The sequence below is a fragment of the uncultured Aquimarina sp. genome (genome assembly GCF_947496855.1).
GTDB lineage: Bacteria > Bacteroidota > Bacteroidia > Flavobacteriales > Flavobacteriaceae > Aquimarina.
This window is the reverse complement of record NZ_CANMED010000001.1, coordinates 576,717-692,059: the sequence shown is the minus strand read 5'-3', so window position 1 is coordinate 692,059 and position 115,343 is coordinate 576,717. Positions and strand designations below refer to the sequence as shown.

At 32.0% G+C, this 115,343-nt stretch carries 99 protein-coding genes and 1 pseudogene (2 of these 100 cut by a window edge); 46 read left to right on the top strand and 54 right to left on the bottom strand.

Translation table 11 applies throughout. The annotated features are described in order from the left end of the window. The 23 genes from Q0921_RS03025 to Q0921_RS02915 all read left to right on the top strand — a co-directional run. Positions 1 to 154, top strand: partial view of a YafY family protein gene (locus Q0921_RS03025; RefSeq protein ID WP_299253093.1) — the end only. Its footprint begins 527 nt before the window's first position; the window shows 154 of its 681 coding nt (coding positions 528-681); the start codon falls outside the window, past its left edge; its stop codon occupies positions 152 to 154. Positions 155 to 292: 138 nt separating this feature from the next. Further along, positions 293 to 607 carry a hypothetical protein gene (locus Q0921_RS03020; RefSeq protein WP_299253090.1) on the top strand — a complete coding sequence of 105 codons (315 nt, stop codon included), beginning with the start codon at positions 293 to 295 and terminating at the stop codon, positions 605 to 607. A 22-nt stretch (positions 608 to 629) separates the two neighbouring features. Continuing rightward, positions 630 to 1,472, top strand: a complete 843-nt coding sequence (locus tag Q0921_RS03015; RefSeq protein ID WP_299253087.1) for a DNA alkylation repair protein — start codon at positions 630 to 632, stop codon at positions 1,470 to 1,472. A 208-nt stretch (positions 1,473 to 1,680) separates the two neighbouring features. After that, complete coding sequence (locus tag Q0921_RS03010; protein WP_299253084.1) at positions 1,681 to 3,096, top strand: glycogen synthase; 1,416 nt, start codon at positions 1,681 to 1,683, stop codon at positions 3,094 to 3,096. After that, positions 3,093 to 4,364 carry a glucose-1-phosphate adenylyltransferase gene (locus tag Q0921_RS03005; RefSeq protein ID WP_299253081.1) on the top strand — a complete coding sequence of 424 codons (1,272 nt, stop codon included), beginning with the start codon at positions 3,093 to 3,095 and terminating at the stop codon, positions 4,362 to 4,364. Before Q0921_RS03010 ends, Q0921_RS03005 begins: the two co-directional genes overlap by 4 nt. Before the next feature lie 304 nt (positions 4,365 to 4,668). Beyond that, entirely contained in the window at positions 4,669 to 6,579 is a 1,911-nt protein-coding gene (glgB, locus tag Q0921_RS03000; RefSeq protein ID WP_299253079.1) for a 1,4-alpha-glucan branching protein GlgB, read from the top strand. Between the two features lie 199 nt (positions 6,580 to 6,778). Beyond that, on the top strand, positions 6,779 to 9,184 hold the full coding sequence (locus Q0921_RS02995) for a glycoside hydrolase family 31 protein (RefSeq protein ID WP_299253076.1): 2,406 nt from the start codon (positions 6,779 to 6,781) through the stop codon (positions 9,182 to 9,184). A 126-nt stretch (positions 9,185 to 9,310) separates the two neighbouring features. Continuing rightward, positions 9,311 to 10,132, top strand: coding sequence for a M48 family metallopeptidase (locus Q0921_RS02990; protein WP_299253073.1), 822 nt, complete (start codon positions 9,311 to 9,313; stop codon positions 10,130 to 10,132). An 85-nt stretch (positions 10,133 to 10,217) separates the two neighbouring features. Continuing rightward, positions 10,218 to 11,537 carry an MFS transporter gene (locus Q0921_RS02985; protein WP_299253070.1) on the top strand — a complete coding sequence of 440 codons (1,320 nt, stop codon included), beginning with the start codon at positions 10,218 to 10,220 and terminating at the stop codon, positions 11,535 to 11,537. 348 nt (positions 11,538 to 11,885) lie between these two features. Continuing rightward, positions 11,886 to 12,362, top strand: a complete 477-nt coding sequence (locus Q0921_RS02980; protein ID WP_299253067.1) for a lipocalin family protein — start codon at positions 11,886 to 11,888, stop codon at positions 12,360 to 12,362. 19 nt (positions 12,363 to 12,381) lie between these two features. Further along, the gene (locus Q0921_RS02975) at positions 12,382 to 13,074 is read left to right on the top strand and encodes an OmpA family protein (protein WP_299253064.1); all 693 of its coding nucleotides are present in this window, start codon (positions 12,382 to 12,384) and stop codon (positions 13,072 to 13,074) included. Between the two features lie 188 nt (positions 13,075 to 13,262). Continuing rightward, positions 13,263 to 13,745: a lipocalin family protein gene (locus tag Q0921_RS02970; RefSeq protein ID WP_299253061.1), complete on the top strand. Its 483-nt coding sequence runs from the start codon at positions 13,263 to 13,265 to the stop codon at positions 13,743 to 13,745. Positions 13,746 to 13,783: 38 nt separating this feature from the next. Then, complete coding sequence (locus tag Q0921_RS02965; RefSeq protein ID WP_299253058.1) at positions 13,784 to 14,476, top strand: OmpA family protein; 693 nt, start codon at positions 13,784 to 13,786, stop codon at positions 14,474 to 14,476. 79 nt (positions 14,477 to 14,555) lie between these two features. Next, complete coding sequence (locus Q0921_RS02960; RefSeq protein ID WP_299253055.1) at positions 14,556 to 15,686, top strand: NAD(P)/FAD-dependent oxidoreductase; 1,131 nt, start codon at positions 14,556 to 14,558, stop codon at positions 15,684 to 15,686. Next, positions 15,677 to 16,387 carry a methyltransferase domain-containing protein gene (locus Q0921_RS02955; RefSeq protein WP_299253053.1) on the top strand — a complete coding sequence of 237 codons (711 nt, stop codon included), beginning with the start codon at positions 15,677 to 15,679 and terminating at the stop codon, positions 16,385 to 16,387. The genes Q0921_RS02960 and Q0921_RS02955 overlap by 10 nt, the downstream gene beginning before the upstream one ends. Positions 16,388 to 16,405: 18 nt before the next feature. Next, positions 16,406 to 17,458 (top strand): type III polyketide synthase, encoded by a 1,053-nt coding sequence (locus Q0921_RS02950; protein ID WP_299253050.1) that lies wholly within the window; start codon positions 16,406 to 16,408, stop codon positions 17,456 to 17,458. Positions 17,459 to 17,500: 42 nt separating this feature from the next. Next, complete coding sequence (locus tag Q0921_RS02945) at positions 17,501 to 17,983, top strand: hypothetical protein (RefSeq protein ID WP_299253048.1); 483 nt, start codon at positions 17,501 to 17,503, stop codon at positions 17,981 to 17,983. 12 nt (positions 17,984 to 17,995) lie between these two features. Beyond that, the gene (locus tag Q0921_RS02940) at positions 17,996 to 18,436 is read left to right on the top strand and encodes a 3-hydroxyacyl-ACP dehydratase FabZ family protein (protein ID WP_299253045.1); all 441 of its coding nucleotides are present in this window, start codon (positions 17,996 to 17,998) and stop codon (positions 18,434 to 18,436) included. 3 nt (positions 18,437 to 18,439) lie between these two features. Further along, complete coding sequence (locus Q0921_RS02935) at positions 18,440 to 19,342, top strand: alpha/beta hydrolase (protein WP_299253042.1); 903 nt, start codon at positions 18,440 to 18,442, stop codon at positions 19,340 to 19,342. Next, positions 19,335 to 20,609, top strand: coding sequence for a beta-ketoacyl synthase (locus Q0921_RS02930; RefSeq protein ID WP_299254733.1), 1,275 nt, complete (start codon positions 19,335 to 19,337; stop codon positions 20,607 to 20,609). Before Q0921_RS02935 ends, Q0921_RS02930 begins: the two co-directional genes overlap by 8 nt. Before the next feature lie 10 nt (positions 20,610 to 20,619). After that, complete coding sequence (locus Q0921_RS02925) at positions 20,620 to 20,874, top strand: acyl carrier protein (RefSeq protein WP_299253039.1); 255 nt, start codon at positions 20,620 to 20,622, stop codon at positions 20,872 to 20,874. Next, positions 20,871 to 21,413 (top strand): 4'-phosphopantetheinyl transferase superfamily protein, encoded by a 543-nt coding sequence (locus Q0921_RS02920; RefSeq protein WP_299253036.1) that lies wholly within the window; start codon positions 20,871 to 20,873, stop codon positions 21,411 to 21,413. The genes Q0921_RS02925 and Q0921_RS02920 overlap by 4 nt, the downstream gene beginning before the upstream one ends. 147 nt (positions 21,414 to 21,560) lie before the next feature. Further along, positions 21,561 to 21,704, top strand: a complete 144-nt coding sequence (locus Q0921_RS02915) for a hypothetical protein (protein WP_299253033.1) — start codon at positions 21,561 to 21,563, stop codon at positions 21,702 to 21,704. A 5-nt stretch (positions 21,705 to 21,709) separates the two neighbouring features. On the opposite strand, the gene Q0921_RS02910 is transcribed toward Q0921_RS02915, so the two are convergent. Continuing rightward, positions 21,710 to 22,306, bottom strand: a complete 597-nt coding sequence (locus tag Q0921_RS02910; protein ID WP_299253030.1) for a YceI family protein — start codon at positions 22,304 to 22,306, stop codon at positions 21,710 to 21,712. Between the two features lie 198 nt (positions 22,307 to 22,504). On the opposite strand from Q0921_RS02910, the gene Q0921_RS02905 reads away from it, so the two are divergent. After that, positions 22,505 to 22,687, top strand: a complete 183-nt coding sequence (locus Q0921_RS02905; protein ID WP_299253027.1) for a hypothetical protein — start codon at positions 22,505 to 22,507, stop codon at positions 22,685 to 22,687. A gap of 3 nt (positions 22,688 to 22,690) precedes the next feature. Here Q0921_RS02905 and Q0921_RS02900 read toward each other — a convergent pair whose 3' ends face one another. Together Q0921_RS02900 and Q0921_RS02895 are read right to left on the bottom strand one after the other, a co-directional pair. Further along, complete coding sequence (locus tag Q0921_RS02900) at positions 22,691 to 23,896, bottom strand: multidrug effflux MFS transporter (RefSeq protein WP_299253025.1); 1,206 nt, start codon at positions 23,894 to 23,896, stop codon at positions 22,691 to 22,693. A 124-nt stretch (positions 23,897 to 24,020) separates the two neighbouring features. Next, positions 24,021 to 27,023 carry a carbohydrate-binding protein gene (locus Q0921_RS02895; RefSeq protein ID WP_299253021.1) on the bottom strand — a complete coding sequence of 1,001 codons (3,003 nt, stop codon included), beginning with the start codon at positions 27,021 to 27,023 and terminating at the stop codon, positions 24,021 to 24,023. Between the two features lie 266 nt (positions 27,024 to 27,289). Between Q0921_RS02895 and Q0921_RS02890 the strand changes: the two genes are divergently transcribed. After that, entirely contained in the window at positions 27,290 to 27,859 is a 570-nt protein-coding gene (locus Q0921_RS02890; RefSeq protein ID WP_299253018.1) for a DUF4251 domain-containing protein, read from the top strand. Positions 27,860 to 27,968: 109 nt separating this feature from the next. Here Q0921_RS02890 and Q0921_RS02885 read toward each other — a convergent pair whose 3' ends face one another. Together Q0921_RS02885 and Q0921_RS02880 are read right to left on the bottom strand one after the other, a co-directional pair. Further along, positions 27,969 to 28,820 carry a tetratricopeptide repeat protein gene (locus Q0921_RS02885; RefSeq protein ID WP_299253015.1) on the bottom strand — a complete coding sequence of 284 codons (852 nt, stop codon included), beginning with the start codon at positions 28,818 to 28,820 and terminating at the stop codon, positions 27,969 to 27,971. Next, entirely contained in the window at positions 28,792 to 29,916 is a 1,125-nt protein-coding gene (locus Q0921_RS02880; RefSeq protein ID WP_299253012.1) for a hypothetical protein, read from the bottom strand. The genes Q0921_RS02885 and Q0921_RS02880 overlap by 29 nt, the downstream gene beginning before the upstream one ends. A 180-nt stretch (positions 29,917 to 30,096) precedes the next feature. Between Q0921_RS02880 and Q0921_RS02875 the strand changes: the two genes are divergently transcribed. Next, positions 30,097 to 30,282 (top strand): hypothetical protein, encoded by a 186-nt coding sequence (locus Q0921_RS02875; RefSeq protein WP_299253009.1) that lies wholly within the window; start codon positions 30,097 to 30,099, stop codon positions 30,280 to 30,282. Positions 30,283 to 30,367: 85 nt separating this feature from the next. Here Q0921_RS02875 and Q0921_RS02870 read toward each other — a convergent pair whose 3' ends face one another. Then, entirely contained in the window at positions 30,368 to 31,267 is a 900-nt protein-coding gene (locus Q0921_RS02870; RefSeq protein ID WP_299253006.1) for an EamA family transporter, read from the bottom strand. Between the two features lie 444 nt (positions 31,268 to 31,711). Between Q0921_RS02870 and Q0921_RS02865 the strand changes: the two genes are divergently transcribed. The 3 genes from Q0921_RS02865 (at position 31,712) to Q0921_RS02855 (ending at position 35,457) form a co-directional block, all read left to right on the top strand. After that, positions 31,712 to 32,767 carry an AraC family transcriptional regulator gene (locus Q0921_RS02865; protein WP_299253003.1) on the top strand — a complete coding sequence of 352 codons (1,056 nt, stop codon included), beginning with the start codon at positions 31,712 to 31,714 and terminating at the stop codon, positions 32,765 to 32,767. Between the two features lie 97 nt (positions 32,768 to 32,864). Further along, a complete protein-coding gene (locus Q0921_RS02860) occupies positions 32,865 to 33,296 on the top strand; it encodes a nuclear transport factor 2 family protein (protein WP_299253000.1) in 432 nt (143 codons plus the stop codon). Position 33,297: 1 nt separating this feature from the next. Beyond that, a complete protein-coding gene (locus tag Q0921_RS02855; RefSeq protein ID WP_299252997.1) occupies positions 33,298 to 35,457 on the top strand; it encodes a DUF5916 domain-containing protein in 2,160 nt (719 codons plus the stop codon). A 20-nt stretch (positions 35,458 to 35,477) separates the two neighbouring features. Here Q0921_RS02855 and Q0921_RS02850 read toward each other — a convergent pair whose 3' ends face one another. The 4 genes from Q0921_RS02850 to Q0921_RS02835 form a co-directional block, all read right to left on the bottom strand. Next, positions 35,478 to 36,857 (bottom strand): 2OG-Fe(II) oxygenase, encoded by a 1,380-nt coding sequence (locus Q0921_RS02850; protein ID WP_299252994.1) that lies wholly within the window; start codon positions 36,855 to 36,857, stop codon positions 35,478 to 35,480. Positions 36,858 to 36,931: 74 nt separating this feature from the next. After that, positions 36,932 to 37,528, bottom strand: coding sequence for a Crp/Fnr family transcriptional regulator (locus tag Q0921_RS02845; protein ID WP_299252991.1), 597 nt, complete (start codon positions 37,526 to 37,528; stop codon positions 36,932 to 36,934). Positions 37,529 to 37,613: 85 nt separating this feature from the next. Then, positions 37,614 to 38,258: a thiamine phosphate synthase gene (gene thiE, locus Q0921_RS02840; protein WP_299252988.1), complete on the bottom strand. Its 645-nt coding sequence runs from the start codon at positions 38,256 to 38,258 to the stop codon at positions 37,614 to 37,616. A gap of 36 nt (positions 38,259 to 38,294) precedes the next feature. Next, positions 38,295 to 38,906 carry a DEAD/DEAH box helicase gene (locus Q0921_RS02835; RefSeq protein WP_299252985.1) on the bottom strand — a complete coding sequence of 204 codons (612 nt, stop codon included), beginning with the start codon at positions 38,904 to 38,906 and terminating at the stop codon, positions 38,295 to 38,297. A 418-nt stretch (positions 38,907 to 39,324) separates the two neighbouring features. On the opposite strand from Q0921_RS02835, the gene Q0921_RS02830 reads away from it, so the two are divergent. The 4 genes from Q0921_RS02830 (at position 39,325) to Q0921_RS02815 (ending at position 43,765) form a co-directional block, all read left to right on the top strand. Next, positions 39,325 to 41,517, top strand: coding sequence for a T9SS type A sorting domain-containing protein (locus Q0921_RS02830; protein WP_299252982.1), 2,193 nt, complete (start codon positions 39,325 to 39,327; stop codon positions 41,515 to 41,517). A 159-nt stretch (positions 41,518 to 41,676) separates the two neighbouring features. Further along, on the top strand, positions 41,677 to 42,735 hold the full coding sequence (locus tag Q0921_RS02825) for a helix-turn-helix domain-containing protein (RefSeq protein ID WP_299252979.1): 1,059 nt from the start codon (positions 41,677 to 41,679) through the stop codon (positions 42,733 to 42,735). 116 nt (positions 42,736 to 42,851) lie between these two features. Continuing rightward, entirely contained in the window at positions 42,852 to 43,265 is a 414-nt protein-coding gene (locus Q0921_RS02820; protein ID WP_299252976.1) for a nuclear transport factor 2 family protein, read from the top strand. 290 nt (positions 43,266 to 43,555) lie between these two features. After that, complete coding sequence (locus Q0921_RS02815; protein ID WP_299252973.1) at positions 43,556 to 43,765, top strand: hypothetical protein; 210 nt, start codon at positions 43,556 to 43,558, stop codon at positions 43,763 to 43,765. A 474-nt stretch (positions 43,766 to 44,239) separates the two neighbouring features. Here Q0921_RS02815 and Q0921_RS02810 read toward each other — a convergent pair whose 3' ends face one another. Continuing rightward, on the bottom strand, positions 44,240 to 44,935 hold the full coding sequence (locus Q0921_RS02810; protein ID WP_299252970.1) for a LytTR family DNA-binding domain-containing protein: 696 nt from the start codon (positions 44,933 to 44,935) through the stop codon (positions 44,240 to 44,242). Between the two features lies 1 nt (position 44,936). Continuing rightward, entirely contained in the window at positions 44,937 to 45,929 is a 993-nt protein-coding gene (locus Q0921_RS02805; protein ID WP_299252967.1) for a sensor histidine kinase, read from the bottom strand. Positions 45,930 to 46,128: 199 nt separating this feature from the next. On the opposite strand from Q0921_RS02805, the gene Q0921_RS02800 reads away from it, so the two are divergent. Continuing rightward, entirely contained in the window at positions 46,129 to 47,373 is a 1,245-nt protein-coding gene (locus Q0921_RS02800) for a serine hydrolase (RefSeq protein ID WP_299252964.1), read from the top strand. Between the two features lie 63 nt (positions 47,374 to 47,436). Further along, the gene (locus Q0921_RS02795) at positions 47,437 to 49,425 is read left to right on the top strand and encodes a serine hydrolase (protein ID WP_299252961.1); all 1,989 of its coding nucleotides are present in this window, start codon (positions 47,437 to 47,439) and stop codon (positions 49,423 to 49,425) included. Positions 49,426 to 50,292: 867 nt separating this feature from the next. Here Q0921_RS02795 and Q0921_RS02790 read toward each other — a convergent pair. The 5 genes from Q0921_RS02790 to Q0921_RS02775 form a co-directional block, all read right to left on the bottom strand. Further along, positions 50,293 to 50,916 carry a DUF1629 domain-containing protein gene (locus Q0921_RS02790; protein ID WP_299252958.1) on the bottom strand — a complete coding sequence of 208 codons (624 nt, stop codon included), beginning with the start codon at positions 50,914 to 50,916 and terminating at the stop codon, positions 50,293 to 50,295. 128 nt (positions 50,917 to 51,044) lie between these two features. Beyond that, a complete protein-coding gene (locus tag Q0921_RS25025) occupies positions 51,045 to 51,155 on the bottom strand; it encodes a P-loop NTPase fold protein (RefSeq protein WP_367183314.1) in 111 nt (36 codons plus the stop codon). A 337-nt stretch (positions 51,156 to 51,492) separates the two neighbouring features. Continuing rightward, the gene (locus tag Q0921_RS02785) at positions 51,493 to 52,404 is read right to left on the bottom strand and encodes an NAD(P)/FAD-dependent oxidoreductase (RefSeq protein WP_299252954.1); all 912 of its coding nucleotides are present in this window, start codon (positions 52,402 to 52,404) and stop codon (positions 51,493 to 51,495) included. 102 nt (positions 52,405 to 52,506) lie between these two features. Then, a complete protein-coding gene (locus Q0921_RS02780; protein ID WP_299252950.1) occupies positions 52,507 to 52,689 on the bottom strand; it encodes a hypothetical protein in 183 nt (60 codons plus the stop codon). Between the two features lie 62 nt (positions 52,690 to 52,751). After that, positions 52,752 to 53,357 (bottom strand): TetR/AcrR family transcriptional regulator, encoded by a 606-nt coding sequence (locus tag Q0921_RS02775; RefSeq protein WP_299252947.1) that lies wholly within the window; start codon positions 53,355 to 53,357, stop codon positions 52,752 to 52,754. 1,165 nt (positions 53,358 to 54,522) lie between these two features. Here Q0921_RS02775 and Q0921_RS02770 point away from each other — a divergent pair. The 7 genes from Q0921_RS02770 to Q0921_RS02740 all read left to right on the top strand — a co-directional run bounded on the left by Q0921_RS02770 (position 54,523) and on the right by Q0921_RS02740 (position 62,476). Next, on the top strand, positions 54,523 to 55,194 hold the full coding sequence (locus tag Q0921_RS02770; RefSeq protein WP_299252944.1) for a hypothetical protein: 672 nt from the start codon (positions 54,523 to 54,525) through the stop codon (positions 55,192 to 55,194). 827 nt (positions 55,195 to 56,021) lie between these two features. Next, on the top strand, positions 56,022 to 56,279 hold the full coding sequence (locus Q0921_RS02765) for a type II toxin-antitoxin system ParD family antitoxin (RefSeq protein WP_148782252.1): 258 nt from the start codon (positions 56,022 to 56,024) through the stop codon (positions 56,277 to 56,279). Beyond that, positions 56,266 to 56,556: a type II toxin-antitoxin system RelE/ParE family toxin gene (locus tag Q0921_RS02760; protein ID WP_299252931.1), complete on the top strand. Its 291-nt coding sequence runs from the start codon at positions 56,266 to 56,268 to the stop codon at positions 56,554 to 56,556. The genes Q0921_RS02765 and Q0921_RS02760 overlap by 14 nt, the downstream gene beginning before the upstream one ends. Positions 56,557 to 57,560: 1,004 nt before the next feature. Then, entirely contained in the window at positions 57,561 to 58,781 is a 1,221-nt protein-coding gene (locus tag Q0921_RS02755) for a DNA cytosine methyltransferase (protein ID WP_299252928.1), read from the top strand. Further along, a complete protein-coding gene (locus Q0921_RS02750; protein ID WP_299252924.1) occupies positions 58,781 to 60,940 on the top strand; it encodes a sensor histidine kinase in 2,160 nt (719 codons plus the stop codon). The genes Q0921_RS02755 and Q0921_RS02750 overlap by 1 nt, the downstream gene beginning before the upstream one ends. A gap of 1 nt (position 60,941) precedes the next feature. Next, positions 60,942 to 62,048 carry a hypothetical protein gene (locus Q0921_RS02745; protein WP_299252922.1) on the top strand — a complete coding sequence of 369 codons (1,107 nt, stop codon included), beginning with the start codon at positions 60,942 to 60,944 and terminating at the stop codon, positions 62,046 to 62,048. Positions 62,049 to 62,068: 20 nt separating this feature from the next. Continuing rightward, positions 62,069 to 62,476 (top strand): hypothetical protein, encoded by a 408-nt coding sequence (locus tag Q0921_RS02740; protein WP_299252919.1) that lies wholly within the window; start codon positions 62,069 to 62,071, stop codon positions 62,474 to 62,476. Positions 62,477 to 63,521: 1,045 nt separating this feature from the next. Here Q0921_RS02740 and Q0921_RS02735 read toward each other — a convergent pair. The 3 genes from Q0921_RS02735 to Q0921_RS02725 form a co-directional block, all read right to left on the bottom strand. Continuing rightward, the gene (locus Q0921_RS02735; protein WP_299252916.1) at positions 63,522 to 64,121 is read right to left on the bottom strand and encodes a DUF6642 family protein; all 600 of its coding nucleotides are present in this window, start codon (positions 64,119 to 64,121) and stop codon (positions 63,522 to 63,524) included. A gap of 209 nt (positions 64,122 to 64,330) precedes the next feature. Then, on the bottom strand, positions 64,331 to 66,817 hold the full coding sequence (locus Q0921_RS02730; protein ID WP_299254730.1) for an FtsX-like permease family protein: 2,487 nt from the start codon (positions 66,815 to 66,817) through the stop codon (positions 64,331 to 64,333). Between the two features lie 47 nt (positions 66,818 to 66,864). Then, positions 66,865 to 67,554: an ABC transporter ATP-binding protein gene (locus tag Q0921_RS02725; protein ID WP_299252912.1), complete on the bottom strand. Its 690-nt coding sequence runs from the start codon at positions 67,552 to 67,554 to the stop codon at positions 66,865 to 66,867. A 48-nt stretch (positions 67,555 to 67,602) separates the two neighbouring features. Here Q0921_RS02725 and Q0921_RS02720 point away from each other — a divergent pair, with 48 nt between their 5' ends. Further along, complete coding sequence (locus Q0921_RS02720) at positions 67,603 to 68,331, top strand: arylesterase (protein WP_299252909.1); 729 nt, start codon at positions 67,603 to 67,605, stop codon at positions 68,329 to 68,331. Positions 68,332 to 68,414: 83 nt separating this feature from the next. On the opposite strand, the gene Q0921_RS02715 is transcribed toward Q0921_RS02720, so the two are convergent. The 7 genes and pseudogenes from Q0921_RS02715 to Q0921_RS02685 form a co-directional block, all read right to left on the bottom strand. After that, positions 68,415 to 69,512: an L-dopachrome tautomerase-related protein gene (locus tag Q0921_RS02715; RefSeq protein ID WP_299252906.1), complete on the bottom strand. Its 1,098-nt coding sequence runs from the start codon at positions 69,510 to 69,512 to the stop codon at positions 68,415 to 68,417. Between the two features lie 128 nt (positions 69,513 to 69,640). Continuing rightward, entirely contained in the window at positions 69,641 to 70,252 is a 612-nt protein-coding gene (locus Q0921_RS02710) for a MarC family protein (RefSeq protein WP_299252903.1), read from the bottom strand. Between the two features lie 11 nt (positions 70,253 to 70,263). Beyond that, positions 70,264 to 70,512: pseudogene (locus Q0921_RS02705) on the bottom strand (alpha-ketoglutarate-dependent dioxygenase AlkB); the annotation flags it as partial. Beyond that, positions 70,499 to 70,663: a hypothetical protein gene (locus tag Q0921_RS02700; protein ID WP_299252900.1), complete on the bottom strand. Its 165-nt coding sequence runs from the start codon at positions 70,661 to 70,663 to the stop codon at positions 70,499 to 70,501. The pseudogene Q0921_RS02705 and the gene Q0921_RS02700, both read right to left, overlap by 14 nt. Positions 70,664 to 70,797: 134 nt before the next feature. Next, positions 70,798 to 71,586: a glycine betaine ABC transporter substrate-binding protein gene (locus Q0921_RS02695; protein ID WP_299252897.1), complete on the bottom strand. Its 789-nt coding sequence runs from the start codon at positions 71,584 to 71,586 to the stop codon at positions 70,798 to 70,800. 75 nt (positions 71,587 to 71,661) lie between these two features. Then, positions 71,662 to 72,723 carry an L-dopachrome tautomerase-related protein gene (locus tag Q0921_RS02690; protein ID WP_299252895.1) on the bottom strand — a complete coding sequence of 354 codons (1,062 nt, stop codon included), beginning with the start codon at positions 72,721 to 72,723 and terminating at the stop codon, positions 71,662 to 71,664. Between the two features lie 148 nt (positions 72,724 to 72,871). Continuing rightward, the gene (locus Q0921_RS02685; protein ID WP_299252892.1) at positions 72,872 to 73,756 is read right to left on the bottom strand and encodes an AraC family transcriptional regulator; all 885 of its coding nucleotides are present in this window, start codon (positions 73,754 to 73,756) and stop codon (positions 72,872 to 72,874) included. Between the two features lie 423 nt (positions 73,757 to 74,179). On the opposite strand from Q0921_RS02685, the gene Q0921_RS02680 reads away from it, so the two are divergent. Next, positions 74,180 to 77,431 (top strand): glycosyl hydrolase, encoded by a 3,252-nt coding sequence (locus tag Q0921_RS02680; protein ID WP_299252889.1) that lies wholly within the window; start codon positions 74,180 to 74,182, stop codon positions 77,429 to 77,431. Between the two features lie 321 nt (positions 77,432 to 77,752). Here the strand turns inward: Q0921_RS02680 and Q0921_RS02675 are convergent, their stop codons facing one another. The 3 genes from Q0921_RS02675 to Q0921_RS02665 all read right to left on the bottom strand — a co-directional run bounded on the left by Q0921_RS02675 (position 77,753) and on the right by Q0921_RS02665 (position 82,833). Next, complete coding sequence (locus tag Q0921_RS02675) at positions 77,753 to 78,928, bottom strand: PepSY domain-containing protein (protein ID WP_299252886.1); 1,176 nt, start codon at positions 78,926 to 78,928, stop codon at positions 77,753 to 77,755. Positions 78,929 to 79,119: 191 nt separating this feature from the next. Next, entirely contained in the window at positions 79,120 to 80,430 is a 1,311-nt protein-coding gene (locus Q0921_RS02670; RefSeq protein ID WP_299252883.1) for a DUF4374 domain-containing protein, read from the bottom strand. A gap of 30 nt (positions 80,431 to 80,460) precedes the next feature. Next, complete coding sequence (locus Q0921_RS02665) at positions 80,461 to 82,833, bottom strand: TonB-dependent receptor (RefSeq protein ID WP_299252880.1); 2,373 nt, start codon at positions 82,831 to 82,833, stop codon at positions 80,461 to 80,463. Positions 82,834 to 82,946: 113 nt separating this feature from the next. Between Q0921_RS02665 and Q0921_RS02660 the strand changes: the two genes are divergently transcribed. After that, a complete protein-coding gene (locus tag Q0921_RS02660) occupies positions 82,947 to 83,960 on the top strand; it encodes a helix-turn-helix transcriptional regulator (RefSeq protein WP_299252877.1) in 1,014 nt (337 codons plus the stop codon). 7 nt (positions 83,961 to 83,967) lie between these two features. On the opposite strand, the gene Q0921_RS02655 is transcribed toward Q0921_RS02660, so the two are convergent. From Q0921_RS02655 to Q0921_RS02590, 14 genes are all read right to left on the bottom strand, one after another. Then, entirely contained in the window at positions 83,968 to 84,795 is an 828-nt protein-coding gene (locus Q0921_RS02655) for a crotonase/enoyl-CoA hydratase family protein (RefSeq protein WP_299252874.1), read from the bottom strand. 4 nt (positions 84,796 to 84,799) lie between these two features. Next, positions 84,800 to 85,918, bottom strand: coding sequence for a heparan-alpha-glucosaminide N-acetyltransferase domain-containing protein (locus Q0921_RS02650; RefSeq protein WP_299252871.1), 1,119 nt, complete (start codon positions 85,916 to 85,918; stop codon positions 84,800 to 84,802). 18 nt (positions 85,919 to 85,936) lie between these two features. Further along, positions 85,937 to 88,381, bottom strand: coding sequence for a GNAT family N-acetyltransferase (locus tag Q0921_RS02645; protein WP_299252868.1), 2,445 nt, complete (start codon positions 88,379 to 88,381; stop codon positions 85,937 to 85,939). A gap of 12 nt (positions 88,382 to 88,393) precedes the next feature. After that, entirely contained in the window at positions 88,394 to 90,841 is a 2,448-nt protein-coding gene (locus Q0921_RS02640; protein ID WP_299252865.1) for a GNAT family N-acetyltransferase, read from the bottom strand. Positions 90,842 to 90,850: 9 nt separating this feature from the next. Then, complete coding sequence (locus Q0921_RS02635) at positions 90,851 to 92,035, bottom strand: MFS transporter (protein ID WP_299252862.1); 1,185 nt, start codon at positions 92,033 to 92,035, stop codon at positions 90,851 to 90,853. Beyond that, on the bottom strand, positions 92,032 to 93,357 hold the full coding sequence (locus tag Q0921_RS02630; protein WP_299252859.1) for a lysine N(6)-hydroxylase/L-ornithine N(5)-oxygenase family protein: 1,326 nt from the start codon (positions 93,355 to 93,357) through the stop codon (positions 92,032 to 92,034). Before Q0921_RS02630 ends, Q0921_RS02635 begins: the two co-directional genes overlap by 4 nt. A gap of 15 nt (positions 93,358 to 93,372) precedes the next feature. Continuing rightward, positions 93,373 to 94,878, bottom strand: coding sequence for an aspartate aminotransferase family protein (locus tag Q0921_RS02625; RefSeq protein WP_299252857.1), 1,506 nt, complete (start codon positions 94,876 to 94,878; stop codon positions 93,373 to 93,375). A 461-nt stretch (positions 94,879 to 95,339) separates the two neighbouring features. Continuing rightward, the gene (locus Q0921_RS02620) at positions 95,340 to 96,242 is read right to left on the bottom strand and encodes a GTP-binding protein (RefSeq protein ID WP_299252855.1); all 903 of its coding nucleotides are present in this window, start codon (positions 96,240 to 96,242) and stop codon (positions 95,340 to 95,342) included. 55 nt (positions 96,243 to 96,297) lie between these two features. Beyond that, the gene (gene mog / locus Q0921_RS02615) at positions 96,298 to 96,624 is read right to left on the bottom strand and encodes a molybdopterin adenylyltransferase (RefSeq protein WP_299252852.1); all 327 of its coding nucleotides are present in this window, start codon (positions 96,622 to 96,624) and stop codon (positions 96,298 to 96,300) included. Further along, positions 96,546 to 96,830 (bottom strand): hypothetical protein, encoded by a 285-nt coding sequence (locus Q0921_RS02610; RefSeq protein WP_299252849.1) that lies wholly within the window; start codon positions 96,828 to 96,830, stop codon positions 96,546 to 96,548. Before Q0921_RS02610 ends, mog begins: the two co-directional genes overlap by 79 nt. A gap of 75 nt (positions 96,831 to 96,905) precedes the next feature. Further along, positions 96,906 to 98,582: an alkaline phosphatase PhoX gene (locus Q0921_RS02605; RefSeq protein ID WP_299252846.1), complete on the bottom strand. Its 1,677-nt coding sequence runs from the start codon at positions 98,580 to 98,582 to the stop codon at positions 96,906 to 96,908. Positions 98,583 to 98,591: 9 nt separating this feature from the next. Beyond that, the gene (locus Q0921_RS02600; protein ID WP_299252843.1) at positions 98,592 to 99,089 is read right to left on the bottom strand and encodes a hypothetical protein; all 498 of its coding nucleotides are present in this window, start codon (positions 99,087 to 99,089) and stop codon (positions 98,592 to 98,594) included. Then, the gene (locus tag Q0921_RS02595) at positions 99,089 to 99,562 is read right to left on the bottom strand and encodes a hypothetical protein (protein WP_299252840.1); all 474 of its coding nucleotides are present in this window, start codon (positions 99,560 to 99,562) and stop codon (positions 99,089 to 99,091) included. The genes Q0921_RS02600 and Q0921_RS02595 overlap by 1 nt, the downstream gene beginning before the upstream one ends. Positions 99,563 to 99,685: 123 nt before the next feature. After that, on the bottom strand, positions 99,686 to 100,090 hold the full coding sequence (locus Q0921_RS02590; protein ID WP_299252837.1) for a MerC domain-containing protein: 405 nt from the start codon (positions 100,088 to 100,090) through the stop codon (positions 99,686 to 99,688). A 462-nt stretch (positions 100,091 to 100,552) separates the two neighbouring features. Between Q0921_RS02590 and Q0921_RS02585 the strand changes: the two genes are divergently transcribed. Next, on the top strand, positions 100,553 to 102,793 hold the full coding sequence (locus tag Q0921_RS02585; RefSeq protein WP_299252834.1) for a TonB-dependent receptor plug domain-containing protein: 2,241 nt from the start codon (positions 100,553 to 100,555) through the stop codon (positions 102,791 to 102,793). A 160-nt stretch (positions 102,794 to 102,953) separates the two neighbouring features. Here Q0921_RS02585 and Q0921_RS02580 read toward each other — a convergent pair whose 3' ends face one another. The 10 genes from Q0921_RS02580 to Q0921_RS02535 all read right to left on the bottom strand — a co-directional run. Further along, positions 102,954 to 103,469, bottom strand: coding sequence for a hypothetical protein (locus Q0921_RS02580; RefSeq protein ID WP_299252831.1), 516 nt, complete (start codon positions 103,467 to 103,469; stop codon positions 102,954 to 102,956). Between the two features lie 157 nt (positions 103,470 to 103,626). Continuing rightward, entirely contained in the window at positions 103,627 to 104,472 is an 846-nt protein-coding gene (locus Q0921_RS02575; protein ID WP_299252828.1) for an enoyl-CoA hydratase/isomerase family protein, read from the bottom strand. Positions 104,473 to 104,490: 18 nt separating this feature from the next. Beyond that, positions 104,491 to 104,826, bottom strand: coding sequence for a nuclear transport factor 2 family protein (locus Q0921_RS02570; RefSeq protein WP_299252825.1), 336 nt, complete (start codon positions 104,824 to 104,826; stop codon positions 104,491 to 104,493). Positions 104,827 to 104,928: 102 nt separating this feature from the next. Further along, positions 104,929 to 105,783, bottom strand: a complete 855-nt coding sequence (locus tag Q0921_RS02565; protein ID WP_299252822.1) for an AraC family transcriptional regulator — start codon at positions 105,781 to 105,783, stop codon at positions 104,929 to 104,931. A gap of 440 nt (positions 105,784 to 106,223) precedes the next feature. Beyond that, positions 106,224 to 109,973 carry a cobaltochelatase subunit CobN gene (gene cobN / locus Q0921_RS02560; protein WP_299252819.1) on the bottom strand — a complete coding sequence of 1,250 codons (3,750 nt, stop codon included), beginning with the start codon at positions 109,971 to 109,973 and terminating at the stop codon, positions 106,224 to 106,226. A gap of 102 nt (positions 109,974 to 110,075) precedes the next feature. Then, entirely contained in the window at positions 110,076 to 111,095 is a 1,020-nt protein-coding gene (gene cobW, locus Q0921_RS02555; RefSeq protein ID WP_299252816.1) for a cobalamin biosynthesis protein CobW, read from the bottom strand. A gap of 30 nt (positions 111,096 to 111,125) precedes the next feature. Beyond that, positions 111,126 to 111,713 carry a cob(I)yrinic acid a,c-diamide adenosyltransferase gene (locus tag Q0921_RS02550; protein WP_299252813.1) on the bottom strand — a complete coding sequence of 196 codons (588 nt, stop codon included), beginning with the start codon at positions 111,711 to 111,713 and terminating at the stop codon, positions 111,126 to 111,128. A gap of 21 nt (positions 111,714 to 111,734) precedes the next feature. After that, a complete protein-coding gene (locus tag Q0921_RS02545; protein ID WP_299252810.1) occupies positions 111,735 to 113,051 on the bottom strand; it encodes a cobyrinate a,c-diamide synthase in 1,317 nt (438 codons plus the stop codon). A 3-nt stretch (positions 113,052 to 113,054) separates the two neighbouring features. Then, on the bottom strand, positions 113,055 to 114,731 hold the full coding sequence (locus Q0921_RS02540) for an AAA family ATPase (protein ID WP_299252808.1): 1,677 nt from the start codon (positions 114,729 to 114,731) through the stop codon (positions 113,055 to 113,057). A gap of 25 nt (positions 114,732 to 114,756) precedes the next feature. Beyond that, positions 114,757 to 115,343 carry the 3' portion of a hypothetical protein gene (locus Q0921_RS02535; RefSeq protein WP_299252805.1) on the bottom strand. 127 nt of this gene lie beyond the right edge of the window, so 587 of the gene's 714 nt are visible here — the last part of the coding sequence; its start codon lies off the right edge, out of view; its stop codon occupies positions 114,757 to 114,759.

The window sequence follows — 115,343 nt, the reverse complement described above, 5'->3', positions numbered from 1 at the left end:
TACTATTTGGGTAATGATTGCATACTGTAGATTACGTAAAGATTATCGCGAATTTAGAACTGATAGGATTATTAACCTCATCGAAACATCGGACTTATTTTCTCCTAAATTCTTTACACTAGAAGATTATTTTAAGAAATATAGAGAAAATTAATAATACACTACTGACATAAGGTTGTCATAGGCCTGTGGTAATTTTGACTGAAATCAAATATTGTATCACTTAATTCACACAATTATGCTTAGTATGTTTTTATGCTGCGCAACTACATTTAGTCAAAACCAAAACCTTATGAAAAATAAACCATACATTATCGAAGTTGTATCATTTGAAGCAAATCCCAAATATTCCGAAGAAGAAATAAAAACTGCATTAATTTCTTTAAATGATATTATAAAATTATACGACGGATTTATAGATAGAATTACTGCTAGTGATGAAAATGGTAACTATATGGATCTATTATATTGGACAGACATGGAAGCTGCTAAAAAAGCGGGAGATGATATTATGAAAAATGCAAAGGCTGTTGCAATTTTTGAAGTTATCAAACCTGAGACTATGAAAATGTACCATCTAGATGTTTTTAATCAGTTCGAAGAATAGTATATATTTAAAACTCATTAGTATGTTATTAGATTTAAAAACAACCACACAACATAAAGATAAAATGATTCCAGATCATATTTTGAACCGAAAAGGAGCAAGAAGTTTTAAGGATCTTGATCCTGAAGTTATAAATTATTTGAATAAGGGTCTTATTGAAACCGCCAATTTAATGGAGTGGTTAGCAGTAGATCAGTTAAAACTGTTAAAAATAATATTGGACGAATTGAATAAATCGGATTGGTATGATAATTTTTATGAAGCTGTTTCTAATCAAAAAAAACCTAGTGCCAATAGTAATACAAAAATAATAGGGATGACTTTCGCCCAGCTTAGTTATGATACTGCCATTATTGAATATTTGACTAATCATACTTCTGATGTTCCGAGATGTTGGGCTGCTCAATATTATGCTGCAATAGATATGTCTATTACAGAAAGACTACATACAATTAAACCTTATGCGGCAGATTCTCATTTTGGGGTTAGAGAAGTTGCTATTTTTTCTGCAAAAGATTATATTATTCAGGATCTAGATCAAGCAGTCATGATATTGTCTAATTGGACAAAAGATGCTAATGAAAATATTAGGCGATATGCAGTAGAAGCTACAAGACCTATAGGTGTTTGGACCAAAAAAATAGATATACTGAAAGAATTTCCGGAAAAAGCAATGGATATTTTGGAACCTTTGAAATCTGATACTTCCAAATATGTGAAAGATTCTGTTGGTAATTGGTTAAATGATGCCAGTAAAACCAGGCCTGACTGGGTCCTGAAAATTTGTAATCGATGGGAAAACGATTCCACAGCTAAAGATACAGCCTATATCATTAAGAAAGCATTGCGTACGATCAAAAAATAGTTTAGATTATTGTTGTTGATTCTTCAGTATATCCTAGGATTATCAAATTAAAAATCATTATGCAAAATAATTATTAAATAATCATTAAATCTTATTCTTTTTTGAAATTTATTTAAGAGATATTTTGAAGTTTTTCATAGCTTTAAACTCCTTTTCAAATCATATTAACAAGAAGGTGATCTCATAAAATTGGTCTTAAGAATAAGTTATGAAAGTACTTCACACAAGTTTAGAGTGTTATCCTTTAGCAAAAGTCGGGGGGCTAGGAGATGTTGTGGGTTCTTTGCCTAAATATTTAACTGATTTAGATTGTGTTACTGAGGTTATTATACCTTTTTTTGATAACGAAAAAATTAATGATCTTTCATGTGAAGAAGTTTATAATGGCTCTTTAGATTTAGGTAAGAATACATTCGATTTTAGTATTAAAAAAGTATTGTCTGTAGATTTTGGATTTCAGATATATCTGGTATATCAAGAAGAGTTGCTGCATAGACCTAATGTATATAGTTACGAAGATGATACAGAACGATTTTTAGCTTTTCAATTGGCAGTATTGAATTGGCTATTAGATACTGAAACAAAACCAGATGTTATACATTGTCACGATCATCACACAGGATTAATACCTTTTTTGATTTCGCAAGTCAATAAGTATAACAGTTTAATAGATATACCTACAGTACTTACAATTCATAATGCTCAATATCAAGGTCAGTTTTCGTATGACAAATTAGACTATATCCCACAATTTGACTTAGCAAATATAGGTTTATTAGATTGGGACCATTGTATCAACCCATTGGCTTCCGGTATTAAATGCGCATGGAGAGTAACGACAGTCTCACCAAGTTATATGGATGAGTTACAGCATCAAGCTAATGGTTTAGAAGGACTTTTATCTCACGAGAAAGCGAAATGCGTCGGGATTTTAAATGGAATAGATCATGATACTTGGAATCCAGAAACAGATCCAATGGTTGTAAAAAACTATGGAACAAAAAATATAATTTCTGGAAGAAAGGCTAATAAAGAATGGCTCTGTCAAGAATTTAATTTTGATTTGAACAAACCTTTATTTGCTTTCATAGGTCGATTGGTGTATGAAAAGGGAGCAGATTTGTTGCCAGCAATAATAGCAGAAGCATTACAACATCTGGATGTCAATATCTTAATTTTAGGATCTGGTAATTCTGAAATCGAATCTCGATTACTAGAAGTAAAACAACATTTTCCTAATACCTATAACACTTATATTGGATATGATGAAAAACTATCACATATCATATATGCAGGTGCTGATTTTTTAATAATGCCATCACGTGTTGAACCTTGTGGTTTAAATCAAATGTATGCATTACGATATGGATTAATACCTATTGTTAGACGCACAGGTGGTTTAAAGGATACCGTGATAGATATTGGAAATAAAGGTTTTGGAATCTGTCTAGATAGAGCAAATGTTGAGGATGTTTATTATTCAATTAGAAGGGGAGTTGAATTTTATAACGATCAAAAATTTTACAGGAAAACACAAAAGGAAATACTAAAAATTGATCATTCTTGGAATAATTCAGCAAAGCAATACATCGAATTATACAAATCTTTAAAACAACTAAAATGATTAACAAAAAAGTCCTCGCAATTATCCTTGGTGGAGGGCAAGGAAGCCGATTAGAACCATTAACAGAAAGTAGATCAAAACCAGCCGTATCCATTGCTGGTAAATATCGATTGGTAGATATTCCAATTACGAATTGTATACATTCTGATATCAAAAGAATGTTTGTATTAACGCAATTCAATTCTGCTTCTTTAAACAGTCATCTTAAGAATACATATATTTTTAGTTCTTTTAGTCAAGCTTTTGTAGATGTATTAGCTGCAGAACAGACTCCACATAATAAGACGTGGTTTCAAGGTACTGCAGATGCTGTGAGACAATCCATGCATCACTTTCTTAATCATGATTTTGAATACGCATTGATTTTATCGGGTGATCAATTATATCAAATGGATTTTAACGATATGATAGAGGCACATATAGAAAAAGGAGCGGATATCTCCATTGCAACTTTACCCGTAAACCCTAAAGATGCTACTGATTTTGGAATTCTCAAAACAGATGAAGATAGTTTTATCTCTTCCTTTACAGAAAAACCGAGTACTGATAAATTACCAGGTTGGGAATCTGAAGTAAGTGATGAAATGAAAAGCCAAAATCGTCACTACCTGGCGTCAATGGGGATATATATATTTAATAGACAATTATTAGTTGATCTCCTTTCTGATCCTAGTAGGATTGATTTTGGTAAAGAAATTATTCCTCAGTCTATAGATACGCATAAAGTATTGGCGTATCAATACGAAGGGTATTGGACAGATATCGGTACCATCTCGTCATTTTTTGAGGCGAATATTGAGTTGGCTAATGACATCCCTAAGTTTGACTTGTTTGATAACGATAGAAATATTCTTACCAGACCACGTATACTTCCTCCTTCAAAAATATCAGGAACTTGTTTGGATAAATCCATGATTGCAGAAGGCTGCTTAATACAAGCTAAGCAAATAGAGCAATCAGTGATAGGTATTCGATCAAGAATAGGAAAGGATACCGTTATAAAAAATACCTATATGATTGGTAGCGATAAATATCAGGATTTAGAAGAATTACAAACTGATGCTAAAGAAAATAGACCTTATATAGGAGTAGGAGAACGATGTGTTATCAATAATGCTATTATTGATAAAGATTCCAGAATTGGTAATAATGTTATTATTGATGGTGGTCCACACCTAAAGGACACCAAAAATGATCGTTATGTTATAAAAGATGGAATCGTTGTCGTTAAAAAAGGTGCGGTGATTCCTGATGACTTCAAAATCTAATACTCAGAATTTTTAGTTTATTTCATAAGATTTTATGTTGAATACAATTTTATGCAAGGTGAACTTTGTGACTAATTACAGTAGTATTTTGTAAATGAAACTATTATATGTGATGAATCATAAATATAAAGTAAACCTTAAGAAGTATAGAGTGAGTTTCATAAATAAGCATTAAGTTACTCATTATATTCTCAAAATGGGAAACATGACTGATTCTTTTTTGAATCAAAATTGTATCATAAAATTAGTTGTATGATCATCCCTTTAAAAGCAATTAAAATAGTAGTAATAGTTAACCCATAATATGAGTAAAGTAATAGCACATAGTGTATTTTCTGAATTTGATATCAATCTTTTTAAGGGTGGAAAACATTACAGACTGTATGAAAAATTCGGATCACACATTACTACAGTAAACGGTGTAAAAGGAACATACTTTGCTGTTTGGGCACCATCTGCGAAGTCGGTTTCTGTTATTGGGGATTTTAATTTTTGGATAGAAGGAGAACATATATTAAACGTTCGTTGGGATGAATCAGGGATATGGGAAGGTTTTGTTCCCGAAGTTGGAAAAGGGAATACTTATAAATATAAGATTCACTCCCATAATAATGATATTGAGACAGAAAAAGCAGATCCGTACGCTCGTAGATGTGAGCATCCACCAAAAACAGCTTCTGTAGTTTGGGAAGATTCTTATAGCTGGAACGATGAAAAATGGATGAAAAAAAGAAAGAAGAACAATGCTATTGATGCTCCTTTTTCTGTGTATGAAGTTCATTTAGGATCCTGGAAAAGAAAAATAGAAGAAGATAGATCACTCTCTTATGTCGAATTAGCAGATGAATTAGTTTCTTATGTAAAAGAAATGAACTTTACACATGTAGAATTAATGCCAATAATGGAGTATCCTTATGATCCTTCATGGGGGTATCAGCTTACTGGTTATTTTGCACCTACTTCGCGTTTTGGTTATCCTGAAGAGTTTAAAATATTAGTTGATAAATTACATCAAAATGACATAGGAATTCTATTAGATTGGGTTCCATCTCATTTTCCTGAAGATGCTCACGGATTAGGATTCTTTGATGGATCTTGTTTATATGAACATCCCGATAAGAAAAAAGGATATCATCCAGACTGGAAAAGTCTGATATTTAATTATGGACGTAATGAAGTAAAAAGTTTTTTGATCAGTAATGCTATTTTTTGGTTAGATCAATATCATGCCGATGGTTTACGAGTTGATGCGGTTGCTTCTATGTTATTCCTGGATTATTCCAGAGAAGAAGGAGAATGGGAACCAAACAAGTATGGAGGAAGAGAAAACTTAGATGCTATTGATTTTATGAAAGAACTTAATGAAGAAGTTTATAAAAGTTTCACTGATGTACAGATGATTGCAGAAGAATCTACTTCATTCCCTATGGTCTCTAAACCAACTTTTCTTGGAGGTCTTGGTTTTGGCATGAAATGGATGATGGGTTGGATGCACGATACCTTAGAGTATTTTGCAAAAGAACCTATCTACAAAAAGCATCATCAGAATGATCTAACTTTCAGTATGACATATGCTTTTACAGAAAATTTTATGCTTCCATTATCGCATGATGAAGTGGTGTATGGTAAAAAAAGCATTATCGGTAGAATGCCAGGAGATGAGTGGCAACAGTTTGCTAATCTACGATTGTTGTACAGCTATATGTTTACACATCCAGGTACCAATCTATTGTTCATGGGAGCAGAATTTGGACAACGAGAAGAGTGGAATTTTCAGAGTAGTTTAGACTGGCATTTATTACAATATGACTATCATTCGGGAATCAAAAATATAATTACGGATCTTAATGCATTATATAAAAATTATCCTGCATTATACGAGAAGCAATTTAATGCAGATGGTTTTGAGTGGATTAGCTATGATGATCATGAGAATTCTGTAGTAGCATATATCCGAAAAGGATATAAAGAGAAAGATTCTTTGGTGGTTGCTTGTAATTTTACGCCAGTGCCTAGAATTAAATATAGAATTGGGTTACCTTCTAAAGGGAAACTAGTACAACTATTTAATAGTAACGACAAAAACTATGGAGGAACCGGAGATTTTAAGGATAATGAAATCGCTATAGAAAAAATGAATTGGCATTATAGAAATTATGCTGCAGAGATCAACATTCCTCCGCTGGGAGCTGTTGTTTTTAAAATAGATAATTGAAAATCTAAAGATGAAAATCAATATGTGTTTTGAATATTATTTTGGCCCTTTTTTTATAGCATATTAAATAATTGTTAATAGAACTAAGTTTCAAACGTTTTCGTTAATTTTTATTGATAAATACTAATTAAAAGAGTTTATTTATTGAGATAGATATTGTTTTTTTACAATACAAAGAAGTAAAAGAAACCAACTGGCTATGATTACTAATACTGATTTAGAAGTAAAAGGGAATTTATTTCCTGGGAAAATTATCTCCTTTTCACAGAATGTAGATAAGATTAATTTCACCACAGAAAATGGAGTTATCCTTCAGGTTACTATTATAAGAGGAAGTGTTATTCGTTTTAGATATGCTACTGATAATAATTTCGAGAAAGATTTTTCTTATGCCATTAGCGATAAAGGAGTACGAGGATATAGTGAATTAGAAGTTAAGGAACTGGAAGATGAATATGAGATTACTACTAAAAGAATAAAGATCTGTATTGCTAAAGAAAATATCCATGTAACCATAAAAGACAAACAAGGAAATGTTATTTGTAAAGATGATTGGGGTTTTCATTGGGAACAAAGTTATGAGTATGGTGGTAACATTGTAAAAATGAGTAAAGCCGCTCCGCAAGGAGAGTGTTATTATGGGTTGGGTGATAAACCAATGCATCTTAATCTAAAAGGAAAACGAATTGAGAATTGGGCTACGGATCAATATGCATTCGGTAAAGATCAAGATCCATTATATAAGAGCGTTCCTTTTTATATAGGGATGTATGAAGAAAGAGCTTATGGCGTATTCTTTGATAATTCCTTTAAAACATACTTCGATTTTTGTAATGAACGTCGCAACGTTACTAGTTTCTGGGCACATGGAGGAGAAATGAATTATTATTTCTTTTATGGTCCGAATATGCAGGATGTTATAACTCGATATACAGATCTTACCGGTAAACCAGAACTACCACCATTATGGGCACTAGGGTACCATCAATGTAAATGGAGTTACTATCCTGAAAGTAAGGTAAAAGAGGTTACCACTAAGTTTAGAGATTTAAAAATACCATGTGATGCCATATATCTGGATATTGATTATATGGAAGGATTCAGATGTTTTACATGGAATAAAGAATATTTTCCGGATCCCAAACGTATGGTTCAGGAATTAGCGGATGATGGTTATAAAACGATAGTTATTATAGATCCAGGGATTAAAATTGATGATGATTACTGGGTTTATCAAGAAGCTATGGAAAATGATTATTTCTGTAAACGGGCAGATGGGCCGTATATGAGAGGAAAAGTGTGGCCAGGAGAATGTTTCTTTCCAGATTTCACGAATCCCGAAGTTAGAGAATGGTGGGCAGGATTATTTAAGGAACTTATTGATGAAATAGGAGTCAAAGGAGTTTGGAATGATATGAATGAACCAGCAGTAATGGAGGTTCCCGGAAAAACATTTCCTGATGATGTTCGTCATAATTATGATGGTAATCCTTGTAGTCACAGAAAAGCACATAATATTTATGGTACTCAGATGGCTAGAGCTACTTATGAAGGAATCAAAAGATTTGGATACCCTAAAAGACCATTTGTTATTACTAGATCAGCATATTCTGGTGCACAACGATACACTTCCTCTTGGACAGGTGATAATGTAGCGACTTGGGAACATCTTTGGATTGCTAATATCCAGGCACAGCGAATGAGTATGAGTGGAATGTCATTTACTGGCAGTGATATTGGAGGGTTTGCGGAGCATCCTACTGGAGAATTATACGCTCGATGGATACAGTTGGGAGTATTTCATCCTTTCTGTCGTACGCATTCTTCTGGAGATCATGGTAATCAAGAACCTTGGACATTTGGTGAAGAAGTTATAGACGTAACCAGAAAATATGTGGAGTTACGATATCAGCTACTTCCGTATTTATACACTATGTTTTGGGAGTATGCAGAAGAAGGGATACCTATGTTAAAGTCATTGGTGTTATATGATCAATTAGATCCTCAAACACATTATAGAACAGATGAATTTGTATTTGGGAACCAAATATTAGTATGTCCGGTGCAGGAACCCAATGCTAAAGGTAGAAGATTGTATATTCCTAGAGGGAACTGGTATAATTACTGGACCCGAGAATATGCAAAAGGAGGTATGGAACAATGGGTAGATGCAGAATTGGATACAATTCCAATATTTGTGAAAGAAGGTGCAATTATACCTAAATACCCAATCCAGCAATATGTTGGTGAGAAAAAGATTGAAGAGCTAAAACTAGAAGTATACTATAAATTAGGAAATAAAGAAGTATCCAAAGTCTATGAAGACGCTCAAGATGGTTATGATTATACCAAAGGTAGATTTAGTTTAAGAAGTTTTGCTTTTACCGGAAAAGAAAATGAAATTATTATTCAGCAACATAAGAATGGAACCTATATCACAGAGTACGATAATATGAAGATTGAATTTATTGGATTACCTTTTGATATTGGTGAAATTGAAATAGATAATGTGGTTGTCCCTTTAAAAGATTTAAAATTTGATAAAAAAGAAAATACTGTAGTAGTTCCAAAAAACTTTGCTGAACTGCATATTATAGCTAAATAAAAACAACTTATCGATAATTATTGCTTTATATAGATCTTGCTCTATAAATTGATTGTTTTTTATTGAAATGGATGTGATGAATTTTGTAATTTTAACCTGCGAAATTTACATCTATCCATAAATATTATGAAAAAGAAAAAAATAATAGTTGCATTAGGATCTGTTTTCCTGTTTCTATCTTGTGCAACGAACCCTTTTACAGGTAAACAGACATTAGCACTAGTGCCTAATTCTCAGATATTACCAGCTGCATTTGCTCAATACAATCAAGTATTGGGAGAAAGCAAAGTGGTAAAAGGCACTTCTGATTCAGAAATGATCACACGAGTAGGACAAAAAATAGCTAAAGCGGCTGAAAGATGGCTAAATGCAAATGGTCATCAAGGATATTTAAAAGATTATAAATGGGAATATAATCTTATTGATGATAAGGTAGTTAATGCTTGGGCAATGCCAGGAGGTAAAATTGCATTTTATACAGGTATTTTACCAATTGCCAAAACAGAAACAGGTGTTGCAGCTATTATGGGGCATGAGGTAGTGCACGCCATTGCTAATCATGGACAGCAAAGAATGAGTGCAGGACAAATCCAACAGGTTGCTGGAGTGGCAACCTCGGTAGCTATAAGTGGACAGAATGAGCAAACACAACAAATAGTAGGAACGGCCTTTGGTTTAGGTAGTCAATTTGGCGTAATGTTACCATTTAGTAGAAGCCACGAGACAGAAGCTGATAAAATTGGATTAACACTAATGGCAATTGCAGGTTATAATCCAGATGAGGCGGCAGAGTTATGGAAACGTATGAAAGCAAACAGTGGAGGAGAAGCACCACCAGAGTTTATGAGTACACACCCGTCTAATGATACTCGTATTGCTAATTTACAAGCATGGGCGCCAGCAGCAAAAGCAGAAGCTAAGAAATTTGGGGTTACAACCTTTAAATAATTGTAAACCTTCATTTCTTAAAAAGATTATACTTATTTTAGAAGCTATTTCGGAAAAATCTGAAACAGCTTTTTAATTTTATAATATGCGAGAAGTACTTCCTAAAGGAAATAAGAAATTACTAAATGCTTGGGCTTTTTATGATTGGGCAAATTCAGTATATAGTTTAACTATTGCATCTGCAATATTTCCGATTTTTTGGGGTGCTTTGACTATTGTAAGAGATGCTGATGATCAAATCGTTAGTGATACGGTTAATTTCTTAGGTATCGATTTTAATAATGATTCTCTAATTAGTTATGTAACCGCGTTGGCTTTTTTGGTGGTATCCTTTCTTAGTCCATTATTATCTGGAATTGCGGATTATATAGGGAATAAGAAAAACTTTTTAAAATTTTTCTGCTATTTGGGAGCCATATCTTGTATAGGTTTGTATTGGTTTAGTATGGAACACCTTTGGTTTGGATTATTATGTTATTTTTTAGCGTTAATTGGTTTCTGGGCTAGTTTGGTATTTTATAATTCTTATTTACCAGATATCGCGTTCCCAGAACAACAAGATGCCATTAGTGCAAAGGGATATTCTCTGGGATATATTGGTAGTGTTATTCTTTTGATACTAAATTTAGTAATGATATTCTTTTATGACACCTTTGGTTTTGAGGACGAAGGAGTCCCTACTAGATTATCTTTTATAATGGTAGGAGTATGGTGGATAGGGTTTAGTCAATACACGTATTATTATTTACCTAAAGGAAATAAGAAGGATAAACTTACCAAAGATGTGGTTTTTAATGGTTTCAAAGAACTTAAAAGTATATGGAATGCTATGCAGCATGATCTGAGACTGCGTAGATATCTTTCTGCATTTTTTGTATATAGTATGGCAGTGCAAACCATTATGTTAATTGCCACGTATTTTGGAATTGAAGAATTGGATTGGGGAGATCAGGATGCTACGACAGGATTAATTATTAGTATTTTATTGATTCAGTTGGTCGCTGTTTTGGGGGCATTTATTACATCCAAGGCTTCTGCTAAATTTGGAAACATCAAGGTGTTGATTTTTATTAATTGTATCTGGATTTGTATCTGTGTATATGCATATACGGTAACAAAACCCGAAGAGTTTTATGTTACGGCTGCGATAGTTGGTTTAGTGATGGGAGGGATTCAATCATTGTCTAGATCAACGTATTCGAAGTTTTTACCAGAAAATGCTGTAGATACTGCTTCTTATTTTAGTTTTTATGATGTTGCAGAAAAAATAGGAATTGTGATAGGTATGTTTTCATATGGTTTAGTTGCTCAACTTACAGGAAGTATTAGGTATTCTATACTTTTCTTAATCTTATTTTTTGTGATTGGTGTCTTATTATTATTTAGAGTTCCTAGAAACCAATAATTGTATTTTTTCCATATGAATTAATTATTCTCTCATTTGAGGACATATAAAAAAGTATCTGACGTTAAATTTGCTCTGTAAAATTTTAGGTTTTTCGCATACAATGTTTACTAAAAAATATACCATAAAATTAACTTCTAAAAGAAATATAGGTTTGAATTAAACGTTATTGCTTTATAACTCGTGAAGTAAAATAATTAAAAATTAATTTTTATCTGAAATTTTCACGCTTGATCTAATGAATAAAATAGTTTTAAACTAATTTTCAAATAAAGTATTCAAGTATAAAGATATTTGAATATAAATTATTCAACCAAATTTTACACATAAATAATAAACTAAAAACTCATGAAAAAACTGATCTTATTACTTACAGTTATTCTACTTGCTTCATGTTCTGCTAGTCAAAAAACCATTATAGCTGCAAAAAAGACACTTAAAGGAGAGTGGTCATTAGATAAAATATCCTATGATCGCTCAGGGATTTTTGAAGTTACACTATATAATGATGCTTCAGCAGAATGCCTTACTGGTGGTGTTTGGAAGTTTATTCCGAATAATAATACAGGTATGTATACAGTAAACGATAGTCAATGTACTTCTACAGGTGCTAGAAATTTTAGATTTACTATTCCTCAACCATCAGAAAATGGAGATTATAGTTTTCTTTTCAAACCCACAGACGAAAAGAAAAAAAGTACAAATAACAATAAAGGGTATAGAATGACTCTAAAACATTTAGATGATACAACAATGACGTGGACCCAAACGGTGAGTCTAGAAGGAAAACCGTTTGTAATCACAATGAATTTTAATAAACTATAATAACTCAAATCATAAAGCAATGATCAAAACAATTTTTAATAAAACAATACTAGCGCTAACCGCTTTAGCAATTTTAAATAGCTGTGATGCGGTACAAAATGCAAATAACACTCAGAAAGGAGCAGTAATCGGTACAACTTCTGGAGCTGTTCTTGGAGGAGTAATCGGGAATAATGTTGGAAACAAGGAAAATTCAGTACTTGGAGCTATCATTGGTGGAGTTATCGGCGGAGTTGCCGGTGGTGTTATTGGTAAAAAAATGGATAAGCAAGCGCAGAAGATAGAAGAAGAAATTCCCGGTGCCGAAGTAACCAGAGTAGGAGAAGGAATTGATATTATATTTGATGAAAATAGCGGTATTTATTTTGAAACAAATAAGCATAATATCAATGCAAAATCCAAAGAAACTCTTAATAAGTTGATTGGTGTTTTTAAAGAATATTCTGATACTAACATTATAATTGATGGGCACACTGATAGCTCTGGTGATGATGCTTATAATATGGAATTATCTAAAAAACGAGCTAGTTCTGTAACCAATTACCTTGTTTCACAGGGAATAAGTAAATCAAGATTAACTACTTATTATCATGGAGAAACATTACCTAAGTATGATAATGCTACTGCAGAAGGAAGAGCCAAAAACCGAAGAGTAGAATTTGGTGTTTTAGCAAATGACAAAATGATCAATGACGCTAAAAAGGTAGACTAAATAAAAACTGAAAATAGATATAAAACCCCCAACAGAACTTTATTCTGTTGGGGGTTTTTTGTTTTCTGATCAAACTTTTTACCCTGAAAACAGTGATGTTGTTTTCACTATTTATGATGTAGTCTAAGGAGTGTAATATGAAGATATTTGTACTGTACAAATCATATTAATCTCTTTAAACCAAAACCTTGAAAACAATTTATATAGTTCTTACTTGTACTCTCTTACTAAGTTGTGGTGCATCAAATAAACTAACCAGAGCTGCAAAAAACTCGATTAATGGAGTTTGGATCTTAAAAGAGGTTAACTATGATACGAATAGTAAAGGGACCTATGCGATTACTATTTTAAACGACATTTCACTGCAGTGTATAGAAAATACCAATTGGGAGTTTATTGCAAATAATAATACTGGCAGCTATGCCTTATCTGGTACCTCGTGTTCAAATACTGGTGTTCAGAATTTTATATGGTCAATTCCCAAAGAAATGTATGGGTTTAACCATAGTATTATGCTAAAACCTATGAATAATAAAATGAAAAGTAATAATAACAATAAAGGATATCGTATGCAATTGTATCAACTAGAAGAAGCTATAATGATTTGGAGTTATGATATGATAGTGGATGGAGAAAAATTTACAATAAAACTCAACTTTGATAAACAATAAAATTCATTAACGTTAAAATCAATAAATATCAAATACACATGAAATCACACAATATTAAAAACTCAAAGAAACTAATATATTTAGGAATACTATTAATAACCATGGTTAGTTGTAAGTCTATGAAAAACGCAGAATTAGGCGGATTTATTGGAGCTGCGGGTGGAGCAATTATAGGTGGAGTTATAGGGAATAACACGGGAGGCGATACTGAGCTTGGAGCTGTTATCGGCGGAATTGTAGGAGCAACAGTAGGTAGTGTTATTGGTAATCAAATGGACCAGCAAGCTAAAAAAATTGAAGAAGAAATGCCGAGTGTTGCAGTACAAAGAATTGAGGAAGATATTAATATTGTTTTTGATGAAGAAAGTGGTGTGTATTTTAGTACTAATAAGCACGATTTAAATGAGTCATCTAAAGAAACAATTGAAAAGTTGGCAGGTATTCTTGAAGAATATCCTAATTCTAATATTTTAATTGAAGGACATACGGACAATGTTGGTAAAGAAGAATCAAATTTTTTGTTATCTAAATACAGGGCGCAATCTGTAAGAGATTATCTTGTTCTTCAGGGGGTTAATGAACAAAGGTTTACTGTTAAATATTATGGAGAATCACAACCTAGGTATGATAATACATCTACAGAAGGTAAAACTAAAAATAGAAGGGTGGAAGTAACAATTTCACCCAATGAAGAACTAAGACGGCAGGCGGTTGCACAAATAAAAGAGTAAAATGTTGTAATTGAGAATGATAAATCCCGACTTAATATTCGGGATTTTTTTATGCTCAAAATTTATGTATCTTCAAAAAATGAATAGTCATACACACATACTAATCATCGGTGGTGGTTTAGCTGGTTTAACCAGTGCTATTCATCTGGCAAAGGCTCAAATTTCTGTTACTCTTATCGAGAGAGATGTATATCCGAAGCATAAAGTTTGTGGAGAATACATTTCTAATGAAGTATTGTCTTATTTAGATTTTTTGGGAGTGAACGTGAATGAATTAAACCCTGTAGAAATTTCGGAATTGAATATTAGTACGCAAAAGGGAAAAATGATCAAAAGTGAGCTTCCTTTAGGTGGTTTTGGAATAAGTAGGTATGCATTAGATTATTATTTATGGAACAAGGCCAAAAGTTTTGGAGTACAAATGATACATGATCAAGTTATCGATATAAAGTATGATCATAAGGCATTTCAGATAATAACTACTAATAATAAGGTGTTAACCAGTGATTATGTAATTGGAGCATATGGTAAACGCTCTGGCTTAGACAAAAACCTGAAACGAGATTTTAGTTATAAAAAATCCCCATGGTTAGCCGTTAAAGCTCACTATAAAGCTAATTTAGATACTAAAACAGTGGCATTACATAATTTTGATGGAGGTTATTGTGGATTATCTTATGTTGAGAATAATACAGTAAATGCTTGCTATCTAGTTAATTACAATAGTTTTAAGAAATATAAAAATATTAAGGAATTCGAAAAGAAAGTACTTTGTGAAAACCCTTATCTAAAAGAATTTTTTGAAAACTCAGAGCAGGTATTCGAGAAACCTATAACCATAAGCCAGATTAATTTTGACAAGAAAAAGCCTGTAGAAAATCATATTTTTATGCTAGGTGATGCCGCAGGATTGATTCATCCTCTCTGTGGTAATGGAATGGCAATGGCAATCCAAAGTTCACAAATTCTATGTGAGCTGTTGGTTGAGAATTATAGCACGAAAATTTATTCTTTTGAGGAGATTGAAAATCTATATACTAAACAGTGGAATAGTACTTTTTCTAAAAGATTACAAGCAGGAAGAATACTACAGAAAGTATTATTAAGCAATAGATTTCAACAGGTAGCACAAAAAATTGCAAATACTGTTCCTTCTATTGTTCCAGAAATTATAAAACAAACACACGGAAAGCCTATTGTATGCCAGTAAATCTTGAATATCGAAGTAATGAAGCAGAACTTATGGATGATCCCAAGGTTAATGAAGAAGCTCTAGGAATAGCATTAAAAGATATCTCTAGGGTTAATCTATTACTTGGTGGAAATAATATTACAATAAATGCAGTTTTAGATGAAATAAAAAAGAGAGAAAGCACAAAAAAATTGGTTATTATGGACCTAGGCTGTGGTGATGGCGAAATGCTTAGAAAATTAGCTGATCGTTTTAGTAAAAAAGAAATAAAAGCAAAATTAATTGGAATCGATAATAATGAAAAATGCCTATTACAAGCAAAAAAACAAAGTGCTTCATACAAGGATATAGAATTTCATAATAAAAATATTTTAACATTAGAAAAAGAAGATTTTCATTGTGATATTATAGTTTGTACACTAACATTACATCATTTTAAGGATGAAGAAATAAAAAGAGTACTTAAAAAGAGTTTGGAGTTGGTTTCTGAAGTAGTAATTATTAATGATATACATAGACACAAGTGGTCTTATTATTTATTCAAAATATTTAGCTATTTTTTCATTAAAGGGTATATAGCAAAAAATGATGGCTTAGTATCTATAAAAAGAGGTTTCAAAAGAAAAGAATTAGTTCAGTTTGCAAAAGATTTAAAATTAGGTACGTATCAATTAGATTGGAAATGGGCATTCAGATATCGTTGGGTGATTAGAAATTAAGAAATAAAGGAAAATAAATTGAGTGTAAAAATAACAACGGTAGCTAAACAGTTGCCACAATATGTTAGAGATACAAAGGAAATACTTCCTTTTGTATCACAATGGCTTACAGGTCAAGAAGATCGTTTTAGACGAAAGGTTCTTAAGATTTTCGAAAATGCTGCCGTAGATAAACGATATGGGATCATGAGTATAGAAGAAGTTTTTACTGCAACTTCGTTTGAAGAAAAGAATGATATCCATATTCGTGAAGTGAAAAAATTAGGAAATTCTGTAGTCAAGAAAGCTTTGAATCAGGCTGATTGGGACCCAAAATCACTAGATTATATAATTACGGTAAGCTGTACAGGAATCATGATCCCATCTTTAGATGCTTACATTATCAACGAGTTAGGTCTTAGGCAAGATATAGTAAGATTGCCTGTTACTGAAATGGGATGTGCTGCTGGAGTATCAGGAATGATTTATGCAAAAAACTTTCTGCAAGCTAATCCTGGGAAAAGAGCTGCAGTAATTGCAATCGAATCACCAACTGCTACGTTTCAGCATACTGATTTTAGTATGGTAAATATTGTGAGTGCTGCTATTTTTGGAGATGGAGCAGCTTGTGTGTTGCTTTCTTCAGAAGAGGAAGCTAACGGCCCTAGAATAATTGCCGATGAAATGTATCATTTTTATGATGCTACGACAATGATGGGGTTTAAATTGACAAATGGTGGTTTACAAATGGTATTGGATAAAGAGGTTCCTGAAAAAATAGCGAAACATTTTCCGGATATTATACATCCCTTTTTACAAAAACATGGAAGAACGCTAGAAGAAATTGATCATCTGATCTTTCATCCTGGAGGTAAAAAGATTGTACAGACTGTAGAAGGTCTTTTTGGAGATCTTGGTAAGAACATAGATGATACTAAAGCTGTACTACAAGAATATGGAAATATGAGTAGTGCTACTGTTTTATACGTATTAGAGCGTTTTATGAATAAAAAGCCAACTAAAGGAGAAACAGGTCTTATGCTTAGTTTTGGTCCTGGATTCTCTGCGCAAAGAATATTGTTAGAGTGGTAATTTAAAATAAGTTTAATTAGCGTTAACTAAAACTATACGAAAATGAAGAATTTATTAGTCTGTATTATTTTATTTACAATCTCAGCTTCTGCCTGTACAAAAAATGATGATTCAACTGTAGAAACTGATATTTCTATACCAGAAGTAACTGCGGGTATTACTGATGTTTCTATAGCTGGAGAAGAAAGTAATTATACATTTAGTGTAGAAATAAAGAGCCCAGATCTAGGATGTAATCAATATGCAGATTGGTGGGAAATCATTTCCGAAGAAGGTACATTATTATATAGGAGAATATTAGGGCATAGTCACGTAAACGAACAACCTTTTACAAGGTCAGGAGGTCCCGTGAATATTACTAAAGATCAGATAGTATATATTAGAGCACATATGAATAATAAGGGATATGGAGATGTTGTATTTAAGGGAAGTGTATCCGCTGGATTTAGTCAAGAAACCTTAGAAACTACTTTTGCAAATGAATTAGAAACGGCAGCACCTTTGCCAAACGGATGTGCTTTTTAAAAAATAAAGATTTTGACGAAAGAACAAATCATAGAAAAATTACCTTATGAAGCTCCATTTTTGTTTGTGGATGAAATTGAAGAAGTAGATGAAAATGGTGTTAAAGGGTCTTATACCTTAAAACCTGACGAATATTTTTATCAAGGTCATTTTAAAGATCATCCTATTACACCTGGTGTTATTCTAACAGAAATTATGGCTCAGATCGGATTAGTTTGCCTAGGAATATTTACGCTAAAAGAACAAATAGATAAAAACACAATTGGAGTCGCTATGAGCAGTACTGTAATCAATTTTTATAAAGCAGTCTTGCCAGGAGAAAAGGTGTTGGTGAAATCAGAAAAGGAATATTTTAGGTTTAATAAGCTAAAATGTAAAGTTGAAATGTTTAATGAGGAACAAAAATTAATTGCAAAAGGAGAAATTGCAGGAATGATTGTTGGAAATAGTTGATTTATGAGTTTTGGATATTCAATAGTGAAATTAGTGCTTAAACTAAAAGGTGTAAAAAAATCTTGGTCAGAAGATCCCATTGACTACGTAAAAAAGCGTAGAGAAAATGTGAGTCATCCAAGCAATAAACTTTTGTTGGGAAATTCTTTTGTTACAAAAACTATTTTGGATACTAAAGTGACAGAAATAACTCCTGTTAAACCAGCCAATGATTATTTGTTGTTTTATTGTCACGGTGGGGCATTTGTATATGGCCCTACAGAAAATAATTGGGAATCTTTAGCACGTATTGTAAAATATACAAATACCCGTGCTTGGATGATAGACTATCCCAAGGCTCCAGAGAACAATATAGAAAAAATTGCTCAGAATATTTGTGAGGCTTATTATAAAGCATTGGAAAAATTTAAACCTTCCAAAATTATTTTTATCGGTGATTCGGTAGGAGGTAATCTACTCACTTCCTTAACTCAAGGATTAATTCGAGATAATAAACAGTTACCTAATCGTCTTGTTTTAGTGACACCAATGATGGATGCAAGTCTCACGAATCACAGAATACATGAAATCGATTCTATAGATCCTATTTTAAGCTATAAAGGAGTGCATTCTGCAAAAAAGATGTGCGCAGGTAATTTTTCTTTAAAAGATCCAATTATATCACCTTTATATGGTTCATTCAAGGATTTTCCTCCAATTCATATTTTTGTTGCAACGAATGATATTTTAATGCCGGACCAAGAGGTTTTTATAGAGAAAGTGAAAGAGGAAGGTGGTAGCATAGAAGTTGTTGTCGGTGAAGGTATGCCACACATATGGCCATTACTACCATTTTTTAAAGAAGCTAAAATGGCCATGGAAAAAATTATTTCAATCATTAATGACGCTGTGTTGAATGATAAATAGAAGAGTAGTTATTACAGGTTTAGGTGTAGTCGCTCCAAATGGAACGAACGTTTCAAATTTTAGGAATGCTATCAAAACAGGTATCTCCGGAATTCAATACATAGATGAATTAAATCAGCTTAATTTTTCGTGTCAAATAGCTGGAAAACCGATTTATAAAGATGATTACTTAAATAATTACTTTAATAGTATTCAGTTAAAAGGACTGAATGCTTCTGGTTTGGAGTACGGTGTAATCGCTGGACTAGATGCGTGGAAAGATGCTGGATTAACAATCCCAGATAAAACCGAAGATCCACTTTGGGATGCAGGAATTATATTTGGAACAGGAGTATTGGGAGTTGATAAATTTAGAGAAGCAATTTATAAAGTAGATGCTGGAAACGTAAGGAGGTTAGGGAGTACTTCGGTTATACAAACAATGGCAAGTGGTATTAGTGCGTTTTTAGGCGGAATGCTAGGCTGCGGAAACATTACTACGACCAATTCATCCGCTTGCAGTACTGGTACAGAAGCTATCTTGATGGCCTATGATCGTATTGTATCTGGAAAAGCAGAAATAATATTAGCTGGTAGTACGAGTGATAGTGGACCTTATGTTTGGGGAGGTTTTGATGCGATGAGAATTCTTCCTCATAAATACAATAATAAACCTACAGCAGCTTCAAGACCAATGAGTGAAACGGCTAGTGGTTTTGTACCAGGAAGTGGAGCAGGAGCACTCGTTGTAGAAAGCTTAGAAAATGCACTGAAACGTGGAGCTACTGTCTATGCAGAAATATTAGGAGGGCACGTGAACAGTGGTGGCCAACGAAATGGTGGCAGTATGACTGCTCCCAATAGTAAAGCGGTAAAGGAATGCATAAAACAGGCAGTTATAAATTCTGGAATTGACGCAAATGATATCGATACGATTAATGGTCATCTAACCGCTACCAACAAAGATGCTATGGAAATTGAGAATTGGTGTGATGCATTGGGTAGAAAAGGAAAACATTTTCCGTTCATAAATTCGTTAAAAAGTCTGGTGGGTCATTGTCTAGCTGCATCTGGCAGTATAGAAAGCGTTGCTACGGTACTTCAGTTAAAAGAAGATTTCGTTTTTGGAAATATAAATTGTGAAGATTTACATCCCGAAATTGAGGTAATGGTAGACAGAGAACGGATTCCTAGAAAAACTATATCTAAACCTCTTCAAATTGCAGCAAAAGCTAGTTTTGGATTTGGAGATGTAAATGCTTGTATTATCTTTAAAAAATATTCATAATAAAAATTTCATGACAAAAGAAGAATTACTATCTAAATTGAAAACTATTATAGAACCTTATGTGCAGAATCAGGAAGGATTTCAAAATATATCTGAAGACACCAACTTTATAGAGGATTTAGAGATTAATTCTGCTAACTTGGTGGATGTAATTCTGGATGTGGAAGACGAATTTAATATCGAGATAGATAATGATGGCATGGATAAAATGCTTACAGTAAAAGCATCCATAGAAGTAATTCAAGATAAACTTGCGACTAAATGATTGGTAATGATATTGTAGACCTTAAACTTGCTTCTGTACAAAGTAATTGGCAGAGAAAAGGTTGGTTGCAAAAAATCTTTACCGAATCAGAACAAGATAGAATTTGGGATGCAGAAAATTCTAATCATATGGTATGGAAGTTATGGAGTATGAAAGAAGCGGCATACAAAGCGCATCAGCGACTTTTTTCACTGTCTCCTAAATACAATCCAAATGATTTTATTTGTACAGATTCTAATGTTATGGTGCATAATTATAACTATCAAACTGTTTCGAAACAAACAGAAAAGTACATATACACAATTGCATACACCGATCAATCTAATTTCATTTCAAAGGTATTTACAGATAAATCATTAGAGTACAAAAGTAAACTTGTGTACTATATTGCCGATGTAATGAATGTGAATCTATCTGCTGTGACTTTACAAAAAGATAGAAATGGTATTCCTTATGTCAAAATTGATAATAGGGTTACGGATATAGCTATTTCTTTGTCTAGTCATGGATCGTTTTCGGCTTTTACTATTGATTTATAATTCTACAGAGTGAGTTCTAATCTCTTTCATTTCTAATCTAAAAAAAATAGGGGGCATTGCCCCGTGAAATACCGTATTTACACCCTTACATAGCCTATGAATAGTTTATATATTTGTATAAGAGAAAATATAAAAAAACAACTCAAAATGATTACTCAACTAATAACTAAAGGGGAAGAAAAACGTGATGACAAAATTGATATTACACGTTTAAGAGAAATAAATATAGTGAATACTGGACTTATAACAACTTCAGAAAGATTGGCAAAAGCTTATAGTATAAATTTATAATAATTTTACTTCAAAATGGGAAAATCAAATGTAATATCCAGTTTGTTTTTTTCTCTTTCATCGTGAATATTTACATCAAAATCACTAGTATAAATAGTAGTCTTACCTAAAAGATTTTTGGTAATATCCAGAGTGAAATTTACAATAATTTCTTTAGTAACACCTTTGATTGTAAGGTCTCCTATCACTTTATAATTATTATTATCGAAATGGACTACTTCTCTACTTTCAAAAGCTATTTTGGGATACTTCTTTTTATAAAAAAACTTTTCCCACATCAGATGACCATCTCTTAAGAAGTTATCTGTGTCTAAAGTATTTACAAGAGCGGTTCCTTTAAAATAGGCATTATCCGAATCTTCTGGATTAAAAGATATCTTGAAATCTAAACCACTAATTGTTCCACTAGTTTCTTCAGAAAGAAAATCAAAAGATATTTTAGCATTTTTCTTATCAAACTCTAACTTAATAATATCATTGATTAAAGCATCTTCATGACGATCAGATCTATCAATAATTCCTTCAGAAGGAGGTGTAAATTGCCCATATCCAAAAGGGATCAACAAAACTAAAAAAAGAACTAAATTAAAGTAGGTTTTCATAACATATTTTGTTTTATAGGTATATTAATAATCAAGAATCATTCCAATCGCTTAAGCAAATCAACGATTGTAAAATAGATGAAAATCGAGTAAATAATTATAATTTGATGTTAACGTTTCTGCTAAATTCTAAAAAAAAATCTAACTTAGAAAGTAAATTAATTGTCAATCAGGTAATTAAACCATAAAAACTTACATATGGAAAATCAAAAAAAAGATAAACCCTGGTCAAAAAGAAGGTTCGCGGATTTCCAAAACAAGTATCGTCGATCTTCTAATTTCGGGTATGGATCCCAGAGAGATAAATTTCCTATCCTAGGTGATGGAGAGCTATCGGCTACTGAGAAAAAGAGTATAGGAGATACTAAAGCTACTAGCTAAAGGTTATTGTTTCACCTTTCTCATAGAAGCTTTTAGATATAACAGAATCCCAATAGAAATTGCTGCACAAATGGAGAAGCCTAAAAATAACGGTAACGCAGTATTTTCAACATATCTTCCTATGTAAGTGCTTATAGGAACCGCCATCATCGTGCTTACAAATCCAGTTAATGCAGCTGCTATTCCCGCAATATGGCCTACTGGCTCCATCGCCAGAGCTCTAAGGTTACCAAATAAAAATCCTATCGAAAAGAATTGCAATCCAAAGAAAATCAAGAGTATAATCACACTAGGATTTGTATCCCCATAAAATAAGATAATGTACAGCAATGAAATACCGAAGAATACATATAATGAAATAGAAACTAGTTTTTCCATTCCGTATTTTATAACCAAGGTACCATTCAAAAAAGTAGCTGTACCAATAGAGATTGCTAACAATGCAAAGATATATGGAAACTCTTCTTTGAGATGATATTGCTGTTCAAAAATTTGCTGAGAACTACTAAGGTACACCAAAAAAGAACCTACAATAAAGCCAGAAATAAGGGTGTAACCAATAGTGTTTTTATATTTAGCCAATTCTTTAACTCCATCTATAAAAATATGAGAAGAAAATTTAATACGCTTAGAAATTTCTAAGGTTTCAGTTTGTCGTTTCCAAAACCAAAAAGAGACTAATCCGCTAAATACTAGTTGAATATAAAATATTGCTTGCCAATTATAGTGATCTAATACTGATTTCCCTAAAGCAGGAGCAATAATAGGGACCAAAATAAAAACTACAGTAATAAATGACATAATACGCGCCATATAATCACCGCTATAAATATCTCGAATCATAGCAATAGCGATCGTTCTGGGAGCTGAAAGTCCGATACCTTGTAGAATTCTTCCAGTTATCATTACTGTAAGGCTAGTGGCATTAATACACATAAAACTAGCAACAATAAAGAGCAAAAACCCCATATAAACGACAGGTTTTCTACCAATACTATCCGAAATAGGGCCAAAAATAAGCGGACCTATACCAAGACCTAAAAAAATCATGGTAATCAATAATTGATTGTCCGCTAATTCCGTTGTACCAATATTAATTCCTATAATATCTAATGCAGGTAATAGTGCGTCAATCGCCAAAGCCACAATAGACATAAGCGAAGCCATTAGTACAATAAATTCTAACTGTGCATATTTCTTTTTGAGCATCTGGCAAAAGTAGCTCATTTAATAATACAGTCTAATAATCATCATTGCTATTTAACCTTTATTTAGTAGCAACAAGTTTTTAGTATTAAAACGCACTTTAATTCATCATAATTAGACAATTTATCTATTTTTTGATTAAAATCTTTCGATTAATTATCACTTTCCCATTTGTAATCTTTGCGATATATAATCCAATAGGTAAATGCCCTAAACTTATTGAACCGACTCCATTTTCTATTTGCTCTGTATAAACTGTTTGGCCAGCACTATTGAATATGTCTATTTTAGCAGTTTTTGAACCATCGATACTAACATGAAGCACATCTGAGAGTGGAATAGGGTAAAGATTAAGATTGGTCTTTTTTATTTCACCGGCTCCTGATCTAGAACTTTCGACTTTATCAAACCTCCATTGTTGATTTTGATTGGTGCTACTAGAGGTCCACAAATATACATTTTGATCAATATCGCCTCCGTGGTTTCCATCTAGTGAATAATTCGTTCCTCGTTTTTGTAAACGATAATGCCCTGAACCAGCATCTATTTTTTGCCATTGTTGCCCATAGTCAGAAGCATCACATTGCTGTAGTGTAACGTCTTGTCCGTTAGCTCCTCCGGATCCACCATCCAAACATACATTAGTATTGTATTTTTGATATGAATAATAACCTCCTCCACGATCAATTTCTGTCCACACTAAATTGTTATGCTGCACATTGGTGTACAATTCAATACTTCTGCCTGCAACTGCTCCGCTACCACCATCGATGGCAAAACCGGTAGCATTTCTCTTGACCAACTGGAAATTCCCTCCACCAGTTGTAAAAGCCTCTCCGTATACTTGTACTTCTGCCATAGACAATACACCCGTACCATTTATTTGTACTTTGATTATTTTTCCTGTGGCTCCTTCTGCATTTACAGTGATGGAAGGGTCAGGAGCAGAGGTGAAAGATTTAGAAAAAGTAGTATCACCATTCGAATTTATAACAGAGACGGTATAATTTGATAATCTATTTGCACAACAGTCGGTTCTATTAAAAACAATAATTTCATCTATATTATAACTGGACTCTAAATCTACTTGCCACCATGGGTTAGTTTCAGTTTCAGTATGAGTTACAGAATCTTCTGACCATCTCCCATTGGTATTATTGTCTATAGCTCTTGGAGCTGCTCCTCCATGTACTTGATTGGTGGATGACTGTGTGGCTGTACCACTTAAAGCTAGGTTATTTCTACCATCAGTATGATCATCATCCTTGGAAATTTTAATGCTATTAAGATTAAATGAATTAGAAACTCCACTAGCCAAAACTTTCATGTTTTGTACTCCTTTAGATAGTCTTACTCCTGTTTTAACAGTAAGATCATTCCATGATTGCATTCCTCCAGTTCCAGTTAAAGGTATTTCTCCTGTTTTATCGCTACCTCCAAATTCGAATTTTATTTTACCACTAGTATTGTTTGCAGCGTAGTTTATGGCAATATCATAGTTACCTGTCTCTGGCACATACACTGTATATGTTAACCACTCTCCAGACGCTATCCAACCTATATTATAACCACCTCCAGTACGTGTTTCTATGTCGACATTTTCATTAGTACGATATTGATTTCCAGAATTATTGGCAGAAGTATCGTGATAGGTTCTTCCTTCTCCATTAGTAGGAGAGTAGTCATAGTTTTCTGCCTCAATTGTCATAGGTAAAACGTTCATATTATAATCAGGTAATCCAGCGATAAATCCGCTTATAGGATCTCCGTGGCAACCTATTGGTCTTCTGAAAGTTAATCCTCCCCATCCAATCGCGTCATTAGTCCATCCGGCTCTTTCGTATCCATCAATATCTATAGATTTATCTCTTGCACGTAATGTCCATTTGGCTTCATTTTCAGATTTAAAACCTCTCCCGATATAATGTGCGGTGGACATCTCCCAATTAGGACGATTTCTTGTAAAATCACCTCTACCATCAGGACTTATAGATTTACTGTACCATCTTTCAGTTCTATCAAAACCTCGAAGAAAAGTATTTGGTTCCCAGGGAGAATTTTGATCAGGATAAGATGCTACTGATGATACATTATAACGTAATGAATATTCTAGACCTAATAATAAACGATCATTTTCGTGGCTATATAAATCATCTCCTTGATTCCACGCCATTTCTGCCATAGAGTTTAATAACCCTAGACCAAATAAGACGTGTGCTTGATCTCTGGAAGATTCTTGACATTGCCCTGTCTCATAAATGTAATGAGTCATTACTTCATTATACCCATAATCAGTAATAGAGTTTCCTTGCGAAGTATTATAGGTATCTGCATGATCTCCTGAATCAATAAGGTCTGTATGTGTTCTAGGACCTGAAGGATACGATAAGTCATCAGAGCGATGTGATTGTCCTTTTATATATCTAAGTGCACGATCGTACATAATTTCATTATCCAGAAAGATTCCCATTGCCATAACTGTTCGCCAACCGGATAAACCTTGATTCCCGTGACGTCCTGGATCCCCTTGATAAGAACTCCAATAGAATGTACTGTTAGACCTAATATCATTAGGTACTGTTGTTGCTGAATAACCAGGATATACCAGCATATCTTTAAATTTCTGCATATCAGAAGTTTTCCATTCAGAGTAGGTGCTTTTTATGATTTCTGCCGCTTCTATCATAATGTAACCTACACCACCGCTCAATGCTTCTGTTCCATTACTGGTAACAGAGGTAAGGTTAGACCAAGCTTTGAAAATCTCTATAGCTTTTTCTGCATGCCTTGGATCTTCTGTAATATACCATCTAATAGCATTATAGTATGCTGCTCTAATATCACTGTTCCAAGCGCCATAGTTAGTTCTAGGAGAGTCTCTGGCTAATATAGTAAAGCTTTCATCCCCTTGAACAGTATATCTAAAACTCGCCTTAGAGTCCGCTATCATATTTTGGTAAGAAGTATACCAAGGATCGATTTGGGCTTCAACCATATATTTTATACGATCCAAATCTGACTTTTTATGTGATATTCCCGGATGTACCATCTGAGCTTCTATAAAATGAATGGCTATAAAATTAAAAAGTAAAAACAATAAGGTTTTTCTAATTGGATAAGAGTATTTCATTAGTATAAGTTAAGTTGTTACAATATATATTGGTTAATAAAGAATTAATTGGTTGACCAATTAATCAAATGTATATAATCATTGAGTGTAGGTTGATACTACTTTAGAATTCGTAAGCAGTTTTTTAGAATACGCTAGAAATAACCCTTCTTAAACTCTGAAATTGAATCAAAATAGAAGTGGTCAATCGAATAGTAAGAAATAAAATTCGTAAATTACCATATAATGGTAATTGTTAAGTCATTGTAAAGTAATAAGATAGAAGGATGAGGGCTTTAGTTTTTATATTAATTACAGGAAGTGTATTGATCGGATGTACTAGTTCGAAAAAAATAATAGAACCTAACGCAAAAAGTGAAACTTTAGAAGCAATGATTAACAAGAAAGCATTTGCTATAGAGTCAGATTGGATGTATCCAATGGCTACGGCCAGTATGAATGCTATTGCAAACAGTGGATTGCTTCCTCCAGGAAGTTCTACAAATAGTATTAATCTTATAGGAAATCCAAATTATTTAAAAGTTTATGGGGATAGTATTGCAATAGATTTGCCGTTTTACGGAGGGCGACAATTAGCTGGTTCGTATGGAAGTAATCAAGGGGGTATTGTTTTTAAAGGAATACCAGATCAATATGAAGTGACAAAAGATAAAAAAAAACAACGGCATACGATCAAGTTTAGAGTAAAGAATAACAGTGAATCTTATAGAGTGATCATCACATTATATCCTAATTGGGGTACTAATATTACTATAAATAGCAGTCATCTAACATCCATACGATATAGAGGAACTGTATTCGTTCCAGAGGATGATAGTGTTGTTGTGACAAATTAGTAGTTAGCTATTAGACTTTTTGAATTAAGTATTTGATAAGTGAGTCATTTATTTGTTCATATTTAAAAAGAAGGGAAGTAACATGGAGGTTTTCCTAAATCCAATTACCCTAAACTTTAATACTGTTCCCTAGCTCCTCAATGTCTTCTATATAAGTTTGATAAAATTCTTCTACATAAGGTCTTCTGCTATTATATCCTTGTGATAAAAGTTCTTTTGATATCTCCAAATATTTAATAATTCCTGATTGTTTTCTATGAAGGGCTTTCATCGTTTTTGCTTTCCAATAAAAAAGATCCGCATTTTTGTTATGTTTTATTCCTAAATCAAATTTTTCCAGTGCCTTTTCTAAATCACCGGTTTCAAAATAAGTAATGCCATAGTACATAAAAGCTCTACTTTCTATATAATTTAAATCCCCAGATTTAGATTCGTGTTCAAAAAATTTCTTGAAATACTCTTGAGCTCTAGGGTAATCCTTTTTCATCATATAAGCTATACCTCTCATAAAGTCAATATTCTCTGACTGCGGATAATCAACAAAATTTGGAGTAAGCGCATCTAATTCATCAAAATCCTTAATAGCATTATCATAATCTCTATAAAAATATAAGTATAAATATCCACGATATCCTTGCCAAGATTCGGGATCAAGTGATACTGCTTTAGCATATTTTTTTATCGCCTCCGTATTGACACCTCTTTTTACTCTAGAAGCACCCATTTCTCTATAGATATCAGAAAAAGTAGGGTCGAATATTTTAGCTTCTTCTATTAAAAAATGTTCTTCTGGTGAACCTTGATAGGTGGGGCCTTTCAATCCTTCTATAAATTGTTTAGCATATTTTTTTGATTCCGTTTCATCAAATTCTTTTTTATACAATTGTGGTTGTTGACTACAAGAACTCATCAACAATGCAGCACAAAAAATACTAAGGCAAAATGTCTTGAATTTCTCCATTTTTTAAAATAAAAGTTATATAGAAATATGAATCTCTGTTCTTGTTTCTGATAATCACTGGTTTCCATTGTTTTACATGAGAAAGAATATCATATAAGTGAGCTATTGTTTCCTTAGAGAATTGTTTCTTGTTATAATCGAAATCAGCTGATTCATCAGTTATGAATTTACCTGCTATGCCATTACAATTGATTACAAACCTAAAGGTTAAGTATCCTGATTCATTATTTAATTTGTTAGTATCCAGTTTACTGTATACCAACTTTTTTAGTTTTCCTTTTCCGCCAATAAATCCTGCACGATCATTGCGTCCATTATAATAATCAGCAATTAATTTATGTGGTAAGCAAATCGCTAATTCTTTGTCTTTATCAATAGTTTTATCAAAATCAATATAGCCAACGCGTTTTATAGTATGATTAGACAATTTTTCAAATTCTGAGGGCAATAGTTGCTCTACCAAAATTCTTTCTATAACATCTTTATCTGTAATAAGAGTAGATGAATATAATCCCAAGTCTTGAACATAAATGCTACGAGAGCTTAATTGTAATGTATCACTAAAGATTTTTCCAAAAGTAGTAATATTGGTAGTATTTTGCTCTACTATTTTAGCGGGTTTGTTTTGTATAATAGTGTCTTTAACCATCGTACTAGACTGATGGATGTTCCTGGACAAAGAATCTTTATTTTTCAGACTTGTTCTATAATGAACAGTATCTTTTTTAAAGGTTAAATAAGTAGTTTCATTATTAGGATAAAAAGCTACCAATGTGTCTGCTAGATAATATCGCTTATAATTAGTTTCTATAATCTCTCTCTCTTCAATTTTAAACTGTTTATATGATTGCAATTGAAAGGAAGGACTAAACGCTTTTTTACTATATATAGAATCATTAATTTTTTCAATCAAAGAATAATCAAGAATAGTTTTTTTACTCTGCTGATTTTTTGGATAGATGTTTATATAGTATTTGTTAACGATACCATTATTACCAGCACCTTGAGGGATAAAAAAATTTTCAATTCTATCATAGGTTTTATTGCAAGAATAGAATACAAAACATAAAAAGAATAGAAGTAATTTTTGGTTCATTTAGATTGGTAATGGTTGTGCAATAAAGGTAATCTTAATTTTTGAAACCGATACGTAGTGAACTATGCTTCTTTTTAAAAACAGTAACATATTAACTACTTATGACATTAATAATAAAGGCGGATACCGAAAAGCCAAAAGAGTAGGTACACATTTAATTAATTTTAATTTAGCTTAATTATGAAAAAATCAATTTTAAATTTGGAAGGGGTAAAGGTCATAAAAAGATCAGAACTAAAAACTCTAAACAGAACAGAGCAGAAAACCATTCATGGTGGAAGTGATTGTTATTTTGAATGGGATTATTGTGATAGCGGTGGTTGGGATTATTTTGATTATTGTATGCAAATGTTAGGTTGTGGATAGACTTTTAGGAATTAAGCGGCCAGTATGGTCGCTTTTTTTATGTTTATTATATGTTTTTGTAATTAATATAGTCTTTGTTCCAGAATTATGAATACAAAATCAAAAAGACACCTAACATAATACCAAAAAGAGGGATTAGTTTTTTTCTCTTATTCTTTTCTTTAAAGATAAGACCACCTATAACAACTGCTATAAGTATCTGACTGCGTTTTATAGCAGATAACAACATAATCAATGCTTCGGGATCTTGTAGTGCTTTAAAATAAAAATAATCTGCTGCTTGTAATAAAATACCAACAGCTACAATGGTCCAACGCCATGTAAATTTCTTTCTTTTTTCTGCATTAGTAAACCAAGTAAGCGACAAAATCACTAATAGAATTAGAACTGTATAGAAACAAAACCAAAATTGTAACGTCTGAGGAGTAAGTGATAAATTCTGAATTAAAAATTTATCATACAAACCACTAGATGCGCCTAGGAATGTAGCACCAATGATAGCAAATATCCATTTATTTCGTTTAAAATTAATACCTTCCTTTTTACCTATTCTAGAGTATAATACAACAGAAAATATAATGAGAAAGAAACCAATCCATTGTAAGAAATTAGGTCGTTCTTGATAAATCAGAATAGCACCAATGAAGGTGAAAAAAGGACCAGCAGAACGTATTGGAGTTACAATGGTTATTGGTAAGTGTTTTAAAGCTTGATATGCTAAAATCCAAGATGTGGCCATAATCATAGACTTTATAAAAATAAACCCGTGAGTTTGCCAAGGAATACTGTCAATATAAAAACCGATTTGTTTTGTGAAATCAGGGTAATATTGTGAACCTATAAAAAATGGGAGAAGTAATAGGAACCCTGAACCTATAGTGCCTAGCAGTACAGGAAAAACCTCATTTCCTTGTACAGCATGTTTTTTACATAAATTATGTAATCCTAAAAAAAGTGCGGCCAATAAACCTAAATACATCCACATGTCGCGAATATAGTTTTTTAAGTTATTTTGTAATTACAATACAGAAATTATCTTGTAGCATTATTCTAGGTTATTATTTATGCTAGAAGGTCTCTGAAGCAATCTAAAGTTTATTTAAAACATATTTATCTATAGAAAAGCCATTTACCTTATAATCAATGATCATATGATTATCCTGAGTTCGATTAATCCCAAGCACGTCAGTTTGAGTGAAATTCTGATAAGAATTTTGTATCGAAAACAAGCGTTTTGGATTTAAAAACCTATTCTCGATAGCTCTGCTGAGCTTGTCGAAGTACACTTTTCCTTTGTAAAAGCACTCGAATTGACGGTTTTTAAATCCAATACATTAATAATTGAACTTAGGTTATTATCTATTTTGCAACTATAAAATCTATTGAATTTTTAGTTAGATAGTCATATATTTGGGTTTAAAATATATGTATGTCCTTCAATAATCCATTACTATTTTTTATTTGTGCAGTAGGTGTTTTTAATGGGTTTTTAGTAAGTTTTTATTTTCTTTTTTTGAGTAAACAAAAACGAGTTCAGAATTTATTTTTTGGACTATTAGTAGTAATGCTTAGTCTTCGTATAGGTAAATCTGTATACATTATTTTTACTCCCGTTGAGGAAAAAGGTTTATTAATTCCTCAACTAGGTTTGTCTGCCTGTTTCTTAATTGGAATCTCTTTATATTATTATTTAAAGTCTTCAGTAATCAACGCGAAACAACTTTTGAATTCCTGGAAAATACACTTTTCTTTATTGTTTTTGATTGTACTCATTGTAGGTATTGTAAAACCTTATGAAACAAATGTATATTTCTGGAATACTTATTTTATACATTTTATTTATTTCGTTTGGGGAATGTATCTTATTCTTTCGAGCTATGTTTTACGATATATTTTTAAAAAGATAGTGAGTACAACACAAAAATGCACTACGGCAGAACTTTGGTTAGTTGCTGTTTTTATTGGTAATGTTCTTATTTTTATAGCCTACATGATTGGCTATTTCTATTTGTATCTGATAGGAACGATTACTTTTTCGGTAGTATTCTATGCATTGTTATTCTTTTTTCTGTTTAAGAAAAATAGAGAAACTATTTTTCAAGATATTCCTGAAAAATATAGTGCTAAAAAGATAGAAGCAAAAGAGGCACAATTTTTAATTGAGCAATTGAATACGCTCATGCAAGAAAAAGAATTATATAAAGAAACAGATGTCAAATTACAATATGTAGCTAAAAATATCCATATTTCTACTCATAAATTATCTCAATTATTAAATGATAACCTAGGAAAAAGTTTTGCATCATTTATTAATGATCATAGAATAGAAGAAGCAAAGCGATTATTAGTAAGTAATAATCAATTTACATTAGAGACTATTGGTTTTGAAGCAGGATTCTCCTCTAAATCAAATTTTTACGCTACTTTCAAGAAAGTTGTTGGTAAGACTCCTTCAGAATTTCAAAAGCAATTTTCACAAGAATAATACTCCAATTTTATAATTCTGGACACCTAAATTATAACCTGTCATTTTAAATTAATGTCATTTTAAGAGGTTTGAATAAATTTTTAAATCTTTTATTATGAAATCATATGTATTTACATTCATACTTGTATGTATTGTTCAATTTTCTAACGCACAATCGGAGACTTCTCTTATTGAAAAAACACTAAAAGACTATATTGATGGAAGTTCTTATAATAAGATTCCTCAATTAGAAAGTGCATTTACTAAGGATGCTACACTTTATCTTACCACCAAAGAAGGTTCTTTTGCTCGATTCACTCCTACAGAATACTCTGGATTCTTTAAGAATAAAGATGCTGGATCGTTTAATGGGCGTTACGGAAAAATTTTGGCTATAGAAATTGTAAATGATATTGCGACAGCAAAGGTGGAGATCTCTTTTCCAGAAAAAAATATGTTATACATAGATCTTTTCTTGCTAAAAAAGAAAGATGACGCATGGAAAATTATTAGTAAAACCGCGACGAGAGTTGATAAAAACAACTAAGATGAAATATTACATTACACTGTTAATAGCAGTAATGTCATCATCTTTCTTTGCACAAGATTCAGCCATTAAGTTTATAGATAAAACCATCGAAGTTGATGGGAAAATAGATGAAGATGTTTGGCGGTTAGTACCTGAATACACTAATTTCTATAATTATTTACCTACAGATGAAGGTCTTGCAGAAAATCAAACTTCTGTAAAGCTATTCCATAATGGTGTTTATTTATTCGTAAGTGCTATTTATAATGATACTACAGAAAGGACACAAGTAAGTACCTTAAAAAGGGATGTGCCAATTGGTCTGAGTGATGGTTTTGTCCTAGTTTTAGACACCCAAAACCAAGAACAGAATGCTTCTTTTTTTGGATTAAATTCTTTAGGTAATCAAACTGATGGATTAATAGGCAGAGACAGTGAAGGATATACCATGGATTTTAACTGGAATACCATATGGAAATCTAAGGCATTATTAAACGATACAAAAAAACAATATGAAATGGCCATACCATTAAAAGCATTAAATTATAATACTAATAACGCTGTTTTTGGGGTTCAGTTTTATGTTCGTGATATTAAAAATAATTCTTGGACTATTTTTAAAAATGTAAAACGGAACTTTACAAATTTTGATTTACGATTTACTGAAAAATTTAAGGTGGAAAATCTACCTAATAAAACACCTTCTAAGTTCACCGTAACTCCTTCAATTACTACGAATTATCAAAATGATAGTGTCGTAGATGAAGAAACAAAGACATTTACACCAAGCCTGGATGTACAATATAATGTTACATCTTCTTTAAAATTGGACTTAACGATAAATCCAGATTTTTCTCAAATTGATGTGGATCAACAAGTCACAAATTTATCTCGGTTCTCTATTTTTTTTCCTGAACGCAGGAACTTCTTTTTAGAGAATAGTGATTTGTTTTCTAATTTAGGCGTTTTTGGCGTTAATCCTTTTTACTCGAGGAGGATAGGAGCAAATAGTGGTATTCAGTTTGGAATAAAACTCTCAGGAAATATAGCTCCAAAAACCAGAATAGGTTTTTTAAATGTGCAAACGAGTAAGGAGGAAGATATAGCTTCCCAAAATTATGGAGTATTGGTTACAGAGCAACAAGTAACAAAAAACATTACAACAACAGGGTACTTTATTAATAGACAGGAAACTGATAAATTAGAATTTATTGATGATTACAATAGAGTAGCAGGTTTAAATGTACGATACACCTCTTCGAATAATAAATGGATTAGTGAAGCCAATTATGGTATAAGTTTTAACGATGGAATTTCTAGAAACACTAGTTTTTATAATGCGGGTATATCTTATAACAAGCGAGGGTTGAACTGGAATACTTCTATAAAAAGGGTAGAAGAAAACTATATCACAGATGTTGGGTTTACTCCAAGATTATTTAATTATGATGCTATTAATGATGTACAAATAAGAGAAGGGTATATTCAAACATCATCCGGGATAGAATACGAAGCTTTTTATCAAACATCGAGCATCATAAATTCCATTCGTTTTGTAAATTATGGTCTTAATAATTACTTTGATGAAAGCGGTAGATTAACGCAATCTCAAAATTTCTTTAATTCGGCTGTTTTCTTTAAAAATTTATCTGCCTTGTATTTTGTAATTAACTATGACTATATAGATCTAAAATATGGTTTTGATCCATTAGGAAACGGAAACTCATTAGCACCTGATATTTATCGCTTTGGGGTTTTAAAAGTAGGGTACAACTCAGCTAATAATCAAACATTTAGATATCGTTTTAATCTACAAAGAGGAACTTATTATAATGGGAAACGAACCGTAGGTGGCGCTTATCTTAATTATCAATTATTACCTTTTGCCAATGTAGAATTATCTTATGACGTAAACTCCATTGATTTACCAGCACTTGGTAAAGAAACATTTCATTTAGCACGTTTTACTGGACAAATATTTTTTAGTAATAGGATAAATTGGACTACGTATGTACAATTTAATACCCAAGGCGATAACTTCAATATTAATAGTAGGTTACAATGGGAGTACAAACCTTTATCATATGCATATCTAGTGGTTACTAATAATTATAATGAACGAATAGAGTCTGAAAACTGGGGAATAGCTTTAAAAATTAATTATAGATTAGATTTCTGAAAAAACAAAAAGATATCTTATTAGATTGCTATCTTAGTAATAATTCCATCATATCCGGCTCCATAGATTTTATCTTTTAATACAATTATATCTTGCATAAAATTGTTTGATTTAAATATTTCTTTAATTTCATAAGATTCCTGATCAATGGATAGTACCATATTATCCTCTCCACAGGTTATGATGCTTTCTTTATAAAAAACAATTGATCGAATAATATCATTATGGACTTTTATTTTATGTACGTGTCCAGTGTCAATAGAAAATCGAAGCAGTTTTCCATCCTTTGATCCTATATAAATGATATTTTTCTTCAATTCACTTAAGCAAAATAATGAATGATCGTTAGTATACAAGCATTCAGTAATTCCCAACTGTATATTTGTTATATGTACTGTACAATCTTCACTACATGTAATAATGGTTTCATCATTTATAATAGATAGATCCCATATCCAACCGTTATGAATTTTTATTGTTTTTAAAATACGTAAATCGAAGTTTAACTTATACAATTTACCGCTAGTTCCAACTGCAAAAACCTCTTTGTTTTTATTTACTCTTATATTTAGAATCATCTCATCAAAAGTTATAGCAGATAAAACCTCACCTGATAAATTCCATCTTTTCACTGTGAAATCTCTTGAACAAGAAATAAACTCAGATTCATTAAAACGAACCATTTTAAGTACCGATTTAGAATTAACACTAATGCTGTTTTTTAATTCAAGATCAGTGTTCCATAATTTTATCTTAGTATCCCTTCCACAGCTTAAAATATTTTCTTGATTTAACTCTAATAAGTTCCAAATATACCCATCGTGATGCGTGTTATCGCTTATTCTTTTAATTATGACATCGGTTCTAAGGATATACTTATTTCCGTTGGTAACTAAAGTTCCTTTATGCCATAACTTGTGATCAAAAATGACTAATTTACCTTTCTTTGGAATAATTGTTTTTATAGGGTTTTCATCCTTTTTAGAGCTATAAAATTCGGTATTTCCCCCATCAAAAGATTCATTTCCATTAAGATATAATAGAAATGTAAATCTAGATTCTGAAATAGCATTTGGATAGTAAATTCCATCTTGATGTTTCGAAAATAATTGACCTTTTTGATATTTACAGAATCTAATTCGTTCATTTATACCAACAATTTTATCTTTTATTTCTTTTTTAAGAGCTTTTACTTTTTTTAACTTACTAAATAGTTTTGAAGATAATAAGCCATTATCTTCTACGAGGCGATCATTGTTTCTATAATAGGCTGGATAATGACCAATCGCAGCTTCAAAATTTTCAATTCTTGGTTCTAATACTTTTTGCACTTCTTTTTTAGTTAGAAAATGATCAATTTCTAAAACAAGTAAATCATTTATGGTTGTACTGATATACATAATGAGAATTTAGGGATTTCCATGAAACAAAGTTCTTAGAAATATAAATTATAAGCATTGATGTATGGTAAGATTTACTTTTTAAGAGGTAATTTTCGGATTCTACTTAACGATTCTGGGGTAACACCTAGATATGATGCTATATAATGATGCGGAATTAAGTTAAGTAGATTAGGATAGAGTTTATTAAAAATATCATATCTCTCAGAAGCACTTTGATACTGTAATGATTCTATTCTTTCTATAGCTAACACATAATTGAACTCAGCTATTAATCTGCCAAAAGTATTAAAAGATTCACTTATATTATATAATGATGTCCAATCAGTATATAAGATTGAAATCAATTTACCTGGCACAATACATTCAATAATTTCAGTACTTGGTTTATCTTTCAAAAGGCTTACAAAGGAAGCAACTAGTGGGTTTCTGGATTCATAATTGAAATAACTTGTAATTTCTTTTCCATCTTTTAATTGATAGACTCTATAAACTCCTGAAACAACAAATTTTAAATATTTACAAACCTGTCCTTCCCTAATTATAGTATCGTTCTTATCATAGCTCACGATAGATAATTTAGATTGGAGTCGTTCTATATCTGTTTCTGAAAGATCAACCCACTTAGAAATGAAAGTAATTAATTTTTGATATTCTTTAAGTTCATTCATTTTTAAAAAACAACATACACGTTAACAATAAAACTAAAAACTATTATGTTCAAATCAATTTATATAAAGTAGTATCATCCATAACTTATTTAAAAGTATATCGTTGTTCTTCTGCAGAAGATGCGTTTAGTAATTGGTTAAATGTCTTAATAGTATTAAAATTATGTGTAATTTCTCCAGATACAGCTATTCCAGAAATACCAGTTTTTAATATGTCAATGACGTCTTCTGTAGTGATGCCACCGATACCTATAATTGGTGTTTTGGTTTTTAAGGCTTCTACGATTGAAGCATAACCACTTATACCCAAAACTGGACTTAAATTATCTTTGGTGGTTGTAAATCTAAAAGGCCCTAAACCAATATAATCAATTTCTTTACTAATTAATATTTCGCAATCTTGTAATGTATTTGCTGTTCCTCCAATAACTTGCCAAGTGTATAAATGTGTTCTAGCAATAGTGGGGCAGGAATCGGTTTTCCCTAAATGCACACCATCTGCTTTAACTTCTTTTGCTATTTTATAATGATCATTAATAATTAATCTTGTCTGAAAATGAGCAGTAATTTCTCTCGCTTCATTAGCAAATTTTAAAAGTTTTTTTTCTGAAATATTTTTTAAACGTAATTGCACTAACTCTGCACCAGAAGTACACGCTTTTTGGATGTTCTCTACATGCTCTTTTGGAGTATTTCCCTGCGATATATAATGTAATTTAGGTATAATCATTTGTTAGCTGTGTTATTATAAAAAGCTGATAGATATTTATGTAGCTACTGTTTTAGAGTATTCCATAAAACTAGATTCAAAACGTTTTAGTTTTGGAGGGATTTTTTCTGAGTATAATATATACTGACATTTTTTAATACCTCGAGTGATGGAAAGTATAGAAGTATATGCTGAGTTTTGAACTAAAAATTCGGCGTCGTCTACACTAAAAATCTTTAATTGAGAAGTGCTTACGCCATTTGATAACAATAACTTATTCATTGAAGTAGGCGTAGAAATAAGAATATCGATACCCTCGAATATTTCTGATTTCTGTAAATCAATATGAAGCTTTTCATGTCCTACATAAATTCGTAACGAGTTATGCTTAGTATAAGCTAAAAAAACATCATATAGCTCTAAAGCTCTTTCTGTGTTTTCTACAAGAACTATTGCCCTTGGTGCATTTCCTACCGCTTCACATTTTAACTTTTGCAAAGTAGTAAGTATAAGGGTAGTCGTTTTCCCACTGTCTTTTGAAGCTGAACAAAAGACATTAGCACCACTTTTTATTATCGGAATACTTTTACTCTGAAAAGGAGTGGCAGTTGTAATTTCTCGATGCGCTAGCATCTCTTTTATATGGGAATGTAATTTTTTAAAAGGCATAGGAATTAAAGAAATAATTATTTAGCGTAATATTCTTAATTGTTATTATGGTAAGAAACAAAGATACTACCTAGAAATGGAATAAATGAATAATTACTTTTTGTAATCTAAAGTACTAGCGTAGTAAACTTAAAAAATATAGAAACTAAGTTATCAGAAAAATTAAAAAAAGAGCAAGATATGCACTTAGTAAAAATCGATTAAACTCAGATAAATCCTTTAGAATTGCCAGAGACATCCTAAAAATTTACGCTTATCGTATTTTAAATATAACAAAATTATCAATATTGTAATTTTTTAAGAATAAAATTAACATTTACATAATTAATTAAATATATTTGCGCCACAACTAATTTATTATTCACGCATAATACTTTTTAAACTATTTAACACAAATCATTTAATCTAAAACCTAAAAATGAAAACTCAACTAAGCTTTACAAAAAGAACTTTATGGCTATTGGCCATAACAATTATGACTACTGTCGCCTTGCAGGCACAGCAGGTTATTAATGCAACTTTACAAAACGATGGTAGAACAAGACAGTACCGTCTTTATATCCCCGCAAGTTACGATGCGAGTACACCAACTCCTTTAATTTTAAATTATCACGGATTTACTAATAATATCGATACGCAATATAATCAGAGTGATTTTAGACAATTAGCAGAAGACAATCAATTCATATTTGCAACACCACAAGGTCTAGGTTTTCTTGCCGGATGGGCAATCAATAATAATTTTGGTGGCAATGAAGATGATCTAGGGTTTTCTGATGCTTTGATTGATAAAATCCAAGATGATTATAATATCAATGAGAAGCGAATTTATGCAACGGGGTTCTCTAACGGAGGCTTTTTTAGTTATAGATTAGCCTGTGAATTAAGCCCTAGAATCGCTGCAGTAGCTTCTGTTGCAGGTAGTATGACTAGATCTTGGATTAATAATAATCAATGTCAACCCCAACATCCAACAGCGGTATTACAAATAACAGGTACTAATGATAATGTAATTTCTATAAACGGTAACGGAAGTAATGAACCTATACAGGACGTAATGGAGTACTGGTCTGCTGTTAATAATGGTGATTCTACACCAGATGTAATTCAATTAGGAGGTGGATCCACGCGTTCTATTTGGGATAATGGTGATAATGGTGTGACGGCAGAATTTATTAGAGTTCAAGGAAAAGGACATAGCTGGAACGGTGGAAATGTAAATACTTCTCAAGAGGTTTGGAATTTCTTTTCTCGATTTGATATAGACGGAGCAATAGATGGTACTCCGCCACCGCCACCTGTAACTTGTACTACTACAATATCTTCTTTCCCTTTTAATGAAAGCTTCGAGAGCAGTTTAGGACAATGGTCGCAATCCACGGATGATGATATAAACTGGACAAGAGATTCTGGAGGTACACCTTCTAACAGTACAGGACCTTCTAGTGGAGCAGATGGTAATTTTTATCTTTATGTAGAAGCATCTGGTAATGGTACTGGTTTCCCTAATAAAAGAGCCATACTTAATTCCCCTTGTTTAGATTTTAGTAGTGTAAATACTCCAACGCTTAACTTTCAGTATCATATGTTTGGTAGCGCTATTAATAGTTTAACAGTGGAAGCACGAACAGACAATACGGGAAACTGGTTATCTGTATTTAATAGATCTGGAGATCAAGGAAATATCTGGAATGGTATAAGTATAGATTTATCAGATTATGCGGGTGACTCAAGTGTTCAGCTACGATTTAATGTAGTAACTGGTTCTGGTGGTAGTGGATGGCAAAGTGATATCGCTATTGATGCTGTATCTATCCAGAATGGTACTGTAGACCCAGGACCAACATGTAATAGCATTGATTTTAATGATTTTACAATTACTTCCTTTTCTAATCAGGACAATGCAGGTAATTTCTCTATAGAAAGTGGAGGAGATGCATTATCATTATCTAACAATACCTGGAAATTCATTGGTCTTAATTATAATGTTACGGCTAATACAGTGATCGAGTTTGATTTTAGTAGTACATCACAGGGAGAGATTCATGCTGTAGGTTTTGAAAATGACAATTCGTTAACATCATCACGTTATTTTAAAGTACATGGTACTCAGAATTATGGTGTAACTAACTTTGATAACTACTCATCTGGTACTACTACCTATGTAATTCCTGTTGGAAGTTTCTATACAGGATCTATGGATAGATTAGTATTTATTAATGATAATGATGGTGGTTCAGGAAATAATTCAATTTTTTCGAATGTGAAAATATATGAAGGTTCTTGTGGAGGATCTCTAATAGCAGAAAGAGCTAATGATTTCACAAATGTAACACCAATTTTGGGTACAGAAGGTGAAGGTATTGGTGCGATTAAAATGACTCCTAATCCTACTCGCGATCTATTTTCTTTAAACCTTAACTCAGAAAGTACCGTAGAGACTATGATAAGTATTTACACACTATTAGGTCAGAAAAAATATGAAGCTAGATTACAATCTGGTGTAAACAATTTCTCTGCTAATAACTTAGGACTTAGTTCAGGGATTTATGTTGTGAAAATTAAATCCGAAGGAGAGGATGAAATTGCTAAAAAATTAATTGTTAGATAATAAACAAAACAATTATAGATTAAGGGCATACAAAAGATGCTTCAGTATTTTTACTGGGGCATCTTTTCTTTTTACTAGTTCTCTAAAAGTTTTAGACTATAAAGAATACTGAAAATCGGAAGTAACATTTCTTATATTTGTTAAACTAACTACGATCATTTGGAATTCAGTAAAAACTTGTTGTTCTTTTTTAGTGCTTTAGGAGCTTTTAATGGGCTTTTTTTGAGTCTATATTTTAGTTTTTTAATTAAGAATAGGAGCAGAGCCACTCATTTTCTAGCAGCTTTGTTATTTGTAATTAGTGTACGCGTTACCAAATCTGTTTTCTTAACGTTTTATCCAGGTACATCTTCTGCGTTTGTAAGTATAGGACTAACAGCCTGTTTTCTAATAGGTCCATTTTTATATTTGTATACCAAAATTGCAATAAACCCTCATAAAGTTCATAAATGGAATTGGTTGTTTCATATTATTCCAGTATTGCTATTTATGACTGTTATTAGTATCGAATATCCCTATAGAGAATATAGACATTTGTGGTGGCGCAGTCCTCCTAGAATTTTTGGAATGCTCTTATTTACCCAATGGACACTATATACAATAGCTGCTATGTATCAGGCCAGGAATACGTTTAAGACACTCTGGAGTACAACAAAAAAGATGACTACACAAGATTTCTGGATTATTAATATTGTCACAGGTGGTTTTATTATTTGGTTAGCGTATAATACTACTACGTATACCTCATATATTGTTGGTGCTTTATCATTTTCGTTTACGTTTTATATCACTTTAGTTATCTGGATTATAAAACGAAGAAAAAGTACACTGACATTTCTTACACCAACGGTAAAATATGCAAATAGAAAGATTGATCAAGAAAAAGCTATTTCGATTGCAGATAAGTTAGATACCTTATTTATAGAGGAAGAAATACATCGCAATCCCAACTTAAAGTTATTGGATGTTGCTAATCAGCTTCATATAAAATCTCATGAACTCTCTCAATATCTAAACGATAATTTGGGATTAAGTTTTTCACATTATATAAATACGCATCGTGTAAAAACAGCTACAAAATTGATTCAAACCAATACGTTACTAACGTTAGAAGCTATCGGAAATGAATGTGGTTTTAAATCAAATTCTACTTTTTATACTGCTTTTAAAAAACAAGAAGGAATGACACCATCACAGTTTAAGAAATCCTGGGACTAACCGTGGTTTTTTCTTCGGAATTATAAATCCGAAGGACAAGAAGCTTTTTTTATATGTTGTTTTTCAAGGTTTCGCATAGATTCGCATTCGAAATCAATCTTATAAAAAAATGAACAATGAAAAATTTATTTGTAGTATTCTTATGTTTAATTAGTTTTGAAATAACACTTGCACAATCAGACGAAGATCAAATTACTGCCACCCTTTTGGATTACATAGAAGGAACAGCTAATGGCGAACCAGAACGAATAAAAAATGCCTTTCATGAAGATCTGAATTTGTATTCCATTTCTAACGATATGCTGAGTATTACTTCTGGTAAAAAATATATTGGTTATTTTAAAGAAGGGCAAAAGCAAGATAGAGTAGGCAAGATCGTTTCTATTGATGTGGTCAATAATGCTGCCATGGCCAAAGTAGAAATTGATGTCCCAACCAGAAAGCGACTTTATACAGATTATATGATGCTATTAAAGGTAAAGGGAACATGGAAAATTATCCATAAATCATATACTCATATTAGTTATTAAGTGAATCCACTTTTAGATTTTTGATATGTAGAATTGTAATGTATTTCAATTTATATTGTTTATGGATCCGGATTCCAGTAAAATAACTCTAATAGAAAATTATCGTTAATAACTTAAAAACAGGTGTTTACACCTGTTTTTGGTTAAAAAAGTCTTTCTTATATTTAAATGCTTCAATCGTTATCCTAAAATCCCCCAAAGTCTTGAAAATATAAAAGTTGGTAAGGCCCCATAAAGGTAATAGACAATTTACAGTACATTTTTAAAAATAACTAAAAAGTCATAAGAATATGAAAAGAAACGAACAATGGGGTGATAAAGCAGCCGATTTAGAGGCAGAAAATGGGAGGTTTAAGCAGGAAAAATATAATAAACAAATTAAATCTAAAAGTTATACCTATCAAAAAAGTAAGAGAAAATCTAACAGTTTTTTTAGTTTGATGTTTAAAGCATTTCTAATTGTTTTTATTATTTGGTTCATCACAACCATAATGAAATAATAATGGATATTTCTTTTTAGTTATAAAGCTAAAGTGATCATATATAGCAGAGTAGGGGAACAATAGTAAGTTATTTTTTAACTAATATTTAAAATCTGTATAATTTAATTCTAAAAAAATGGGAAATAAGGATAGGGTTCTGACATGTGTAAATTGTAGTAAATGTGTGATTTTTAATATAAATGATGGTTCTTTTGTTGAATGTGCACTATGCGGTTACAATCAACCGATAAACTTTGAGGGATACAGAGGTAAGAGTTTCTTCTATCAATTAGATCAAAATGATCTTTCATAAATATAAGTTGCTATATATGCGATTTATAAGTATCAACAAAATGTAATTGTTTTGATCTTTTTAACGAATTTTAATCTTTGGCTAAAAGCGAAAGCCTTTCTACAGTTTCTTTAAAAAATTTGAATTTCAAAAGTTTCTTATGCAATGTGAATAGAACACTTTTTATGGGACAAGTCAGTTCATAATTTCGCTAAAACTCCCAATTTTTCAAATACAATAACCTTATACGTAGCGCTTACGGGTACTTTTTTATCTTCAATTAATACGTGAGTTTTACTTGCTTTTGAAACTCTATTCAAATTGGCAATGTATGATTTATGTGTGCGTTGGAAATTTTTAGATAATAAAGTAGTAATATTTATTAGTGTTTCAGAAATAAGATACATTCTTGAATCCGTAAAGATTTTTAAATAATTTCCAAAACTCTGAATATACAGAATTGATTTAAATGAAACATTAACAGGCATGCCATCATGTTTTATTTGAAGTTCTTCACTTGCACTGGTTTTTTTAGGGGCTGTTATTTTTGAAGCTGAAACTTTATTTATGGCTTTTAAAAAGCGTTCAAGCTTTATGGGTTTCAATAAATAATCTACAACACCATAATTATAGCTTTCTAATGCATACTCAGAATAAGCCGTAGTCAAAATCACTTTAGGTGGTTTTAACATAGAACGCAAAATTTCCATCCCATTAAGTTCTGGCATTTTTATATCAAGAAAAATGAGATCAACGTCATTTTGTTGAATGAAGTTGATAAATTCAAGTGGATTTCCAGTACTAACTACAATATCAAAGTTCTCAATTTTGGAGCAGTACTCTTCTAACACTTTACGTGCTAATAATTCATCATCGACAATACCAATTTTTATCATATTATACGGTTAAATCAACAGTTAAGTTTACATGATATTGGTTTCCTTTATCAGTAATATCTAATGTGTGCGCATTAGGATATAATAGACCTAAACGTCTTCTTACATTTTCAAGACCTAATCCGCTTCTATTTGATGCAGTAATCATCGAAGGCTTTGAATTAACTACACCAAAATGTAGCGTAGTGTTTTTTATAGTGGCAGAAATATCAATTTTACTCTGTTCATTAGTGCTTTGTGCTCCATGTTTAATTGCATTTTCAACAAAAGGAATTAATAACATTGGTGAAATTTTTAATCTTGAAAGATCCCCCTCAATTAAAAATTCAACAGTGCACCGTTTACTGAGTCTTTTTTCTTCAAGCAACAGGTAGTTTTCTATAAACTCAAGCTCTTCTTTTAAAAGAACCGCTTCTTTTTTTGAACTCTCCAATTGATATCGCATTAATTCTGAAAGCTGCATAACAACTTCAGGAGTTTCGGGAGATTGCTGCCTCGAAAGGGAGTAAATACTATTCAATGAGTTAAATAAAAAATGCGGATTCACCTGCTCCTTTAAATAGGTAAGTTCCATCTCTTTTTGTAATTTTTTTTTCTCAACATTTTCTCTTTGGATGATCATATTTCTTCTTAAAAAAAAAGCAGCCATACCAGTACCTGTGGTATAAAAATGAAATAAAAAAGTTTTAGTAACACCAGGCCAGCTGTTGTTATCAAAAGCTTCTATATAGGCAATAAGAAATATACTCCCAATAACTAAGAGTACGTATATAAAATATCTTTTCTTATCGAAAAAGTAAGGAATAAGAACAAAATGATTTATCCAAATAGCTGCCATAATATTAATAGCATATTTAAGTGCCCATAAAAAAAAAGAAAAAGGCGAATCATATCGATCTATGATCATCCATCCACTTAATAGTTCGAGGATGAGCACTAATACAAAAGCTCCTATGTTAAGGAGTATTGTACGCTGTAAAGACTTTTTAATCATAAACTCATTTAATAGCTAATAAAGATACTATCTATAAATGCAAACCTCTATAATTTCTTTACAAAAGCTTTTTATCAATGACGAAATGGTTTTATCATTTAATTGTTGTGTTTATACTATTTAAGATATTCAACATGGTTTATTCTATAATTTAACCAATTATTAGATAAAAGTATTAGACTTCTAAATTGCAAAAACCATGAAAAACATAACAGGACTACTATTCTTAATTCTTCTTTTTCTTGCTTGTAAAAACGAGTCAAAAAAAGAAGCTGATACCTTAAGCACTATCCGTCCAAAATATGAAACATATAATTATTCCGGATTTACGAAAGAAGAAATTTATGGATTCCATAAACGCATTTATGAAGGAGGTAATTGGACAGAATATGGCGATCTGGAACGATATTATTATTTAAACTTCTCCGAAATAAAAGAACACTCGCGGATACTTAGGTCAGATACTCCAAAAATTCTTACAGAAACACCAAGAGATGATGTAAAAAATTTTAATACATCAAAAGATTTAAAAAAAGGAGGAGGACTATCATTAAATGACTATGTACAGCAAGTAGAAGTAAATGGGTTAATTATAATTCATAAAGGCAAAATCGTTTTTGAAGGTTATCCGAGAATGTTTCCAACTGATCTACATATAAATATGTTAATAACTCAAGTTTTTGTGAGTACTTCAATAGCAATTTTAGAGGATAGCAACTTAATCGATACTAACCAACCTATTGATTACTACTTTGATGCCCTTAAAGGTTCAGGCTGGGAAGGAGTTCCAGTAATCGATATTCTTTCTATGAGCTCCGGAATTGATCGTGTCCCATTGGAGACCTATGAGGTAAGTTTTGATCCAATTAAAGATTTAGCTACCGCAAAATCAACCAAACCTTCTGGCACGGAGTATCAATTTAGCAATGCCGATGCTATGGTATTAACCTTATTAGTCGAAAAAATTAGTGGTCTTACTTTTCACGATTTTGTAGAACAGCAAATATGGAAAAAGATAGGAGCAGAATCTAGTGCTCTTTTAGGAATCAATACTAATGGGACTTCTATTTCATATGCCGATGGTATGTCGACAACGCTGAGAGATCTTGCTAGGTTTGGTCTTGCTTTTACGCCTAGTGGTAGAAAGAGCGCAAATCCAATAATTTCTGATGCACACTTATCTAAAATCCGAGATGTAAATCCGAATCTCAAAATGAAGTCACGGCATTCCGATGAAATAATATACAGCAGTTATCAATGGGGTGCAGTATACGATGATGGCGATTTTTATAAAGGTGCACATGGAGGACAAGGTCTTTACGTATCTCCTTCTAAAGATTTGGTCATTGCATTTTACGGAACATCAAATACTGATCGCCAAAGGAATCAACTGGATGTCATTTCGCGACAGCTTTCCAAATCTGGACTGTTTGACCTTGAATAAAATAAAATATAAAAGATAGTGCATCAACTATTCGAGCTTTAGTAAATTATTAAAAGAAGAAACATGAATACAACGAAGTTATTAATATTATTATGCGTCATTTCGATACAAGCAATTTTTGCGCAAAAAAATAATGCAAATGGAAATTCTCAAATAGTGAAAGGGGCTTCTTTAGTAGTACCACAAATTCAGGTAGTACCCATAAAAGATACTCAGACAGAAAGAAATTATGAATTGTATATAGAGTTACCCGAAGATTATTCTGAGAATAATAATAAAACCTATCCTGTTCTTTATTATACAGATGCTATGTGGCATCTCGAAATGCTATCTGGGGCCACAGAATACATGCTAGAAGATGTTATTCTAGTCGGAATTTCCTGGCAATTAGATATAAACTCAGCCCTAAAAAAAGAAGTAGGAACCCATGTTAGTCGGTATCGAGATTACAGTTTTAGGAAATCAAATAAGCCTGATATTCAAACAAAATATCAATTTGGACAAGCCAATAAACATTTAGATTTTATTCGTAATGATGTCATTAAATATGTTGATAAAACCTATCGAACAGACCCAAACAGTCGTACGTATTTCGGTTATTCAATGAGTGGAGAATTTGGAGCTTATATTCTACTGTCTCAACCCGATACCTTTACTAATTATATTTTGGGCAGTCCATCGATCAAAAATGAAGTTGCCTATTTATCTGAACTTAATACGAAATTTGGCCCTTTTGATGCGTCAAATAGAAATTCGAGTCTTAATGCTAATGTTTTCATTTCATATGGCTCATTAGAAGAAGAGATGGTCCAACCTATCGAGGAGTTTGTTAAATTATTAAAAGACAGAAGAGATGGTGGGTTGTCCGTATTAAAAGAAGTCATTGATGGTAATCATGGAACTGCATTCCCTGCGACAGCAGTTCGCAGTGTCGCTTGGTTATCATCCTTGATGAATCACGTTTCAAGTGATAACTATGAAGTATCATTCTGGGATATTCCACAACTCAATAATCCATTTATTAATACACGTCCAGAGGACAGAAAAGATGGAATAGCTGTTGATACATTATCTGTGAATAATACTGATCGAAATTCTATCCTTAAACTTTCTCAAGAGATTTTTGATGGTAAACATGGAAACTATGATGCGGTACTCATTTCTCACAAAAATAAATTAGTTTTTGAATCCTATTATAAAAAAGGGCGGATCAACTTGCCTCATGGACAAGCATCAGCCGTAAAAGCGTATACTAGTTTGGTTTTAGGAAGAGCTATTCAAATGGGGTATCTATCCATAGAAGATCTAAACAAACCATTAATTAATTTTCTAAAAGATATTGATCCTGAAAAAATAACCAAAGGAGCCGAAAAAATCACACTTCATATGGCATTAACCATGCATGGAGGATTGACTATAGATAGCGATGAATGGAAAGAAATAGAGAATGATTCAGTGCGATTAAAAGGCCAAGGGCTTGTTCAGACGCTGCTTGAGCAAAGTGAGGCTATAACCTCAGAGTCTCAGACCTATTTGTATGGTAATTTTAATCCAATGTTAGTGATGACCGTTATTGACGCAGTCGTACCTGGTTCGGCTGAGGATTTTATTAAAACTGAGCTACTTGACAAACTCGGTATAATCAATTATAAATGGTCAACTCATATTAGTGGTTTGCCAGAAGCAGGGTGGCGTGTAAGTATTATGTCTCGTGATATGATCAAATTGGGTAATTTGGTTCTCAGTAAAGGTAAATTAAATGGCGAGCAGCTTATTTCTGCAGAATATCTTGCCAAAGCCACCAGTGGAATAGTAAAACCTACTCAGGATTGGATGCCTAAAGACTATCGTTACGGTTATTTTTGGTATCAAACACTCGTAAAAGTAGGTCATAAAAGTTATGATACCACATTTGCTTGGGGAGGCGGAGGACAACGTATAATAGTGGTAGAAGAACTTGATCTAACAATCGTAATTTCTGGCCATGATGGAGAAGATCAAATAATGACTCAAATTTCTGAAATCATTATACCTGCATTTGTTAAACAATAACTCCAAAAAATCAATTTTAAAAAGCTGCGGGATGATGTGGCTGGGGCATTATAGCTTACGAATACAAATCAAATTCAGGTCGTAAAACGGCTGTTACATAATTACTCACTGGTTTATATTTGATATAGTGGATTTCGTGAATCTCCTAAAGTCGATTTGTCTGACGATATAGACCTAAAGGCACTATATCTGCATCTATGTAAAATAGAACCGAAAAAGTTCTATTCGCCGTTTTACTTATATAAACATATTTGTACTATAATGTTCTGTATTATGTATTACCCTGAGCGTGTCGAAGGGTCACTTTGCTTTGACGGCCGAATGAGGAAGGTCTGGTAGACCTTTTGAAGTAGGAGCGGGATGGTGCGCTAGCTTTATTACCTCTACAGTTTATTTTAAAAGTTTTCTAACGAAAAGTTCCCTTAAAAAAAGGTAATGGAACACTTATTATGCGAGCCGACGTGTTCCCTGAGCTTGTCGAATGGGCAGGAGAGAAGTGGAATGTGTGTGGAATGACATATTTTATCTATTCCAATGTAGTTTCACATAATATATTAAGTACTAACATTTTGTATATTTAAACTCTCTCTTGATTATAATTCTGATATAAAAATTTACACGCTTAACTAAACAGGAATAAATAAATGATAGTAATACTGGCGAAGTTTCAGCAATTTCAGGATATTTTAAACAATAATTCTGAAAAATAACGTCGGCGCTTTAGGTATTTACTCAAGTACTACTTATTATATTAACATTATTATGCATTCATCTTCATAGCCAAGGGTATCATTATCGATACTCTATCGAGTTACAGCCAAATTGAATTCTCTACCTATTGCAAATTCAAAACGAACTATTGAAAATTTAAAGCGAAGTAAACTCCATGCCAGACTTGTACTCAGACACTTTTATAAATTGTAAGTTCTTCACTCCCTCATCACGAAAAATCTTCACTATTTTTTCATGAACAAATACATACCCCATATCTGTTTTTTCAGGTTTAAATATTAATCTTTGGCCCTCAGGAATTCCATCCAAAACCTGGCTAGATAAAGCATATTCTTTCACTTTATGGTGAGTATCTGAAGGGGAGTAGCGACGGATTCTACACTTATCAAAATCAAGGCAGTTAAGTCGCCCATAAATATTGATGTACCAATAGTTTTCATTGAACACTCCTTTATCATCAACAATAACGGAAGGGTACATCTGTACACCCGTAATATCATAACTCTTGAGTTTTTCTCTAATAGAGTCCTCAACTATCAAGTCGTTCATATTCATATGCGATTTTAATAAAGGCTTATTAATACCTGCGGCCAAATCTTCATCTTTATAAGAATTGTTGAAAAACAAAGGTTCCTGCCCTAACGTTAAGAATACATGTCCAGGGTCTCTATTTTCACTTTTTTGAAACGCTTCTAAATGAAGAGTCGCTTCATTTTCGATTTCAAAAACTAAGTAATATATATCATCATAACTTTTCATATCTATTTACTCTGTAAAACCCTTTAATTATTGTCCAACTTTTGAAGTCCAAGAACCATTATATGTAATAATTTTTTCATTACCCCTTATACTACCAGAAGGGTTAGGTACTAGACTAGTGCTTCCTTCTAAAAAAAGGTTTTTCCTGTTCCCCAACCACCATTTATTAAAATAGCGTTTTGTGTATTATTTGCTTTTATATATTGGTCGAATACTGATATAATATTCTCTTGATCCAAATACTATTCAAATTTAATATTGCAAGTTAAAAAAATAAAAGTTTGAGAATATATAAAACTCATAATAAAACAGTTTAAATCATGTATTGAAAATTTAAAGAAAAATATCAAATAGAATATGGTCGAGTATAGCATCAAACAGTGTTAAGTTAATTGATATCTATAATAAAATAAATTCTGGAGCTTTAGTTACTAGTCCAGATTTTCAAAGAAATCTTGTCTGGAAATGTACTTGCGTTATGTATTACCCTAAGCTTGTTGAAGCGACGATAGGAGTGAAGTGGGAATGTTTATGGAATGGGATTGTAACACTAATTGCAATTATATAAATTAATTTTCAATTCCATTCTTCATCAATAAGTTCTTTATTTAATATACCTGCTGTTGTAGTACCCATTGACACGGCATTAGCTACTGAACGCATAAAAGAGGTATTGTCACCACAAGCGTAAACGCCAGGGACTGTAGTTTTTTGAAAGTTATCGATTGTTATATATCCCATTTCATTGATTTCACATCCCAGTTGTTTTGGAATTTCTGAGTTTTGAATAAACGGTGCTTTGGCATATAATGCTTCAAGTTTAGAGATTGTTCCATCTTTGAAAAGAATATGATTAATATACCCATTGTTTTGGTTAAAACTTGTAATATCTTTCTCTACAATTTGGATGTTATGATTAGATAATTGTTTGGTTTGGTCTGATGTCAATTCAGATGTCCCATCGGTATACAGCGTTAAGTCCTCTGTCCAGTTATTTATAAGTTTTGAAAACTCAAAACCATACTCGCCATTTCCAAAAATTCCTGTTTTTTTGTTTCTTACTTCATAGCCATGACAATATGGGCAATGGATTATAGAAATTCCCCAGCTTTCTTTAAACCCATTGATATCAGGCATTATATCCTTTATGCCTGTAGCAAATACTAGCTTTTTGGTATCAAAAGTCCTATCGCTTTTTGTCTTTATTATAAAACCTTTATCAGTTTTAGCACCATAATTTACTAGTCCATCATAAAATGAAACAGTTTCATAATTTTCAAGTTCTTTTTTTGCTAATTGATTTATTTCAGAAGGTTTTTTACCATCATGAGTTAGAAAATTATGTGAATTTGGTGTTTGCCGATTACAAGGCTTACCGTTGTCGATAACAAGCACCTTTCTCAAAGCTCGCCCTAAACCTAAAGCGGCGGATAATCCAGCATAGCTTCCACCTATAATAATTACGTCAAATTGTTTGTATTCATTCATATCTTTAGATGTATTTAAAGCCAATAATGGGAGTAGGAAAGGTTAATATAATCGATGTATATAGGCTTTGTTTTATAAATCGTCTTCGTTTAGTGATTTTAGTTAAATTAGATTATGATGTAAATCATTGATAGCGTCTTCTATTGAACTACCATAACCTTTCAATATTTCATGACCATCAGAATCTGTAATTGCTACTGTATAGTCTGAGTTTATTATTTGAATTTTGAGATATTCTAAATCTGTTAAGTTAATCTTATACGTCTCTTTTTCTATAAGTACCATATTTTTTCTTTATTATTTTTAGTTAAATGTCACTAAATTGAGACACTCAAGTTTAAATTTTTTTAAGGACTAATACCTTTGATAAAAGATTTCCAAGCAAATTCTTTAATCTGTAATTTTGTCTCTTTATTGTTAAGATCTGAGCTTACTGAACTGATTATGATACCAGCATGGAGATTTTGAATCCAACCTATAGTCATCTGTCTACTAATAATATTCTGTTCTTGTAAATCGCGTATAATTTGAGTGAAATTTTGATAAATATAGTCGTAATCAGCACAGTCCTTATTATTTTTATTATGATTATGGCTTTCTCCTTTGTGTAGTTTATAAAAAAAAGAATATTTTGAACCACAATTAATTCCAGCAATTAACATATTTTTTAATTGAACCAAAGGTTCATTTGAACTATCAATAGCATTAATCATAGCCTTTTTACAACTAATTTCCATTTCTCGCTCACAAACAGCTACTAGCTCATTTCGGTCTTTAAAATATCGATGTAATGTTCTTCTTGTTATATTGGCATTATCTGCTACTTTCTGGAGTGGGGCAGAGTAATTAGCATTAAATACTTCAATGGCAGATTCTATTATTCGTGATTTAGTTTTAATAATCATATCAAGACAAAAGTAATTTATTTTTATTATGTCACAAAATTGTGACATATAATTTGTTTAGAAAGTATGATTATTGGATTAAAAGCTTAATCGAATAATATTATGTAAAATAGGACCTGAAAGTTTAAAAACGGCCTCAGAAAACTTTGGCTTAAACATGCGAGCTATCGAGATGATGCGGCTGGATAATAATATCTGTATTATAAAATAAAAACGCTAAAAATACTCTTGCGATAACTTCACGAGAACTGCGATAGCAATCTTGAGCTCATCTAAAACAATATTAACCTCGCGAAAAATCGCGTAAAAACTTTTTTCACGTATGTTTTATCAAATAAATGATTTATAAGATACCTAAAAGTTTTGCTTTTTTTGGCCCTTCAACAAGCTCAGGGCAAGTGTTAGCTATTTCGGTTGGAGAATTATGTGTAAAGAAAGTGGTTGGCAGCCCAGTGGATAAATATTATGTACATAACGGCAACTGCGAAGCAATCACGAACTCCAATAAAATATTATTGCCGTGAGTAAATTATAGCTACTATTTATCGATATAATACGCTGGCACGTAGTTATATATGATATTATATCAAATACGCGGTATCCTCCATTTACTTATATAAACATACATATTTGTGCTATAATATACTGCGTTATGTATTACCCTGAGCGTATCGAAGGGTCACTTTGCTTTGGTACGACATAATTTTGAAGATTGAGAATCTTTAAAATTGTGGGAGAAGGTGCGCTGGCTTTTTTACTTCTTCAGTTTATTTTAAAAGTTTTCTAACGAAAAGTTCCTTTAAAAAAATGGTATCATTAAAGCCTTAATTAAATTTAATAGATGAAGTTATAACTGATAATGAGATTTTATATAAATAAGATACTGACAAATGTAAACTTCAAACAAAAATAGTATCATAATTATATACATTCATCCACAAACTATTGTTATTCATCCACTCAAGCATATATTAATTCGCTTTTGTTGTAATTTTAAATAAATTAAGTTTCGCTAACCTTATTATAGCTTAGTTAATTTATGATAGTAAGAAAATTTAATATAATTAGATTTTCTTATGAAAATGGCGGAAACCGAAAAGCCAAAATAGAGTAGGTATTATTCAAATTTATTTATTGTGAAAATTAGAACGAATTAATCAATAAAAAATCACCTACAATAAATATAATTAATCAAAATATCAATTTAATACCTATGAAACATTACTTATCAATTATTTTAATGACTTTAGTCTTTCTTATCAGTTCGTGTTCTAAAGAAGAAATTTCAACACAAACTAATTCTGAACAACAGAATGAAGTTACTATTTTTTATAATGGCATTTCTTATACTACACAAGGAGATGACAACGATGCGATAGATTACTCTAAATTAAATGAAGAAATAAAAACAGCTTTACTTACTGCCCACGTATTCGATTTAGCAGAAGAAAATGAAATATATTTATTTGATACTACTGAAGAATTAGACGCTTTTTTTGAAGTACCAAATCAAAATAATGTGAACGAACAAAAACGAATTCCTGTAGGAACTGTTAGAACAGAATTTTTTAAATATCAATATTATAGAAGTTATAATAGTAATGGAGCGATTCAGTTTCCCATAAAGTTAAATAATGGTTTCTCTGTAGCTGAATTAAGAGACCAACAGCCAGCAACTAATAATACTAAGTGGCACGATAGAATATCTTCTCTTCATATCACAAATTCACTTGAGAAAACTTTTTATGTTCGCCTTTACGAGCATAAAAATTATGGAGGAAGAACACTTACTTTTACCACTCCTAGACATACTGTAAAATTCGTTCCAAATTTAGCTATGTATGGTTTTGATGATATAACTTCAGGTTTACGTGGTTGGTATTAATTAATATGATTTTGCAACCTACTACATTAAAACCACTTCATTGAAAGTGGTTTTTTTGTCTTGTTTAGAATTTTCATTCATCCACAAATTATTGTTATTCATCCATTTAAACACATTTTACAGTGAAAGTGAATTTGTTGAAAGTTTAAATATTAATTATAACAGTACCGATAGATACGATAATGAAATAGAATCATTCTGGGATATTTTACACGAGTTTAATAAATTGATTCTATGAATCAGTGAATCAGTTTATTAAATCTACGGGATGATGCGGCTGGGGGCATTATAGCTTACGAATACAAATCAAATTCAGGTCGTAAAACGGCTGTTACATAATTACTCACTGGTTTATATTTGATATAGTGGATTTCGTGAATCTCCTAAAGTCGATTTGTCTGACGATATAGACCTAAAGGCACTATATCTGCATCTATGTAAAATTAGCACAGTAAAAAGTTCTATTCGCCAATTTGCTTTAATAAATACATTTGTACTATAATGTTCTGTATTATGTATTACCCTGAGCGTGTCGAAGGGTTACTTTGCTTTGGTACGACATAATTTTGAAGATTGAGAATCTTTAAAATTGTGGGCGAGGAGGTGCGCTGGCTTTATTACTTCTACAGTTTATTTTAAAAGTTTTCTAACGAAATGTTTCTTCAAAAAGGTAATGGAACACTTATTATACGAGCCGACAGCAGGAGGGGAGTGTAATGTGTTTAATGGGAGTGATTACAAGAGCATTAATTAGGAGTTCTTAGTTTTGGAATGTTTAATGAATATTGTATATTACACCAATAGTATGATTATTTAAACATTTAATTATGTCAACAATTAGAAAAACGATCACGTTTACAGAGAAACAAGATAAGTGGATAAAATCTCAAATTAAGGCAGGAGAGTTCACAAATGACAGTGAGTATCTTCGTGATTTAGTAAGACGTGACCAAGCTAAAAAAGCAAAATTTTCAGCACTTAAAGCGGCTATAACTGAAGGTATGGATAGTGGTATTAGTGATAAATCTGTGCCAGATATTATGAAAGAAGTCGAAGAACGTATGAGAGCAGATGGGCGTTTATAAAGTATCAAGAAAAGCAGAGATGGATCTTGCCAAAATGTATGAATATGGTATTGAAACATTTGGGTTAAAACAAGCCAAGGGATACTTATTAGGGATGCATACGCTGTTTCAAGTATTAGCGGACAATACTAATCTTGGACGTGATGCCTCTGAATTTATTTTATCATTAAAACGATTTTCTTATAAATCTCATACTATTTTTTATTTAGCTACAGATATTGATATTTTGATTATTCGTGTATTAAATCAAAGTATGGATTATGAAAAGAATTTATAGATTTTAATTTACATTTTTGATACAATTATATTTCAGCCCTGTTTCCAAAGTTTTATGCAGCCTTGATTTTTTGTTTCTTTTTCATCAAGGAAAAAGATAATGCAAACTCTTAGAAAGTTTAATCTGTATTCTGCGGTTAGCATGTGCATAGAAATTATCTCGTAGAGTAATTTTATGCTTATGTGGGAACGTCACGAGAATCGCGTAAAAACTTTTTTCACGGATGTTTTATCAAATACGCGATTTATAATGCACCTAAAAGTGTTTGCTTTTTTTTTGGTGGCTGGCAAGCGATGGATAATTGTGTTTTAGAAAATTGTTGCGATAGCACAATTATTCTAAAAAAACAATCGAGCGATTGTTAGGCAACCCCAGCCGCATTAGCTCGCTAACAATTCCAAAGATTCTTAATCTTTAGAATTATTCCGTACATAACGGCAAATTATAGCTACAACTGCGTAGCAATCACAAACTCCATTAAAAAACAATAAGAATGCTGTGCGTAAATGTGAGCAGGATGTTTAAACGATCTATTTTTTGTTTTTATGATGACCCCAGTAGCTACGATAGCTATGAAATAGAATTATCCTGGGATATTTTATATAATATCATTATAGCTTACGAATATCAATGAAACCTAGGTCGTAAAACGGCTGTTACATAAATGCTGACGATATAGACCTAGAGGCGCTATATCTGCATCTATGTAAAATAGAACCGAAAAAGTTCTATTCGCCGTTTTACTCATATAAACATATTTGTACTATAATGTACTTGCGTTATGTCACTTTGCTTGGGTAAAAAGCTTTTACAAGTACTTATTTTCTTTGATTTTTTTCTTCTCAAATGTTTCTTTAAAAATGTAATGGAATACGCTTTGCCCGAAGCGACGATAGGAGCGAAGTGGGAATGTGTATGGAATGGGATTCTATCTTAAAATAAACTTATAAACCTTTCTTTTTTATAATAAACTAGACTATTTTTAAGCAATTTTAAGAACACTTATGAACTTCATAGATTTATTTTCTGGTGCTGGCGGACTGTCTGAAGGCTTTATTAAAGCAGGGTTTAATCCAATTGCTCACGTTGAAATTGATGAGAATGCCTGTAAAACTTTAGAAACAAGGTTGGTTTATCATAAATTAAAAGAGGAAGGAAAATTAGATAACTACTATGACTATCTTCAATCAAAAATTTCTCGTATAGACTTTCTCGAAAAATATGGTAACAAAGAATTACTTGATTCTGTTCTAAATATTGGAATAGGAGGAAAGAATAATGATGTAATTTTCAATAAAATTGATGAATTAGCAGGCAATAAAGAAATAGACTTAGTTGTTGGAGGGCCTCCTTGTCAAGCTTATTCTTTAGTTGGTAGAGCAAGAGATAAAGACGGGATGAAAAATGACCCCAGAAATCTGTTATACAAAGAATATGCAAAATTTCTAAAGAATTATAATCCAAAAGTTTTTGTTTTTGAAAATGTAATGGGCTTAGTTACTGCTGATGAAGGCAGATATTTTAAAAATATGCGAGCTTATTTCAAAAGGATAGGTTATGAGTTAGATTATACAATTCAAAATTCAGCTGACTTTGGAGTTATTCAAAACAGAAAAAGAATCATTTTAATAGGTTGGCAAAAGAATAGTGGTTTTAGTTATCCAGAATTTGATAAAGAAAATAAAGATTGGAAAGTAAGTGATTTACTTAATGATTTAAAAAAATTAAAACCAGGAGAACAAAATAACTTAACTAAATACAAAGCTGATAGTTCAGAATATCTCAAAAAATTTGAGCTTAGAAACGGAGTTGATTTTGTTACTCAACATTTAGCTAGACCCCATAATGAAAGAGATTTAGCAATTTATAAAATTGCAATTAAAAAATGGATGAAAAATGAAGAGCGTCTTAAATATCCAGATTTACCAGAAAATTTAAAAACACACAAAAATCAAAAATCATTTTTAGATAGATATAAAGTTGTTGACCCTAATGGTTATTCACATACAATGGTAGCTCATATAGCAAAAGATGGTCATCATTATATTTATCCTGATACTAAACAAATACGATCGTTATCTGTAAGAGAGGCTGCCAGAATACAATCTTTTTCTGATGATTTCTTTTTTGAAGGAGGAAGAAGTGCAGCTTTTAGACAAATAGGAAATGCTGTTCCTCCATTGATGGCAAAAGAAATTGCTAATAAAATTATTAAAATATTATAATGCCTAATAACGATAACTTATTTAATATAAAACCAGCTGCTAGACTGATTACTACAATAGGAGAAGACTTAATTGGTGATTCCTATGCGGCAATTATTGAACTTGTTAAAAATTCATTTGATGCTGATGCTAGTGATGTTAATATAACTTTTGAATATGAAGATGAAGCATTACTAATTGAAATATTAGATGATGGACATGGTATGTCAAGAGAAACAATTTTAACAAAATGGCTTGTACCTGCAACTGATAATAAATTAAAAGAAAAAACTAGTCCAAGTGGGAGAAACTTTCAAGGAAGAAAAGGTATAGGAAGATACGCAGCTGCTATTTTAGGACAAAAACTTAAACTGAATTCAATTGATAAAACAGGAGAGAGTACAAATATTGAAATAAGTTGGGAGGTTTTTGAAAAAGAAGAATTTTTAGAAGATGTTTTAATAGAGGTTATTTCAACTAAAACTCAAGAAAGACCAACTACAAAATTAATTATTGAAGCTAGAGGTGAAAAGCGTGAAGTATGGGGAAGACCTGAACTTTCAAAATTGACAAGGGAATTAAGAAAATTAAAGTCACCAATTTTAAGCAAAAAAGATGACAAAGAGATTTTTAATATTAACCTAGCTTTTATTAATTGCCCATTTGAAGAGTATAACAATCAGATTTTCGAAATAGAAGCCTTACCAATAAGTGATTTTTTTGATTACAAAATTAGCGGTGATGTTGATTCAAGTGGTAATCTTAATGCTATTTATGAAAATAATTATGATAAAAACTCCACACACGATAAGATTTCTTTTCAAATAAAATTAAAAAATGATAAACAATATTGTGGTCCAATAAAATTTGATTTTCGTGTTTTTGACAGAGACCCAGAAGCTATATCAAATTTAATCGATAAAGGCTTAATCGATCCTATTACGAAATTTGCAATTGGAAAGAGGGAAGCTAGATTAATGCTAGATGACGCTTATGGAGTTAATCTATATAGAGAAAAATTCAGGATTAGACCATATGGAAACGGAGGAATCGATTGGTTAAATTTAGATAAAAGAAGAATACAAAATCCTTCATTTAGAATTAGTAATAACCAAGTCATCGGTTTTATTGAAATAATGCCTGAAGAAATTTCTGGTTTGAGAGAAAAAAGTGCTCGAGATGGATTGAAAGAAGATTCAAATTATTTTGGTCTTGTTGAAATTTTACAAGTAACAATAAACGAACTTGAATCAAGAAGATTCAATTACAGAAAGAAAACAGGAAAAGGAAGAAAAAAAGATACAACTAAAAAAGAATTAGAAGAACTTTTTGATTTTGAAAGCCTTTCCAAAGATGTTAGTAAAAAACTTGATTCTCTCAAAGCTGATGATAATACTATTAATGAAATTAAGTCCTTAATTAAAAAAGAAGCTGAAAAGAAATCATTAATTCTAAACAATATTCAGAAAACCATTGCTATTTATCAAGGTCAAGCAACTTTAGGTAAAGTTGTTACAGTATTACTGCATGAAGGTAGAAAACCTGTTAGTTATTTTAAGCAACAATCTCCAAACCTATCTAGATGGTTAAAACATTATAAAGCAAAAGGTGATTGGTCAGATGAAATATATGATGATATTTTAGATAGGTTAGAAAATTATAAAGAACAAAGTACTTTTCTTTCTGATTTATTTAAAAGGTTAGATCCTTTAGCGAAGCAAAACAAAGGAGATAAAAAAGATTTTTCAGTTTTAAAAGCTATTGATAAAGCAGCAGCAATTTTTAAAACGACTTTTGAAGAAAATTCGATTGAATTTAATTTAAAGGGAGAAGAGAATCTTTTATTTAAAGGTTGGGAAGAAGATATGATAATCATATTTACAAATTTAATTGAGAATAGTATTTATTGGTTAAATGAAATAGAAGATAAAAAGCAAATCTCAATTTACATAGAAGATAGTAAAAAAGATATTATTGTTCATTATAAGGATAATGGTCTAGGTATAAGTAAAGATGATATCGAAAGCGCAGCAATCTTTAATCCTGGGTTTTCTAAAAAAATAAATGGAACAGGTTTAGGTTTACCAATAGCTGGTGAATCTGCAGAAAGACTTAATGGAATAATATTAGCGCATGATATTGATAATGGTGCATACTTTACATTAGAAATTAGAAAATAATATGGCAATAATCGATATTCTAATCGTCGAGAACGATCCAAATGATATTCAATCTTATGAAGATACAATAAGAACTTTAAACATGGACTTTGATGGAGAGCACATTATAAATCCAGTTATAAAGAAAAATGAAAAAGAAGGTTTAAAGGCATTAGAAGAAAATGAATGGTCTGCAGCATTTATTGATTTAAAATTATCTACTGAAGATATATTAAGTGCTGAAGAAGGAAATAATATAGTAAAGCAAATTTATAGTAAAAGACGTTTTCCAGTTTATATTATAACAAATACACCTGGTGATGTAAGTCCCGATTTTATTCAATCAGATTTTTTAAGGATTAAAACTAAAGATGGCATTGATTACAATGAAGTTTTTAACGACATAATTAAAATTCAAGAAACAGGAATTTTAAAGATAATAGGTAAACAAGGTCAAATTGAAAAGTATCTAGATAAAATATTTTGGGAGAACTTATCTACTTCAATCGACTTATGGTCAAAAGATATTTCTCGAAATTCTGAACAAAAAGAAAAATCCTTATTGCGTTACACAATTCTTCATATGTTAGAGTATCTTGATGAAGAGAATTATCACCCAAGCGAGTTTTACATAACAAAACCTATTAAGGAAAATATTTTCACTGGTGATATTATTGAATATCTAGGAACTAGATATATTGTTTTAACTCCTTCATGTGATATTGTTATTCGTCATGATGGAAATAGAAATACTAGAAGAATTTTATTTTGCAAAATAAAAGACTTATCAAGTGAAGTAAAAAATTATAGTTCTTTGAATAGTACAACAGGAAAATCTAATGATAATCGTAAACGTTTAAATAAGTATATTCAAAATAATTCTAGTGGAAATTTCCATTTTATTCCAAAGCATAATGATATTAATGCAGGATTAATTGATTTTCAAGATAAAACAACTGTTGGCGTTAGAGCTGTTGAACGTAAATTAAAAAAAGGTGAATGTAAAAGAATAGCGACTGTTTCTATGCCCTTTTTAAAAGATATTATTTCTAGATATTCAAATTATTATGGAAGACAAGGTTCACCAGATTTCAATTCAGATGAAGTATTTAATTCTATATTTAAATAAATTTTTTTCACTAAAATAAAATGATTTTAGGTTTCTTAAAATCTGAATTAGCTAGTTTTGAGTTAAAATTAACTTTCAAACCCAATGGGAGGGAAGGAGTTGATTTTTTAATTGGGAACAACCAAATTTATCTACAACCACTAGATTTAGATACTTTTAAGCAAAGTATTAAAACTTTAAAGCAAGATTTAGGAGAACTAAACGATAACTTGTTTATCGCTTTAGTTTTAATCCTAGAAAAAGAGTCAAGAGTTATTTATGTAATTCCATCTATAGAATTACAAGATTCCGATAACAATTTCTTTATAAATAACGAAGTGAGTTTAATGCCCAGTTTATCCAATTGGGAGATAAAAATATCAAGTAAAACTATAGAGGAATTAGAAAAGTATGCCTTAAATAATATGGTAGATAAACTAAAATCTTAGTTTTGTAATATTATGTAAAATAGAGCGTGCGTTTTTACCCAGATGATGGGAGGGTAAACGGCCTCAGAAAACTTTGGTTCAAACAATAGGCGAAAGAGCGTACATATTTTAGAGGGCTAGCAATATATATTCTTAATAATAAAGAGGTTTAAGGCTAGTTCAAAGCAATTTAAAGAGTTACAATGTTTTCTAGAATATAGCGATTGAGCCGTGATTGTTTCCAAAGTTTTGTGCAGCCTTGATTTTTTTGTTTCTTTTTTCATCAAGGAAAAAAGATAAATATTATGAGCTGTTTATAATCGTAATTTTCAAATTGAGTTCTAAAGTTTTTTAAAACTCAAATCTAAAAATGTTTAATCGGAGTTCTACAGTAAGCAAGTGTATAGAAATTTTTGTGTGGATGATGCGGTTGGAAAATTTTATACTCTTGCGGAAATCTAACGAGAATCCCGTAGAAAAAAATCTTGTGGGATTATTATTAAATACGAGAATTATGAAGCCATCTAAAAGTTAGCTTTTTTATGCGGCTGGAAAGCGTTGGCAAATTGTGTTTAAAAAAATTACTGCGAAGCATAATTCTTTTTAAAAAACAATCGAGGGCATTTGGCAGTGGCAATTTTACATAGCGACTAATTATAGTACAAACAGCAGAATGTTTCTTATTTAGTACTAAACCCAGAGCCAAATGTTTAATGACCCGAGTACTAAAGTTTCTAACGAAGAAATAAATATTATGGGATATTTTACATAATAGAACATTATAGCTACGAATATTAATGAAACCTAGGTCGTAAAACGGCTGTTACATAAATGCTTACGATATAGACCTAAAGGCGCTATATCTGCATCTATGTAAAATAGAACCGAAAAAGTTCTATTCGCCGTTTTACTCATATTATATATTTGTACTATAATTTATATTATGTAAAATAGAATATTTAAGAACCTCCTCTTTATTCTAATATTCTATTTCATTGTAACCTTAGCTACTACACGGATTTATTTCTGATTAATATATAATAGCTTACGACTATAAAATCTAAATCTAATAATATAATCTAAAATCAAGTAGTTTACAGATTTTGTAATGCCTGTGATGTAACTCTTCTACAACATCGAACATATTGTCATCTTCTTTAAATAAGTTAAAGAATGCCTTATCAAGATTTAAGCTATTTATTCCATTAAATTCATTACCGTACCCAGAAACACCTTTTGCGCCAGTGATATCCAAAAAATATTGTGCTTCTTCTTCGTCTAAATCTAGAACTTTTGCATTCGAAAAATGTAAAATCTTTCCTTTTAATCTTCCTTCAAAAATTTCTGCAATTTCTTGTAAACTATAGTAATAGTCATTTAAACAAATACTATTTGCTTCACCAGTTATAACCAAGTAGATTATTTCATAATCTTTAAAATTATGATCATCCAAAACCAACGTATTTAAGCTAGCTTCTAAACCTTCAATGGTGTCGCATGTTTTATAAATACTGGCTACCCCATATTGTTTGGTCAATTGTGCTAAACTTTTTTGTGCTTCGGTAACCTTATTCGTTTCTATATCATGAACGGCTTCTAAACAGTAAATGAAATAATCTGTATCTATACATTGTTCTTGGGGTAACTTCTGTCTTTTCTGTAACAAATTTCAGGGTTTATGTAAAGGATATATAAAACACAAAAATAATATAACTCTTTTATTTTTTCAGCTATTTCATACTATAACTAGAATGTAATTATCTATTCTACACACATTACTCATTATTTGTTATTTTAGAATTTGTAAACCCTGAACTTCCTTAGGTTGTTTTCCCCTACGCTCCTACTGTGGTTTCGGGAAATAAGTTTTTATAGTTATCGTCGCAAGACTTCCAAAGGAGAACTATGCAAGACCGTTCGGATATTACTTAACCCAATCATCATGACTAAAATTGTGATGCTAGGGATAAATACTATAAACGGGATGGCTGAAGGCACAAAAGGCTCTTGAAATAGAAACAGGGCTAAACCGAGACTGCTTCCTACCGCTAATACTAAGCCTACAATACTACCCATGAGTCCTAAAAAGAGATATTCGAGGGCAGCGATTTTAAGAATTTGAGTGTTTTTTGCGCCTAAGGTGCGCAGCAACACACTTTCTTTAATACGTTGATATTTACTGGTACGTACGGAGCCTATCAAAACTATTATCCCCGTCATCATACTAAAAAATGCCATAAAATTGATAATCCACGATACTTTGTCCAAGATGCTTTCTACAAGGGTAAATACTTGTCGTAAATCAATGATCGACACATTTGGAAATTGCGCTACGAGATTTCGTTGTACATCCGCTGAGCCTTGTTCGTTAGGAGCTGCGGTAGAAATGACATGAAATTGTGGTGCTTTCTCCAAGATTCCCTTGGGAAATAGGATATTAAAATTAACTTGTAGTTGTCCCCAATCTACTTTTCGGATACTGCCTACGTTTGTTTCCATAAGCACACCTTGCACATTAAATACAATCGTATCGCCAACAGTCACTTTTGCGTCTTGTGCCAAATTCTCTGCAATTGAGATAGGAATAAGTCCCCCTTCTTTTGCTATTGGCGTCCATGTCCCTTCGACAATTTCTTCCGAAGGTGTTAACGTATCTCGATAGGTGGTTCTAAATTCATGATTTAAGATCCATCGTCTTATCTGGCGTGTAGTATCTCGGCGGATATCACTCACCAATCTTCCTTTGATACTGTGCATACGCATGGTGACTAAAGGTGTATTGCTTATGATTGGTAATTGACTTTGAGTAATATAATCTGCCACTGCTTCTCGCTGATCATTTTGCACATCCAAAATGATGAGATTAGCACTTTCAGTAGTTTGATTTACGTTGGTTTTAAATAATAAAATATCTTTTGTGAAATATAAAGTACTTATTAAAAAGGTGCCAAAACCGATAGCCAAAACCAATACAACAGTCTGATTATTGGGTCTATACAAGTTTAGCAAGCCTTGACGACTAGTAAAATTCCATCGTTTTGGAAAGTAACGCCTAACCAATTTCATAGCCCCTTTTGCCACTAGCCCTAATAAGATAAATGTGAGAACCGTAGCACCCACAAATATCAATGCATATAGAGCATCTTGTAATAACCAATAGGAAAATAAAAACAGGAACAAAAGAATGATCGCAAATACCCAAATCCTGGTTCCTTGTGAGGTTTTGGAATTCTCATCTACCCGCAATACATTTAGAGGCGATACATACCACGTGCTTAATAGCGGAAGTAATGCAAATAAAATAGACATCAACAAGCCTAACAAAATACCGATAACCAATGGTTTGGCGGTAACAGATATTAGTAAGTCAAAGGGTAAGAAATCTTTAAGAATCAGTGGAAACAACTCTTGTAGCGCGACACCAATTCCAGAGCCTATAAGGCCTCCTAGAATTCCTATTCCCGAAATCTGAATCAAGAAAATCAAGAAACTTTGCTTTCTACTAGCGCCCATACATTTTAAAACAGCGATGGCTATCAGTTTTTCCTTTATATAAATCTGTACGGAACTTGCAATCCCGATACATCCCAAAAGCAACGCAATAAATGCGGCGAGATTTAAGAACTTGCCTAAGTTATCAAATCGTCGTCCTAAACGTCGACTTGTACTTGTATGGGTATCTAAATCCGCTTTTTCAAAATCGAGCATGGGCTCTATTTTCTTTTCTAATGCCTCTAAGTTTAAAGTGTCTGTCGCTTTGTAAAAAAACTGATATTCTTTTCGGCTTCCAAATTGTAAGAGTTCAGTAGCTTCTATCTGATCATAAGGGATCACAACGGTAGGTGCTACAGACGTGGAAATTGCTGTATTCCCAGGAATAGATTTTAAAGTCCCTATGATTGGCACTGTAATCTTGCCCACTTTTATAGAATCACCTGGTTGTATCTTAAATTGAAGCATCAGCGTAGCATCTACCAATGCTCCTTTTTTATCTTGATAGGTTGTGGCTGCTGCAATAGGTTGAGTTTCTAAGGTGCCGTAAAAGGGAAAAGCACCTTCAATACCTCGCACTTTCACCAGCTTCGTTCCTCCGTTTTTTGGGAAAGCAACCATAGATACAAAATTTACCTCTTTAGCATTGGGCTGTAAAGAATCAATAATGGCTTGCGCACGTTCTGTGGGTTCTTGCCTAGCATCTATAATATAATCGGCTCCCATCAAACTTTTGGACTGAAGTTTTATATTACTTTTGAGGTTGTCACTCAATAATTGAATAGCAACTACCGCAGCAATTCCAAGAATAATAGAAGCTATAAATAAAAGCAAGCGAACTTTACTTGCTTTGGCATCACGATAGGCCATTTTACATAACCAAGCGAAATTTAGGTTTGAGGTATTTAATGATGTTTTCAAAGGACTTGTGTGCGTTCGTTGGTTACTATTTGTCCTCCCTTGAGCTTTAGGATTTGTTGGGTTCGATTTGCCAGATCTATATCATGAGTAATGATGACTAAAGTAGTACCAGCTTCTTTATTTAATTCAAATAACAACTGAATAACTTTCTCACCCGTTTCTTCATCTAAATTACCCGTAGGTTCATCTGCAAACAAAATAGAAGGTCTATTGGCAAAGGCTCTTGCTAATGCTACACGTTGCTGTTCTCCACCGGATAATTGGGAGGGATAGTGATGAATACGATCTCCAAGTCCAACTTTTTCAAGTAATGTGATAGCAGTTTTTTTAGCAGTTTTATCTCCTTGTAATTCTAAAGGCACACTTACATTTTCTAATGCTGTTAAGGTTGGTAAAAGTTGAAAATTTTGAAAGATAAAACCCACTTCTTTATTTCGTAGTTGTGCGCGCTCATCTTCATTCAATTCGTTTAAATTATGGCCACAAAGCTCCACACCTCCTGCATTTGGATTATCTAATCCGGCGCATAAGCCCAGTAAGGTGGTCTTACCACTACCCGATGGACCTACAATGGAAAAGGTTTGACCTTTCTCAATATCAAAATTAATCTGCTTTAATACTGTTAATTGTTTTTGACCGCTCGTATAGGTTTTCTCAAGATCATTTATCTTTAATATCTTTGGCATATATATGTTTCATTTTATGAGCATTTGTCCAACGCTGAAAATAAACAAATGCTTTCCAAAATACCAGATCAAATGCCTTATAAAATCTTAAAGTTTTGTTATTTTATTCTAGCTTCTTTCTTGTGGAGTTGTGGAGAGCATCCTAGTACATCTCCAAATACGACAACTGCATCTGAAGCTACAGAAATCAAAGAATCCACTGAAGATATAAAAACTGCTACTAAGACAATTCTTTGCTTTGGCGATAGTATCACTGCGGGCTATGGATTAGATGATACGGTGGATGCGTATCCTGCGATTTTGCAATCAAAGATTGATTCTTTGGATTTGGCATATACGGTCATTAATTCTGGTGTCAGTGGGGAAACAACCGCTGGAGGTAAAAGTCGTTTGCCTTGGATTATGAAACAGCCCATTGATATTTTTCTTTTAGAACTTGGTGCCAATGATGGATTACGTGGGATTCCTTTGGCGGAGACTAGGGCTAATTTGCAAGCAATCATTGACATGATACAAGAAAAAAGCCCAGATACTCAAATTATATTAGCAGGCATGCAACTGCCACCCAATATGGGACAAGAATATACTACAGGATTTCGTACTATTTTTTCTGACCTAGCGAAGCAGAATAATATTGCCTTTATTCCTTTTATTTTAAAGGATGTGGGCGGCATCGCTGAACTCAATCAAAATGATGGGATTCATCCTACTGTCGAAGGTCATAAAATTGTTGCGCAGACGGTTTGGGAGGTGTTAAAGCCGATGTTAGATTTCTAGACATACAATATCGATATATCTACAATAAAGAATATTGTCAAACAAATCGACTTGTTGATTTTAGAAGATTCAAAAAAATCATTCTATCTAAAAGGAACTCCTTCAGCCAGAGGTTTAAATCTAAACACATAAAAAGGTTTGGTAGACATATCTTTACCGTTGTTAAATTCAGCACCTTTGTTTACTTGAGCTGCCGAAACATACATATAACCGTCTACATTATTATAGCTTACACCATCTGGCCATTCCAAGTTTTTATCCTGTATCATAGTTTTAACACTTCTATCTTTTGCTAAAACTACTGCTACACTGTTGGTTTCTAAAGCGGTAAGGTATAGGTTTCCATCTATATCGATACTCATACCGCCATTATTTGGTTTTTCTGAGTATGTTTCAATCTTACTATCTAGCGCTGTTTCTGTTAAATCTTCGTTTACTAAATCTGTAGTTTTTATACGATAAATTTTTGTTCCATTTAGTGGCCCATAATATATCCATTCAAAATTTTGATCAGCTGTAATACCATCATTACCAACTAATAAATCATTTCCATTTACAGACAAATGTTTGCCATTTATAATTGTTGGATTGTTTTCTGGTAGTGTAGTGCGTGTACCTTCTAACAAACGACGCGTTTTACCAGTTTTCATATCAACGACTATAAAAGCTGCTTTACTACCATCACCACCATTACCTATACCTTCATCTGCTATAATAAAATAACCATTTTTGGTATCTACTACCATATCATTAGGTTGTGCTTCTTTGGGAGCAGCAGATTCTGGTATATAATAAATACGCTCTAAACTGTTTGTTTTAGTATTCCAACCCACAATTTTTGGTGTTACTTTATTGCGTTGTGCCATATCTAACATCCAAATAATACCATTTTTATCATTTCTAATACCTAGCACATTGCTTAAATAGTTATCATCTGTTTCGCGAGGTGTATTCCATGCTTTATTAGGAAATGGTTTGTGAGTTTTTGTTTTATTATCATAAATCATTACTCTATTCTCTGGTTCAAAAAATGGATGATTACTATATACTAAATCTCCTTTTAGCGTAAAAGTAATGTTACCTACAGCATTATCTGTAGTCATAAAAACTTCTCCTTTTTCTTGGGCAGTACTACTCATAATTATAAAACTTAAATAATATAAAATAATATGTTTTTTCATCTTTTTATTTCAAGTGTGTTCTTTGGTATATAATACATAAAATTGAGTCACGGGATCTGCAGTAACTAGACTGTTTTCTTAACTAATTCCAATCTATACTTTCATTTTTAGTTTTTATGTATCAATATTTATTTAAATGTTAAACTGATGCCTTCTGTAATCATTTGTGTTCCTATAATAGCTAGAATTAGTCCCATAAGTTTTCCAATTACTGATATTAAGTTTCTACCCACTTTTTCGATTATCCAATCACTTAAAAGAAAAGTGATATATGTAAGAGTAATCATGATACCGAAACCAGCTATTACAACTCCAACATGAGTGTATGTTGCGTTTGTTGTATAATTCATAGCAGTTACAATAGTGCCTGGTCCTGCTAATATCGGTATGGCTAAAGGTGAAATGGCTAAACTACTTTTATCTTCATGGTCTTGATTATTATGTATTTTTGATTTTTTAGACATTAACATTTCAAAACCCACATAAAAAATAAGTATGCCTCCTGTAATTTTGAAGGCAGGAATTGTTATACCAAATAATTCAAATATGTACTTTCCCAAAATAGTAAAAGAGACTACTATAATAAATGCAGTAATTGAAGCGGTTTTTGCTATTTGCTTTTTAGAATTTTTACTTTCTCCTTCAACAAGCCCCATGAAAATTGGTGTATTTGCTATAGGATTCATTATAGCAAAAAATCCCATAAATACGGTTAACGAATAGGTTAATAGATCACTCATATATTTTTTAATTAGAAATTAATAATTCTAAATATTAAATTGATTCGTGGTGTTTTTATTTTTTTATGCTTGGTAAGGTGTGTAGCCAATGTTCTTGTGTATCACCTTTCATCACTAGTAGATCACCATTTGATAAACTAAAGTTTACTTTTTTTTGTTTTTTTTTGTTTGAAAACAAATTTTCGAGTAGCTACTAAACTCAGTGAAGCAATAGCTCCTTTTTCACCATCACTATGCCAGCCTAAACTATCTTCTCCTGTTAGTATCGCCAATTTCATAGATACTTTCTTTTATAGAGCCATTATCAAAATATGATCTAGCTTTACCAGCACTCAGTGCTGTCCAAAAGTAATATTTGTCATGGTAATGAAGCGGCAACCTATTTCCAGGTTTTAAATGAAAATCGTCCAAACTTTTATAATATTATTCTCAAAAGCTAAGTGTTCACCTACAACTTTTTTGAACCTGAATTTTTTAACTCATCTTTTAATTTATCTGTCCAATAATCCCAATTTTTAGCTTGGTTTAATATTGTGACTTCCATTTTACTGTAATTTATTGTTAGTCAACCATTCTTTCGTTACTTCGTCTATATTTTCTCCTTCTCTGCTTACTTTATAATCTAAACTTGCAATTACTTCGTTTCCAAACCTCAAGTTATCTAATACGACTAATTGTTCTGGTGAGAATAAATGTTCTCTATCATCTCTTACTACTAATACAGCCTTATCTACACTACCCAATAAACCTATGGGGTCTTTTAATTCTCTAATCGTATATTTATGATGCAAGAATTGGGGTTTCCAAAGTGGTACCACTAACCATTCTTTATTGAGTACTGCCTTTTCAAAGGTTCTAAAACAATCTTCTTCTGTTCCTGTATGAAATGAATATCCTTTTGTTCCAAGTTGATATTCGTCAATCATTTTTGCAGAAAAACGACTGATGCCTGCTCCTGGATTTATACCCTGAATACGTTTTGTCATTTTTTCTAAAACTACTGGTTTTAACAAGTCTGATACTTCAGAAACTAAGTTTCCTGGGACATAATCTGGGACTCCCCATAAAGCATAAGGCTCATAATGCAACCCAAAATCTGTTAAAGGCACTATTTTTTGAACCTCTGCTCTATATTCTCCATGACTTGATGGTAACCAAGCAGAAGTTAAAATGTCCGTTTTGCCTTCTTGTAAATTTTGAAAATTTTTCTCGTGATGCGCATAAATTCTATTAACTTCAAAGCCCATATCCATTAAAACATTAGTTACTAGTGATGCTGCTATGCGGTGGAAAGATAAATTGGTAACACCAATTGTTATTTTGTTATTTGACATGACAAACAATATTTTTGATTTATTAATGGAGAATTAAATATTAAAAAAACTTATTTTTGAAATGATCTTTATTTTTTATTTTAATAATGGAGTTCTTATCACCAAGTATGGTCCTGTGCTAATATCATCCCCTTTGTTTAAAGCTGCAGTTCTGTTTAATTGATCTACAGTTCCATAAACATATCCGTCATTTGCTACATACAATCCATCTGGCCATGATTGACCTTTTGGTAAAGTTGCTAAAGTTCTAAATCCATCCTTTTTATTGAATACACTTATTTCTGTTTTTTCAACATTTGTTACATATACATTTTCATTATCATCTACAGCCATGCCATCACAAAATGATTTTGTACCAAACTTTTCAATATTATTTGTAAGACTTGTATTATCATTAAAATTAGCCGCGGGAACTCTATAAATAGTTCTTCCATTTAATGCTCCAAAGTATACATATTCAAAATTAGGATCTATAGCTATTGGGTTTAACGCAAAACCACCTTCAATTTCTGGCATCATAGAAGGGTGACTTTTTGCCATTCTTTTAGAAGCTCCAGTTTCAATATCAACAACAATAAATGCTGGAATTGGTGCACTTTTTAAATCACCTTGCGTCATATCTGCAATAATCAAACGATTGTGTTTTTCATCAATAATAAAATCTTGTAAAAAACTTGTAGGAACCACTACATCTTTAGCTAAAGGCATTCTTTTTACTAACTTTTCTGTTTTGGTATTCCAAACAATAAATTGTTTCGCAAGCATATCTAACAAATATAAATTTCCTTTGCTGTCTGCTCTAATGCCTATTACTCCTTTTAAAATTGAATTTTCTCCTGTTGAAAGCTTTTCATTAGGATAAGCTATAGCAGAATTTTTACCGTCTGTATTTAATTCAAAAACTTTTGTTGTTGGTGACATCAATGGATTCATACTCACAAATAACCTACCGTTTGCAGTTAGAGCTAGATTACCTGGTCTTACATCTTGACTAGAAAAAATAATTTCAGCCTCAGTCACCTTTTTTATAACCTCTTCTATTTTAGTAATTTCTGGTTCGGTCTCCTTTTTTTCTTCTTTAGATTTACACATTATGAACAGAGAACATAATGCGGTTATCAATATTAACCTTTTCATTTTTTGTATTTTATTTTATTCAAAAGTAAAAGAATTAAATACATTGATTTAGATCAAAAATCAATAAAAAATGATAATTATTAAGGTTTTAAGCTTTCAACAATTGTTTGTAGAAGAAGAAAAACTTTATTGATTAAGGAAAATATACCTAGTTCTTTCTGTATACTAACGGAGTTACTCCTTGATGTTCTTTAAAAAATTTAATGAAGTTTGTTGTTTCCGAATACCCCATTGAAGTAGCTATTCGGGATATAGGCTCATTAGAACTTTTTAGCATTGCTTTTGCCTGTAACAATTTATAGTCTATGATTACTTTTTTAGCAGATTGACCGGTAGATTTTTTAACACATTCAGATAAATATATTGCCGAAATAAAAAGTTTTTCCGCATACTCTCGTAATGTTTTATTTGAGTTAATTTCTTTTATGATAAGGTCTTCGAAATTATTTGTGATCTCTTCTGCTCTACTTAACTCTATGGTTTGATATTTATCACTTTTAATCCTTTTAATACGATGCAATAAAATAATTAATTGAGAATGGATAATTTCCATGTTATAGGGGGCATTGTTCGTATATTCTAAGTGAATTTCCTCTAATAAATCATTAATATTATTAAAAAGCTCTTTCTTTAATTTAAAATATGGCAATGTATTTAATTTGAAAAAAGGGAATTCCCGTATAATATCAAATCTATGTTTATACGGTTTAAAAAAATCTGAAGTAAAAAAAACTCCAAATCCCTCACTACCAACACTTTTTTCTCCGTGTATACTAAATGGCTGCATTGGAGAATTAAAATTGATACTTTTATCTAATTTTTCAAAATATGTATATCCAATTCTTCTTGCGGTAACGTTTTTAACGTGAAAATTAATCGAAAAAAACCGTTTTCTATGTGGTTCAAATATTTCTTTTTTTACTTCAGGATTTGATAATTCACTATACTTATAAATATTAAAGTTTGGACTGATAGGTTTTCTTTTAATACCTAAATCATCCATTAGCTCCTGTATAGTATTATATGTTTTCATCTTTATAGATAAAATATAGTTTAGATGTGACAAATATATACACTATAAAAATCCTTCTACTAGAGCAATCATTATATTTTGTGTTTTAGGAGATTAAATGACTACCTCGTATAAAAATAGTGTAGCAACTTTATCTATTTGTCCATCAGTATCTAAAGAAATAGTTTTTTTGAGTTTCTCCTGCTGTAATATATGATTGTCCTACGTTATTTATAGGCGTATGCGGAAACATTGTTTTGTAGTTTTACAAGGCAGTTATGACCACAAAAATTGATATTTTTTACTGTAGACTTTTAATAAATTATTGTAAGTGATATTCTTTCTATTGTTTATAAAACGAATACCGTATTAGTATTTATATCTTCTTTGATTAAATCAATCAGATTTTTGTTAAATTTATAATCTAACGAACCACACTAAAAAATGAAGACACTTTCCTGCACATTTTGCGCTATCATGTTAACCTTTTTAATGGCTTTTACGACTTCAGCTCAAGAGAAAACCACAATAGAAAATCCTTTTAATGGCCTTAAACTCCGAAGCATTGGTCCTGCCTTTATGAGTGGAAGAATCTCTGATATTGCTATTCATCCACATAATGAAAATATTTGGTATGTTGCAGTAGGCTCAGGTGGTGTATGGAAAACCATCAATTCTGGGACTACTTGGACACCTATATTCGATAAGGAGAACTCCTACTCTATCGGAACAGTTTCAATAGACCCTAACCGTCCAGAAACCATTTGGGTAGGAACAGGAGAAGATGTTGGTGGACGTCATGTGGGTTTTGGAGATGGTGTTTATCGCAGTGATGATGGTGGAAAAACTTGGACCAATATGGGGCTTAAAGAAACACAACATATTTCTCGAGTTAGAGTTCACCCCGATAACAGTAATATTGTTTGGGTAACCGCGCAAGGACCTCTTTGGAGTAAAGGTGGTCAGCGTGGCTTATACAAAAGTAAAGATCGAGGCAAAACCTGGGTAAAAACACTTGGTGATGACAAATGGACAGGTGTTACAGAATTAGTATATGATCCTAGAAATCCAGATCGTATGTACGCTGCTACATGGCAACGTCAAAGAACCGTTGCTGTTTATATAGGTAATGGTCCTGGTACGGCACTATATCGTAGTGATGATGGCGGTGATACTTGGGAAAAACTAACCAATGGTTTGCCAAAAACGTCTATGGGTAAAACAGGTTTGGCCATTTCTCCGCATAATCCTGATGTTTTGTATGCAGCTATTGAGTTAGACCGTAGAACAGGAGCATTGTATCGCTCTGAAGACGGCGGAAGCTCTTGGTCTAAACAATCAAATACTATTAGTGGAGGAACTGGCCCACATTACTATCAAGAATTATATGCCTCACCACATCAAAAAGATCGTTTATATCTCATGGATAATACCATGCAAATTTCTGAAGATGGCGGAAAGACTTTCTATAGAATGAATAGAAAAAACAAACATGGTGATAATCATGCCATAGCGTTTAGGAAAAATGACCCTAATTACCTGCTTGTTGGTACCGATGGTGGTTTATATGAATCCTTTGATTTAACCAAATCTTGGAAATACATTAAAAACTTGCCTGTAACTCAGTTTTATAAACTGGCAGTAGATGATGCCGAACCATTTTATAATATTTATGGAGGTACTCAAGACAATAGTACCGAAGGAGGTCCATCACGTACGGATAATATTCACGGGATACAAAATAGTGATTGGCGCGTAATTCTTAATTGGGATGGGCATCAACCAGCTACTGAGCCGGGAAATCCAAATATTGTATATGCTGAACGTCAAGAAGGAACGCTCTCGCGTTTAGATATGAAAACTGGTGAAGCTATAGACATACAGCCACAACCTGCGGAGGGGGATGCGATTCAACGTTTTAATTGGGATGCACCAATACTTGTGAGCCCTCATAAGCCATCTACAATTTACTTTGCATCGCAACGTGTTTGGAAATCAGAAAATCGAGGCGATTCTTGGACCGCTATATCTGAAGATTTAACGAAAAATGAAGAGCGTATTACCTTACCAATTATGGGAAAACAACAATCTTGGGATAATGCTTGGGATGTGTATGCCATGTCTAATTACAATACAATTACGTCACTCTCCGAATCCCCTAAGCAAGAAGGGCTTCTCTATGCTGGTACTGATGATGGTTTAATTAATGTTACTGAAAATGGAGGTGCAAATTGGAGACAAATTAAAGTGAATCAATTACCCGGTGTACCATCAACCGCCTTTGTCAATGATATCAAAGCCGATTTATATGATGCTAACACTGTGTACGTAGCTTTAGATAATCATAAATATGGTGATCTTAAACCTTATTTATATAAAAGTACTAACAAAGGACAAACCTGGGAGTCTTTAACCAATACAATTCCGGATAATCATTTGGTGTGGCGATTAGTACAGGATCATGTGTCACCTAATCTATTATTTATAGGAACAGAATTTGGTTTATTCTTTTCAGTTGATAAAGGAAAACAATGGACCGCTTTAAAAGGCGACGTACCAACAATTTCCTTTAGAGATTTAGCCATACAAAAACGTGAAAATGATTTGGTAGCAGCATCTTTTGGTCGTGGATTTTATATTCTAGATGATTATTCAGCCTTAAGAGACATCGCCCGAACAGATTTAAATTCAGAAGGCAAGTTGTTTCCTATTCGTGATGCTTGGTGGTATATAGAGCGTTCTCAACTCAGTTTTGAAGCTAATAAGGGCAGTCAAGGTGATGCTCATTTTGTAGCACCTAATCCAGAATTTGGTGCACTACTCACCTATTATCTTAAAGAAGCTCCAGTATTGAAAAAAGAGCAACGTAAAACAAAAGAAGAGAATATTAAAAATCAGAACATTCCCTTTCCAGGATGGAAGGTTCTAGAAGACGAAAAGTTAGAACAAAAACCTCAACTGGTTTTTGTGATCAAGAATCAAGCTGGTGAGGTGATACGTAACATCTTTAAAGAAGCAACGTCTGGAATTAATAGAACGGCTTGGGATTTGAGATATCCTAATTATAATCCGATAGGTCTAAACGATATGAAAAGTTCTAATGAAGACGAATTAAGAGGTTTGTTAGCAGCGCCAGGTACTTATAGTGTAACTATGTACTTATCGTATAACAGCACTATAAAACAACTCGATGATCCAGTAAAATTTAAGGTAAAACCGCTCTATAAAAATACGCTACAAGGAACAACACCAGAAGTAACTTCTGCTTTTTGGCGTGATTATGAAGCTGCTTCGAGAACTGCAAGTGCAATTGATCAGTCTATAGTTAAAGCTGAGAAAAAGACTAAAGCATTACAGAAAGCACTAATGCATAGTAGGGCCAATCCAGAAACAGCTTTAAAACAATTAGAAACCATAAGAAATCAAATCAATAGCTTGAAATCGGATTACTACGGTAATCAGGCCAAAGCAGAAATTGGTGAAAAGAATCCGCCATCTGTAAGTGATAAGATGTTCACTATTTACTTAAGTCTAGAGCGATCTACCTATGGACCAACTGAGACCAACAAGACACAAATGCAGATTATTAATACCATGATTAATAAAGCTGAAAATGAATTGAAAGCAATTGAAAATTCTATGGATAAATTAGAAACCATGTTAAAAGCTTCTGGAGCTCCATATATTGATGATTAAACTAACAAAAATTACATAACTATATAAAAAAGAGCTGTTAAAGCTCTTTTTTATATAGTTTAAAATACTTAGTGATTATGAATTAACTCTATACGTACTGCATAATAAGCAGTAGTCTCTAAATATATGGTTGGAATTAATTATAAAATAGATTAGTCAACACCTCTCCTCACCTGCCCATTCTACAAGCTCAATGTAACGATTCAAAACAATATATAACGGAGTACATTATAGTACAATGGTGAATACTCCGTATTTGATATACTATTTAATATCAAGATTAGAAAAGCCAAATAAAACGATTGTTTTAGTAAACGTGCACTATGTTTCTAGAACAATTACCTTTGTTGATTCTTTAATTTTTTTCTTATACGTTCTGCCATACCAAAGTAAGATACCACTTATAGGTAATGAGGCACAAATCAGGCTTACTAAAAAAGCGATAATTTTACCCGTTATTCCTCCAATAGCTCCAATATGGATATCATAATTCATACGAATGACCTTATCTGCGAACTTAGCATCTTTGTATTTGCCATAGATACTAGGAGTTTCAATTTCCTTAAGCGTATATTGATCGAAGAATAAATAATCCATATTGTAATACAATTTTTTAGAATTACTTACTTCAACCAAAATAGATGTAGAATCATTTTCAGGATAATGTAATTCCAAGTTATGAGCATCTCCATATGCATCTTTTAACATAGGAATTAATCGGTCATATGGATAATTAGATGTCACAGTTGAGGATATCATTTGCTCGCTTTCTGGAATTACAAATCTAGGATCTTTATCTCCGCCAGTGGCTTTATAAGTAATAAAATAGAACCAGTTAAAAGCCATTACACAACCGGTAAAAGCAAGGATCAACCCAAAAGATGATATGTAGAATCCTGTAACAGTATGAAGGTCGAAATTTTTACGCTTCCATCTTGTTTTATTATTCCAATCGAATTTTAATCGCTGACGCCAATTTTTCTTATTTCTAGGCCACCAAAGAAAAAGTCCACTTACTACTATAATCAGAAATACTAAAATAGAATAAGATACTACTCTAGAACCAATAGCATCTGGTAACCATAATCGTAGATGCCCTCTTAATATAAAACCAAAAAATCCAGCATCATTATCTAACCTTTTAATAAAATCACCTGAATATGGATTTAAGAACACACTATGATAAAACACCTCTGGTTCAGCTTCATAAAAAACAACCTCTACAGCTTCGTTTGAGGCACCATAAATGACTCCGTGAATGGTTCTATTAGGTATTACCTCTTCTGCAATATGTTTTACTGTAGATGATTTTATGAATTCTTTTTTTTCAACATCTACATATTTATAATCATCATAGAATCCTTCTATTTCTTCTTTAAAAACCCACAAACAACCGGTAATAGAAACAATAAAAAGTACTAGACCAGTAACTAATCCTAATATTTTATGGAGTTGTAAAATTATTTTACGTGTATTATTTCTCTTTTTTCTTGTCATTTATAGGCTTGGATATAAATGGGAACTAAAAACCATTATCTATTTCTTATAATTTTAAACAAACTCAATAAACAAAACACATGCACTTTCCAATACTTTTTGACTTTGCTTATTCTGAATACGATAATTGGGCTTTGCGCAACAGAACTAAAATTTCAATGTTTTCAGTCCCCATATTAATAATAGTTGATTTAGTTACTTATTTTGAAAACACCTTTTAAAGCTAATCCAAGAACTTTTGCTCCTTTAGTAGCAGTAGCAGTTTCCGTGTCAACGATATAAACGTGAGTTTCTCCGAGATCAGCGTTTTCGCCATTATTTCCAATAGCAGGTCCGGTTCTAGCACTTAGATATACTTTTCCATCTTCTACAAACATCGGTGAGGTATATCTATTTGCATGTATTGGAATTCCGCTAACATCTTTTATTTCTTTATTAATCAAATCAATAACAACTAGCTTAAAGAACTCTCCTTGCTCTTTAAAGACTCCCCAAGCTCCAATGTTATCGTCAACGATAATTCTAGCGATAGCTTTTCCATTGCCAACATAATCCATCCAAAATAGCTTTCCTCCATTGGTCGCTTCTTCGACATTGAAGAAATAATTGGTATCGAACTCTGTAGCTCCATTATTAATTCTCAAAATTCCTGAAGGTTTTGAAGCTGCCGTAAAACCAGCACTTAATGCCGAAGTGGAAAAAGAATAAATATCGCCGTTTTCTGTTTTTTCAATACCAGTACTATGACCGTTTACACCAATAGGACTTGTTCTATCATCTTCGATTATTTTTTCAAGTTCCATTTCAGGATATTGGAATATGGCTACATAAGCACGATCCACATCTGGAGTAATGTATGATCCATCTGCTAACCATTTGTGATACGAAACAAATAACTTGTTATCTCTAAGTATCATACCAGTAACCCATGGAATTGAACCTGGATCTTCTACAGTACCACTTCCCATATCAATATCGATAGGATGTTCTACAATTTTTTCTAACAAACCAGTTTTAGCATTTATAAAATGAAAACGCTTATCAGAAAGTCCTCCATAAGTTAATTCTACAGCAAGTAATGTATCATCATCTAAAGCCGCATAGTTATCTAAAGTAGATTGAAAAGCGAAGTTTGCTTTTTCCGTTAGTGCTCCATTTTCGTCTAACTGATATGCTATGCATTTATCATCGTCAGAATACCCTGCTGTGAATACAGTATTGCCAGCACTATGAAAAAATCTCCAACCTCTTAATGGAATTCCTTGTCCTTCTACTGAAATTTCTCCTGTAGTTAATGATTCTAGCGATGGTAAGTCTAGAATATATTCCGCAGGACTAGCCTGTCCAACAGGAAAAGCTTGAAATCCAACTACATATTTGGATATTGTTGTTGGTTCCGGATCTATAATTGTCCCTCCGTTGTCATCGCTATTACAGGATATTGTTAAGGTTATTATGGCTAAAAGTAGTATTACGTTTTTTATCCTTTGTATTGTTTTCATTGTATATGATTTTTGATATTAAAAATTATTTTAGTTTGATATATAATATCTTAGTTTGATATAGAAAGCTCTTCCTGGTTGTTGAATTTCGAAATTGTCAAAGATTTTAGCATCCGTAATATTTCTAGCTAAAGCAGATATATTATATCGCCCATCTTTAAAAGAGTACCCTAGTTCTAGATTATGTGAAATCTGTTCTGGTATAATATCTCTATCTTCTGGATTGCCTTCTACAAAAGATGTAAGCGGATAGTCATGAACATAATATGTGCTCCAGGAAACATTAACTTGATCTTTTAGGGAAAATATGTTTTCAAATCTTCCTCCGATATTAGCATTTCCAAACAAATAAGGAATATTTGCTATCCGCTGGTTTCTTAAAAAAGTTACACCGGCATTTTGTCCAGCATTTCTATCAACTATATTTTGATATGTAGCATTTAGATTTAAAAAAAAGCTATCATATAGAATTTTTATCTCACCTTCTACACCTGTACTTCTAGCATCAGCAGTATTGTAGAATCTGGAGAATATACCTTCTGATCTAATGGCTATAAAATTTTCAGATGCTCTAAAAAATAGATTAGTATCTATCTGGAGTTTGAAATCATTAATAGCTGTGTTGAAAAGTGCTCCTAGATTGGCATTGTAACTTTCCTCTGGCAAAAGAGTTGGATTTGATTTCAATAAAAAACCATCTCCTAACACTTCATAACCTTCCGGAATCCTAAATGTTCTTTCGAAAGAACTCTTGATTTGAAAGTTGTCAAGTACTTTATAGGTTGTAGCAAAACCATATCCTAATTCTTCAAAATTGTTTTCGAATTGTGTAAACCTTTCTTCTTCTATGTTCGTAAATAGATCTTCAACGATCCCTTCTGAGTTTAGCACATATCCTTTAGAAAAAATGGAGGTATTCCATCTATCCTCCAGCAAGTTGATGTCATAAGAAAGGCCTAGTATATTTTTGTTAACTATGTGAGGATCCTGAAATGCAATTCTTCCTATTCTAGCAACATCTTCTCCTTTTCTACGAATGTAATTTTTGGTATAGTTAAAACTTAATGAATGTGATTCATTAAAAGTATATGTAGCCAATGCATTAATTAAGTGTAAATTATCTTTAAACTCAAATAGTGTTTTACTAGCTTCAAATTCTCCAAGGGTTTGATCACCACGTTCTATAAAATTACCAAACCAGTCGTATTTTCTAGAAGAAGTATCTACTACTCTTTCGTTGTTTTGTGTAATGGAGCCATAAATTTTCAGCTTTAGTTTTTCTTTAAAAAGATTGTTTTTTTCGAACTCTATTGAACCAGAAATAATATTATTTTCACTAAAAACTTCTCCAAATGGATTTTGTGGATCAATCGGATGTTGGATTTCGTTTTCGTTAGCAGATGCAGTAAAACCTACAAGCAATCGATCTGCATATGACTTATCAACGAATCCAGTTTGTAGACGTACCATTTGAGAATTATAAGCGTCATGGAATCGTTCTACATTATCTCTACGAATACCAGTGTCATTACCTAATTCATCTCTTACTTCAATGTCATCGATAGTATAGTTGTTGTCAGAATGGTTATAAAATGAAGACAACTGAAACATCCATCCTTTTTTACCATAATACTGACCGTTAATTGTGGCGCGATGGGTATTAAATGAACCTACGTCATAAGAGGCGTCCAGAAAATCTACTTTACGTTTATTTGTAATAATATTTATTGCACCACCTAGTGCATCTGCTCCCAAATAAATAGGAACTACTCCTTTATATACTTCTGCTCTTTCTACAAGTGTAGCAGGAAAATTATTAAGTGACAGGGAACTACCAAAATTTTCTAATGGGATACCATCGATAAAAAACTTTACTTGTTTGCCAGACAACCCATTTAAAGAAAAATCAAAAGCAGCCCCTAATCCTCCTCTTTGTCTGATATTTACTCCAGGTATTGTGGTTAAAACAGCATTTATATCTATACTACTATTTTTTAATCCTTTGGTTTCTATAATCTCTACTTCAAAAGCTTTTTCTTTAGTCTTCTGTGCAACTGTTTTACTTTTAATGATAACATCATTTAATTCTTCTATATTTTCTTTTAAAATGATGTGTACGTTTGTTTCTGCTGATGATCCAACAGTAATAGAATACAATAAGGTTTGAAAACCGATGTAACTTGTTTCCAATGTATAGGATCCATTTGGAATACGAAGCTTAAATTCTCCATCAATATCACTGCTCGTCCCTATGTTTTTTAGTTCAACTACGCTAACAGAAGCTCCTGATATAGGATGCGCATTTTGATCCACAATTATGCCTTGTATGATCCCCTGTCCTTGACAAAAAAGCGTAACTAAAAACAATAAAAAGACACTGTTTTTTCTTTTTAAAATAACCATTGACTGTAAGATTTTTTATTTATTTTAGCGGCTTGAAATATATTATTTATAATTAGTCTAAATAAAATTAAAACGCAAAATTAGTATCTAAGAGTAGAGAAAAATGACGCATTATGGATAAAAAAAGACGAGAAAAAACGTCGTTTAAAACCGAAATAACTAAAAAGAAAAGGATAGGTACTTTATATGCTGTTTCAGAACAGGTAACATCTTATGAACAATGTGGTATCACTTCAAAAAAACATCAGTTTTTGAAGCAGTTTGGAATAGGATTCTTTCAAGTACATCAATTCGAAGGGCTATCAATTATAATTTTGGACGTAATACTAAAAGAAGATTTGAAGTTAGAAGGAGAATTACACAATGACTTCTTAGAAATGTCTTTCCTTATTGAAGGAGAGCAAATTATTAAAATCAACGGTATTGCTAAAGATTTAATTTATGAAAGTCAGGAATGTTACTTTTTATATTTAACAAACATTAAAGGTAGTATCTCATATCATAAAAGAAAACGACTTAAAGAGGTTAAAATTAGAATGAGTAATGATTTTATTAAAAGACATAAACTTAATGAAGCTTATAATGTTTTGGAGAATTATTCTTTACTAAAACATCAAGATAATTGTTTAAAGCCTCTATGTACAAAGACGCAGGATATACTTTCTGAGATTCTGACAGATAAGCGAAAAGGATTATTAAAAAGATTGTTCCTAGAGTCTAAGGTCCTAGAACTAGTGGCACTAAAATTAGAAACCAAATCAGTAAATACTAAATCAATAAATGCTTCACCGTCTGATAATTTAATTAAGAAATTATATAAAGTACAGCATTTTATCTCTTCTGACCTATCTATACAACATTCTATCCATCAATTATCAAGACAAATTGGATTGAATGATTTTGTGTTAAAAAAAGAGTTCAAAATTTTATTTGGTAAAACTATTTTCGAATATGCTATCGAACTTAGAATGGATAAGGCAAGACAATTATTACTTCATAGTAAAAAACCTATTTATGAAATTTCGGAATTGGTAGGTTACAAAAACTCAACACATTTTACAGCTGCTTTTAAGAAAATAGAAGGAATTACTCCAAAAAAATATAGAAGTACCTCAGAAAATGAATAAGAATAATTTAACTCACGATTTTAACTTTTCTATATTGAGCATTTATTAAAATTTCCATTTTTCGCAAGTCAAATTTTTCAATTTGCATACAAGCGTTTACCCAAAGGTTGGTTATTTCTAATAGTTCGTTTTTTGATAGCGGATTGATTAGCTTTTTACATTGAATATGATGATATTCAAAATTAAACTTTTCTGTTATTGATTTAGTAAACCTGTATAATTCGGGAATAGCATTGCCTTTCTTACTGATATATTCGATAAGGCCTAAAGTTTGTAAATACTTGGCTTTCTGAACATTTCCGCTTCTTATCAACACATCTGCATCCATCGTACTTAGCTTACGCATTAATAAGCTGTGTGCACCCATTCCGGGAAACAAATTAAATTTGTTTTCTGGTAAACAAAACTGTGCTCCTTCTTCTGCAATGATAAAGTCATGTGCCAGCGCACATTCAAACCCGCCACCATAAGCATTACCTTCTACTAATGCAATTGTAATAACGGGTAATCCAAAAGAGTTGTACATATTATAAATAGCATCGATACATAAATGTGCATATGTTCTTAATTTAGAAACATTATCAGTTTTAATACTATCCAAAAAATAGGTAAGATCACCTCCCATATTATAAATTCCTGAATGTTCTGATCCCGAAACAATAAATTTTAGAGGTCTATCAGGATGTAAAAAGTATTCTTTTACCCAAGTACAAAACTCTCGAAATTCCTGCAGACCTTGTAAACAAAAATTAGGCATTCCAGTATCTCTAATTTTCCACAGTAAAAGTTCTTCTTTTTTAAAATATGCTACGGATACACAATTAAATTGTCTCATAATTTTAAGATTTTGATATAACTATGGGTTCTTTGGCTATTCGTGTTTGTTTTTTTGATTTTAGATTAAAAAATAACATATCTAACCCAAACCTTTGAACTCCCAAGGTCAACAAAATATAAAAGGGAATTAATAGAAGTACAGCTGTGACACCAAATTGTTGGTATCCGAAAACGCTCATCCCCCAGCAAATAACTACCCATTGAATAATATAAATTGTAGTTACTCGCATACTACAATAATACAGGAACCTAAAGATATTATTTTCTTTAACCCTTGTTACTAATAATTGTGCAATCCATAGCAATACAAGATTGAATCCAGCTAAGTACAATGTTCCTCCTGGACCAAGATGGAAGTAATCTCCAAAATGATACTCGAAATTATAATAACATAATCCACCTCCAATAAGCATTAATGTAATCCCCGCTATTAACATGCTACGAAACAAATAATTAGAACTTCTATTTTTTTCTTTATACCACATTCCAAAAAACATCCCAATTAGTATAAAAGAAAACCATGGAAATACTGCGAAATACACATTCCAATCAGCTCCCCACAACAGATCTAACAAATAATCTATTCCTATAATGCCTATTCGAAACCCGTGTACTTCTTTGGTCAAAAGCGTGATGCAAAGAGCAATAATTAGGGGTATATATTTATTTTTAGATAGTTTATTAATCAATCCCATAAATAATAAAGAGACTCCTGCTAATTGAAGTATATCTCCAGTTCCTAGCATATAAATCATATTATCAAAGGTCACAGGGGTTGTCCACCCATATGCTGCTATAAAATTATCAGGTATTATATCTAAAAGAACTGGAAGTACAAACTTTAAAAAGTTCATTAAATATCCAATACCTAAAATATAAAATGCCCTTTTAATAGATAAAAATATACTTTGATTACGAGATAGTGTAAAGGATACTCCCATTGCGATTAAAAACATAGGAGTTCCTTTTCCTATAAAATGCACTACGGAACCTAACCAAGTTTCTGATTGTGTCGTAATATCTCCATAAATCCATAACGTGTGTACGATAATTACCAGTAATACACTTATACCTCTTGCAAGATCTATGGCTAAAATTCTATTTGGTTTTACTGTTAACATATGATTTTTTTTGAATGTTTAGTTGTCTTTTATGAGTTCGAACTTCCTATTATTCATTTTTAAATCTTTAAATTTTGCGATAGGATTTTGTAATGTCCCTTCTAGAATCAAGCTCTCCATAGGATCTGCAAGATTTAACATTTGTTGTGTGTTTTTAAGTTGTAATCGATTGAGGCAACAGCGATCAAACTCTGGAACGAAAAGATCATATCTTTCAAATTTTGATGTCAATTCCGGATGTCGAAACTGATATAGGTGTATGCATTCGGAAACCAGTTCCCAGAACAAATCTTCAGGAAATCCTAAGTGTTTTTCCAAAATGGTAGACAGGAACCGAAAAAAGCAGTCAAACACATCAGTAAACAAAGTCAATACTTTCATCTTGTCAGATGTATTTGTATACAACCTTTTTACTTTTTCTGGCATGTCTTGGTCTAAATAAAAAACAATAATTTCTTCTGTAATGTCTTTCATCAGGATCTTTACAGGAGTGTGGTTCTCCATGACCATGATAATATTTTCTCCGTGAGGCATGAATACCAATTCATGCGCATAAAAACAATGCAACAAAGGACTTAGGTATGCGTGTAAATATTTACGAAGCCATGTATTTGTATCAAACGGTGATTGTTTGATAAACTCTGCCAATAATGAATTTCCATCATTGTCTATATGAAGAAAAGATGCCATAGTTATCAATTCCTGTCCATTCTTGGTTTTGGTATGTGGGCTTTCTCTCCACAAAGCTGACAACATTTTGTTATACGGATTGGTTTTACCCAATACTTCATAATATGTGTTTTGGAAACCAACTGTAGCAACCTCACCAAGCATGGTAAATCCAGTTTCTTTTATATAGTGATCTTTCTCTAATAGATTATTAATCCACCGAGTAATCTCAGGAGTACTTTGCATATAATACGGAGAAAGTCCTCGCATAAAGCCCATATTCAAAATAGATAGCGCTGTTTTTGTATACATTTTTTCAGGATGAGAAGTGTTGTATAACGTACGAATAGACTGTTGGGCGCTATAATAATCTTCTCCTTCTCCTAGAAACACAAGCATATGGTTAGCAATGTCAGCCGCAAATACTTGAGAAATTTTATTCTTCCATTGCCAGGGATGTACTGGAATAAAAACAAAGGATTCCATATCCAGACCCAAAGATTGAAGCTTGTTATGGAACTTTGTAATAGTCACAATGCCTAATTCTTTATGGATTACATTTTCGTATTCAAATTTTTCTACAGCCGTATATGTCGCTTTACTTTTGTGTCCTGCTAACCAAAAAATTTTAAAAGGTTGGTTAGTTTCGGGGGCATATTTGGCATAATCTTCATTGTTAAAACCAATTCTACCATTATTAGCTACAAAACAAGGGTGCCCTTCGGTCATTGCGTGTTCGATAACCTGAAAAGAACTATTAACCAATTCAGGAGAAGAAAATTCTTGATGCGAGTACTTATAACAAATACTGGATAATGTGCTGGAAACCTCTTCTAAGTATACTGATAATAAGTGTTTTGGAATTCCTAATGTATATACAAAATCAATAATGAATTGTAAAGCGTTTATGGCAACAGGTGTATCATTCACTTTTTTTATAATAGAGGCTTCCTCAATATCCCAATGATCCAAGGCTCTTTTTTGAGCTATAAACTCATAAGTCACTTCCGATGTATCTGAAGTCAAGAGGAAACGATCGCTATCTCCAATTCGTTTGGGTTGCAAAACTAATTCGTGAGAAAATTCACTAATTGCTTTTTTTACCAAAGCTATATTTGCCTTTTTCCATGATTCTGGATTAAGATGTTCCATAGTCAACTTGGATTCGAAATTAGTTATTGTGTCATTTTTCATAGATTTCCATGCTAATAGCAGTAATTTTTTGGCTTCTCTGTAATTATCTAATTCACAAAAAGCCAATGCAGCTTTTTTTTCAGGTAATTCAATTTCTTTTAGATATTTGAATCCTGCTTTTTTATTCAGTTTATGTATCTTTTCATTACGAATGTCAGGCTCTACAACTATTCTACCAACGTGAGGTTGTTCGAAAAAATATTCTAATACCGTACTGAATATATTCCAGGTAAAACCGTGAATTCTTTTTTCTGGAGGAGCGATCAAAATGTGCATCCCATAGTCAGTATCTTTTACATTATAGTAATTTGAAATCCGATCTTCTGAAGCTTTGTATTTTTCCATTAAGAAAATAGGCTCATTCTTATAAACTCCTATGAATACCTCATAGTTGGGAGTCGCAACCAGTTTTCTATATTCTGAATATACTTCTTCTAAAGTTTTGTTTATCATTCCCCAATAACTGGCGTACGATTGGGTTACCCACTCGTGGATGATTGCTATATCTTTATTAAGATCTAATCGATGTATGCGTATCTTACCAAACTCTTTGATAGTTCTAGAAAACACAAGATTTGATATGGTTCTATTTTCATTCATACTATTATCTAATCAAGAAACTACTTTAACACTATCTTTTTTAAAAGCTGTTATTGGATTTTCTAATTTCCCAGCAAACTGAAGTAAAGCAACGGGGTCATCGAGATCAATCATTTGCTTGTGATTATTCAGTTGGAGTCTGTTCAAACAGGACAAATGAAAATCTGGAGCAAACAAATCATATTGTTTAAATTTTGCTTCTTTTTCCGGATAACGATCTTGATATGCCTGAATATTCTCTGCTATAGTTTTCCAGAATCTCTTTTCAGAAAAATCCGCATATTCTTCTAAAATGTGTCCCATAAACCTGAAAAAACCATCAAAAATATCTGTAAAAATGGAAAGTAATTTCACATCTTCGGGAACAGGAACATACATACGTTTGAGATATTCTGGTAGCTCAACATCAGGATTTAAAATACAAGCTTCTTCTGTAATATCTTTCATAAAAACCTTCACAGGAATGTGATTTTCTAAAATCATTATGATGTTCTCTCCATGAGGCATAAACACCAAATCAAAATGATAGAAACAATGCAATAATGGACTCAGATAGGCTTTTAAATACAAGCTCAACCAATCTTCTATAATTAAGCCTGATTTTTTAATGATTTTTGGCAATAAAGCTTCATTGTTATGATCAATATGAAGAAATGCCGCCATAGTCATAGGTTGCTGGCTTTCTTTGATATTTGCCGTCGGACTTTCTCTCCAAAGAGAAGCTAGCATCTTATTGTAATCATTATGAACTCCAAATTCTTCAAAATATGGGTTCACATAACTTACTGAAGCAACTTCTCCCAACATTCTAAATCCTGTTTCTTGAATATAGGAATCCTTATAAAGTAATTCTTCTAACCAAACCGCCATTTTAGGAGCAGTACCCAAATAGTATAACGGAAGTCCGCGCATAAAGCCCATATTCAAAATAGAGAGTGCAGTTTTAGTATAGAATTTTTCAGGGTTTGTACTATTGAATAATGTACGCACCGATTGTTGAGCAAGGTATTGATCTGGACCGTAACCCAAACAGATTAGATTTCCTAAAGCAATTTCTGGTGAAAATATGTTGGCTAACTTATTAAACCATTGCCACGGATGCATAGGGATAAAGAAATAATCATCTGGATTTAAACCTTTATTTTTTATAATCGCTTCAAATGAGGCTATCGTATCATTATCTAGTTCTTGTTGTATTAAAGTATCATACGATAGTTCAGACGTAGCGGCATATACTGCTCTACTTTTATGTCCTGCCAACCATAATAGTGAAAAAGAATTTCCTGCTTCTGGTGCATACGACCTATAATCACTGCTATCGAAACCGATACGACCATTGTTGGCTACAAATCCAGGATGACCTTCGGTCATGGATTGCTCTATGGTTTGAAAATCAGCATTAACTAGTTCCTTAGATGTTGGGTTCCCTTTTAAGAATTTAAAAGCACTCCCATATAAGGTACTAATAACTTCTTCAAGATATATTGGCATCTGATTACCTTTGATACCTAATTGTTTTCTAAATTCTTTAATGAACAATATAGCATCCAAAATAATAGATTCGCTTTCTTCATATTTTTTAATTGATTCTTTATCAATCCACAAATGATTTAAAGCAAGTGGTTTAGCATTAAATTGATATTGAATTGTAGGGTTATCTGTTTTTAATATATAGCTATTCCAACCATCAGTATGCTGTTCTAATATGATAGGTTTGATTAAAAGTTCATGGCTAAATTCACCAATAGCTTTTGCTACTAAAAGTGTATTTGCTTTCACCCAAACTTCGGTTTGTAAATGAGCAACAGATTGTTGGGGCGAAACGGCATTATCTAGTGTATTCATTGCGCTGCGTTTATTAATTTTTGAAATTGAGGTTGTTAGTTGATATTGATCTTTGGTTAAAAAAGCCAATTGGGCAGTCTTATTCGGTAATTCTACTATCTTATCTAATTGAAACCCGATACGTTGACATAAAGCGAACATTTTTTTATTACGTATATCAGGTTCTACTAAAATTTTATGCACATCAGAATCCTGAAAGATAAAATCCATGATTGCATTAAATAAATACCAAGTGAAATTCGGAATTCTAATTTCTGGAGGAGCCACAATAATATGAATACCACAATCACCATTTTGTACAGGATATAATTCCCCAATATGATCAAATTTTGGATTGTATCGTTCTAATACAAAAACAGGTTGATCTTGAAATATACCTACAAAAATATCATAATGATCAGGCTGCATTAACCTAGCATATTCTTGTCGAACTTCTTGTAAATTACTTCCTTTCATACCCCAAAAAACAGCATAATCAAGGTTTATCCATTGGTACAGTAATTCACTATCTTCTGTGATTCTGAAAAGCCGAATATCGATATCCCCAAAACCATCAAAAGATTTAGTAAAAAGTGTATGATATTCGTGTGCTATATTCTCTTTTGAATTTTTCATTAAGAGTTTTTATGTTTTTGCTAATACTTTTGAAGTGTTTTTTATGGCTATTTTGAAAATGAAATAGTAAAGTAATAGCGTGATGATAAATCCAACTAAAGCTACTATAAATGGAACCTGTAACCCATGATTATCTACCAATAGTCCAACTGAAAAAGAAGAAACTAATACTCCTAAATTCTGAAAGAAATGTACTTTACTATAGTCGATAGCATATGATTCTGGTGTACTTAATTCGAATAGTAGTACGTCGAATTTTACCACACCCAGAAAGATTGCCCATCCATAAATGACTCTTCCAATAATTACAAAAACTTCAAAAGGAACACCTTGTAATAATAAACCAATAGTTCCAAGAAGTAATACCGGTATAATTCCTTGGAAATTAGTATTCGTTGATTTTCTTCTGAAGTTCATCCATAAGGCGATTAGGGCGACAAAACCGGGTATTGCATAAATAGTACCTGAAATAAGCTTAGAGTCATAGACAGAAATATGCTCCCAATAGGTTGAGAAAAAAGGTCTTATTAAAAAATCACTGAAATACAAAATCATAGTGATTAACCCTATTTTGAGAATAAATCTTTTAGGGATCATTTTTTTATCCACTTGATCTATAAATGCTTCTTCTTCTGGAGATACCGAAGTATTATACTTATCACTTCTTATTAGATATATACTCATAAACATTTGGATAAAATCACCAAGTGCCATAATTAGAAAGATATAACTGGCATCGATAAGATCAACGACTAAACCGCCAATGACTGCCCCTAAAATTCCACCTAAGTGTACTACTACAGATAATAATCCAATAGTACCAGAATGTTCTTTTTTGGTAATTAGTTTTAGTATATACGGATATACCAAAAGATAACTCCCTTTAAATAAAATCATTACTAATGAGATGATCCAGAAATTGATATAAGAGTTTGTCCAATAACAAAATAGAGCGAATATTCCTGCTATTAACTGGGTATATACTAATATGTTTAGCTCTGCTACTTTTTTAGAAATATATGCCCAAAATGGAAATGAAATCATCACCATAAAACAGATCGCTGCGAAATAATACCCAACCCACTCTGGATCTGTTACTCCAAACCGAGCTTCGAAAAATTGCGGATAAAAAGGGTGTAACAAGTAATCACTTATTACTGCTACCAAAGTCATTATGATTAGAAGTTTTTTCATAATACAGATGCTTCTCTCTTAATTTCTTCTTCTTCTTTAACTTCAAATTGTTGGAAAGCAATTCTTTTTTCTAACGGATAATAATCTGTTCCCGTAAGTTCTTTGATGATATATGAGTTTCGATAAGCTGCCATTCCCAAATCTGGAGTAACAAAACCATGGGTGTGTAATTCAACATTCTGTACAAAAATATCTGTACCCTTTTGGTCTATAGCATAATTGCGGTGCACATTGTATCTGCCTTTTTCATCCCATCTAATTACATCCCTAATACCTTCTATGAAATTAGGTTGTTGATACTCATAACCGGTGGCTAGTACCAATCCTTCAGTTTGATATCCGAAATATTTATCCTGTTCAGTTTGATGAAGTTCTAAATTAAACGTATCAAGTGCTTGGTCATATACAGTTTTTTGAAGTTCCGAATTGGTTCTTAGATTTATTTTTACATCATTTTGTAACCGTTTCGTATAGATTAGATCGAAAATATTTGCAAGTAGGTCCTGATTGATTCCTTTGTATAAATGCTTTTGATTTCTAATCAATTCATCCCTTTTATTTGATGGAAGGTTATAGAAATAATCTACATACTCCGGAGACGTCATTTCTAAAGTAAGTTTTGAATATTCCAAAGGAAAAAACCTTGGCGATCTTGTGATCCAATTGAGTTCATATTCTCTGGAATCAATATCTTGTAAAAGATCATAAAAAATTTCTGCAGCACTTTGTCCACTACCCAATATGGTTATCGATTTTTTGGATTGTAGTTGTTCTTTACTTGGAAGGTAAGCCGAAGAATGAATAGCTTTTCCTTTTAAATCTTTACAACAATTAGGAACATAAGGTTGTGTTCCTGTTCCCAAGATTAATTTCCGGGTTTTGTATACTTTTTGTTCGTTTTTTTGAGAGCACTTTGAAAAGATTGTATAATATTTTTCCTCTTGATTATAGAAAATTTCATTAACCTCTGTCCGAAAATGAATATTGGATAACTTCTGAATGGCCCATTTACAATATTTATTATACTCATTACGTAATACCAGGAAATTTTCTCGAATATAAAATGAGTATATGCGTCCTTCCTCCTTTAGGTAATTTAGAAAACTAAAAGGATTGGTTGGATCCGCTAGTGTTACTAAATCGGCCATAAAAGGAATCTGAAGTGTGGTATCCTGAAGCATCATACCTGGATGCCAATCAAATTTTTCTCTTTTATCTAAAAAAACTCCGTCCAATTCGGCGATAGGATTGGTTAAACATGCTAATCCCAAATTCATCGGCCCCACTCCTATGGCTACAAAATCTATTATATCTTTATTCATCATTTTGCTGTCTATTTAATTGATCGTTTTATAATTTTTTCCTGTATCCTTAATCATTTGTATGATGTTTAATAAGTCATCTATGGTACTTTTAGGATTTAGCAAAGTGAATTTTAAATATACTTTCCCATCTAATTTGGTACTCGCAACTGATGCCTGACCAGATTTAAAAAGTTTGTTTTTTATGTAAAGATTAATTGTATCATGCACAGTATTAGAAGTTACTTCTGGAACTTTATATCTAAATACTAGTGTACTAAGTTCTGGTTTGTGAACGACTTCAAAACAAACATCATCTTTAATATTATAATAGAGATCTAAAGCTAGGTAATGCACTTTTTCTAAGAATGATCCAATAGTTTTAGCACCGGTCATTTTTAAAGAAAACCAAAGCTTTAGTGCATCAAACCTTCTAGTAGTCTGAATAGATTTTTCAATTAAATTAGGAAATTCCTCATCTCTGTGCTCGAGTGGATTCAGATAATCAGCATAGTAGGATACATATTTAAAGTGTTTTGTATCACGAACCAAAAAAGCACTCGAACAAACGGGCTGAAACATGGTTTTATGAAAATCAATAGTCACTGAATCTGCGTGTGCTATACCACTAAGTAAATGTTGATGTGTTTCTGTTAATATATAACTACCACCATAAGCGCCATCTACGTGAAACCAGATGCCATATTCCTTTGCAATCTTTGCAATGGTTTCTAAAGGATCAAAACTACCAAAGTCTGTTGTTCCTGCTGTCGCAACTACTGCGATAGGAATATTACCTAATTGTTTCTCTTTCTCGATCGCCTGTACTAGAGCATCAGATTCCATCTTCATCTTGTCATCAGTAGGTACAGGAATCACAGCATTATAACCCATTCCCATTAGAGCTGCATTTTTCCTTATACTGAAGTGTGCTTTTTCTGAACAGAAAAAACGAAATTTTGACACTACATCCGACCAACCATTTTCTTTTAGGTTTAATCCAAAATGTTTGAACGCATAGTCATCTCTGGCAAGGAGAAGCGCCATAAAGTTAGATTGTGTTCCTCCACTTGTAAATACTCCATCTGAGGTATCCGGTAATTTCATTTCCGCACAGATCCACCGAATCATTTCCTGTTCTATTAAAGTGGCAGAAGTACTTTGATCCCAGGTTTCTATTGCTGTATTTACTGATGATGCAACTAAATCTCCTATGATTGCTGGTAACAGTACCGGACAATTAAGATGCGCAACATAATTAGGATGATGAAATGCTATAGTATGATCAAGATATAATTCTTTTACTTCTTTTAAAGCTTCATCAATGGTTAAATTGACTTGCGAATTTGGAGTTATTAAATGTTTCTTTGAACCAAAATCACTGATTAGATCTCCACTATAAAATTGATCTCTATCCAGAAAAGACTTTATGTGTTGTATGGTTTTCAGAATGTATTCTTCGTAAGTATATTTTGATTGTGAGTTAAAAAATTGTTCTATATCACGATCAATAACTAAGTTGGTATGTGTTTCGAGGAGCATATTATATTTATTTGGTCTAAATAAGTTTTGCGAATTTAAACTCAAGTCAAAATAAATTCATGACGTATTTAGGAAAAAAAAAGACGTAGCAAAAAAAGGAGTATATATTAATGATTATTTCACCTAACAAGAGTTAATCCGAAATTTCATTACAATAAAGCTATTCACGGTATATCTCAATGAAAAATCAAGCCCTATAAAGTAAATATTATTCTAAATTATATTTTTTACTATTTATTACTTTATAGATTTTACGTAGCTGATAAATTCTATTTTTATAACTATAATCTGTAGTTCAGTATGTATTAAAGCTTATTAAAATATAAGATTACTGTTAGGATCATAAAAACGTGTCCTGAGCTTGTAGGAAATTGAAAAAAGACAGATTTTTAGGTTCACTATATATCTTATATTCGATAAAACGCTTGTATATTCCCCTACCCTGTGATCAGTAAATTTTCCTACGCTGTGATCATACTTTTTTTAATAGCATTTTCTAGTATAGAAGGTTTACTACCAGGACCAATACTAAGTAATTTTGAACCTGTTATTGGAATTCCATTGAAAGGTCTAATATGTACTTCACCAGCGGGAGTACGTTCAAAATAAGTGTAATTGGTATCGTCATCAATTTTAGTACAACCTTTTACTCTGAGAATACTTTTAGGCAAGGCCAAACAAATATTATGGATGCATGTTGAGTTAGGTAAGTCTGGTAAATCTACTGAGCACGAAGCCCAATGCGCTTTTTGGTGATCAAACCTATGTACTGTATTTTCAGCTGGTAATAACTCTGGAAGCAATGAAACATCTAAACTGTCCATAGTTACTGTTTTCGCAATTGGATTCAGTATTTTTATTTCATTAATCACTTGACTTTTTCGGCTCTCCTGTACGTTTTCAAGATGTGTTAAAACTAATAACGAAGAAACCTGAATTTGATTAGCTTCCAGTTCATTATGTTCATCTCGTTGTTGCCAGTTTTTAACATCAACAACCGAAATTTGAATTGGAGGTAAGAATCGATCATTAAGTCCAACACCTAAAAACTCCATTAATCTGCACGCATCAGATGTTCCATTAGCTTCAATTAACGTAATTCCGTTTTTCCTTTCAGGAATTCTATTCACCGTATTTCTAAGTTCCACTATACCACTACAGCAAATGCAACTACCGCTTAAAGGCCTAATGTTATTTAATTTGATATACTTAGCAAATTGTTGGGCATCCATATTGGCATTTTCATAATCATTAAGAATAACAAATGGGTTCCAACCTTTATTATTAAATTTTTTTAACAGATATTTTAATAATGTTGTTTTACCAGCTCCCAAAAATCCAACAACAGTTATAATAGCTTCCATATTTCTATACAATATCTTAGTTATGATAGATTTTTAAATATCATACAATCCAAATTCACTTCTTTTTAGGCCTAAATGGTTTAATAATGGCTTCATTGCATTCTAAATATGGTCCATTCATAAGGTCTATACAATATGGTACAGCGGGGAAAACGGCATCTAAACATTCTCTGATAGACTTTGGTTTCCCTGGTAAATTAATAACTAAACTGCTACCTCTAAGTCCAGCAGTTTGTCTTGATAGAATAGCCGTAGGTACAAATTTTAGAGATTCAGTTCTCATAAGTTCTCCGAAGCCAGGCATCATACGATCGCATACCGCTTCAGTAGCTTCTGGTGTAACATCTCTCTTAGCAGGACCAGTACCTCCTGTAGTAACCACCAAGCAACATTTGTCATTATCGACCATTTGGATAATTTTTTTTCGATAACTTCTTGTTCATCAGGAACTATTTTATAAACCTCTTCCCATTCTGAAACTAAATAATCGTTTAATGTATTTATAATTGACTTTCCGCTTATGTCTTCGTAAACACCAGCATAAGCTCTATCACTTACAGTTATAATTCCTATTTTGACTATTGCCATGTTTATTTTTTTACTTCTGTCTAAAGTTATCCTGATTTACTTATAATAAGTGATATTTTATGTTTTTTATATTAACTAGGATTCAATTTTATTCAGTACGTTCATTTTTTCGATTAAAGTTCCTGTAATGGCAACTACAGCGGGTTTTGGGATGTTATCATTATCAAAAGGCCACTTGCTGGTTAAGTTGTTTAAATCCTTGGATTGTTCACCAGGATGTTGAATACTTAAAAAAAGTGTTTTTCCGTCAGGAGAAAACCAAGGACCAGTAAACTCTGCGTCTTTTGGAGCAGAAGCAACACGAATAACTTTTCCACTATCTTTTCCATATCTTGGAATTACAAACAAACTATTATTTTTAAAAGGCATATAGGGTTTATCATCTTTATTCATGGCGTTTCCTGACATATCTGAAGTCATCCAAAGATTACCAGCTATATCAAAGGCTAGATTATCCGGACATGAGAATCCATTTTCTTCACCACCAGCAATGTAAGTTGAAGCTTTAAAAGTTAAGGCATCATAGGCGCCATTATTTTCTTCAATTTTTAAAATAGATCCATGCCAGTCATTTTTGACTTTATTATTAGTTAATGAAATAAATACATTTCCAGTGATGGGATCAATTTCGATATCTTCTGGTCTATTCAACTCCGTAGCACCCAGTAATTTTGCAGCTTCTCTTGATCTAATAAGAACTTCTGTTTGATCTGTAAATTTCTCCTTCAGAATAGGTTGATTTTCCCAATCTAAGGCTAACCATTTACCATTTATAGTATCTGCAACATACAATGTACCTTCCTTTAAAGAGCCAGGTTTGGAAGAAATAAACTTGTATAAATGTTCATTATTGCTATCATCACCAGTATAAGCAACCACTCGTTTATCTTCTAATTCATACAATGTACAGCATTCGTGAGCAAACCTTCCTAAAGCAATATGTTTTTGAGATGTTCCATCTTTCGGGTTTACTTCAACCACCCAGCCATAATGCTCTGGAGGATAATTATAAAAGTTTTCCCAGCCATATTTACTTGGTTTATGAGTTGTATTATCTTTTTCATCGTATTCTGTTTCTCCAAAACAACTATCGTAATTTTCTTCACAAGTAAGGAAGGTTTTCCAAGGGGTAATTCCTCCAGAACAATTACTATTAGTACCGATTACAGAGGTTTTTCCTTTTATTGGTGTATCCCAATTCAATTTTATTTCAGTATTACCAGTAATTCTTCTGTTATGCGGGTCGTTTTCTACCACTTTCCATACACCGCTCTCCTCCCTTATTCTAACAATACTTCCTCCTACATTGTACATTTCTTTGTCTACTTGTTCTTTTGTCCGATGTTGTTTTGGGTTTTTATAATTCCTATAATTGAAATCTGAAACAAAAAGTGGATTTACATACTCATGATTTACCCATAGTAATCCATCCTTTGGATTATTTTCATCTAAGGGTAAAAAGCAAGTAAAATCATTATTAAATCCAAAAGTATCTGCATTATTAATGTTATCACCCCATTTTATTATCGTGTGATAATTTAACCCTTTGGTGAGCAATAAATCATCGGCATCAGAAGCTTGTATAGGTTCGAGAACAAAATTTTTTAGTTTTCCTGTTTTTTTTTCGGTAATTGTTTCTTTTAAAACTGGAGTGGTAATATTGCCACAATTGATTAAAAATTGAGGTGTTAAAACTGCTCCAATACTTGTTTTACCTAAGAATGAAATAAACTTTCTTCGATTGTATGACATTATGTTATTTTAGTTTAGATGATATGTTTCTATACATAGTAAATCCGAATAAACGTTTTCAAATTTATGCTGAAATCTATCATATATTTTTGCAGTAATTTTTACTTGCTGATTTACTGAATTCCCTAATTCAAGTTTTAATTCTTTGATCTTACTATTTAGGTAAAAGGAAAGAATAGAAAAATGATTGTAATCATCATATCTAAGGGATTCGGAATGTTTCTTTTTATTTTTAATCTCTTTATAGAAGGTACTTAATCCTCTTATGTTTGAAAAATTATTGTTTTTCAAAGCATCTAAAATAAAGTGGTTATCGTTAGAAAGGACGAAACATACTTCATTAATACGATGTTTACTAATTAATATTTTAATTTCTGTTATGGTATTATTACTAAAGATAACGGAATTGCCAAGTGATGTGTAAAAATAATTTTCATTTCTGAAAGTATTATTAATCACAGTTTCTAAGCAATCAGTAGGACATAATGAATAAAGACACTTTTGCATTATACAATTGTATCTATGGTATATGGGAATGATGAATGGTGTACATCTATTTTCAACATCCTATCAAACAATTTATAAGCAAATGTATATTCAACTTTTGCTTCATTACCACTTATATCAGTAAAAAAGTAGTTACCCATAGCAATTGCTCTATTTTCGTCTAAAATGATATTGGCATTTTCAAACCTTACTTTTATCCAAGGATTGATAGCAAAACCTTTATCTTCTTTACAAGCACGATCGTTTCCGGCAATAAAATAAGATAAAGCGTACGCCTTTTTTGGTCTAAACTGTTCAATCTCACATTTGGTTGGTTTAAAGAGAACAGTCCCTGATTCAAATGCGTAAAGTTTATCTAAAAATTCACTAGCATAAGCTTCACAATCGGCTCTGCTTTCTTTTAATGAACCGATTTTAACGACACCTTCTCCCCAGGTGCTTTGCGCCTTTAATACTTGATCTTTTGTTATCATTTAAATTTAGTTACTATGATTTATATAATTTTAATGTGTTATTATCTAAAGAATTCATTTTGGGATGCTATTTAGAAAAACAACATCCATGTTTTAAAGTTGCAGTGAAGCTGTTTTTATCTTTTATTCACTTTTTATAAAACTTTTATGTAGACCACATTGACCGTATTTTTTATTGTATAAGTGTAATACTATTAATGCTATCGTGGGAACATATATCAGTTTTTCATCTAAATAAAACCAAGCATTTTTTTCATTTACTATGATTGTAGTTAATGAGAGAAAACTTAACCATAAAGAAGTTTTTATCCAGTTTTTAGAAGTTGTTTGTGTAGAATGATATATAGCAAAAAAGGAGATTATTAAAAAAAGATAATCTATACTTCCCCACCAAGCAGGCACCCCATTACAACAAGTCATTGAAGAACTTTGTACAATAAAAATTAGAGGAGTAGCAATACAATGTATAAGACAAAGTGTACTTGCTATGGCTCCTATACTGTCTGGTTTTTGTTTTATTAACAACATTATTTAAGGAATACAATTGATTTACAAATATAATATTATTAATCACTAAAGCAACTTAGTTGCATTAAATTAAATAACACTTAGCATATACTATGTGGATTACACATATGTATCCTTGATTATGACCATCGTTACATAGCAATTGGTGATTATAAGTTAAATATAATACAATAGTATCTTCATTTATTTATTAGATAAAGCTGTTCTACAAACGTTAGACTACCGTATACATAACCTTTAGTTCAATAATCTAAAACATACGAAATTGATCTTACCAATCATTCTCATAAATCGATACGTACAGTATTTTTAATCTTTTTAAAGATCTGAATATTTTGATTCTTTACCCTTTGAGAAATTCAGGATAAATGACCAAAAAATAACTTTAGATTTGATATTGAATAAAATTTAAAGACATCAATAAATTGGAAATATTTTTCTTTTTTTTGTAGCTTTATGGTTATGGGAAAATATATCATAATAATTGTTACACTTTTATTTAGTGCCAATCTAACTGCCAAAAATTTACCTACTGAAGAATCTAAAAATATTGCTATCTATTGGGATGCATCTCTTTCTCAAAAAAGCAAGAATATCACCAAGGAGCTTGAGTTTTTGGATATTTTTTTTAGGGAATATCCAAATACCAAAGTAAAGTTGGTAATAGTAAACTCCAAATTACTAACTGATGAGAACGTAGAGATCAAATCCTCTGATTGGAGTTCGCTAAAACAAAAACTTAGTAATGTAAATTATGATGGCGCGTTAGATCTTAGTTTAATAAATACAAAGGTAACGGCGGACTTCTTACTTTTTTTTACTGATGGCCAAGGTTATTTCGGTAAATTTAAAAAAAACCTATACAGCCCTAGAATAATTACAGTAAGTAGCACTCCAAAAATTAATAAAAAATTTCTTTATGAAACTTCCTTTTATAGTCTAGGGTATCATATTAACCTCCAAGAGCTTGATGCTAATTCTGGTGTAAAAGCTATTACGGAAAATAAAAAAATGATGCGTTTAGAGTTTGTTACTACTAAAAACACAGACTCAAAAAAAAAGTATGTAGAAGGTGTCGTTACTGATGATATAGATGTTCTACGTGATATAAATGTTCTAGTACAAGGTGAAAATAGAGGTACAATTACGGATCAAAGTGGTAATTATAAGATTGCTGTAGAACCTGGTGATGTTCTGGTCTTTAGCGGTACTAATAAAGAAAAAGTAATTGCAAAGGTAAATCCTGAAGATAATTTTATTGACATCAATATGAATGATAAGGTGACCAGTTTGGATGCAGCAATTGTTAAATCAAAAGTTCGAAAAGAACGAAAAATGGTTGATGTAGGTATAAGGAAAGTGGATAAAAATTCTTTAGGATATGCAGTACAAACTGTGGAGATAGATGATCAAATTAACTTGGGACAAGCCATCGCTGGTAAATTTGCAGGAGTTCAACTTAATAGTCGAAATAGTTTGAATGATGTTTTGATACGTACACGAAAGACGTTTTTGGGATCAAGTCAACCTACAATATATATAGACGGTATACCTACTGCTGGTAATCTTTCTGGTTTTCCTAATGATTCTGATATGCGAAAAGGAGCCGATTTGCTCGATTCATATAATGTGGAAAGTGTAAAAGTATTAAAAGGATTGGCGGCTACTAATTTGTATGGTACTTTTGGAGTTAATGGAGTGATATTAATTACTACTAAAGGAGGAAAACGATTATCCGGTAGGAATAAAGAAAAACAGCAAAAAGACGAAAAAATTACGTTTAAAATGTTTACATCTCCACTTCTTGTATCTCATAATCCAGCATCCGATTTTATAACGTTATTTAAAAAAGAATCTGACTACAATAAAGCTTATGAAGTGTATCTTACTATGAGAGATTTTCACAAAGATAATGTCACTTTTTTTGTAGAATGTGCTGATTATTTTTTTGATAATAATCAGAAAGATAAGGGGGTACAGATTCTTTCTAATCTCATAGAGTTATTTCCTAATAACACTTCTGTTCTCAAAGTGTTGGCTTTCAATCTTGAAAAAAGAGAGTTATTTAATTATGCGCAAAAAGTTTATCAAAGAATTATTGATGTTTCCCCGTTGCAGTCACAGATATATCTTGATTTGGCTAATAATTATTCTAATGGGAAACAATACCAGAAATCCATTGATTTGTTTAAAAAAATTAAAAATAATAAGGTCAATGAAATAGAATCTTTTAGTGGATTACAAAATCAAATTAAAAATGATTTTAAACATTTGTTATCAAAACGTAATCAAAAATGGAGAATAAATAACATTGACCAAAAGTTTTTTACGTTGCCCAAATATGATGTACGAGTTGTTACAGAATGGTCCCATCCTGTTGTAGAGTTTGAAATGCAATACATCAATCCAAAAAAACAGTATGTTGTTTTAAGTCATACGATGGAAAAAGATAAAAAAACTATAAATCGAGAGCTTACCAATAGATATACATCAGAAGAGTATATAATTGGGAAAGCAGAAAAGGGAGAGTGGTATTTAAACATTAAACTCCCCGATGATTATACTCCCAACATAAAAGAACCTAAGTTTTTAAAAATCAAATTATATACTAAATTTGGCAGTGCTGAAGAGAAATTACAAACACACGTAATTAATATGGATAGAATTACTAAAAATAGAATATTTACTTCTTTTAGATTCTAACATAAAGCACATTTCACAAGGAAAACATCCTTTATTTTATATAATATTGCTTGAATAAATGAAAGTATCAAAAACAAGTGAATATTTCTTCTTGTTTCATAATTACTCTTTGAGAGCATAATTTCTAATCAATTTTATCGATTTGATTAGAAAATTAATATTACCAAGGATTAGCTAACAATATGTCTTCTTTAGTAATTGGATTTGTTTTTATTGTATGTTTGATATGGTTAAGAAACTGGCATTGCATTTCTGGTAAATTTCCTTTCATAGGTTTAATATTGTTTCCGTGATTTCCCCAATACACAGTATTAATATTTAGGTTTTCTAAAAGGTATTCTTCCTCTTCTAGTATTTGCAATGGTGTTGCTTGTATAAATTCACCACTTTTTACCTCATTAGCTAATGGCGTTCCTGGTTGCACGGCTAAAACCATTGGTGCTATTTCTTCTGGTTGAAGAATATTTAAAAGTTTTGTAGTTTCAATGATATGTTCTTTTGATCGATATTTACCACCTAATCCAAAAATAAAAGACGCTAATACTTCTATTTCTGCTTCTTTGGCTTTTGCAGCACCTTCAATAGCTTGCTCTGGTGTCATTCCGGTATATATCTTCCTGTTTTCTTCTTTTAAATTGAGGTTTATCACGATACATATTGCAAAATGAACATTCATTATTAGAGCAACCAATAGTTACTTGGATTAATAAACTATTGGCTTCCATCCATGGACGCTATAACTTACCTACGTACTTCATTTTTTTTAATTATAAAATGTTAAATAAAAAGAATGCCCATATACTATGAGCATTCTTTTATATTATTAATAAGTTTTAGTTGATTTCTTGTAAATCAATTAACATACTCTCCCAGTTTTTTTGATTATTATGGTCGAATTGTGCTCCATTTTCATCTGCAATTGTAAAACGTTTTATCGCGGGTGTTTTACTTGTCGCTTGAAATAATTGATATGCTTCTTCTTTTAGTGCTTCAGCAATTGGTAAATCAATAGAAGCATAAACTGCACGTTTACAAGCTTCAATAGACTCTGCTGGAAATTTAGAAATACGTTCTGCTAATGCATCAACATATGCTCCGATTTTATCTGCATCTAAGGCTTTGTTAATTGTACCAAATTTTTCTGCTTCATCTGCATCCCAATCTTTTGCTCCTAAAATTATTTCAAGTGCTTTTCCTAGTCCTGCTTGTCTTGCCATACGTGATGCTCCACCACCACAAGGTAAAATCCCCATACCCACTTCCATTTGCATGAATTTAGCTTTTCCTCTAGCTGCAAAACGCATATCTAAGGCTAATGCCATTTCGTGTCCACCACCACGAGCAAAACCTTCTATTTTTGCTATGGTTGCTTGTGGTAAATTGCTTAATCTTTCTAATACTGATTGTAAATCAAGTAGTTTTATTTCGTTTCTTGGCACAGCCTCTTGAGACATATCTCTTAGTAGATTAGTATCATAATGACATACCCAATACCCCGGATTAGATGATTGAAAAACAACTACTTTTATACTTCTGTCTCGTTCTAAACGAAGACATAAACTGCTTAAGTCTGCTAGCATTTCTTGTCCTTGTACATTTACAGGACCGAAGTTGATATCCACTGTCAAAATCCCACCTTTTTGTTCTGCTTTAAATGTTTGAAAATTTTTGTAGTCCATTGTGTTTATATTTAAAAGTTAATTATTAAATGCGGCAAATGTGTGTAGTTTTATTTTTCCATTCTCGATAATGTAAGTGTCTGTTGCGAGCTGTATATCTAGATGCTTGTTTTTCCCGTTCCAAACGAAATAAACTACATTATCATTGGTTTCTAGTTTGATAGTTTTAAACTGAAAACCATCAAAATTTGGAAGAAATTCTTTATAGAAATTAAAAATTGCTTCTCTTCCTTTATATGTTTTTTCTGGTGTGATGAAGATTGCGTCATCGCTATAATCTTCTGCTACTATAGATGGGTTCAGTGTATCAACAGCCATCATATGACTTTCATATACCTCTTGTGAATTTTTCATTATAACTACTGATTAAGAATTATAATTCAAATTTACGTTCAGTCTGGAGGAATTATTTAGTAAGAAAAATAGAGGATTTAGTAAAAAACAAGGAATCAATAATTAATCAATTATTTCTAAACTTTTTTTATACGTTTTGGCAGTTATTCCTTTATAAGCTAGAAATGTTTTATCTAAGTGACTACTATCGGTAAAGCCTAATTCTTGAGAAATTTCGGTAACTGTTAAATCCGTATACTTTAATCGAGTTTCCGCTAATTTAAGTTTGTAATTAAGAATATACTTTTTTAAACCAATATTCATTTTACTTTTAAAATATTCACTAATGTAGTTTTCAGAAATATGAAATTGATTTGCTAATTCCTTTTTTGTAAGTTTTTCAGAATCGTGAATGTTATAATGTATATAATTAATAATATCTTGAATTTTGGAACTAGACATTTTTGAAGAAATAAAGTTTACATTTCTAGAAATAATGTACAAAATTGTATGTAAGGTAGATTTTAATACAACTTCATTCTTTAAGTATTTATCATTGTATTCATTGCACAATACGGTAAACAAGGAATGCAAACTACTTTCGTCTGCATTAAATTGTAAATTAAGATGTGATGTTCTGTTAGCGCTATGTAAAATGGTCTCTATTCTTCTGAACCACTCTTTTCTCTGTAATCCATTTTCGTCTATACTCGAATTATTAAAAAAACTATTTAAAAATTTTACAGCGGAGACTGTTGTTGGTGTTTCTATTTCTAAATTATATTGATCACTAGGAATTAAAATAAATAGTTGGTTATCATTATACTTTACCCTATGATTATTTATAATAATTGTTCCTGAACCTTTTTCTATATGCAAAATTTCAAAAAAACGTATGGGTGTATATTTACAAAAAGCCAATGATGTTGCCTCTTCATATTTTAGAATTACAATATTTTCGAATATAGTTCTTGGCATTTTTAACTAACCTTTTCTTATGTTTTGGAAATTATTTTTCATCACAATAACTATCTGTATGCGCTTTAACTATTTTAATAACTACAAGGTTAACAATTCTATTTACTAATGATATCAAATAGTTACATTTTAATTTCATTTTCCAAACACAAATATAGCTAGACGACAAATACCCCAATAAGTAAAAATTGATGTTGTTTTAGTAAAAAAAAAGGATTTAGTTAACTGCAACATCTTTACTATTTATTTAAGTTAATATATGTTTTAGAAACCTTCCCAATATCATCTTTTTCTTGAAGGCTCTTCGTAAGACAATTTAAAAAAATTAAGCTAGTTTAGTAAAGAAATTAGAACAACTCATAGCCAAAATTTTAAATGTTCTCAATCTTCAAAATTATCTCATACCAAACAAAGTGATCCTTAAACTAGTTTAGAGTAATTTATTCTAATACATTTTCAAATTGAAGATATAATGCTTTTAATTTATCAATAATTTCATTGGAAGGATTTTGCCATAAACCACGTTGAATAGCTTCAAGCATTCGTTCAGACATATCTTTTAAAGCCCATTTATTATGTTGCGCTATAAATGCCTTATTTTTTTCGTCCATTAGGTATGCTTCTGTAATGCCTTCATACATAAAATCTTCAATTAAATTTGTGGTCGCGTCATAAGCAAACAAATAATCCATAGTTGCAGCCATTTCAAAAGCCCCTTTATATCCATGATCTTGCATTCCAGAAATCCATTTTGGATTAATCACTCGAGAACGATATACTTTATGTAATTCTTCTTTTAATGATTTAATCTTAGGATTCTCTGGCCTAGAATGATCTCCAAAATAAGTTACTGGCGCGTTCCCTTTTTGGTGTGTAACTGCTGCAGTCATTCCACCTTGAAATTGATAATAATCATCAGAATCTAATAAATCGTGTTCTCTGTTATCTTGGTTTTGTATAACGATATCGATATCATTTAATCGCGCTTTGAAAGTTTCATGAGCAGATTTTCCTTCATTTTTACTGCCATAATAGGCGTAACCACTCCAATTAATATATACTTGTGCCAAATCGGCTTGTGTCTTCCAGTTTTTCTCGTCTATGAGTCCTTGCAAACCCGCTCCATAGGCACCAGGTTTAGAACCAAAAACACGATACAAAGAGCGCTCTTCTGCTTGTTGTTCTTCTAAACCTCTATGTAACCAATCATTTTTCTCTTTTTCATAACGTGCTTTAATTGGATTGTCGGTATCTGACTCATACGCTAAATGAGCTATTTTTTCTATAGCAGCATTAAATAGCGAAATGACATCGGGAAAAGCATCTCTAAAAAAACCTGAAATACGTAAAAGAACATCTATTCGAGGACGTTTTAACTCTAAAACAGATAGGACTTCAAAATCTTTAACCCGTCTATTTGCACCTTGCCAAATTGGTCGCACACCAATTAAAGCAAATGCTTGCGCAATATCATCGCCTCCTGTTCTCATGGTGGATGTTCCCCAAACTGAAAGGCCAATTGAAGCGGGATAATCGCCTTCTTCCTGGAGGTAACGATCTACCAAATTTTTAGCACTCTTTACTCCTAATTGATAAGCTGATTGTGAAGGAATAGTTCTTACATCTACCGAATAAAAATTACGTCCTGTTGGCAAGATATCTAAACGCCCTCTAGTTGGTGCTCCAGAACCACCAGCTGGCACATAATTACCATTTAGACCAGATAGTAAATTATATACTTCATTTTTTGTATCGTTAAGTTTAGACAAAGTCCCCTTTTTTATACTATTCAAAACACTTCGAGTCTCTTCTCCTACTTTTTTGTCATTTAACGGATCTGTTAATATGCCTTCCACTAAATTTTTTGCCTTATGCTCTAAAACTTCAACTATTTGACCATACGTTCGACATTCTACACCATAAATAGTTTTCTTAGATGTTATTTCATAACTAATATTTATTGGATCAAAATCTAAATTTAAATCTTTAGCTAATGCTTGAGTAATTCCCATTGTATCATCTTGGGGTAAACGATGTAGTGCTACTATCAGGTCTCTTAATTTTTCGCCTTCTGGTAGTTTTCCAAAAATATGTAACCCACCTCGAATTTGTGCTTCTTTAAGTTCACACAAATATCCATCAATGACTTCTAAAAGCGTATCGATATCATCATCTTTAGTATTCAAATCAGATTTCAGGTGAGTAGAATTAACAAGTGTTTCAATTTTTTTCTTAATTAAATTAGCGCGCTTTGGGTCCATTAAAGCAGATTCGTAAAATTCATCGATAAGCAACTCTAATTTTAGTAAATCACCATAATTTTCTGCTCTAGTCATAGGCGGAATAAGATGATCAATAACAATCGCTTGGTTACGCCGTTTGGCTTGTGTACCTTCTCCTGGATCATTAATAATAAAAGGATAAAAATGTGGTACTGGTCCTAATATAGCGGAAGGAAAACATGTTTCGCTGCTCAAAGCAACGCTTTTTCCTGGTAACCATTCTAAATTACCATGTTTGCCTATGTGAACAATTGCATTAGCTTTAAAATACTGTTGTACCCAAATGTAATAGGCCAAATATGCATATGTTGGTGGTAAATCTGGAGAATGATACGTTGCTTGCAAATCAATATTATAGCCTCTGTTAGGTTGAATACTTAAAAATACATTTCCTAATTTTTTCCCTGGAATAAGAAAAAAACCATTACGATAATTTGGAGATTGTTTGGGGTATCCCCATTGTTTTTCTATCGTTTCCCTTAATTTAGGTGATATCGTATTGTAATATTTGTAAAAATCAGATTCTGAAATTTTGATCTCTGCTGCTCCATAAGCTAAAGATTCTAATTCATTAGTTATCGTTTCGGTAAGCATATTCATTAAAGCTTCTGTAGATTTAGGAAAATGATCACCTAAGTCATAACCTGATAATTTTAAAGCCTCTAAGATTATTATGGTACTAGCTGGTGTATCTAAACCTACCCCATTTGCTAAACGGCTATTTTTACTTGGATAATTAGGTAATATTAAAGCTATATTTTTTTTGTGATTTGCTTTTTCATTTAGTGTTATCCATGCTTTTGCATGTTTAACTACAAATTCACAACCCAACTCATTTGGTGCATAGTAAACGATTTCTGAGTCTGTTAGTTCGTCCTTTTCTTTAGCTTCTTTAAAAGAAACTGCTGTAGTAATTATTTTTCCATCTACTTCTGGCAATGCAATATTCATAGCAATATCTGTTGGTGGTAATCCAAAATCACCATCCTCCCAAGTTTGCTTATTACAACTCGCCATTATGGCTTGAATAACAGGGACATTTAAGACATGAAATAACCCTTTTTCATCAGTATTGTTAAAACTTTGTATAGAGAAGCCTGTGGTGTTTACAATAACGGTTACTTGAGGTAATTGAAAACGCTCTAGTAATTCAACTATCTGATTTTTAATGGCTTTATTTCGATAACTTAAAGCCATTATTGAAACACCCAAAACACCTTGATCCTCTAGTTTCTTAATTAAACAGTCTACTGGTGCCATATTATCAGCTAAAAAAGAACTTCTATAGGCAATGATTAATGCTAGCGGTTTATTTTTAATCTCTAAAGGTGACTTTATTCTTCCTTGGCTTGAGTGATATAAAAATAAATCTGGAATATAGATACGCTCTTTTATAGTAAACGAATTATTTACTATAAGATTCATAATTAACTTTAAGCCTTCAGCACTATTTTCTTTCCCTCCAGCGGTAAAATAGTTCCATATTAAATCTACTTTTTCTAATGACACAGTAGACAATTGCATCAATTCTAAATCTGGTACATTATCACCTGGTAAAAAGAGGAGTTGAATATCATGTGCTTCAGCATACGCTTTAATCGCTTCACACAAATAAGAAAAATAGGCCGTTCCTCCAAGTAATTTTAACACCACAATTTTTGCTTTAGACACCACTTCTTCTATATAAGTATCTATTGTTAATTCTTGCTTGAAGTAAGTTAAATTTGCTAACCGAAGACTAGGTATTTCTAAGTTTTCTTGATACAACACACTATAAACTTTGTTTAAAGTATATAACTCGGTATCAGCGGCAGATAAAAACAAGATATCTCCAGGTTTTTGCTGAATATAAAATACGCCTTCATCATTTGGATTCCAGCCGCCAGGTATCGTAGATATTAAATGCATCTTTTTTTATTGGTAATCTTTAGCCGTTAGTTTTTAGTGGTTTTATATTCAAGATTTCACTTGTTTTAAAAACCTGCTAGTCTGTTTATTAATGTTTATACACTAAGGACTAACAGCAGGTGTTAATTCCACTTTTCTACCAATAACAACTAAACGTGTTTTACGTTCTTCATTCTGTTTCCATGTGCGATCAAAATAATAATCAAATCGTGTACCTACACCTTGTAATACCAAGCGCATTGGTTTATTAGGAATGTTTACAAATCCTTTAATTCGATATATTTCATTGGTATTAACCAGCATTATTAATTCTTTAATCAAGACTTTAATATCTTCCGTTTGAGCATATTCTAGGATTTCTGTATTGATATCATCATCATGGTCGTGATCATGATGATGCTGGTGATGGTGGTCGTGAATAGAATGTCTTGCTTCTAAATCATCTTCGGCTGATGCTTCTATTCCTAATAATAATTCATTATCTAATACCCCATTTATAACTGGAATAATTTTGGTGTTTGGTTTTGCTTTTTTTGAAATTATATTTTTTATTTCTTGATATTTTTCATCTTCTATCAAATCACATTTGCTTACTAAAACTAAATCTGCACAGGTTAATTGGTCTAAAAACAATTCTTCAATTGGTGTTTCATGATCCAAAGAATCGTCTGCCAAACGTTGTGCCTGGACACGCTCTCTATTACAAATCTCGCCTGTTGCTAAACCAACTGCATCTACTACTGTAATGACGGCATCTATGGTAATATGAGGTTTTAAATCTGGCCAATTCACTGCTTTAACCAACGGTTTAGGCATGGCCAAACCAGAGGTTTCAATAACGATATGATCAATGCTGTCTTTCCGTTCTATTAAATCTAGCATAGTAGGTAAAAATTCTTCTTGTACTGTGCAACAAATACAACCGTTTGATAATTCAATTAAGTCGCAATCATCATCTCCACAGCCTGTCTTTATTAGCTCCCCATCAATACCAATTTCCCCAAATTCGTTTACTAAAACTGCAATGCGTTTTCCATTGGCATGTGTAAGCATATTATGTACTAAGGTGGTTTTTCCGACACCCAAAAATCCTGTAATGATTGTAATTGGTATTTTTCTCATCATTCTATTTTTTTAAATGGTATAACATTTTTATTTAACTATTTTTTTCTTTCTCTTATATAGAAACAAATTCCATTTTTCTTCGGCAACACCATGCTTATCCATTTCTGATCTTGCCATAGTAAAAAATAGATCTGACAAACGATTAATGTATGCTGAAATATAATCATGCACACACTCTGGATCTTCTCGCATTAACGTAACCAATACCCGTTCTCCTCTTCGCATTTGCGTTCTGCAGACATGACATAAAGAAGAGATCTCGTTGCCACCAGGAAGCAAAAAATAATCTGATGGGGAAGACATTTTTCCCTCCATTTCATCAATCCACTGTTCACAAAAACCAGCGCCATCCTTAGGTTCTGGGTTTGTATTATTTTTTTTAGAATCCGATGGACGTGCTAGATGTGACATCATATTCATCAAATCTTTTTGAATACGATGCAAATTAGGCTGCCATTCATGATCATTACCTAATTTAGATCTTAATAATCCTATGGTAGAATTGACTTCATCTAAAGTTCCTAAACATTCAATTCTAGGGGAATCTTTGTAGGTTCTTTTTCCTCCAAAAACACCTGTTTGTCCTTTGTCTCCTTTACGTGTGTATATATTCATAATCTTAATTTCATTAAGCAATTATTGCTGTGTTTTAATCCCTAATAGTGCATCTAATAAGTCATCTGTTCCAAAATAAAAATGAACATAAGATGCTAATACGTTCTTGTAAGTGTATAATTTTGTAGGCACGGTTTTCTCTCTAGCATTTTTTAATGTCCGTATAGACAGGTTGTTTTCCTCATTATTTATGGTGGAATAATGAAATTCATGCCCTTTTAAGACCGTGTCATTATATTGAAGCGTTCTATATCCTAAATTAAGTTTCATGGCTTCCATAGAGGTTTCAAAATCAAAAACATTTGCCATTTCATACTTTTTCCCTTCTTTAGTCTTAATTACTTTTCCTAAATACATCATACCGCCACACTCCGCAATAATCGCTTTCTGTTTTTCTGCATGTTCTTTTATGCTTCGTAACATGGTCTTATTTTGTGATAAAACTTCGGTATATAATTCGGGATAACCGCCTGGCAGATAGACCAAATCAACATCTGGTAAAACAGCATCATTAATAGGGCTGAAATACACTACTTTCCCTTTCCGCTTTAAGCTTTCGATATTTTGAATATAACTAAAATTAAACCCTTCATCTTTAGCAACGGCAATGGTATAATCATTTTGCTGAAGTTCTTTTTTTGAAGTAATTAATTGGGGAGCTTCCTTGGTTGTTAGTTCTAATAACTGTTCAATGTCTATAGAGGCTTCCATTTTTTCAGCAACCATTTCAATCACTTTATCATACGATGCTATTTTGTCAATAGATAATCCTAAGTGCCTTGAAGGAATTTCGCAATCTGGTAAAAACGGAAGGTGTCCTAATGGTGTTATACCAACATCTTCGCAGGCTTCCGTCAAAAATTGATAATGGTTTTTCGTATTGACACGATTAAAAATAACACCAGCTATATTTAATTGTTTATCAAAATTCTTAAAACCATATAATAAAGGTGCTACCGAATACGCTACCGATTTTGCATCAACCACAAAAATAATGGGAAGTGCTAATAATTTTGCTAACTCCGCAGTACTGCCTTCATCTTTCTTTGCGCCATCAAATAATCCCATAACGCCCTCTATGCAAACTGCACCAGCCGATGATACATACGATGCGTACGTTAATTTAATATGTGACGCTTTCATCATATACAAATCCAAATTCACCCCTGTTTTTTCACAAGCAATTTCATGAAACTTAGGATCTATATAATCAGGACCGCATTTAAAAGATTGTGGTGATAAGCCTCTATTTTTTAATACACGCAATATCCCTAAGGTTATCGTTGTTTTTCCTGAATTACTAGTTGGAGCTGCTATTATAAATTGTGGTTTCATCATCATTTATAATTCCAACAATTCATAGTTCCCTTTTACTTTTTCTGCAAACTGTTTTGCTAGTCCTAATTTCACAATTCCAGTTTCTGCATCGACTATTGTTAATTGGTTAATGCTTTTACAAAAGGTTTGGTAAGCAGTAACTGCATTATCAAAATCATTAATCCCTTTAGAATTAAAACGTCCGTCGGTTATAATCACCAACTCATTTTGAGAAGAAGCATTTGCTACTGTAAGTGTTTTAATTTTTTTGAATGCAGAAATAACATTCGTTTTTCCTCCTGTTTTCAATGCTTGTAATTCTTGGATTAAGGTTTCAATATCTTGAGACCCTTTAATCATTACACTAACATCGTTATCATACAAACTCAATAAAGAAAATGTTAATCTGGCATTTTTCTCCTGCCTTACTGCTTTTTCTATTAACCCTTTTGCATAAGCAACACTATTATCTTTACGCATAGATCCACTAGAATCTAAAAGAAAAATAATATGCTTTGTGGTTTTGTTTTGCGACACTTTATATTTTAATTCTAGCGTATTTGTTGCTAAATATTGTCCTACCGTTTTACGCGTATCTTTATTTTTTTCTGCTGAAGAATGCACAGCTATACTTCTATTTTGTACTGAATTTAAAACCGTATCACTGCCACTTTTAGAACTCGTATTGGATGTTTTAAAATTCAATTCAGTACTAGGAATTAGCGATTCAAAAGTATGCTCTGGTTGCGGTTTATTATTTTCTTTCGTTCCTTCTGAGGAGTTAGATTCTTGCTCCGGCTTATTTTTATTGGCAGGCGATTGATCTTCATTTTTGCGGGTATTACTTCTATGATTCAATACAAAAGGGGCAATTACTTCTATATCCTTTTTAGTCATTTCTGACTTACCTAAAAATGCGGCATAAGCTCTCGCTGTTTTCATTAATAGAATATCGGCTCGTAAGCCTTCTACTAAGTGCTCATGTGCAATTGAAGCGCATACTTCATATAATTCTGAAGGTAATTCTATTATTTTTAATCTAATTTTTGCAGCTTTTATTTTTAGATATAATTGTTCTTCTTGATCTTTGAATTGTTTTAAAAATTGCTCTGGATTATCGTCAAACGCTAATCTATTTTTAATAACGGTGGTTCGTAAAGCAATATCATTTGGTGTAGTTACTATAACACTTAAGCCAAAACGATCTTTTAGTTGTGGTCGCAAATTACCTTCTTCAGGATTCATTGAGCCGATTAAACAAAATCGACTATTAAAAGTTTTGGACATTCCTTCACGTTCTAAATGATACGATCCTGAAGAAGCTGCATCTAATAACACATCGGTTAAATAGTCACTTAGTAAGTTAATTTCATCAACATATAAAAACCCTCTATCAGCTTTGGCAAGTAGCCCCTGCTCTACGGCTTCTTTTTTATCATTAATTAAGGTTTCTAAATTAATATGTCCCAATACGCGATCTTCTGAAGCGCCTATTGGTAAATTAATGAACGGAAACGATTCCTTTGTATTCATTAACGCCGATAATGATCGGATTAATGTTGTTTTTCCTGTGCCTTTATCTCCAATAGCTAAAACCCCACCTAAACTAGGATCAATACTATTTAAAAGTAGTGCCAGTTTTAAGTCGTCTTGACCTACAACTGCCGAAAAAGGAAAAGTATTGTTAAATGGTTTTTCCATAATTTTGGTTTATCTATTGTTTATCTTATAGCGTAACATTGTAAATAAAAAAAGCAATACCTAAAAGAATTGAAGCAATACCAGCAACACCATTCATCCATTTAAAAACCGATAAATTTTTCTCTATAAATCGACTCATTATGGATACTAAAGAATAGCTATAAATTCCCATTGCGATAATAATACCTACAGATTCTATTAGTAATATTATAATGGCATCAAAAGTAGTAGTAGCGCTTAATACCAAAGCTGATGTTAGTGCGCCTCCTGTTCCCGCTAAACCGTGTATCATGCCCACCCAAAACGAACGCTTCATGGGGTTCATCGCAATTTCTTCTCCGGATTTCCCATGTAAATGAATAGGATTAGATGTATCATGTTCATGGGCTTCAATTTTCTTGTGTTCTTGAATCATACTATTTATTTTATGATTTCTTTTAATGGCTGAAATGCCTAACCATATCATAATTGGTCCCACTGCTAATTCAGCCCAAAATGAAATATCTTTTATAAAAATTATGGTTACTGATTTAAATATCAATGCAATACCGCCAAACAATAATAATGTTACAGAATGTCCCATTGCCCATTGCGATGCTTTTAGCACTGTTT

What these genes read in the sequence shown, in the direction of transcription:
- Q0921_RS02640 (WP_299252865.1), bottom strand. Translation starts at nt 90,841, where the DNA reads ATGAAAAATTCAAAAGAGAATATAGCACACGAATATCATACACTTTTT.
- Q0921_RS02760 (WP_299252931.1), top strand. Translation starts at nt 56,266, where the DNA reads ATGGGCGTTTATAAAGTATCAAGAAAAGCAGAGATGGATCTTGCCAAA.
- Q0921_RS02610 (WP_299252849.1), bottom strand. Translation starts at nt 96,830, where the DNA reads ATGGCAATAGTCAAAATAGGAATTATAACTGTAAGTGATAGAGCTTAT.
- Q0921_RS02920 (WP_299253036.1), top strand. Translation starts at nt 20,871, where the DNA reads ATGATTGGTAATGATATTGTAGACCTTAAACTTGCTTCTGTACAAAGT.
- Q0921_RS02710 (WP_299252903.1), bottom strand. Translation starts at nt 70,252, where the DNA reads ATGAGTGATCTATTAACCTATTCGTTAACCGTATTTATGGGATTTTTT.
- Q0921_RS02855 (WP_299252997.1), top strand. Translation starts at nt 33,298, where the DNA reads ATGAAATATTACATTACACTGTTAATAGCAGTAATGTCATCATCTTTC.
- Q0921_RS02995 (WP_299253076.1), top strand. Translation starts at nt 6,779, where the DNA reads ATGATTACTAATACTGATTTAGAAGTAAAAGGGAATTTATTTCCTGGG.
- Q0921_RS02845 (WP_299252991.1), bottom strand. Translation starts at nt 37,528, where the DNA reads ATGAATGAACTTAAAGAATATCAAAAATTAATTACTTTCATTTCTAAG.
- Q0921_RS02895 (WP_299253021.1), bottom strand. Translation starts at nt 27,023, where the DNA reads ATGAAATACTCTTATCCAATTAGAAAAACCTTATTGTTTTTACTTTTT.
- Q0921_RS02590 (WP_299252837.1), bottom strand. Translation starts at nt 100,090, where the DNA reads ATGTTGTTAATAAAACAAAAACCAGACAGTATAGGAGCCATAGCAAGT.
- Q0921_RS02730 (WP_299254730.1), bottom strand. Translation starts at nt 66,817, where the DNA reads ATGGCCTATCGTGATGCCAAAGCAAGTAAAGTTCGCTTGCTTTTATTT.
- Q0921_RS02850 (WP_299252994.1), bottom strand. Translation starts at nt 36,857, where the DNA reads ATGTATATCAGTACAACCATAAATGATTTACTTGTTTTAGAAATTGAT.
- Q0921_RS02670 (WP_299252883.1), bottom strand. Translation starts at nt 80,430, where the DNA reads ATGAAAACAATACAAAGGATAAAAAACGTAATACTACTTTTAGCCATA.
- cobN (WP_299252819.1), bottom strand. Translation starts at nt 109,973, where the DNA reads ATGCATTTAATATCTACGATACCTGGCGGCTGGAATCCAAATGATGAA.
- Q0921_RS02660 (WP_299252877.1), top strand. Translation starts at nt 82,947, where the DNA reads ATGGATAAAAAAAGACGAGAAAAAACGTCGTTTAAAACCGAAATAACT.
- Q0921_RS02775 (WP_299252947.1), bottom strand. Translation starts at nt 53,357, where the DNA reads ATGTCACAATTTTGTGACATAATAAAAATAAATTACTTTTGTCTTGAT.
- Q0921_RS02620 (WP_299252855.1), bottom strand. Translation starts at nt 96,242, where the DNA reads ATGGAAGCTATTATAACTGTTGTTGGATTTTTGGGAGCTGGTAAAACA.
- Q0921_RS02815 (WP_299252973.1), top strand. Translation starts at nt 43,556, where the DNA reads ATGAAAAGAAACGAACAATGGGGTGATAAAGCAGCCGATTTAGAGGCA.
- Q0921_RS02650 (WP_299252871.1), bottom strand. Translation starts at nt 85,918, where the DNA reads ATGTTAACAGTAAAACCAAATAGAATTTTAGCCATAGATCTTGCAAGA.
- Q0921_RS02905 (WP_299253027.1), top strand. Translation starts at nt 22,505, where the DNA reads ATGGAAAATCAAAAAAAAGATAAACCCTGGTCAAAAAGAAGGTTCGCG.
- Q0921_RS02790 (WP_299252958.1), bottom strand. Translation starts at nt 50,916, where the DNA reads ATGAAAAGTTATGATGATATATATTACTTAGTTTTTGAAATCGAAAAT.
- Q0921_RS02875 (WP_299253009.1), top strand. Translation starts at nt 30,097, where the DNA reads ATGAAAAAATCAATTTTAAATTTGGAAGGGGTAAAGGTCATAAAAAGA.
- Q0921_RS02985 (WP_299253070.1), top strand. Translation starts at nt 10,218, where the DNA reads ATGCGAGAAGTACTTCCTAAAGGAAATAAGAAATTACTAAATGCTTGG.
- Q0921_RS02885 (WP_299253015.1), bottom strand. Translation starts at nt 28,820, where the DNA reads ATGGAGAAATTCAAGACATTTTGCCTTAGTATTTTTTGTGCTGCATTG.
- Q0921_RS02645 (WP_299252868.1), bottom strand. Translation starts at nt 88,381, where the DNA reads ATGAATGAAAATAGAACCATATCAAATCTTGTGTTTTCTAGAACTATC.
- Q0921_RS02945 (WP_299253048.1), top strand. Translation starts at nt 17,501, where the DNA reads ATGAAGAATTTATTAGTCTGTATTATTTTATTTACAATCTCAGCTTCT.
- Q0921_RS02755 (WP_299252928.1), top strand. Translation starts at nt 57,561, where the DNA reads ATGAACTTCATAGATTTATTTTCTGGTGCTGGCGGACTGTCTGAAGGC.
- Q0921_RS02545 (WP_299252810.1), bottom strand. Translation starts at nt 113,051, where the DNA reads ATGATGAAACCACAATTTATAATAGCAGCTCCAACTAGTAATTCAGGA.
- thiE (WP_299252988.1), bottom strand. Translation starts at nt 38,258, where the DNA reads ATGATTATACCTAAATTACATTATATATCGCAGGGAAATACTCCAAAA.
- Q0921_RS02915 (WP_299253033.1), top strand. Translation starts at nt 21,561, where the DNA reads ATGATTACTCAACTAATAACTAAAGGGGAAGAAAAACGTGATGACAAA.
- Q0921_RS02675 (WP_299252886.1), bottom strand. Translation starts at nt 78,928, where the DNA reads ATGACAAGAAAAAAGAGAAATAATACACGTAAAATAATTTTACAACTC.
- Q0921_RS02765 (WP_148782252.1), top strand. Translation starts at nt 56,022, where the DNA reads ATGTCAACAATTAGAAAAACGATCACGTTTACAGAGAAACAAGATAAG.
- Q0921_RS02725 (WP_299252912.1), bottom strand. Translation starts at nt 67,554, where the DNA reads ATGCCAAAGATATTAAAGATAAATGATCTTGAGAAAACCTATACGAGC.
- Q0921_RS02540 (WP_299252808.1), bottom strand. Translation starts at nt 114,731, where the DNA reads ATGGAAAAACCATTTAACAATACTTTTCCTTTTTCGGCAGTTGTAGGT.
- Q0921_RS02630 (WP_299252859.1), bottom strand. Translation starts at nt 93,357, where the DNA reads ATGAATAAAGATATAATAGATTTTGTAGCCATAGGAGTGGGGCCGATG.
- Q0921_RS02605 (WP_299252846.1), bottom strand. Translation starts at nt 98,582, where the DNA reads ATGTCATACAATCGAAGAAAGTTTATTTCATTCTTAGGTAAAACAAGT.
- Q0921_RS02580 (WP_299252831.1), bottom strand. Translation starts at nt 103,469, where the DNA reads ATGAATGTTCATTTTGCAATATGTATCGTGATAAACCTCAATTTAAAA.
- Q0921_RS02715 (WP_299252906.1), bottom strand. Translation starts at nt 69,512, where the DNA reads ATGAAAAAACATATTATTTTATATTATTTAAGTTTTATAATTATGAGT.
- Q0921_RS02780 (WP_299252950.1), bottom strand. Translation starts at nt 52,689, where the DNA reads ATGGTACTTATAGAAAAAGAGACGTATAAGATTAACTTAACAGATTTA.
- Q0921_RS02585 (WP_299252834.1), top strand. Translation starts at nt 100,553, where the DNA reads ATGGGAAAATATATCATAATAATTGTTACACTTTTATTTAGTGCCAAT.
- Q0921_RS02890 (WP_299253018.1), top strand. Translation starts at nt 27,290, where the DNA reads ATGAGGGCTTTAGTTTTTATATTAATTACAGGAAGTGTATTGATCGGA.
- Q0921_RS02570 (WP_299252825.1), bottom strand. Translation starts at nt 104,826, where the DNA reads ATGAAAAATTCACAAGAGGTATATGAAAGTCATATGATGGCTGTTGAT.
- Q0921_RS02575 (WP_299252828.1), bottom strand. Translation starts at nt 104,472, where the DNA reads ATGGACTACAAAAATTTTCAAACATTTAAAGCAGAACAAAAAGGTGGG.
- cobW (WP_299252816.1), bottom strand. Translation starts at nt 111,095, where the DNA reads ATGAGAAAAATACCAATTACAATCATTACAGGATTTTTGGGTGTCGGA.
- Q0921_RS02835 (WP_299252985.1), bottom strand. Translation starts at nt 38,906, where the DNA reads ATGCCTTTTAAAAAATTACATTCCCATATAAAAGAGATGCTAGCGCAT.
- Q0921_RS02910 (WP_299253030.1), bottom strand. Translation starts at nt 22,306, where the DNA reads ATGAAAACCTACTTTAATTTAGTTCTTTTTTTAGTTTTGTTGATCCCT.
- Q0921_RS02965 (WP_299253058.1), top strand. Translation starts at nt 13,784, where the DNA reads ATGAAATCACACAATATTAAAAACTCAAAGAAACTAATATATTTAGGA.
- Q0921_RS02685 (WP_299252892.1), bottom strand. Translation starts at nt 73,756, where the DNA reads ATGAAAACATATAATACTATACAGGAGCTAATGGATGATTTAGGTATT.
- Q0921_RS02550 (WP_299252813.1), bottom strand. Translation starts at nt 111,713, where the DNA reads ATGAATATATACACACGTAAAGGAGACAAAGGACAAACAGGTGTTTTT.
- Q0921_RS02880 (WP_299253012.1), bottom strand. Translation starts at nt 29,916, where the DNA reads ATGAACCAAAAATTACTTCTATTCTTTTTATGTTTTGTATTCTATTCT.
- Q0921_RS02870 (WP_299253006.1), bottom strand. Translation starts at nt 31,267, where the DNA reads ATGTGGATGTATTTAGGTTTATTGGCCGCACTTTTTTTAGGATTACAT.
- Q0921_RS02925 (WP_299253039.1), top strand. Translation starts at nt 20,620, where the DNA reads ATGACAAAAGAAGAATTACTATCTAAATTGAAAACTATTATAGAACCT.
- Q0921_RS03015 (WP_299253087.1), top strand. Translation starts at nt 630, where the DNA reads ATGTTATTAGATTTAAAAACAACCACACAACATAAAGATAAAATGATT.
- Q0921_RS02565 (WP_299252822.1), bottom strand. Translation starts at nt 105,783, where the DNA reads ATGCCAAGAACTATATTCGAAAATATTGTAATTCTAAAATATGAAGAG.
- Q0921_RS03020 (WP_299253090.1), top strand. Translation starts at nt 293, where the DNA reads ATGAAAAATAAACCATACATTATCGAAGTTGTATCATTTGAAGCAAAT.
- Q0921_RS02595 (WP_299252840.1), bottom strand. Translation starts at nt 99,562, where the DNA reads ATGATAACAAAAGATCAAGTATTAAAGGCGCAAAGCACCTGGGGAGAA.
- Q0921_RS02980 (WP_299253067.1), top strand. Translation starts at nt 11,886, where the DNA reads ATGAAAAAACTGATCTTATTACTTACAGTTATTCTACTTGCTTCATGT.
- Q0921_RS02785 (WP_299252954.1), bottom strand. Translation starts at nt 52,404, where the DNA reads ATGAATGAATACAAACAATTTGACGTAATTATTATAGGTGGAAGCTAT.
- Q0921_RS02740 (WP_299252919.1), top strand. Translation starts at nt 62,069, where the DNA reads ATGATTTTAGGTTTCTTAAAATCTGAATTAGCTAGTTTTGAGTTAAAA.
- Q0921_RS02720 (WP_299252909.1), top strand. Translation starts at nt 67,603, where the DNA reads ATGCTTTCCAAAATACCAGATCAAATGCCTTATAAAATCTTAAAGTTT.
- Q0921_RS02900 (WP_299253025.1), bottom strand. Translation starts at nt 23,896, where the DNA reads ATGCTCAAAAAGAAATATGCACAGTTAGAATTTATTGTACTAATGGCT.
- Q0921_RS02975 (WP_299253064.1), top strand. Translation starts at nt 12,382, where the DNA reads ATGATCAAAACAATTTTTAATAAAACAATACTAGCGCTAACCGCTTTA.
- Q0921_RS02625 (WP_299252857.1), bottom strand. Translation starts at nt 94,878, where the DNA reads ATGCTCCTCGAAACACATACCAACTTAGTTATTGATCGTGATATAGAA.
- Q0921_RS02830 (WP_299252982.1), top strand. Translation starts at nt 39,325, where the DNA reads ATGAAAACTCAACTAAGCTTTACAAAAAGAACTTTATGGCTATTGGCC.
- Q0921_RS02770 (WP_299252944.1), top strand. Translation starts at nt 54,523, where the DNA reads ATGAAACATTACTTATCAATTATTTTAATGACTTTAGTCTTTCTTATC.
- Q0921_RS02860 (WP_299253000.1), top strand. Translation starts at nt 32,865, where the DNA reads ATGAAATCATATGTATTTACATTCATACTTGTATGTATTGTTCAATTT.
- Q0921_RS02935 (WP_299253042.1), top strand. Translation starts at nt 18,440, where the DNA reads ATGAGTTTTGGATATTCAATAGTGAAATTAGTGCTTAAACTAAAAGGT.
- Q0921_RS02690 (WP_299252895.1), bottom strand. Translation starts at nt 72,723, where the DNA reads ATGAAAAGGTTAATATTGATAACCGCATTATGTTCTCTGTTCATAATG.
- Q0921_RS02665 (WP_299252880.1), bottom strand. Translation starts at nt 82,833, where the DNA reads ATGGTTATTTTAAAAAGAAAAAACAGTGTCTTTTTATTGTTTTTAGTT.
- Q0921_RS02745 (WP_299252922.1), top strand. Translation starts at nt 60,942, where the DNA reads ATGGCAATAATCGATATTCTAATCGTCGAGAACGATCCAAATGATATT.
- Q0921_RS02655 (WP_299252874.1), bottom strand. Translation starts at nt 84,795, where the DNA reads ATGAGACAATTTAATTGTGTATCCGTAGCATATTTTAAAAAAGAAGAA.
- Q0921_RS02750 (WP_299252924.1), top strand. Translation starts at nt 58,781, where the DNA reads ATGCCTAATAACGATAACTTATTTAATATAAAACCAGCTGCTAGACTG.
- Q0921_RS02795 (WP_299252961.1), top strand. Translation starts at nt 47,437, where the DNA reads ATGAATACAACGAAGTTATTAATATTATTATGCGTCATTTCGATACAA.
- Q0921_RS02680 (WP_299252889.1), top strand. Translation starts at nt 74,180, where the DNA reads ATGAAGACACTTTCCTGCACATTTTGCGCTATCATGTTAACCTTTTTA.
- Q0921_RS02800 (WP_299252964.1), top strand. Translation starts at nt 46,129, where the DNA reads ATGAAAAACATAACAGGACTACTATTCTTAATTCTTCTTTTTCTTGCT.
- Q0921_RS02960 (WP_299253055.1), top strand. Translation starts at nt 14,556, where the DNA reads ATGAATAGTCATACACACATACTAATCATCGGTGGTGGTTTAGCTGGT.
- Q0921_RS02635 (WP_299252862.1), bottom strand. Translation starts at nt 92,035, where the DNA reads ATGAAAAAACTTCTAATCATAATGACTTTGGTAGCAGTAATAAGTGAT.
- Q0921_RS02955 (WP_299253053.1), top strand. Translation starts at nt 15,677, where the DNA reads ATGCCAGTAAATCTTGAATATCGAAGTAATGAAGCAGAACTTATGGAT.
- Q0921_RS02805 (WP_299252967.1), bottom strand. Translation starts at nt 45,929, where the DNA reads ATGATTAAAAAGTCTTTACAGCGTACAATACTCCTTAACATAGGAGCT.
- Q0921_RS03005 (WP_299253081.1), top strand. Translation starts at nt 3,093, where the DNA reads ATGATTAACAAAAAAGTCCTCGCAATTATCCTTGGTGGAGGGCAAGGA.
- Q0921_RS02810 (WP_299252970.1), bottom strand. Translation starts at nt 44,935, where the DNA reads ATGATAAAAATTGGTATTGTCGATGATGAATTATTAGCACGTAAAGTG.
- glgB (WP_299253079.1), top strand. Translation starts at nt 4,669, where the DNA reads ATGAGTAAAGTAATAGCACATAGTGTATTTTCTGAATTTGATATCAAT.
- Q0921_RS02865 (WP_299253003.1), top strand. Translation starts at nt 31,712, where the DNA reads ATGTCCTTCAATAATCCATTACTATTTTTTATTTGTGCAGTAGGTGTT.
- Q0921_RS02820 (WP_299252976.1), top strand. Translation starts at nt 42,852, where the DNA reads ATGAAAAATTTATTTGTAGTATTCTTATGTTTAATTAGTTTTGAAATA.
- Q0921_RS02600 (WP_299252843.1), bottom strand. Translation starts at nt 99,089, where the DNA reads ATGCAAAAGTGTCTTTATTCATTATGTCCTACTGATTGCTTAGAAACT.
- Q0921_RS03010 (WP_299253084.1), top strand. Translation starts at nt 1,681, where the DNA reads ATGAAAGTACTTCACACAAGTTTAGAGTGTTATCCTTTAGCAAAAGTC.
- Q0921_RS02990 (WP_299253073.1), top strand. Translation starts at nt 9,311, where the DNA reads ATGAAAAAGAAAAAAATAATAGTTGCATTAGGATCTGTTTTCCTGTTT.
- Q0921_RS02695 (WP_299252897.1), bottom strand. Translation starts at nt 71,586, where the DNA reads ATGTCAAATAACAAAATAACAATTGGTGTTACCAATTTATCTTTCCAC.